The organism is Paenibacillus sp. VCA1 (assembly GCF_031583795.1).
GTDB classification, from domain to species: Bacteria; Bacillota; Bacilli; order Paenibacillales; family Paenibacillaceae; genus Paenibacillus_AQ; species Paenibacillus_AQ albilobatus.
Map to the genome: position 1 here is coordinate 113254 of NZ_JAVLSX010000002.1, position 115343 is coordinate 228596.

111 protein-coding genes, 1 tRNA gene and 3 pseudogenes (2 of these 115 only partly in view) are annotated in these 115343 nt (G+C 51.6%); 32 read left to right on the forward strand and 83 right to left on the reverse strand.

Translation table 11 applies throughout. The features are described from left to right. Window positions 1-13: the 3' portion of a YhjD family protein gene (locus RJP21_RS04000; RefSeq protein WP_160040953.1), read on the forward strand. Its footprint begins 362 nt before the window's first position; the window shows 13 of its 375 coding nt (coding positions 363-375); its start codon lies off the left edge, out of view; it ends in the stop codon at window positions 11-13. 175 nt (window positions 14-188) lie between these two features. Here RJP21_RS04000 and RJP21_RS04005 read toward each other — a convergent pair whose 3' ends face one another. Beyond that, window positions 189-1658 carry an MFS transporter gene (locus RJP21_RS04005; RefSeq protein ID WP_310858203.1) on the reverse strand — a complete coding sequence of 490 codons (1470 nt, stop codon included), beginning with the start codon at window positions 1656-1658 and terminating at the stop codon, window positions 189-191. Window positions 1659-1803: 145 nt separating this feature from the next. Here RJP21_RS04005 and RJP21_RS04010 point away from each other — a divergent pair, with 145 nt between their 5' ends. After that, window positions 1804-2226, forward strand: a complete 423-nt coding sequence (locus tag RJP21_RS04010) for a MarR family winged helix-turn-helix transcriptional regulator (RefSeq protein WP_310858204.1) — start codon at window positions 1804-1806, stop codon at window positions 2224-2226. 155 nt (window positions 2227-2381) lie between these two features. Here the strand turns inward: RJP21_RS04010 and RJP21_RS04015 are convergent, their stop codons facing one another. The 6 genes from RJP21_RS04015 to RJP21_RS04040 form a co-directional block, all read right to left on the reverse strand. Beyond that, window positions 2382-3296, reverse strand: a complete 915-nt coding sequence (locus tag RJP21_RS04015) for a hypothetical protein (protein ID WP_310858205.1) — start codon at window positions 3294-3296, stop codon at window positions 2382-2384. Between the two features lie 19 nt (window positions 3297-3315). Then, window positions 3316-4677 (reverse strand): nucleotide sugar dehydrogenase, encoded by a 1362-nt coding sequence (locus RJP21_RS04020; protein WP_160040945.1) that lies wholly within the window; start codon window positions 4675-4677, stop codon window positions 3316-3318. Between the two features lie 101 nt (window positions 4678-4778). Continuing rightward, window positions 4779-5585 carry a response regulator gene (locus tag RJP21_RS04025; protein ID WP_310858206.1) on the reverse strand — a complete coding sequence of 269 codons (807 nt, stop codon included), beginning with the start codon at window positions 5583-5585 and terminating at the stop codon, window positions 4779-4781. Between the two features lie 117 nt (window positions 5586-5702). Beyond that, entirely contained in the window at window positions 5703-7070 is a 1368-nt protein-coding gene (locus RJP21_RS04030; RefSeq protein WP_201452132.1) for a glycosyltransferase family 2 protein, read from the reverse strand. Between the two features lie 43 nt (window positions 7071-7113). Next, window positions 7114-8310: a HEAT repeat domain-containing protein gene (locus RJP21_RS04035; RefSeq protein WP_310858207.1), complete on the reverse strand. Its 1197-nt coding sequence runs from the start codon at window positions 8308-8310 to the stop codon at window positions 7114-7116. A gap of 121 nt (window positions 8311-8431) precedes the next feature. Next, window positions 8432-10654, reverse strand: coding sequence for a hypothetical protein (locus RJP21_RS04040; protein ID WP_310858208.1), 2223 nt, complete (start codon window positions 10652-10654; stop codon window positions 8432-8434). A gap of 680 nt (window positions 10655-11334) precedes the next feature. Here RJP21_RS04040 and RJP21_RS04045 point away from each other — a divergent pair. The 3 genes from RJP21_RS04045 (at window position 11335) to RJP21_RS04055 (ending at window position 13695) form a co-directional block, all read left to right on the forward strand. Then, window positions 11335-12579: a DNA polymerase IV gene (locus RJP21_RS04045; protein ID WP_310858209.1), complete on the forward strand. Its 1245-nt coding sequence runs from the start codon at window positions 11335-11337 to the stop codon at window positions 12577-12579. Further along, on the forward strand, window positions 12576-12926 hold the full coding sequence (locus tag RJP21_RS04050; protein WP_160040937.1) for a YolD-like family protein: 351 nt from the start codon (window positions 12576-12578) through the stop codon (window positions 12924-12926). Before RJP21_RS04045 ends, RJP21_RS04050 begins: the two co-directional genes overlap by 4 nt. Window positions 12927-13020: 94 nt before the next feature. Further along, entirely contained in the window at window positions 13021-13695 is a 675-nt protein-coding gene (locus RJP21_RS04055) for an SOS response-associated peptidase (RefSeq protein ID WP_310858210.1), read from the forward strand. Between the two features lie 103 nt (window positions 13696-13798). Here RJP21_RS04055 and RJP21_RS04060 read toward each other — a convergent pair whose 3' ends face one another. From RJP21_RS04060 to RJP21_RS04080, 5 genes are all read right to left on the reverse strand, one after another. Continuing rightward, window positions 13799-14182, reverse strand: a complete 384-nt coding sequence (locus tag RJP21_RS04060) for a cupredoxin domain-containing protein (protein WP_160040933.1) — start codon at window positions 14180-14182, stop codon at window positions 13799-13801. Window positions 14183-14354: 172 nt separating this feature from the next. After that, entirely contained in the window at window positions 14355-14642 is a 288-nt protein-coding gene (locus RJP21_RS04065; RefSeq protein WP_310858211.1) for a stage VI sporulation protein F, read from the reverse strand. Between the two features lie 66 nt (window positions 14643-14708). After that, window positions 14709-16760: an ATP-dependent DNA helicase RecG gene (gene recG, locus RJP21_RS04070; protein ID WP_310858212.1), complete on the reverse strand. Its 2052-nt coding sequence runs from the start codon at window positions 16758-16760 to the stop codon at window positions 14709-14711. 15 nt (window positions 16761-16775) lie between these two features. Beyond that, on the reverse strand, window positions 16776-17633 hold the full coding sequence (locus RJP21_RS04075; protein WP_160040927.1) for a DegV family protein: 858 nt from the start codon (window positions 17631-17633) through the stop codon (window positions 16776-16778). A 52-nt stretch (window positions 17634-17685) separates the two neighbouring features. Next, a complete protein-coding gene (locus tag RJP21_RS04080; protein ID WP_310858213.1) occupies window positions 17686-19476 on the reverse strand; it encodes a DAK2 domain-containing protein in 1791 nt (596 codons plus the stop codon). Between the two features lie 285 nt (window positions 19477-19761). Here RJP21_RS04080 and rpmB point away from each other — a divergent pair, with 285 nt between their 5' ends. After that, complete coding sequence (gene rpmB / locus RJP21_RS04085; RefSeq protein ID WP_081992147.1) at window positions 19762-19950, forward strand: 50S ribosomal protein L28; 189 nt, start codon at window positions 19762-19764, stop codon at window positions 19948-19950. Window positions 19951-20252: 302 nt separating this feature from the next. Here the strand turns inward: rpmB and spoVM are convergent, their stop codons facing one another. The 18 genes from spoVM to RJP21_RS04175 all read right to left on the reverse strand — a co-directional run bounded on the left by spoVM (window position 20253) and on the right by RJP21_RS04175 (window position 41180). After that, window positions 20253-20333 carry a stage V sporulation protein SpoVM gene (gene spoVM, locus RJP21_RS04090; protein WP_036707696.1) on the reverse strand — a complete coding sequence of 27 codons (81 nt, stop codon included), beginning with the start codon at window positions 20331-20333 and terminating at the stop codon, window positions 20253-20255. Window positions 20334-20503: 170 nt separating this feature from the next. Next, complete coding sequence (gene rpe / locus RJP21_RS04095; RefSeq protein WP_310858214.1) at window positions 20504-21166, reverse strand: ribulose-phosphate 3-epimerase; 663 nt, start codon at window positions 21164-21166, stop codon at window positions 20504-20506. A gap of 5 nt (window positions 21167-21171) precedes the next feature. Further along, a complete protein-coding gene (gene rsgA / locus RJP21_RS04100; protein WP_310858215.1) occupies window positions 21172-22086 on the reverse strand; it encodes a ribosome small subunit-dependent GTPase A in 915 nt (304 codons plus the stop codon). A 127-nt stretch (window positions 22087-22213) separates the two neighbouring features. Beyond that, window positions 22214-24325 (reverse strand): Stk1 family PASTA domain-containing Ser/Thr kinase, encoded by a 2112-nt coding sequence (gene pknB, locus RJP21_RS04105; protein WP_310858216.1) that lies wholly within the window; start codon window positions 24323-24325, stop codon window positions 22214-22216. Next, window positions 24322-25098 (reverse strand): Stp1/IreP family PP2C-type Ser/Thr phosphatase, encoded by a 777-nt coding sequence (locus RJP21_RS04110; protein ID WP_160040917.1) that lies wholly within the window; start codon window positions 25096-25098, stop codon window positions 24322-24324. The genes pknB and RJP21_RS04110 overlap by 4 nt, the downstream gene beginning before the upstream one ends. A gap of 7 nt (window positions 25099-25105) precedes the next feature. Then, on the reverse strand, window positions 25106-26146 hold the full coding sequence (gene rlmN, locus RJP21_RS04115; protein ID WP_310858217.1) for a dual-specificity RNA methyltransferase RlmN: 1041 nt from the start codon (window positions 26144-26146) through the stop codon (window positions 25106-25108). A gap of 210 nt (window positions 26147-26356) precedes the next feature. After that, window positions 26357-27730: a 16S rRNA (cytosine(967)-C(5))-methyltransferase RsmB gene (gene rsmB / locus RJP21_RS04120; RefSeq protein WP_310858218.1), complete on the reverse strand. Its 1374-nt coding sequence runs from the start codon at window positions 27728-27730 to the stop codon at window positions 26357-26359. Beyond that, window positions 27727-28659, reverse strand: coding sequence for a methionyl-tRNA formyltransferase (gene fmt, locus RJP21_RS04125; RefSeq protein WP_310858219.1), 933 nt, complete (start codon window positions 28657-28659; stop codon window positions 27727-27729). Before fmt ends, rsmB begins: the two co-directional genes overlap by 4 nt. Window positions 28660-28665: 6 nt before the next feature. Next, window positions 28666-29148 carry a peptide deformylase gene (def, locus tag RJP21_RS04130; protein WP_160040909.1) on the reverse strand — a complete coding sequence of 161 codons (483 nt, stop codon included), beginning with the start codon at window positions 29146-29148 and terminating at the stop codon, window positions 28666-28668. 85 nt (window positions 29149-29233) lie between these two features. After that, window positions 29234-31774, reverse strand: a complete 2541-nt coding sequence (gene priA, locus RJP21_RS04135; RefSeq protein WP_310858603.1) for a primosomal protein N' — start codon at window positions 31772-31774, stop codon at window positions 29234-29236. After that, window positions 31774-32997: a bifunctional phosphopantothenoylcysteine decarboxylase/phosphopantothenate--cysteine ligase CoaBC gene (gene coaBC / locus RJP21_RS04140; RefSeq protein WP_160040907.1), complete on the reverse strand. Its 1224-nt coding sequence runs from the start codon at window positions 32995-32997 to the stop codon at window positions 31774-31776. The genes priA and coaBC overlap by 1 nt, the downstream gene beginning before the upstream one ends. Before the next feature lie 262 nt (window positions 32998-33259). After that, the gene (gene rpoZ, locus RJP21_RS04145) at window positions 33260-33487 is read right to left on the reverse strand and encodes a DNA-directed RNA polymerase subunit omega (RefSeq protein WP_160040905.1); all 228 of its coding nucleotides are present in this window, start codon (window positions 33485-33487) and stop codon (window positions 33260-33262) included. Window positions 33488-33539: 52 nt separating this feature from the next. Beyond that, window positions 33540-34112, reverse strand: a complete 573-nt coding sequence (gene gmk, locus RJP21_RS04150) for a guanylate kinase (protein ID WP_160040903.1) — start codon at window positions 34110-34112, stop codon at window positions 33540-33542. 16 nt (window positions 34113-34128) lie between these two features. Continuing rightward, the gene (remA, locus tag RJP21_RS04155; RefSeq protein ID WP_036707683.1) at window positions 34129-34389 is read right to left on the reverse strand and encodes an extracellular matrix/biofilm regulator RemA; all 261 of its coding nucleotides are present in this window, start codon (window positions 34387-34389) and stop codon (window positions 34129-34131) included. A gap of 60 nt (window positions 34390-34449) precedes the next feature. Continuing rightward, window positions 34450-35346 carry a YicC/YloC family endoribonuclease gene (locus tag RJP21_RS04160; RefSeq protein ID WP_160040901.1) on the reverse strand — a complete coding sequence of 299 codons (897 nt, stop codon included), beginning with the start codon at window positions 35344-35346 and terminating at the stop codon, window positions 34450-34452. A 38-nt stretch (window positions 35347-35384) separates the two neighbouring features. Beyond that, on the reverse strand, window positions 35385-37256 hold the full coding sequence (locus tag RJP21_RS04165; RefSeq protein WP_310858220.1) for a bifunctional homocysteine S-methyltransferase/methylenetetrahydrofolate reductase: 1872 nt from the start codon (window positions 37254-37256) through the stop codon (window positions 35385-35387). A gap of 216 nt (window positions 37257-37472) precedes the next feature. After that, window positions 37473-38315: a diaminopimelate epimerase gene (gene dapF, locus RJP21_RS04170; protein WP_310858221.1), complete on the reverse strand. Its 843-nt coding sequence runs from the start codon at window positions 38313-38315 to the stop codon at window positions 37473-37475. 78 nt (window positions 38316-38393) lie between these two features. Next, on the reverse strand, window positions 38394-41180 hold the full coding sequence (locus RJP21_RS04175) for a calcium-translocating P-type ATPase, SERCA-type (protein ID WP_310858222.1): 2787 nt from the start codon (window positions 41178-41180) through the stop codon (window positions 38394-38396). Window positions 41181-41457: 277 nt separating this feature from the next. On the opposite strand from RJP21_RS04175, the gene RJP21_RS04180 reads away from it, so the two are divergent. Then, window positions 41458-43215 carry an Rqc2 family fibronectin-binding protein gene (locus RJP21_RS04180; protein WP_310858223.1) on the forward strand — a complete coding sequence of 586 codons (1758 nt, stop codon included), beginning with the start codon at window positions 41458-41460 and terminating at the stop codon, window positions 43213-43215. A 143-nt stretch (window positions 43216-43358) separates the two neighbouring features. Here the strand turns inward: RJP21_RS04180 and RJP21_RS04185 are convergent, their stop codons facing one another. From RJP21_RS04185 to RJP21_RS04215, 7 genes are all read right to left on the reverse strand, one after another. Continuing rightward, window positions 43359-44228: a PHP domain-containing protein gene (locus tag RJP21_RS04185; protein ID WP_310858224.1), complete on the reverse strand. Its 870-nt coding sequence runs from the start codon at window positions 44226-44228 to the stop codon at window positions 43359-43361. A 178-nt stretch (window positions 44229-44406) separates the two neighbouring features. Further along, window positions 44407-44844 carry a hypothetical protein gene (locus RJP21_RS04190; RefSeq protein WP_160040889.1) on the reverse strand — a complete coding sequence of 146 codons (438 nt, stop codon included), beginning with the start codon at window positions 44842-44844 and terminating at the stop codon, window positions 44407-44409. A gap of 341 nt (window positions 44845-45185) precedes the next feature. Beyond that, complete coding sequence (locus RJP21_RS04195) at window positions 45186-45449, reverse strand: YlbG family protein (RefSeq protein ID WP_160040887.1); 264 nt, start codon at window positions 45447-45449, stop codon at window positions 45186-45188. Between the two features lie 39 nt (window positions 45450-45488). Further along, window positions 45489-45929 (reverse strand): YlbF/YmcA family competence regulator, encoded by a 441-nt coding sequence (locus RJP21_RS04200; protein ID WP_160040885.1) that lies wholly within the window; start codon window positions 45927-45929, stop codon window positions 45489-45491. A gap of 109 nt (window positions 45930-46038) precedes the next feature. After that, entirely contained in the window at window positions 46039-47916 is a 1878-nt protein-coding gene (locus RJP21_RS04205; protein WP_310858225.1) for a helicase-associated domain-containing protein, read from the reverse strand. Further along, window positions 47913-49601: a DNA repair helicase XPB gene (locus RJP21_RS04210; RefSeq protein WP_160040882.1), complete on the reverse strand. Its 1689-nt coding sequence runs from the start codon at window positions 49599-49601 to the stop codon at window positions 47913-47915. The genes RJP21_RS04205 and RJP21_RS04210 overlap by 4 nt, the downstream gene beginning before the upstream one ends. A 143-nt stretch (window positions 49602-49744) precedes the next feature. Beyond that, window positions 49745-50920, reverse strand: a complete 1176-nt coding sequence (locus RJP21_RS04215; protein ID WP_310858226.1) for an amidohydrolase — start codon at window positions 50918-50920, stop codon at window positions 49745-49747. 198 nt (window positions 50921-51118) lie between these two features. Between RJP21_RS04215 and RJP21_RS04220 the strand changes: the two genes are divergently transcribed. Further along, window positions 51119-51466: a YugN family protein gene (locus RJP21_RS04220; RefSeq protein ID WP_160040878.1), complete on the forward strand. Its 348-nt coding sequence runs from the start codon at window positions 51119-51121 to the stop codon at window positions 51464-51466. 12 nt (window positions 51467-51478) lie between these two features. After that, window positions 51479-52708, forward strand: a complete 1230-nt coding sequence (gene ftsW / locus RJP21_RS04225; protein ID WP_310858227.1) for a putative lipid II flippase FtsW — start codon at window positions 51479-51481, stop codon at window positions 52706-52708. 91 nt (window positions 52709-52799) lie between these two features. Here the strand turns inward: ftsW and RJP21_RS04230 are convergent, their stop codons facing one another. After that, window positions 52800-53186 (reverse strand): Asp23/Gls24 family envelope stress response protein, encoded by a 387-nt coding sequence (locus RJP21_RS04230; RefSeq protein ID WP_310858228.1) that lies wholly within the window; start codon window positions 53184-53186, stop codon window positions 52800-52802. 149 nt (window positions 53187-53335) lie between these two features. On the opposite strand from RJP21_RS04230, the gene cax reads away from it, so the two are divergent. Next, window positions 53336-54406, forward strand: coding sequence for a calcium/proton exchanger (gene cax / locus RJP21_RS04235; protein WP_160040872.1), 1071 nt, complete (start codon window positions 53336-53338; stop codon window positions 54404-54406). A 73-nt stretch (window positions 54407-54479) separates the two neighbouring features. Here the strand turns inward: cax and RJP21_RS04240 are convergent, their stop codons facing one another. From RJP21_RS04240 to RJP21_RS04260, 5 genes are all read right to left on the reverse strand, one after another. After that, window positions 54480-54773, reverse strand: coding sequence for an Fpa/YlaN family protein (locus RJP21_RS04240; RefSeq protein ID WP_160040870.1), 294 nt, complete (start codon window positions 54771-54773; stop codon window positions 54480-54482). Window positions 54774-55014: 241 nt separating this feature from the next. Continuing rightward, window positions 55015-55260 (reverse strand): HPr family phosphocarrier protein, encoded by a 246-nt coding sequence (locus RJP21_RS04245; RefSeq protein WP_036707782.1) that lies wholly within the window; start codon window positions 55258-55260, stop codon window positions 55015-55017. A gap of 107 nt (window positions 55261-55367) precedes the next feature. Further along, window positions 55368-56483, reverse strand: coding sequence for an aminopeptidase (locus tag RJP21_RS04250; RefSeq protein WP_160040868.1), 1116 nt, complete (start codon window positions 56481-56483; stop codon window positions 55368-55370). Between the two features lie 206 nt (window positions 56484-56689). After that, entirely contained in the window at window positions 56690-57511 is an 822-nt protein-coding gene (locus RJP21_RS04255; protein ID WP_310858229.1) for a hypothetical protein, read from the reverse strand. Between the two features lie 197 nt (window positions 57512-57708). Then, a complete protein-coding gene (locus tag RJP21_RS04260; protein WP_310858230.1) occupies window positions 57709-59691 on the reverse strand; it encodes a sensor domain-containing diguanylate cyclase in 1983 nt (660 codons plus the stop codon). A gap of 439 nt (window positions 59692-60130) precedes the next feature. Between RJP21_RS04260 and rpsD the strand changes: the two genes are divergently transcribed. Both rpsD and RJP21_RS04270 read left to right on the forward strand, forming a co-directional pair. After that, a complete protein-coding gene (gene rpsD, locus RJP21_RS04265) occupies window positions 60131-60730 on the forward strand; it encodes a 30S ribosomal protein S4 (RefSeq protein WP_160040862.1) in 600 nt (199 codons plus the stop codon). 199 nt (window positions 60731-60929) lie between these two features. Beyond that, entirely contained in the window at window positions 60930-64058 is a 3129-nt protein-coding gene (locus RJP21_RS04270) for a transglycosylase domain-containing protein (RefSeq protein ID WP_310858231.1), read from the forward strand. A 215-nt stretch (window positions 64059-64273) separates the two neighbouring features. Here RJP21_RS04270 and acsA read toward each other — a convergent pair whose 3' ends face one another. Continuing rightward, window positions 64274-65998 (reverse strand): acetate--CoA ligase, encoded by a 1725-nt coding sequence (gene acsA, locus RJP21_RS04275; protein ID WP_160040858.1) that lies wholly within the window; start codon window positions 65996-65998, stop codon window positions 64274-64276. A gap of 291 nt (window positions 65999-66289) precedes the next feature. Between acsA and RJP21_RS04280 the strand changes: the two genes are divergently transcribed. Further along, complete coding sequence (locus RJP21_RS04280) at window positions 66290-66922, forward strand: GNAT family N-acetyltransferase (RefSeq protein WP_310858232.1); 633 nt, start codon at window positions 66290-66292, stop codon at window positions 66920-66922. 229 nt (window positions 66923-67151) lie between these two features. Here RJP21_RS04280 and RJP21_RS04285 read toward each other — a convergent pair whose 3' ends face one another. From RJP21_RS04285 to aroA, 8 genes are all read right to left on the reverse strand, one after another. Then, window positions 67152-67850, reverse strand: a complete 699-nt coding sequence (locus tag RJP21_RS04285) for a 5'-methylthioadenosine/adenosylhomocysteine nucleosidase (RefSeq protein WP_310858233.1) — start codon at window positions 67848-67850, stop codon at window positions 67152-67154. Window positions 67851-67964: 114 nt separating this feature from the next. Beyond that, entirely contained in the window at window positions 67965-68975 is a 1011-nt protein-coding gene (gene ccpA / locus RJP21_RS04290; RefSeq protein ID WP_160040852.1) for a catabolite control protein A, read from the reverse strand. 93 nt (window positions 68976-69068) lie between these two features. Next, window positions 69069-69413 carry a bacillithiol system redox-active protein YtxJ gene (gene ytxJ / locus RJP21_RS04295; protein ID WP_160040850.1) on the reverse strand — a complete coding sequence of 115 codons (345 nt, stop codon included), beginning with the start codon at window positions 69411-69413 and terminating at the stop codon, window positions 69069-69071. A 104-nt stretch (window positions 69414-69517) separates the two neighbouring features. Next, window positions 69518-69961 carry a hypothetical protein gene (locus RJP21_RS04300; RefSeq protein WP_310858234.1) on the reverse strand — a complete coding sequence of 148 codons (444 nt, stop codon included), beginning with the start codon at window positions 69959-69961 and terminating at the stop codon, window positions 69518-69520. 361 nt (window positions 69962-70322) lie between these two features. Next, window positions 70323-72065, reverse strand: coding sequence for a phosphoenolpyruvate--protein phosphotransferase (gene ptsP, locus RJP21_RS04305; protein ID WP_160040846.1), 1743 nt, complete (start codon window positions 72063-72065; stop codon window positions 70323-70325). Beyond that, entirely contained in the window at window positions 72062-73948 is a 1887-nt protein-coding gene (locus RJP21_RS04310; protein WP_310858235.1) for a glucose PTS transporter subunit IIA, read from the reverse strand. The genes ptsP and RJP21_RS04310 overlap by 4 nt, the downstream gene beginning before the upstream one ends. A 214-nt stretch (window positions 73949-74162) precedes the next feature. Then, window positions 74163-74603, reverse strand: a complete 441-nt coding sequence (locus RJP21_RS04315; RefSeq protein WP_310858236.1) for a CoA-binding protein — start codon at window positions 74601-74603, stop codon at window positions 74163-74165. Between the two features lie 62 nt (window positions 74604-74665). Next, window positions 74666-75958, reverse strand: coding sequence for a 3-phosphoshikimate 1-carboxyvinyltransferase (gene aroA / locus RJP21_RS04320; protein WP_310858237.1), 1293 nt, complete (start codon window positions 75956-75958; stop codon window positions 74666-74668). 256 nt (window positions 75959-76214) lie between these two features. Here aroA and RJP21_RS04325 point away from each other — a divergent pair, with 256 nt between their 5' ends. Next, on the forward strand, window positions 76215-76520 hold the full coding sequence (locus RJP21_RS04325; RefSeq protein ID WP_160040838.1) for a rhodanese-like domain-containing protein: 306 nt from the start codon (window positions 76215-76217) through the stop codon (window positions 76518-76520). A gap of 212 nt (window positions 76521-76732) precedes the next feature. On the opposite strand, the gene RJP21_RS04330 is transcribed toward RJP21_RS04325, so the two are convergent. Beyond that, window positions 76733-77248, reverse strand: a complete 516-nt coding sequence (locus RJP21_RS04330) for a shikimate kinase (RefSeq protein ID WP_310858238.1) — start codon at window positions 77246-77248, stop codon at window positions 76733-76735. Window positions 77249-77550: 302 nt separating this feature from the next. On the opposite strand from RJP21_RS04330, the gene RJP21_RS04335 reads away from it, so the two are divergent. Further along, complete coding sequence (locus tag RJP21_RS04335) at window positions 77551-77865, forward strand: hypothetical protein (RefSeq protein WP_310858239.1); 315 nt, start codon at window positions 77551-77553, stop codon at window positions 77863-77865. Between the two features lie 15 nt (window positions 77866-77880). On the opposite strand, the gene gndA is transcribed toward RJP21_RS04335, so the two are convergent. Continuing rightward, window positions 77881-79293 carry an NADP-dependent phosphogluconate dehydrogenase gene (gene gndA / locus RJP21_RS04340; RefSeq protein WP_160040832.1) on the reverse strand — a complete coding sequence of 471 codons (1413 nt, stop codon included), beginning with the start codon at window positions 79291-79293 and terminating at the stop codon, window positions 77881-77883. Window positions 79294-79507: 214 nt separating this feature from the next. Continuing rightward, complete coding sequence (locus tag RJP21_RS04345; protein WP_160040830.1) at window positions 79508-80104, reverse strand: hypothetical protein; 597 nt, start codon at window positions 80102-80104, stop codon at window positions 79508-79510. Window positions 80105-80376: 272 nt separating this feature from the next. Between RJP21_RS04345 and RJP21_RS04350 the strand changes: the two genes are divergently transcribed. Next, window positions 80377-81000: a DUF1054 domain-containing protein gene (locus tag RJP21_RS04350; protein WP_310858240.1), complete on the forward strand. Its 624-nt coding sequence runs from the start codon at window positions 80377-80379 to the stop codon at window positions 80998-81000. A gap of 176 nt (window positions 81001-81176) precedes the next feature. Here RJP21_RS04350 and RJP21_RS04355 read toward each other — a convergent pair whose 3' ends face one another. Then, the gene (locus RJP21_RS04355; RefSeq protein WP_310858241.1) at window positions 81177-82472 is read right to left on the reverse strand and encodes an MFS transporter; all 1296 of its coding nucleotides are present in this window, start codon (window positions 82470-82472) and stop codon (window positions 81177-81179) included. 194 nt (window positions 82473-82666) lie between these two features. On the opposite strand from RJP21_RS04355, the gene RJP21_RS04360 reads away from it, so the two are divergent. Next, window positions 82667-84142 (forward strand): aminotransferase class I/II-fold pyridoxal phosphate-dependent enzyme, encoded by a 1476-nt coding sequence (locus RJP21_RS04360; protein WP_310858242.1) that lies wholly within the window; start codon window positions 82667-82669, stop codon window positions 84140-84142. A 79-nt stretch (window positions 84143-84221) separates the two neighbouring features. On the opposite strand, the gene RJP21_RS04365 is transcribed toward RJP21_RS04360, so the two are convergent. The 3 genes from RJP21_RS04365 to RJP21_RS04375 form a co-directional block, all read right to left on the reverse strand. Further along, a complete protein-coding gene (locus RJP21_RS04365; RefSeq protein ID WP_160040822.1) occupies window positions 84222-84536 on the reverse strand; it encodes a DUF1292 domain-containing protein in 315 nt (104 codons plus the stop codon). A gap of 94 nt (window positions 84537-84630) precedes the next feature. Continuing rightward, complete coding sequence (locus tag RJP21_RS04370; RefSeq protein WP_310858243.1) at window positions 84631-85188, reverse strand: stalk domain-containing protein; 558 nt, start codon at window positions 85186-85188, stop codon at window positions 84631-84633. A 194-nt stretch (window positions 85189-85382) separates the two neighbouring features. Then, the gene (locus RJP21_RS04375) at window positions 85383-85571 is read right to left on the reverse strand and encodes a hypothetical protein (protein WP_160040818.1); all 189 of its coding nucleotides are present in this window, start codon (window positions 85569-85571) and stop codon (window positions 85383-85385) included. A gap of 112 nt (window positions 85572-85683) precedes the next feature. Between RJP21_RS04375 and RJP21_RS04380 the strand changes: the two genes are divergently transcribed. Next, complete coding sequence (locus tag RJP21_RS04380; RefSeq protein ID WP_310858244.1) at window positions 85684-86421, forward strand: MBL fold metallo-hydrolase; 738 nt, start codon at window positions 85684-85686, stop codon at window positions 86419-86421. A gap of 127 nt (window positions 86422-86548) precedes the next feature. On the opposite strand, the gene RJP21_RS04385 is transcribed toward RJP21_RS04380, so the two are convergent. From RJP21_RS04385 to RJP21_RS04395, 3 genes are all read right to left on the reverse strand, one after another. Further along, window positions 86549-86788 (reverse strand): DUF3892 domain-containing protein, encoded by a 240-nt coding sequence (locus RJP21_RS04385; protein ID WP_160040814.1) that lies wholly within the window; start codon window positions 86786-86788, stop codon window positions 86549-86551. Between the two features lie 82 nt (window positions 86789-86870). After that, window positions 86871-87317 carry a GNAT family N-acetyltransferase gene (locus RJP21_RS04390; protein WP_310858245.1) on the reverse strand — a complete coding sequence of 149 codons (447 nt, stop codon included), beginning with the start codon at window positions 87315-87317 and terminating at the stop codon, window positions 86871-86873. A 291-nt stretch (window positions 87318-87608) separates the two neighbouring features. Then, window positions 87609-87785, reverse strand: a complete 177-nt coding sequence (locus RJP21_RS04395) for a hypothetical protein (protein WP_310858246.1) — start codon at window positions 87783-87785, stop codon at window positions 87609-87611. 249 nt (window positions 87786-88034) lie between these two features. Here RJP21_RS04395 and RJP21_RS04400 point away from each other — a divergent pair. Then, window positions 88035-88107, forward strand: a tRNA-Val gene (locus RJP21_RS04400). A 99-nt stretch (window positions 88108-88206) separates the two neighbouring features. Here RJP21_RS04400 and RJP21_RS04405 read toward each other — a convergent pair. Continuing rightward, window positions 88207-88428, reverse strand: coding sequence for a group-specific protein (locus RJP21_RS04405; RefSeq protein WP_397386181.1), 222 nt, complete (start codon window positions 88426-88428; stop codon window positions 88207-88209). A 931-nt stretch (window positions 88429-89359) separates the two neighbouring features. After that, entirely contained in the window at window positions 89360-89608 is a 249-nt protein-coding gene (locus tag RJP21_RS04410) for a hypothetical protein (RefSeq protein ID WP_310858248.1), read from the reverse strand. Window positions 89609-89712: 104 nt separating this feature from the next. Between RJP21_RS04410 and RJP21_RS04415 the strand changes: the two genes are divergently transcribed. Then, a complete protein-coding gene (locus RJP21_RS04415) occupies window positions 89713-90462 on the forward strand; it encodes a DUF6060 domain-containing protein (RefSeq protein ID WP_310858249.1) in 750 nt (249 codons plus the stop codon). 1400 nt (window positions 90463-91862) lie between these two features. Further along, window positions 91863-92411, forward strand: a complete 549-nt coding sequence (locus RJP21_RS04420) for an Ltp family lipoprotein (RefSeq protein ID WP_397386182.1) — start codon at window positions 91863-91865, stop codon at window positions 92409-92411. A 163-nt stretch (window positions 92412-92574) separates the two neighbouring features. Here RJP21_RS04420 and RJP21_RS04425 read toward each other — a convergent pair whose 3' ends face one another. From RJP21_RS04425 to RJP21_RS04445, 5 genes and pseudogenes are all read right to left on the reverse strand, one after another. Next, complete coding sequence (locus tag RJP21_RS04425) at window positions 92575-93336, reverse strand: HNH endonuclease family protein (protein WP_310858604.1); 762 nt, start codon at window positions 93334-93336, stop codon at window positions 92575-92577. Between the two features lie 5 nt (window positions 93337-93341). Next, complete coding sequence (locus RJP21_RS04430) at window positions 93342-94496, reverse strand: AAA family ATPase (protein WP_310858251.1); 1155 nt, start codon at window positions 94494-94496, stop codon at window positions 93342-93344. A 78-nt stretch (window positions 94497-94574) separates the two neighbouring features. Then, entirely contained in the window at window positions 94575-94790 is a 216-nt protein-coding gene (locus RJP21_RS04435) for a hypothetical protein (protein WP_310858252.1), read from the reverse strand. A 470-nt stretch (window positions 94791-95260) separates the two neighbouring features. Further along, window positions 95261-96639, reverse strand: a pseudogene (gene ltrA / locus RJP21_RS04440) (group II intron reverse transcriptase/maturase). 462 nt (window positions 96640-97101) lie between these two features. After that, a complete protein-coding gene (locus RJP21_RS04445; RefSeq protein WP_310858253.1) occupies window positions 97102-97215 on the reverse strand; it encodes a YjcZ family sporulation protein in 114 nt (37 codons plus the stop codon). Window positions 97216-97650: 435 nt separating this feature from the next. Between RJP21_RS04445 and RJP21_RS04450 the strand changes: the two genes are divergently transcribed. Continuing rightward, window positions 97651-97857 carry a hypothetical protein gene (locus RJP21_RS04450; RefSeq protein ID WP_310858254.1) on the forward strand — a complete coding sequence of 69 codons (207 nt, stop codon included), beginning with the start codon at window positions 97651-97653 and terminating at the stop codon, window positions 97855-97857. A gap of 174 nt (window positions 97858-98031) precedes the next feature. Here the strand turns inward: RJP21_RS04450 and RJP21_RS04455 are convergent, their stop codons facing one another. Further along, on the reverse strand, window positions 98032-99879 hold the full coding sequence (locus RJP21_RS04455) for a bifunctional metallophosphatase/5'-nucleotidase (RefSeq protein ID WP_310858605.1): 1848 nt from the start codon (window positions 99877-99879) through the stop codon (window positions 98032-98034). Between the two features lie 451 nt (window positions 99880-100330). On the opposite strand from RJP21_RS04455, the gene RJP21_RS04460 reads away from it, so the two are divergent. Both RJP21_RS04460 and RJP21_RS04465 read left to right on the forward strand, forming a co-directional pair. Continuing rightward, window positions 100331-100525: a hypothetical protein gene (locus tag RJP21_RS04460; RefSeq protein WP_160044691.1), complete on the forward strand. Its 195-nt coding sequence runs from the start codon at window positions 100331-100333 to the stop codon at window positions 100523-100525. A 212-nt stretch (window positions 100526-100737) separates the two neighbouring features. After that, window positions 100738-100896, forward strand: a complete 159-nt coding sequence (locus RJP21_RS04465; RefSeq protein WP_160044690.1) for a hypothetical protein — start codon at window positions 100738-100740, stop codon at window positions 100894-100896. 106 nt (window positions 100897-101002) lie between these two features. Here RJP21_RS04465 and RJP21_RS04470 read toward each other — a convergent pair whose 3' ends face one another. Then, window positions 101003-101737, reverse strand: a complete 735-nt coding sequence (locus RJP21_RS04470) for a glycerophosphodiester phosphodiesterase (RefSeq protein WP_310858255.1) — start codon at window positions 101735-101737, stop codon at window positions 101003-101005. 134 nt (window positions 101738-101871) lie between these two features. Between RJP21_RS04470 and RJP21_RS04475 the strand changes: the two genes are divergently transcribed. Further along, window positions 101872-102033 carry a mechanosensitive ion channel protein MscL gene (locus RJP21_RS04475; protein WP_160044688.1) on the forward strand — a complete coding sequence of 54 codons (162 nt, stop codon included), beginning with the start codon at window positions 101872-101874 and terminating at the stop codon, window positions 102031-102033. A 114-nt stretch (window positions 102034-102147) separates the two neighbouring features. Here RJP21_RS04475 and RJP21_RS04480 read toward each other — a convergent pair whose 3' ends face one another. Then, on the reverse strand, window positions 102148-102285 hold the full coding sequence (locus RJP21_RS04480; protein ID WP_310858256.1) for a sporulation protein YjcZ: 138 nt from the start codon (window positions 102283-102285) through the stop codon (window positions 102148-102150). A gap of 182 nt (window positions 102286-102467) precedes the next feature. Here RJP21_RS04480 and RJP21_RS04485 point away from each other — a divergent pair, with 182 nt between their 5' ends. Beyond that, complete coding sequence (locus RJP21_RS04485) at window positions 102468-103550, forward strand: AI-2E family transporter (RefSeq protein ID WP_310858257.1); 1083 nt, start codon at window positions 102468-102470, stop codon at window positions 103548-103550. A 103-nt stretch (window positions 103551-103653) separates the two neighbouring features. On the opposite strand, the gene RJP21_RS04490 is transcribed toward RJP21_RS04485, so the two are convergent. Further along, window positions 103654-104322: a uracil-DNA glycosylase gene (locus RJP21_RS04490; protein WP_310858258.1), complete on the reverse strand. Its 669-nt coding sequence runs from the start codon at window positions 104320-104322 to the stop codon at window positions 103654-103656. A 1058-nt stretch (window positions 104323-105380) separates the two neighbouring features. Between RJP21_RS04490 and RJP21_RS04495 the strand changes: the two genes are divergently transcribed. From RJP21_RS04495 to RJP21_RS04500, 3 genes are all read left to right on the forward strand, one after another. Then, a complete protein-coding gene (locus RJP21_RS04495) occupies window positions 105381-106208 on the forward strand; it encodes a hypothetical protein (protein WP_310858259.1) in 828 nt (275 codons plus the stop codon). Window positions 106209-106366: 158 nt separating this feature from the next. After that, a complete protein-coding gene (locus tag RJP21_RS31215) occupies window positions 106367-106573 on the forward strand; it encodes an ATP-dependent DNA ligase (RefSeq protein ID WP_397386183.1) in 207 nt (68 codons plus the stop codon). After that, a complete protein-coding gene (locus RJP21_RS04500; RefSeq protein ID WP_397386171.1) occupies window positions 106548-107207 on the forward strand; it encodes an ATP-dependent DNA ligase in 660 nt (219 codons plus the stop codon). The genes RJP21_RS31215 and RJP21_RS04500 overlap by 26 nt, the downstream gene beginning before the upstream one ends. A gap of 173 nt (window positions 107208-107380) precedes the next feature. On the opposite strand, the gene RJP21_RS04505 is transcribed toward RJP21_RS04500, so the two are convergent. From RJP21_RS04505 to RJP21_RS04515, 3 genes are all read right to left on the reverse strand, one after another. Continuing rightward, complete coding sequence (locus RJP21_RS04505; RefSeq protein WP_310858260.1) at window positions 107381-107650, reverse strand: hypothetical protein; 270 nt, start codon at window positions 107648-107650, stop codon at window positions 107381-107383. A gap of 12 nt (window positions 107651-107662) precedes the next feature. Next, window positions 107663-108382: a hypothetical protein gene (locus RJP21_RS04510; RefSeq protein WP_310858261.1), complete on the reverse strand. Its 720-nt coding sequence runs from the start codon at window positions 108380-108382 to the stop codon at window positions 107663-107665. Window positions 108383-108674: 292 nt separating this feature from the next. Continuing rightward, window positions 108675-108878 (reverse strand): hypothetical protein, encoded by a 204-nt coding sequence (locus RJP21_RS04515; RefSeq protein ID WP_310858262.1) that lies wholly within the window; start codon window positions 108876-108878, stop codon window positions 108675-108677. Window positions 108879-109016: 138 nt separating this feature from the next. Here RJP21_RS04515 and RJP21_RS04520 point away from each other — a divergent pair, with 138 nt between their 5' ends. Further along, complete coding sequence (locus RJP21_RS04520) at window positions 109017-109928, forward strand: DUF6414 family protein (RefSeq protein ID WP_310858263.1); 912 nt, start codon at window positions 109017-109019, stop codon at window positions 109926-109928. Here RJP21_RS04520 and RJP21_RS04525 read toward each other — a convergent pair. The 5 genes from RJP21_RS04525 to RJP21_RS04545 all read right to left on the reverse strand — a co-directional run bounded on the left by RJP21_RS04525 (window position 109912) and on the right by RJP21_RS04545 (window position 111674). Further along, the gene (locus RJP21_RS04525) at window positions 109912-110082 is read right to left on the reverse strand and encodes a hypothetical protein (protein ID WP_310858264.1); all 171 of its coding nucleotides are present in this window, start codon (window positions 110080-110082) and stop codon (window positions 109912-109914) included. The two genes, RJP21_RS04520 and RJP21_RS04525, sit on opposite strands and share 17 nt — an antisense overlap. A 120-nt stretch (window positions 110083-110202) precedes the next feature. After that, window positions 110203-110424: a phage holin gene (locus tag RJP21_RS04530; protein WP_310858265.1), complete on the reverse strand. Its 222-nt coding sequence runs from the start codon at window positions 110422-110424 to the stop codon at window positions 110203-110205. Window positions 110425-110441: 17 nt separating this feature from the next. Further along, window positions 110442-110987, reverse strand: coding sequence for an N-acetylmuramoyl-L-alanine amidase (locus tag RJP21_RS04535; RefSeq protein ID WP_310858266.1), 546 nt, complete (start codon window positions 110985-110987; stop codon window positions 110442-110444). A 205-nt stretch (window positions 110988-111192) separates the two neighbouring features. Next, the gene (locus tag RJP21_RS31430) at window positions 111193-111441 is read right to left on the reverse strand and encodes a hypothetical protein (RefSeq protein ID WP_310858267.1); all 249 of its coding nucleotides are present in this window, start codon (window positions 111439-111441) and stop codon (window positions 111193-111195) included. 38 nt (window positions 111442-111479) lie between these two features. After that, window positions 111480-111674: a hypothetical protein gene (locus tag RJP21_RS04545; protein ID WP_310858268.1), complete on the reverse strand. Its 195-nt coding sequence runs from the start codon at window positions 111672-111674 to the stop codon at window positions 111480-111482. Window positions 111675-111848: 174 nt separating this feature from the next. Between RJP21_RS04545 and RJP21_RS04550 the strand changes: the two genes are divergently transcribed. Continuing rightward, window positions 111849-112307 carry a hypothetical protein gene (locus tag RJP21_RS04550; RefSeq protein ID WP_310858269.1) on the forward strand — a complete coding sequence of 153 codons (459 nt, stop codon included), beginning with the start codon at window positions 111849-111851 and terminating at the stop codon, window positions 112305-112307. A gap of 234 nt (window positions 112308-112541) precedes the next feature. Then, window positions 112542-113872, forward strand: a pseudogene (locus RJP21_RS04555) (IS3 family transposase). Window positions 113873-114018: 146 nt separating this feature from the next. Here the strand turns inward: RJP21_RS04555 and tnpA are convergent. Both tnpA and RJP21_RS04565 read right to left on the reverse strand, forming a co-directional pair. After that, window positions 114019-114508: pseudogene (gene tnpA, locus RJP21_RS04560) on the reverse strand (IS200/IS605 family transposase). Window positions 114509-114671: 163 nt separating this feature from the next. Then, on the reverse strand, window positions 114672-115343 hold the 3' portion of the coding sequence (locus RJP21_RS04565; RefSeq protein ID WP_310858270.1) for a Kelch repeat-containing protein. 591 nt of this gene lie beyond the right edge of the window; only the last 672 of its 1263 coding nucleotides appear in the window; the start codon falls outside the window, past its right edge — the gene reads right to left on this strand; its stop codon occupies window positions 114672-114674.

Here is a 115343-nt window from a genome sequence, read left to right on the forward strand (position 1 = left end):
AATCGGCATTTAGCCGGGATCGGCACCGGTTTATCTTTTGAAAAGCAGATGTATAAAAAAAGCTCCTGCAACCGCAGGGGCTTTTGAGCGCAAATCGGGCGTTGACCACGCCCGTTGATCGACATGCTGTGCGAAAAACGAACACACCCAGCGTCGCGGAATCTTCATCGCCGGAAACGCCGTTTTATTTAATGCTTGGCAGCCGGTTGTTTAACCTGTTTGCCCGCTTTCGCTTGGTACATTCGCCAGCCTGTCAAAACTGCGGCAACAAGACATATACTCGCTGAAGTAATGAATACTGTGTGCATTCCGCGGAGGAAAATGTCCGGATGCCCGGGAACAAGCCCGGTCACGCGATGTCCGGCCTTGACGCTCATGACATGGAACAATATCGTCGTAGCTACCGTAATGCCGACGACCATGCCTACGTTCCGAACCAGCGAGTTCACGCTCCCTGCAGAACCGAGCTGGGTACGCGGAACCTGGGACATGATCAGGGAATTGTTCGGCGATTGGAACAAGCCGCTGCCGACGCCCAGCATTGCAATCCAAACGCCGACAATGACAAGCGAGCTGCCTTCGTGAAGCCAGGCAAGCCCGAACTGGGCAATGACCATCACGATCAACCCGGCAAAGGTCAGGAGCTCGGAGCCGATTTTGTCGGACAGGGCCCCGCTTAGCGGCGCTACAATGACCATGCATATCGGGAATAACATCATCATAAAACCTGCCGAAGAAGGCGATAAATTCAGCATGTTTTGCGTGTAAAACGGCGCGATAATGTTGAAACAGAAATTCGCCGTGAAGACAAGGAATCCGCATAAAATGCTGACGGAAAACAGCGGATTTTTAAACAACGACAGATCCACCAGCCCGTTCGGACGATTCAGCTCGGCCCGTATAAACCACACCAATGCGATCAGCGCGGCTGCAAGCAAAACGATGATCCACAAATTGCCGTACCCCGCCTGTTGCCCGAGCAAAAGGCCTGCAAACAGCGTTATAATAAACACGGCGAACAGCGAGCTGCCGGGTACGTCGATCTTCGCTTTTACCCGGATCAAATCGGCCGGAAGCACCTTCCACCCCATCACAATCGCGATCAGCCCGATCGGCACGTTCACCCAAAAAATATATTCCCAGCCCAAAGACGAAATGATGATTCCCCCGAGGCTTGGTCCTGCAATGCTTCCGAGCGATACGAAAGTACCGATAAGACCGAGCGCTCTGCCCCGCTCCTTCGCCGGAAAAATATCGGTTAATATGCCCTGGCTGTTCGCCATCGTCATGGAGGCGCCCAAAGCTTGAATAACCCTTGAAACAATCAGCAACGGCAGCGTGTGACTGAGTCCGCAAAACAACGAGCCGACGATAAATATGATCGTCCCGATTTTAAATATACGAATCTTGCCGACGATATCCCCCAGCTTGCCGAAAAAAAGGATGAAGCAGCAAATCGCCATCAGGTAACCCGTCGTTACCCATTCGATCTGGGCGATCGGCAGACCCATCTCCTTGGACAGGACAGGCAGCGCAATGTTCACGATACTCCCGTCCAGCGTGGACATAAAAGTAAATAAATTAAGAACAATAAGGATGATCCAACGTTTCTTCTGGATGTTTGCATCCTCTTGATACGTACGTTCCAATGAACTCATATGCGTCCTCCTGATCGTAATATAAACCATTAGTTGCGTGCGCAACTAATTGACAGTAACAGTGTACCTCATATTAGTTGCGTACGCAACAGGTTTTAGATAAAATATTTTCATGGATCCATTTCATCAGGAAGAGGTGCCGCTTATGAAAGAACCGATCGGCAAGCTAATTTCATACCTTTACCGGCAAAACCAGAAAAGGCTGGCCAAGGAACTGGCTCCGTACGGCATCGGCAGCGGCGGACAACACAGCTTCCTTAAGTCGATTCTGCATGATCCGGGCATCACCCAGGATCAGCTGACCCATCAGCTGAAATTCGATAAAGCGACGACGGCCCGCTCCATTAAACAATTGGAGCAGTCCGGATATATTATGCGCCAGCCCGATCCCAAAGATCGGCGCTCCCAGCTTTTGTTCCCGACAGCCAAAGCGAAGGAACTGCTGCCTGTGCTTCAGTCCATATTGGATGAACACAACCGGAAGATTGCCCATCATCTGACTCCGGAAGAAGTAGATCAGCTCGTCTATCTCCTGCAAAAAATTAGCCGGGATCACCCGGACGAATAAACACAAAATGCAAATAACCCCGATTATCACGGGGCTGCATCACGTTGACGATATGAAATGAACCCTGTAAGCACTCTGGATCAGGGTCATTTCCGAATTTAAAAAAGCGCATCCTATGTCTCCATAGAATACGCTTTTTTCCGGTTGTCCTGATGTCAGTTGCTCATGCTGCTCCTCTCCCGCTTCGGATCCGCCGCGGCTATTTTTTCGAGCCAGGCTTCGTAATGGTGAATGGCCAGCCCCGCAAAGGAAACATGGGCTTCGCTGAGCCGGTAGGCGTTTTCCATCTCTTTTTCCATGACCGCGACCGGCTTTCGGAAAAAGCTCACATGGTCTCCCTCGTCCGTTTCTCCCAGCTCCATGCCGATCCAAACGGATTTTCCGAGCCTGTCGGCCTCGTTCAGCATCCCGCGGGACAACTCCACCATTTGGGACCCGCTGTCGCGGTAGGACATGACCGCCAAAGCATCGAAATGCTCCAGCATCCAGCGGCTTAAGCTGCCGCCGTCATCCATTTTGGTTTTTCCGAGCCAAAACGGGACCGCGGCGCTCATGTAAAGCCCGCCTTCACGCCCCATGTCCGTCCATTTCCGCATGTTCCGGCTCCACTCGTTCACCACGCCGGCCTGGTCGCGTTCCCAGCGCTTCAGCTGATACGGTTCAACGTCAAGCTGAATGCCGGCAAACCGTTCTTCCGCCGGAGCGGCGCGGTTATAATCGAGAACCCATTCGATAAATTGATCGGCTTCCCTGCGCTGTTTTTCGTACGCCCATTGCGGCCTTCCGTCCAAAGCATGCACCGAAATGCCGTCATGGCGGGCTGCGGCGATAAAACGGCCGTATTGTTCCGCCTCCACGTTTTTCTGGATCTGCAGAAAGATCACGCCGACGCCCTGCTCCCTGCAGAAGTCGAGGACCTGCTCCGGATGTTCGATCAGCGAGGCGTCCCACAGCCAGGTTGCTTTTTGTTCTTCCATCGAAGACGATTTGAACAGGAAGGGCAGGAGCAGCAGGAAGCAGACAACCAGGACGAGGCGAGGTTTCGCTTTCGCTTTGAGCCGCTCTCCCATCCTTCCCCTCCTTACGGCATTAACCGATCAAAGCCATATTCGGCTCTTCGACATGCTGAACGGAATGTCCGATTTTATAGATATGGGGTTCGCTGAAATTTTTGAACGCGTTACGCGTATCCACGATCGGCACGCCCAGGGAGGCGATGTCGCCGTAATTCAGGCCGCTGTGGTTCGTGATGAGCACGATGCAATCATAGCTTCTGAACTTCTCCAAATCGTACGCGACGCTGTGGACCGTCTCCCCGTGCTTGTCGCGGAAGCTGGTTGCAAACGGATCGTAATATTCGACGTTGGCTCCGTTTTCCTTGTACAGCTCGTACACCTCGAGTCCCGGAGATTCGCGCAGGTCGCTGATGTCCGGCTTGTAGGCCATGCCAAGCACCAAAATGTTCGATTTTTTGATCGATTTGGCGTATTCGTTCAGGATGGTCGACGTTTTACTGATAACGTAATACGGCATGTTGTCGTTTGTGGACTGCGCCAGCTCGATGAATTTGCTGTAAAAGCGGAAGCCTTTGGCTTTCCAGGACAGGTACATCGGATCCAGCGGGATGCAGTGTCCGCCGATGCCCGGACCGGGATAAAACGGCATGAAGCCGAAAGGTTTGGTCGCCGCGGCGTCAATGACCTCCCAAATGTCGATGCCCATGCGGTCGCACATCATCGCCATTTCGTTGATAAACGCAATGTTGACGCTGCGGAACGTATTTTCGAGCAGCTTGGACATTTCCGCAACCTTTGGCGTCGAGACCGGCACGACTTGCTGCACGTATTTGGAATAAAGGGCGACGCCAAGCGCCAAGCAAGCTTCGGTCGTTCCGCCGATGACTTTCGGCGTATTGAACGTATTAAAGCGAGCATTGGACGGGTCGACGCGTTCCGGCGAGAAGCAGAGGAAGAAATCCTCGCCCACGCGGTAACCGAGCGCTTCGATCTCGTACTGGATCAGCTCTTCGGTCGTTCCCGGATAAGTGGTGCTTTCCAGCGTGATCAAAAGCCCTTTTTTCATGTGCAGCTTGATCTGGTCGACCACGCTCGTAATGTATGACGTATCCGGATCCTGGTTTTCGCTGAGCGGCGTCGGAACGCAGATGCTGAGCGCATCGATCACCGTGATCATGCTGTAGTCCGTCGTCGGTTTGAAGCGGCCGCTTGCGACGCATGCCTTCAAATCTTCCGAAGAGATATCGGTGATATAGGACTCCCCGTGGTAAATCTTTTCGATTTTGGACGGGTCCACGTCAATGCCGATAACCGTAAATCCCTGCTTGACCATTTCGACGGCCAGCGGGAGCCCGACATAACCCAAACCTACGACGCCAAGCACGGCCTTTTTATTTTCGATTGCGTTCAACAATTGCTGATACTCCTGATTCACTAGCAATCAACCTCCGTATGATGTAGTTTTCGTTATGCTTTGGGAAAGCGAACGTCTTTTCAGCATGATGCGAAAGTCAAACCTTCCTCATCTTGCTCCATTTATTGAAAACACCGGTGTATGCGGGCATCCAGCTCGACCGGAGAAAATGGCTTGGTAATGTAATCGTCGACCCCATGCTGGAAGCATTGGCTGATCGTCCGTTCCACCCGCTGCTCGGTCAACACGACGATTTTCGGCGTGTTTTCCATCGGCAGCTGCTGGATTTGATTGATAAAGGGCAGTCCGTCGATGCCGTACAGATTCAGCTCGGTCAGCACGAGATCGGGCTCCCACTTTTCGATCAGCTCCAGCGCCGACGTGCCGTCGAGCGCCTCGAGCGTTTCAAACCCCTGCATTTTGAGGCGGATCGTTAGAAACTCGCGGATGGTGTCGTCGTTATCGACGATCAAAATGCGGCCGGGCTCCGAAACGGCTTCATCTTTCGTGAAGATATGAATGTCGGACGATTCGCTGAGCCTAGTGGACTCGGCCATCTGCCTCAGCACGCCCGGCGTCGGCTCCACCTGTCCCGGAAATGCGGTCAGCGTGATTCTCGGATCGGCATCCGGCAGCGTTTCCTCCAAATGCCGCTTGAGCAGCAGCGCCTGATAATGGGCTTTATCAAGCGTCAATCCCGGCAGCAAAATCGCCAGCGTGGACGTGGAGGCATCTTTCAGCACCTCGATCTCGCTTCCCGTTTCCTGCCGCAAAGATTCGCGCATCTGGTTTTCCAGCTGCGGCGAGTCTGTGCCAAGGTACAGGAACATGACGCCGCACAGCTCCCGGGAAGTCTTTTTAAGACGTTCTTCGAGGTTGTGATACATGCCCTCATGCTGTTCTCGTTCTAGTGTTACGGACTCTGGCATTATCGATTACCACCTTTCAAAGAATGTGAGAAAACCTCTATCAACCTATCTTCACGGAAGAGCAGACCGCGCGATGAGCGGGTTTCTTCCGGCACTGCTTGAATCGAATCACGCCGGTTAGGCAGCTTTGCTTTCTTCCTTCCAGCTTTGGCGCGTCATCGTTCCCCAGGAGTTATTTTTCCGGAGATACTGGATATGGCCCTGAACCCGCCACAAAATGCCAAGCTGATGGTACCCCACAAATTTGAGGGCCGAAAAGAGGAGCATTTTCCATAAATCGGAAAACTTCTTGTAACGGCGGAACGCGATCTCCTCCAAAATGATGGCGCCCACGGCCAGCAAGTAGCCGCTCAGGAAGTTCAGAAGGGTGAACGCCAGCAATATGCGCCAATGCGTCATATCCAAAAGCGTATATCCTATCAGAGCCAACAGGCCCGTGATTCTGAAATAAGGATTTAAGGTTTCGAACAGTACGTTGTACGGCATCGTAATAAGGCCCATGATCTTGTATTTCGGGTTAAACAGCATGCCGCGGTTTTCGATCATGTTTTTCAGATTTCCCCGGCCCCAGCGCATCCGCTGGTTCGAAATGATTTTGTACGTATCCGGCGCCTGCGTCCAGCAGACCGCCTCGGGGCAAAACGCCACTTTGTACGGCAGCTTATGGCTCAGCATGTACCGGTGAAGCTTGATGATGATGTTCATGTCTTCTCCCGGATAGCCGCCCCGGTAGCCGCCGACGGCAATGACGTAATCCTTCCGGAACAGGCCGAACGCGCCGGAGACGATGATCAGTCCGTTCATCCGGCTCCAGCCGATCCGTCCGCCGAGGAATGCTTTCAAATATTCGATGGATTGGAACATCGGCCATATTTTCCGCGGCAGCGACACTTTTTTGACCGCCCCGTTTTCGATCAGGCAGCCGTTGGCGATGCGGACGTCGCCGCCGATGGCCACCATTTCTTCCGGATTTTCCATGTACATCCGCGCCATCCGGATCAATGCATCCTTCTCAAGCAGCGAATCGGCGTCGATGGAAGAAATAAGCGGGTAATGCGAGAAGTTGATGCCGGCGTTCAGCGAATCCGCCTTGCCCCCGTTCTCCTTATCTATAATAAAGAGATGGGGATAATCGGGATTATGGTAAATGCCTCTCACGTTTTGCGTCTCGATGGTCCCCCGGATCTCGGGATTATGCATCTTTTCCAGCTTGAATTCCCGGATCAGCACGGAGAGCGTTTCGTCGCCCGATCCGTCGTTGATGACGATGACTTCGTACGTCGGATAATTGAGCGTCATAAGGCAGTATACGTTTTCGATGATCGTCAGCTCTTCATTGTAGGCCGGAACGAGCAGCGATACCGGCGGCACCAGTTCGGAGCCGGAAAGCGTTTGGTAGCTTGAATATTTGGCCCTTCGGGAGATCGTCCCGATGCTTCGGTAGGATAATCCCATAATCGCAAAGTACAAAATCGTGACGAACATGACATAATAGATCGCTACCGTGCCGTAGAACAGTAAAATCTCTCTAAGCAGTGTAATCTCCTCCTACCGCGGCTACGCCTGTCATTCGCTTGACCGGCTGCTTCACGCCGAAATACCGGTCGTAAATAAGCCGCTTTTTGTTGTACGCCACCATCTGCTCGATCGCGCTGGGCTTTTGCTCCGCTTCCATCACCAGCCCGATCCGGTGCAATGCGGCCTCGCGCTGGATTCCCGCTCCGGAGAGCGCGGCCTGGCACAGCGCTTCGAACCCGGCTTCGCCAAGGGCTGCAAGGCTTTCGGCGCTGTTGTGCCGCACCTTCCAGCTGGCGTCCTGGAGCGCCTTGACCAGCAGCGGGATGCTGCCCGCGGCATGGAGCTGCCCGAGCGCCTTGGCCGCTTCGGCCCGGACCTCCCAATCATGGTCGCTCATCAGTTTGACGATGGTTTCATCCTTAAGCGCAGGGTTCGTGCTGAGATACAGCTTGACGGCTTCGGCGCGCACATCCTTTTCTTCCGAGCCGACCAGCCTTCCGAGAACCGGCATGACCTCGGGAACCGCCTGCCCCCACATCGCCACCAGTCCGACCTTTACAAGCGCCGGGTCGGAATCGTCGAGCAGCTTCAGGAGGATGCTGCCGGCATCAAGCCCCGTCTCCAGCATGATATCGGCCGCCAAATGGTGAATCGGCTTGCCGTGCGACAGCAGGATCCGCAGCATTTGCAGCAGGTCCTCGGGCCGCTGCGCGCTTTTGGCGATCGAACGCGCGACGATGATCAATATCGAGTTGTATTTGCCTTTTTGCAGCATATTCATCAGCCCCGGCACCGCTTCTTCGGCGCGCATGCCCCCGAGGCGGTAGGCTGCGGCAAGCCGGCGGCCGTACCGCAAGCTGCCCAGCGCCTTCAGATCCTCTTCGACGAACCCGGCTTCCCTGCAAAGCCGGATGAGCCGGGCACGGTAATCGCCTTTGAACTGCTCGATCCATTCGATGAATTTGTCCTGAATGACTCTTCGTTCAAGCGGCTTCAGCTTGCCGGGAGGTAGCTTCAGTTCCGCGTCGTCCCCCAGATGGGCCTGGATATAGACGAAATAATCATGATGTTTTTGCTCGTAAAATTCCTTTCGCTGCTGCTCCCGGTTATTCGAGATTTTCATCAGAACCAGAAGTATGATTCCGGAACCGATCAGCCCGAGGCATACGTAGATGAACACATATGCAACGATTAAATGTGAGAACATGTTTGCAAGTCCTCCTCTTTCAAATGATTTCTTCCCTATCCTGTTGCCGCGGACTCTAACCGCAAGGAAGTGCTCCATGCGGCCCGTCCTCTATAAAGCGGGCTCCTGCCGGACGCTTCGTTCATTTTTCGCCGGACAGCTCGGCATACACTTTTTTCATCGCGTAATAGCTCTGTTTCAGCTGCTCGCTGTAATGCACCGTATCCCACGGCGCCCATGTGTATGGGGCGATCTCCTGAACGTTCAGCGTCTCCGCCGCGCCGCCGGGCCAACTGACCTTGCTTCCGCCTTGCTCGACGAGCCACGGAATGAGCCGGATGCCGTCCGTTTTGGCGGTGCTGAAGGCGCGTCTTTCCTTAAGCGGGCTGTAATCGATCACCTGCAGCGAGCTCGGGTCGGCGAAGCCGAGAAGCATCCACGGAATGCGCATCTCGATCTCATTGCCGCGGTACTGCCATGAAGTCAAGGAATCGAACTCGGGCTTGCTGCGGTCCGTCGTCCCTCTTTTCAACATGCCGATCGTTTTGTCGATAAATGGATGCGCAAACCGCGTATCCGGCGGATTCATCTGCAGGCTGATCGCCAATTTCCACGGATGGAACGGCTTGTCCTCTCCGGATTTCGTCTCCGGCAGCATCCAGTAACCTTCCTTCCCGTAAAGCCGGGCGTGAAAATCGTAGTCGGCGGCGATTTCCACCTGCGACTCCGCGTCTTTCCCGATTTCGATCAGCGCCTCCGGCGCTCCTCCCACCAGCTTTTTGCCGGGAAGCTGTGCCGCGGAAGGCTGATTTCCGCCCGTGATCGTGTCGGCGCCGATATAAAGCTTGGTCGTTTTCGGGTCGAAGTTCTTGTCCAGCCGGACTCCAAGATAGAGGTATCCTTCATCATGCGTAATCATCATGTCCCGGATCCCTTGCACCTTGCCCTGCCAATGCTTCACTTCGCCTTGCGGCAGCGCGTCCCAGTCGCTAAGGCTGCCGTCGATCAAAATCTGCTTTTCCTTGCCGGGAAGCATTCCGAGCACGCCGAACATTTTTTCGTTCGTCAACACGTTGATCCAGTAAGCGCGGCGGTCTGCCGGAATTTCGAAAGGCATCGTATTCCAGGTTTTTTTGAACCACTCGTCCTGCCACATGAACAAAATGGCTCCGGCATAACCTTCGTCGTAAATATCCCGGGTGAGCGAAGCATCGATTTCTCCCTGCTTCTGCTCGTTATGCCCGCCCTGGTCTCTGCCCCCGGCGCCGAAGTGGGAAACCCCTACCGACGACGGCACCCCATACTCGGTAATCATGACCGGCATGTCCTTGAACTTGGCCTTCAGCTGGCGCAAATAAGCTTTGTACGTATTGAAATTTCCCTGCTTGTCCTTGATCGTTTGCAGCGTGGAATCGGTCCGGAAAAAATCCGGGTAGTACGGATAAGCATGGTATGCGGCGAAATAACCGCCTTTCCAACCGGTAGGCCGGACATGTCTCGCATCCACGCTGACCATGTCCTCTTCGAACAGCGGCTCCCCGGGATGGGTGAGCACGTCGGTCGTGACCCAGTTGGTGAAGGTTACCGGATGCTCCCACCCGTACTGCTTTTCCTGCTGCGCGGTGTAATCAAGCAGGTCGGCAAGCCAGTTTTCGAACGGAGTCGCGTCTTTCGTGCCGGAAAAATACTCGCCCTTGTAGACCGGAACGTCGCTGTGCTTCTCGTTGGTGTTTTTGACCATTCCCGGGTCCCATTCGGTTCCGACATGCCAAGCCATCAAATATTTGCCCGCGTTGGCCTTGTACTCTCCGCTGGCGGCTCCCTGTTTCGGCGCAACGGCTGCGTCGCCGTATACGGCGGCCACCGCTTTTTTGATTTCGGCCTTGAACTGCCCTTCTATATCGTCCGCATAGGCGTCCTGCCGTTCGATCAGCTCTTCTTCCGGGGACCAGATGCCCTGAATGAAGTATAAGGGATCGCCGCCCTTATCCTTGTTGTATTTCACAAGGGCCGAATAGAACACGGGCTGATGTACCGTGTATATGCGGATGACGTTGGCTCCCATGTCGTCGATCTCTTTGAACCACCGAAGATAATCATCCTCCGTGGCCGGAAGCTCTCCCGGAAAATGTCCCGGGACGGTAGCCCCCAAATTTACGCCCTTCACAAACATTTCCTTCCAGCTGCCATCTTTTTCATAGCGCATAAAACGGTCGCCTTCGGTTTTAAATGTGAATCTGGTTCCATCCTGATCCTTATATGCCGTGACCGGCTTGTTGTTTACCGCAAAACCGGCAACAATTCCCCCGGCAATGAGAACGGCGGCTGCTGTGATCCAGATGATTAGTGTTCTGCGTGTGATCATCGCCTAAAAGTTCTCACCTCGATTTCTTTGGCCTTTTTTCTGGCCCGGCATTCACAATTTTTGTCATAATTCAATTCTTAACGATGTTTTCGAATCTGTAAACTAGGCTGCTGGAAGGAATTTTCAGAACCTGGCGACCTATCCCGCAGCGATGCCCGAGCCAAATCATCGGCGGCTGCCGACCATGAACGCCGGCTCTGCCATAGATCGATAAATGGCCGTATGATTCCCGGCTTTAAGCGGCGAGTGGTTATGTATACGTCGAATAATTGCTAAAGTTGTGGCCGTTTTAACATCTTTATCCATAAAGATTACAAAATTGATACCTTAGACCGATAAAGCAGCGGCCGCAAACCCGCATCACGGCAATATTCTTTGAAAATATGACAATTTTGAAAATAAGGAAAGAGTCCCGTATGGGACGGAGGGTCCTAATATACTTTTAAAATGGATAATGTTGGATATAACTGGTATGACTATCCGGTTATTTTTGAAGGACGGAAGTCGCCGTTTCCGCTTCGTTTTGACTAGGAATAATTGAATGGTTAAGTCTGAAATGTAATGAAAACGGAGAAGGTTTTGCAAAATAATTCCGGTTGAAAAGCGCATATTTCTCCGTTATTCTTATAAAATAAGAACATGTGTTCCTGTTTAGTTCCAATGGATAAGGAGCGAGTCCTATGGTCGAGTCGAAAAAACGCATCATTATGCTGGCCGACTGCCAGTCCTTTTATGCGAGCGTGGAAAAGGCGGCCCATCCCGAATACAAAGACAAGCCTTTGGTTGTATCCGGAGACCCGGCCCGCAGGTCCGGCATCATTTTGGCCGCATGCCCGCTTGCCAAGGAATACGGCGTCACGACGGCGGAGCGGCTCGGGGACGCGCTTCGGAAATGCCCGCATCTCGTCGTCGTCCGTCCGCGCATGGCGGAATATATCCGCGTATCCCTGCATATTACGGAAATTTATCAGTCTTTTACGGACCTGGTGGAGCCGTACAGCATCGATGAGCAGCACTTGGACGTGACCGGCAGCCTCCGGTTGTTCGGGACACCCGATCAAATCGCCCGGCGGATCCAGAATCGGGTGAAGCAGGAAACGGGAGTGTACGTACGGGTCGGCATCAGCGATTGCAAGGTGCTCAGCAAGATGGCTTGCGATATTTTCGCCAAAAAGAAACCGGGAGGCATCTTCACGCTGGAGCGAGAAAAATTGTCCGAGACGTTGTGGCCCAAACCGGTGCACGAAATGTTCATGGTCGGCTCGCGGATGACCCGTCATCTGTACAAAATGGGCATCCATACGATCGGAGACCTGGCCCAAACGCCCTTGCCCCGGCTGACGAAACGCTGGGGAGTCAACGGCGAAGTGCTGTGGCGCATTGCCCGCGGCATGGATTCTTCCCCCGTCACCCCCCACAGCCAGCTGCAGCAGCAAAAAGGCGTCGGCCATCAAATGACGCTTCCGCGCGACTATACGGATTGGAAGGAGCTGCGGGTCGTGCTTCTCGAGCTGTGCGAGGCGGTCGGCCGGCGCTGCCGGGAAAAAGGGCTGATGGGGTTCGTCGTCAGCGTGGGCTGCCAAGGGGCCGATTTTGACCATCCCACCGGTTTTTCGAGGCAAATGAAGCTCCCGGACCCGACGAACATTACCGATGAAATTTACGCCGCCGCCTGCCAGCTGTTCCAGCGTCATTGGAACGGCCTTCCGGTCCGGAAGGTCGGGATTGCTTTGTCCGATCTCCGTCCGGATTCCCTGGTCCAGCTGACGTTGTTCGGAAACCGCGACCGGAAGCGGGATTTGGAGCGGGCGACGGACGACATCAAAAGCAAATTCGGCGAAACCGCGATTCTCCGCGCATCCTCCCTTCAGGCATCCGGCCAGGCGCGGGATCGCTCGCTTCGGATTGGAGGACATTACAAATGAGCAAAAAACTTCAAGGAAACGGATTATTCGAATCGTCCCGGATGATGCTGCCGGAACACCGGGAGGCGTACATCCGCCATCAACAGCGGCTCGTGCACCGCAAGCCCCCGCTAATCGACCCGCAGGCCGAAGAGGAAATGGCCGCGACGCTGACGGCCGCGTTATATGGCGGTTCGCCCGTAACGATTACATTGTTCGGCGATCCCGAAAATATCCGGCTTACGGGCACTGTGCTGCAGGTCGATCCCTTCCGCCGGCAGATTCGCCTGAAAGAAAATGAAGACGATCACCCCCAATGGATTCGTCTGGACCAAATCATCGGCGTAGTGGCGGAATCGGACATCTAGCGGTACACTAAAGGAAAGAAGGCCGGCAAGTCCTTCGTTGCCGCTAAGCTAACAAACTTCGAAGGATGCCGGCGATGATGAGGAGAGATGCCGTATGTGCGGACGTTTTACGTTGATCGTATCGCTTGAAGAACTGCTGCTCCGGTATGAGCTCGATCCCGGATATGCCGTGCCCTACCACCGCCCGCAGTATAATATTGCGCCGACGCAAATGGTTTTATCCATCATCCATGACGGAACCCGTCTCCGGCTTGGCGAGCTGAAATGGGGGCTCGTACCTTCCTGGGCCAAAGATCCCGGCATCGGAAACCGCATGATCAACGCCAGAAGCGAAACGCTGCAGGAGAAGCCGGCCTACCGGATCCCTTTTGAACGCAAGCGGTGCCTTATCCCGGCTGACGGCTTTTACGAGTGGAAAAAAACGGACGGCGGCAAACGTCCTTACCGGATCAAGCTGAAAAGCGGCGATTTGTTCAGCATGGCCGGCCTATACGACATTTGGGTGCAGGAAGACGGCACCAAACTCGCGACCTGCACGGTTATCACGACAAGCCCCAACGAGCTGATGAAGCCGATTCACGACCGGATGCCGGTCATTTTGCGTCCGGAAGACGAACTGCGCTGGGTCAAACGCGGAGCCGGAAGCCCGGAGGAGCTGCAGCAGCTTCTCATGCCGTATCCTGCCGACGAAATGGAGGCTTATCCCGTAAACGCCGCCGTGAACTCCGTCAAAAACGATTCGCCGCTATGCATAGAGAAAAGCTCGTAACATCCTTTTGGCGGCGCGGCAAACGGCATCATCCAAAAACAAAGACCGTCCCACAGCCTAAAACAAGTTGTGGACGGTCTTTTGTTGTAGAGCTTCCGCATCATTATTCTACGATAATTTTACCGACCATGTTGTCGTGGCCGGCACCGCACATAACGGAGCAGTGGAACTCGTGTTCCCCGGGTTTATCGGCCGTAAATTCGGCGGACCCGTCCTTTTGCAGATTGACGTTAAAGTCGGAAATTTGAAGGCCGTGAGCGCCTTCTTTATTGACAAGCGTAATTTTGACCTTGTCGCCTTTTTTCACCCGGATTTCGGCAGGCTGGAACTGAAAGTTGGTAGCCGTAACCTTAATGTCCTGGGCGCCGCCCGCTCCGCCGGTGGCCGTGCCGGTCGTGCCGCCGGTGTTTTTATTGGTTTTGCTGCCGCAGGCGCTGAGCGCAAACACGAGCAGGAGCGTGAGACCTAAAGTCATCCACTTCTTCATGCCTATGACCTCCCGTTAAAATAATGATGAACTTTAAAATCCTTAAAAACAGCTTCCTTTCACGTCATTATTTTTAACCGAGAGACGGACATCTATGCGGCAAAAAGACCTATGGGAAAATACCGGCATACGGTATCTCCCCGTAGGTCTTTTTCTTGACGTTTTTGGCCCATTAACGGAACATGCCCCAAAGTTTGATCAAATGGAAGGTATTATTCGGATCGATCCGCTGGGCCAGCACAAATTTCACGATTTGCTGTTCCTCCGCCGATGATAAGGGCTCTTTAAGTATTCCCGACGCCGATTTGACAAGACGCTGGACCTTTGCCGGATTTTGAAGATCGACCTTGCTGACGCCTTCAAGAATTCCTTTAATCCGTTCTTTGGTCGCCTGATTTTTCATTTTTTGCTTGACTCTTGCCACTAACGCAGGACTGATTCCATACTGCTGATAACCCAAAACCTTGGCACCTCCCGTCAAATTCCAATTCAACTAAGTATATGACGGGGTGCCTGTCCGATGTGCCTAATCTACCACATCTCCCTGAAAAATCTGTTCCTGCTGCAAATAGTCCCGAAGTCCGGCATATGCCGGGGAAGTCCAAAACTCGCTGTCGGCCACGAGCCGGGATGCGTCGTCCCGCGCTTTTTCAAGCACCGCAAAATCGCTGACCATATCGGCAAGCCGGAATTCCGGCAAACCGCTTTGCTTCGTTCCGAAGAAATCTCCCGGGCCTCTAAGATCCAAATCCCGGCGGGATACCTCAAATCCGTCATCCGTTTCGGTCATGACGCTCATGCGTTCCTGCCCGACCTCGGATTTGGGATCGGCAATCAGGATGCAGTAGGAAGCGTGCTGGCCGCGGCCGACGCGACCGCGCAGCTGGTGAAGCTGGGACAAGCCGAAACGGTCGGCGTCCATGATGACCATCAGCGTCGCGTTTGGCACGTCAACCCCTACCTCTACAACCGTCGTGGATACCAGCAGCTGAACTTCGTTTGCATTAAAGGACCGCATCACTTCCTCTTTTTCGGCAGGCGTCATTCGGCCGTGAAGCAAACCAACCCGATAACTCGGGAACGCCTGCTGCATTTGAATATGCAGGTCGATCGCATTTTGCACATCGAGCTTTTCGGATTCTTCGATCAATGGGCAAATCAGGTACGCCTGCCGGCCCTGGTCTATTTCCTTGGAAATAAATTTGAGCACGCGGTCCATCATGTCATGTTTAACCCAGTAGGTGGTGATCGGAATCCTTCCCTTGGGCCGCTCCGATAACGTCGAAACATCCATGTCGCCGAAAGCGGTAATCGCCAGCGTTCGCGGAATCGGCGTGGCGGTCATCGTCAGCACGTCGGGGTTGTAGCCTTTGCGCCGCAAAATGCTGCGCTGGTTCACCCCGAACCGGTGCTGCTCATCGGTAACGACAAGTCCCAACTGGCGGAAAAACACATCCTCCTGTATCAATGCATGCGTGCCGACCACAATGTCGGTCATGCCCATCTGCAGCGATGCCAGCAAATCCTTCCGCTTGCGTCCGGTGACGCTGCCGGTCAAAAGCCCAACCGTAATGCCGAAAGGCTCAAACAGCTTTTGCAGCGAGCGCATATGCTGCTCGGCCAAAATTTCCGTCGGCACCATCAGCGCTCCTTGGTATCCCGAACGGACGGCGCCGTACAAAGCGATGGCGGCAATCACCGTTTTGCCGGAGCCGACATCCCCCTGCAGCAGCCGGTTCATGCAGTAAGGAGAACGCATATCCTGCAAAATCTCCAGTTCCACTTTTTTTTGCGCGTCCGTCAGCTCAAAGGGCAGGCTGCGCACGAATTCGCGCATCGTTTTATTGTCGACGGTATGGACGACCCCGTCCATCCTGCGCCGGTTCAGCGCCCGGTAGGCATGCATTTTCAACTGGAACAGGAACAGCTCCTCATAGACCATCCGTTCCCGGCCCTGCTGACCTTCCCGCGAATCCTGCGGTTGATGAATCGTGGCGATCGCCCTTTTGCGCGGCATAAAATCGTATTTTTGCATGATGGCTGGCGGCAAAATTTCCGGAATCATTTCCCCGTATTGGGTCAACGCTTGTCCGATCGTTTTGCGCATCCATGTTTGCGTAATTTTCCCGCCGACCGAATAGACCGGCTGCAGCGTCCCGCTGCGCCAAGCCCCCTGATCCGGAAACTCCGATTCCGACACGGTCAGCTGCATCCGCTTCTGATCCCATTTGCCGACAAGCACGATTTCCCTTCCGCCCGTCAGCTGATCCCGCAAAAAATGCCGGTTGAACCAAACAGCGGTAAACATCCACTGCTCCGCCATCATTTTGCACGTCAACCTGGATTTGCGCCCGTAACGCTGAAGCACCGGAACGCCCATGATTTTGGCTTGAACGGTGATTTTGTCGCCGTCCTTTACTTCGCTGAGCGAACGCAGACGGTAATCCTCATAACGGAACGGGTAATATTCCAGCAAATCTTTTACCGTAAAGATGCCAAAGGCGTGAAGCTCTCCTTCTTTGAGAGCACTCACGCCGCGCACCTGCCGGATTGAAATTTGATCCAAACTCAGATTCATTTCCATCCCTCATTTTTAATTCGGCCAGATAAACACGGCCAACGTTCCGGGACCGACATGGGTGCCGACCACCGGACCGATATTGGTAAGCACGACCTCGTTCAGGTTATAATGCCGGGACAGTTCCTCAAGCACTGGATCGGCCGAAGCCGGGTCCGCCGTATGGCCTACGGCCACGTTGATGTCCCGGGTCCCGCCCAAATCCTCCTGAAACCGCTCGATCATACGGGATATCGCTTTTTTGCGGCCTCTGACCTTTTCCACCGCATAAATGATGCCTTCCTCGTCGATCGACAGGATCGGCTTGATGTTCAGCAGGTTGCCGATGACGGCAGCCGCTTTGCCGATGCGTCCGCCCTTCTGTAAATATTCGAGCGTATCGACAAGAAAATATAACTTGCGCTGCCTTCGAACCTGTTCTACCGACGCCAAAATTTCCTCTGCGGTTTTTCCTTCGGCAGCGAGCCGGGCCGCCTGGACCACAAGAAGCCCAAAGCCGTAGGAAGCCGATTTGGAATCCACGACATGTATGGACGGCGGGTCATCGAGCATCGATTTGGCGAGCAGCGCCGATTGATACGTTCCGCTAAGCCCGGACGAAATATGAAAAGAAAGAATCGGGCTGTCGGGGAAAACGTTCATCAAATTTTGGTAAACTTCAATGTAATCGGCAGGAGAAGCCTGCGACGTCGTAGGCAGCTGCTCTGACTGAACAAGCCGTTTATAGAACACCTCAGCCGATATGTCCACGCCGTCCTCGAACGTTTCTTCTCCGAACATGAGGCGAAGCGGGACGACATGAATGTCGTATTTGCCGACCAGTTCCTCCGGTATGTCAGCGGTGCTGTCCGTCACAATTACCGCATGAGCCATGCGAGCGGCCTCCTTTAGAGGTTTTTTTAACTTTGCCTTGCTTCATGTCCGATCAGGATTCTACGGAAAAAATATAATAATACACCGGCTGTCCGCCTTGATGTACTTCGACTTCGGCATTCGGGTACCGGTCGCCGATCCAGTCCGCAAGTTCCGCCGTCAGGCCGGCATCCGTTTCCTCACCCGCAAGGACGGTCACGATTTCGTCGCCGCTGACAAGCATTTTGGACAAAAGGTCCTGACAGGAGGCCAAAAGGCTTTCGGCAACCGTCACGATCTTCGAGTTTTCGATGCCGATGTATTGTCCGGCCTTAATATCGAGATTGTCGATCTGCGTGTCGCGCACCGCGTGGGTAACCTGGCCGGATTTCACCCGGGCAATGGCGTCCATCATGCTGCTTGTGTTCGTATCCTCGATTTCCTCCTCGGAAAACGCAAACGCTGCGGAAATTCCCTGCGGAATGCTTTTGCTCGGGATCACCGTGACGCTGCGCTCGCCTTCCAGCAGCTCGCGAGCCTGCTCGGCGGCAAGCACGATATTGGAGTTGTTCGGCAAAATGTATACGTGCTGGGCGGAGATCGAACGGATCGCGTTGACGAAATCCTCCGTGCTCGGATTCATCGTTTGCCCGCCGGACAGCACGACGTCGATGCCCAGGCTTTTGAAAATGTCGGCAATGCCTTGGCCTGAAGCCACGGCGATAAAACCGTACGGAGCCATTTCGTCGGCCGGCGGCGTCGCCGGTGCCTGCTCGCGCGAATGATCAACCGGGTCTACCGGCATATCCGCGAAAAGTTCCGGCATCGGCGCGATGTCAAGCCCGGTCGTCAGCAGGTCCCGGTGCTGCTCGCGCATATTCAAAATATGGATTTGGGTAATTTCGCCGAAACGGAGCGCCAAATTCAGCACGTCGCCCGGAGCCTTGGAATGGACATGCACTTTGATCAATTCATCGTCCGCAATAATAATGATGGAGTCTCCGTTTTTTGACAACGCTTTCCGGAATTCCTCCTCATCGAATACGGCCGCTTGCCCGCCGCCAAGCTGACGGTTGATGAAAAATTCCATATCGTACAAAAATTCAATATCTTCGGTTTCGATTTTGGATTGGGCCAGCTCGGGCCGCTGCGCAACCGCAGAGCTTGAAACCGCCGGCGCCTCCGGACTAAGAACGGCCGGTGCTTGTCTTGCCGCCGGAGCTTCATGGTAATCGGCGTGGTCCTGGGCCCCTTTCAGGTAGCGCAGAAAACCTTCATAAATATAAACGAGGCCTTGTCCCCCGGAGTCCACGACGCCTACCTGCTTCAGTACAGGGAGCATCTCCGGTGTCTGGGACAACGTCTCCTGCGCTTTTAAAAGAACTTGTTCCATCAATTCAGTAATGTCGTTGGTCCGCCGCGCGTAGAAGACGGCATGTTTGGCAGCCTCCTTGGCCACCGTCAAAATGGTGCCTTCCACAGGTTTAACAACGGCTTTATACGCAGCATCCACGCCCGTTTGCAGAGCCGCGGCGAACTGCATCGCGTTCAGTTCATCGTAAGGCGCGGCATAGCGGCCAAAGCCCCGGAAAAGCTGGGATGTAATGACGCCGGAGTTTCCGCGCGCACCCATCAGCAGTCCTTTGGACAAAACCCCCGCACTGTGTCCGATCGAGTCGGAATGATTTCTTTTTAGCTCAGTCACACCTGCACTCATCGTCAGATTCATGTTGGTTCCCGTGTCGCCGTCAGGCACCGGAAAAACATTTAAAGAATTGACATGTTCTGCATGCTGCTGCAGTTGTTCCGCTCCGGCCAATACCATAGCGGTAAAATCTGTCCCATTCAAAGAACGCTTACTCAATGATAAATCCCCTTCCTAGCTTGATCCCTAGCTACTGGCGTCCTTATACATACGTCGTTTTCACGTTTTCGTTTCGCCAATTTTATTCAGGATAATACAAAATCCCCGATCATCCATATATAAATGAAGCATCCCATAATACACCAGTATGGGCTATTCATCATTGTACTATAAGAAACCTCAGAAATAAATGTTTTTGGCTGGCGGTTGACGAAGCAAATTTTGCTGTGATATGATATACAAGTATTGTTTTATGCAGGTGTTTGGAATAAGGAGGTGTAATCTATGTCTCGCAAATGTTATGTGACTGGCAAGAAGCCAGGAAGCGGCAACCATGTTTCTCACGCTAACAACCGTAACCGTCGTTCTTGGGGCGTAAACGTGCAAAAAGTTCGTATTCTCGTTGACGGCAAACCTAAGCGCGTTTATGTGAGCACTCGTGCGCTCAAATCCGGTAAAGTTACCCGCGTATAATTCGTCGATTTGTTTATGCAAATGAAAAGTCCTCGCCCCGCGCGGGATTTTTTTCTTCTGAATACGATTTGTATTCCGGAAAACGTCTGCCTACGGATGACGAACCGCTGATGAGGCGGATCTAGAAATAGACAAGCCTCTTGGACGTTTTACACTTTCTTAGACCTTAAGAATAGCATATAAGCAAAAAGCACCTTGTTTACAGCAGGTGCTTTTTTAATGCCTTTGGCCATATTCGGTATGTTTCATGCCGCCTCGCGTCAGAGGTTTTTTTAGCATCAGCGGCATACCATAAGGAGTCTTCAGCTTTTATGGAATGTGTTTAAAAGAGCTTTTACGAATCCTCCCAAAAACTTTGGCAGCTTAAACGTATAAAATTTCATATTCCACCCTCCCCATATTCTCATGTCATCGCGTATGGTATGCCTTTAGTACGTTCACTGCAGAAACGGACAAAAAAAGGTTACATGAGAACCCTGCTCATGTAACCAATGTATGCGCAAACGGCATGACCTATGACAAAGGCTGACAAGTGAAACCGCCCATATTGGGTTTATGCCTTTTGGGCGCTGGTCCGGATGGCCCGGATCGCCGCCTCCCGGTCCGGTTTGCCGTAAACGGCGCTCCCTGCGACAAGCACGTCCGCTCCGGCCTCGGCAACCAGGGGCGCCGTCTCGCTCGATATGCCGCCGTCGACTTCGATATGCACGTCAAAGCGCGAGGCTTCGTTCAGCCACTGGCGCACCTGGCGGATTTTATGAACCGTGCGCGGAATGAAGGCCTGTCCTCCAAAGCCCGGATTGACGGTCATGACGAGAACCAAATCCACGTCCTCGAGCACTTCCTGGATGGCCGCCGCCGGAGTCGCCGGATTGATCGCCACTCCCGCTTTGATCCCATGCTCCTTGATCATGTGAATGACCCGGTGCAGATGCGTACAGGCTTCGGCATGAACGGTAATCACGTCGGCGCCGGCTTGGACAAAATCAGCGATATAAGCTTCCGGACGCTCGATCATCAGGTGAACGTCGAGAGGCAGGCTCGTATGCGGCTTGATGGCGCTGACGATCGCCGGTCCCAGCGTAATGTTCGGAACAAAATGCCCGTCCATGACGTCCACGTGAATCCAGTCCGCTCCTCCCGCTTCCGCCGCTGCAACCTCCGGCCCCAGTTGGGCAAAATCCGCTGACAATATCGATGGCGCTATTTTAATCATTTCCGTTAATACCTCCGCTTTTTATCTTTCATTTCGTTTAAAAACTGCACGTAATGCTCGTAACGGCTCGCCGCGATCTTTCCCGCCTCGGCGGCCTCCCGGACTTTGCAGCCGGGCTCATGGGTATGGCTGCAGCCCCGGAACTTGCATGCCTCCGCATAGGAAGCAAATTCCCTGAAGCAGGTTGACAGCTCCTCGACGCCAAGCTCCAAAAAGTCCAGCTGGCTGAAGCCCGGCGTATCGGCCACGAAACCTCCGCCTGGAAGCTCGATCAGTTCCACATGGCGGGTCGTATGCTTGCCGCGCCCAAGCCTCATGCTGATGGCGCTCGTTTCGAGCTCAAGCCCAGGGACAAGCCGGTTCAGCAGCGATGACTTGCCTACACCCGATTGCCCCGAAAAAACGCTGATTTGACCCTTCAAACGTTCCGTCAGCAGTTCCGTTCCCAGCCCTAAGCGTGAGCTCGATACGATGACTTGATATCCGATATTTTCGTACAGCGATTGAACCAGGGCGACCGGATCTTCTCCGGCCCCTCCCTCCAGAAGGTCCTGCTTTGTCAGGCAGATGACCGTTTCCAAACCGGCATGCTCGATATGCACCAAAAACTTGTCCAGCAGCTGCAAATTCAAATCCGGCTCGCGCACCGAAAATACCAGAACAGCCAAATCGACGTTGGCGACCGGAGGACGGATTAACTCGGAGCGGCGCGGCAAAATTTCGTCCACCACGCCTTCCCCGTTTTCCGTATGGGAATAGAGGATATGGTCACCGACCAGCGGGGTTACGCCCTTTTTCTTGAAAATGCCGCGCGCCCTGCATTGGATCGCGTCTCCGTCCCCCGAAGCCGCCATTCCGTTTTCGAGTGGTTTAACATAATAATATCCGCTTAACGCCTTCACGATTACTCCTTCAGGCATACATGAAAGGCCTCGCTTTCTCCGAAAGACCGCCCGTGGCGGGCGGCCCTAATGGTGATATTGATAAATGACGTTCTCGTTATCTTTGTCTTTTTTCTTGCCCTTGCCCGGTTTTTTTCCGGGATGGTCAGGGATGCTCATCCTGGTCTTGCCCTTGATTCGGGTCCTGGATTTCGCCCGTTTGACCCGTATTCCCATCTCCGGCATCGCCTTGTGAGCCATCACCCCCAACGCTGGACCGGATCTCGATATCTGGCACCGTTCCGTTTTTGACGTCCATGTAGTATACGGTATAGTTTTCAACCAACTGACCGTTTTTGTAGACCTTGACGGAAGCGTCCTTGTTCGGGCCGACGACCAGATCGACCGGGAAGATTTGCATCGTTTTAATATTTTTCGATCCCCATACCTTCATCTGGTCATTGGTCGTCGCATCCGAATATTCGATGCGGACCTTCGTGTTTTTGCCTTCCTCATCCGGAGCGACAGGCACGTTATACGTGTATTTTATCGCTTCGGCCGGATACCCCGAGCTGACGGTAATCGAAATGACCGTATTGGGAGCGACCAAGGCGTCCGGATCCATCGGCCACTGGGCGATAACCGTGCCTTTCGGCACCGTGTAGCTTGCCTCCTGCGTGATGTTCGGATCCAGCTTCAGCCCGGCCGCCGCCAGCATTTTGGCTGCTTTTTCCTGGGTTTCGCCGATCAACTTCGGCATTCGTACCTCTTCCGGTCCTTTGCTGACCGTCAGCGTGATATGGTCCTTATCGGGATCGACTTCCGCATTGGCGCCCGGTTCTTGAGAAATGACAGTATTTTCAGGCTTGTCGCTGTTTTCCTCACGTTTCTCAATATTATCCTCTTTAAAGCCTTGATCTATCAGAAACTTGATTGCATCCTCTACTGGACGCGTCTTTACGTCAGGCATCTTTTTCAAAGGCTTGGCGATTCCGACCGAAATCTGAACAAGCGATCCTTTTTTGGCTTCGGTTCCTTCGTCCCGGCTCTGGTCATAAACCACGCCTGCAGGGACATCCGGCTTATAAGCCCGAATGACGTTGGGATCGACTTCAAGCCCGCGATCATTAAGCATTTTACGGGCATTTTCTTCCGTTTGGCCGATGACTTTCGGCACGATGACGTTCGGTAAGACCAATTTATGATTCACGTAAAACACGACGGCTGCCATCGCAAGCAAAAGCAGAAGCGTCAAGCCGATCCAAAGAATCGGCTTCCCCGATTTTTTAGTTTTTTGGGCCGCGGGCGCAGGCTCGCGGCGTTCCTCCCGCTCTTCGGAAGGAAGCGGCCTGGATCTTACCGGGCTCGGTCCGATATGCTGCGGTTTGATCGCCGGCATGACGCGGGTTCGATCCTCGTCGTCCACGTCCGAAAAGTCGATCTTCGGCTCGTTTCTGCGCTCCGGCGAAAGGCAGGTGTCCAGGTCATGCAACATTTCCTTGGCGCTTTGGTACCGCTCCTGCGGATTTTTGCGCATCGATTTGAGGATGATGTTTTCCACGCTTTGCGGAATGAGAGGATTCACTTCGCGCGGCTCCTCGAATTCCTCCTGCAAATGTTTCAGCGCGACGCTGATCGGGCTTTCTCCCAAAAACGGAAGGCGTGCCGTCAGCATTTGGTAAAGCACGATACCCAAAGAATATAAGTCCGATTTTTCCCCGGTAGTCACGCCTTTGGCATGCTCCGGAGAAAAATAGTGCACGGAGCCGACGACGGAACCGGTTTGCGTAATCGTCGTCGAAGTAACCGCCCGGGCGATTCCGAAATCGGTCACCTTCACCCTGCCGTTTCGGCCGATCAAGATGTTATGCGGTTTGATGTCCCGGTGAATGATTTGATTCTGATGGGCATGATCCAGCGCGTCGCAAATTTGGGACGCGATCCGGACGGCCTCTTCCACCTGCAAAGGCGCGCGTTCCTTGATGATTTCGTTCAAGTTATGGCCTTCGACGTATTCCATGACGATGTAATGGATCTCGTTTTCCTGCCCCACGTCGTAAATGCTGACCACGTTCGGGTGAGACAGCGAAGCAGCCGACTGCGCCTCACGGCGGAAACGGCGAATAAACTCCTCATCGTGCACAAACTGCTGGCGCAGCACCTTGACGGCAACGTTGCGGCCCAAAAGCAAATCATGGGCTTTGTAGACAAGGGCCATCCCGCCGCCGCCGATTCGTTCTATAATCTCATAACGGCCGCCCAATTCGTGTCCGATCATGAATCCCACTCCTTTATGTTATGCCCGGAGACTTCATCTTGAAGTTCAAACAGGGCGACGGTAATGTTGTCATCGCCTCCGGCAAGAAGTGCCAGCTGCAGAAGCCGGTCGGCCCGTTCTTCCAGCGGGACGTCCAGCATGCCGGAAATTTGGGCGATATGTTCGCCGCTGACCAGGCTGCTGAGTCCGTCGCTGCACAGAAGAAGCACCTCTCCGGCAGACAGCGTCACGGGATACAGATCGACAGATACCTCGGGGTCGGTCCCTAAAGCGCGCATAATGACGTTGCGGCGCGGATGGGTTTGCATTTCCTCGAGGCTGATCTGGCCGCTTTTGTAAAGCTCATTGACAAGCGTATGGTCCTCCGTAATTTGAACGGCTTGACCGTTTACGATTTTGTAAGCTCTGCTGTCGCCGATATGTCCGATGACGCCGGAACGATCCTGCAGCAGCAGCACCTCGACTGTCGTTCCCATGTTGTGATATTTTTCATTTTTGGACGCTTCACTGTAAATGACGTCGTTGGCATGCAGGATCGCGTCGCTGACGGCGGCGCCCAATCCTTCGTCGGACATGCCCTCTTCGAGAGAGGACAAGTCGTCCGCAATCGTATCGACGGCAAGACGGCTTGCCGTATCGCCGGCTTGATGCCCGCCCATTCCGTCGGCCACGATGCCGATGGTATATCCTTGCGCTAGGTGGCCAATCCAGACCGAGTCCTCGTTTACCGAGCGGACGCGGCCGATGTTACTGGCATGAACTGTTTTGATCAAGTTTCATTCACCTCAACTCCATATGCTTCGCACGCAGTTGTCCGCATGCTGCCGCGATATCGTGGCCTTGCTCCCGCCGAATGGTTACGTTGACTCCGCTCTCCGCGAGTACTTTTTGAAACTTGAAAATGTCGTTGCGCGAGGTACGGACGTACTTGCGTTCAGGCACATGGTTGACCGGAATCAGGTTGACGTGGCAAAGCATGTCCTTCAGCACGTCCGCCAGCTCCTGCGCGTGCTCCGGCCGGTCGTTCACCCCGCCGATCAAGGCGTATTCAAACGTAATGCGGCGGCCGGTTTTGGCAAGATAGAAACGAAGCGCCTCCATCACGTCCTCAAAAGGATAACGGCGGTTTACCGGCATCAGTTTGGAGCGCAGCATATCGTTCGGCGCGTGGATGGAAATCGCCAGGTTGATCTGCGTATCCTCGTTTGCGAATTTGTAGATGTTCGGCACGATGCCGCTGGTCGAAACGGTAATATGGCGCTGCCCGATGTTCAGCCCTTTTTCGTGGATCATAATCCGGAGAAATTTCATCGTCGCTTCGTAGTTTTCGAACGGCTCGCCGGAGCCCATAATAACGATGCTGCTGACGCGCTCCCCTTTTTGATCCAAAATTTTTTGGGCTTGAACCACCTGTGCGACGATTTCGCCCGCCGTCAGGTTCCGCTTGAGCCCGCCGAGCGTCGAAGCGCAAAACGTACAGCCGATGCGGCAGCCGACCTGGGTCGTCACGCAAATGCTGTTCCCGTAATTATGCTTCATGATGACGGTCTCGATCGCATGGTCGTCATGAAGGCCGAACAGAAACTTGACCGTCCCGTCCTTCGACTCCAGCTTCGTAATCTCCGTAAGGGTCACGAATTGGAACTGGTCCTCCAGCTTCGCGCGAAGCTCTTTGGACAGATTGGTCATTTCCTGAAAGTTATTCACCCTTTTCACGTACAGCCAATCAAAAATCTGGCTGGCGCGAAAGGCGGGTTCGCCGTTTTCTTTTGCCCATGCCTGAAGGTCGTCCAGGTTCAAATCATATATAAAAGGCTTCATTTCATCACACCTGTCTTTATCATTCATATGCATATTGTTTCTCATTCTTCCTATTTTAACACAAATAAAAGTAGCCGTAAAAGAGAAACCCCGCCGAAGCGATGGCCCGAGCGGGTTAGGGAACGCGTCTATCGACGCGCTTTCGAAGACGACAAACCGCATGGCGCGGGATCATCCTGTCCCGATTGATCTCTTTTACGGCCCGGTAGTTTAAAAGAATCGCTGGATTCTGGCGATATAGAAGCCGTCACTGTGGTAATCCTGAGGCAAAATCTGCACGCCCGCTCCGTCTGCGCCCGCATGCAGCCGTCCCCATGTCCCGCCGGAATCCTCCGGCACTCCGAACCCCGGATGCGTCTTTAAAAAATGCTGCACCGTCCGCTCGTTCTCCTCCGGATCGATCGTACAGGTGCTGTACACCATCATGCCGCCGACGCGCAAAAGGGAAGACACGGAATCCAGCAGCTTCCGCTGAAGGCCGGCGATTTCGCCGATATCTTCCGGCGTTTTGGTCCACTTCAGATCGGGCTTGCGCCGGATGACGCCAAGCCCCGAGCAGGGAGCATCAAGCAAAATCCGGTCGAACGATCCGGCCGGATACCGGTCGGCCAGCTTCAGGGCGTCGCCCGTCACCGTATGGATGCTGCCGAGACCCAGCCTTTCGGCCTGGCCTTCGATCAGCTTGCGTTTATGCTCATGAAGATCGTTGGCGACGATTTCGCCCTGGTCCTTCATGAGCTCCGCCATATGCGCCGTTTTCCCGCCCGGGGCGGCGCAGCAATCGAGCACGCGCATGCCCGGGGCGGGACCGACGGCGCCGGCGACCAGCATCGAGCTTTCGTCCTGGATCGATATTTGGCCGTCGCGGTACCAATCGGAAAGCGCCATGTTGCCGCCGCCGTATACGAGAATCCCCTCCGGAGAAAGCGGGGATGGAGCCGCCTGGACGCCCGCTTTCTCCATTTCGGCCAACATGCCTTCACGGCTGATCATCGTCGTGTTCACGCGCACGCTGACCGCCGGAGGTTCGTTGTTCGCGCGGCAAATCGCTTCGGCGGCGCTTTCGCCGTATGCGCGAATCCACCGCTCCACCATCCACTGCGGATGGGAGTGCTCAAGCGCAATGCGCTCGGCGGCGGGAAGCCCGTCAGGCAGCGCAAGCTCTTCCCGGTTGCGGAGCACGTTCCGCAGCACTCCGTTCACCATGCCGGATATTCCTTGATGTCCCCGGCGTTTGGCCAGATTCACCGCTTCGTTTACGGCGGCATGCGGCGGAATCCGGTCCAGATACATCAGCTGGTACAAGCTCAGCCGCAGCAAATTGCGGACCCACGGCTGCAGTTTGCGGATGCCCTTGGACACAAACCGGTCGAGAAAATAATCGAGCGTATTGAGCCGGGAGATCGTGCCGTACACGAGCTCCGTCGCCAAGCCCGCGTCCTCCCTCGACAAGGAAGCCCGCTGAAGGGCCGAATTCAGCTGCAAATTGCTGTACGCTTTGTTCTCTTCGACCCGTGTCAGCACGTCAAGGGCAAGCTCCCGGGCCGAAGTCCGCGTTTTGCTTTGGCGTTTGTCCGCGTTCACGCTAACACCGTCCCCGGCGCCATCGTGTTGCCGCGCACGAATTCAGCCGCTTCCATCTGCTTTTTGCCGCTCGGCTGCACCCGGGTCAGCCATAGGGAACCATCTCCCGTTTTGACCTCGATCCCTTGGTCCGTCAGCTGAAGCACCGTACCGGGAGCCGCGTCTTTGGACGCCTTGTCCGCCTTGCGGGCAGCCCATACCTTGAACACGTCCCCGTTCCACAAGGCAAAACCGCCGGAAAACGGGACAAGGCCGCGGATTTGGTTGTATATGTCGCGCGTGGACGCGTTCCAGTCGATTTTTTCGTCCTCGCGTTTCAGGTTCGGCGCATACGTCGCCTGCGCATCGTCCTGCTTCTCGGCTTCCACCCGGCCGCCCGCAAGCCGCGGCATCTGCTCTTTCAGCAGCTCCGCGCCTGCCAGGCTCAGCTTCTCGAACAGCGTGCCCGACGTATCTTCTTCGTCGATCGCTACTTTCACTTGGGCGATCATGTCTCCGGTATCGAGGCCCTCGGCCATATACATCAGCGTAATCCCCGTCTCGGTTTCGCCGTTGATGATGCAGCGCTGGATCGGCGCCCCGCCCCTGTATTTGGGCAGAAGCGATCCGTGGACGTTCACGCAGCCGTTGGCTGGCAGTTCGAGAACGCTCTTCGGAAGAATTTGCCCGTACGCGGCCGTCACGATCAGATCCGGCTTGTACGCCGCAAGCTCCGCTACAGCCTCGGGGCTGCGCATCCGCTGCGGCTGAAGCACGGGAATGCCGTGTTCCAGGGCAACCTCTTTGACGGGCGTCGGCGTCAGCACTTTCTTGCGTCCTTGGGGACGGTCCGGCTGGGTGACGACAGCTACGACGTTATACCCTTCGCTGAGCAGCATCCGCAAGCTGGGAACGGCAAAAGCCGGCGTCCCCATGAATACGATATTCATGAAGCATTACTCCCTTCCGGAACGTTCAGGCACGTACTCGTACACTTTTTCGGCGATGTCCGTAAACAAAACGCCGTCCAGATGGTCGATTTCATGCTGGAAGCAGCGGGATAACAGCCCGGTTCCCGTAATCGTGAGCTCGTTGCCGTTTTCGTCCAGCCCTTTGACCGTCACCTTCTCGGCGCGGCGCACGTCGCCGTTATAGCCGGGGATGCTGAGGCAGCCTTCCGGACCGAACTGTTCGCCTTCCTTTTCAAGGATGACCGGATTGACCATTTTGATCAGGCCGTGCTCGTCTCCGACATCCACGACGATGAGCCGTTTCAGAATGCCGACCTGCGGGGCGGCAAGGCCTACGCCTTCGGCGTCGTACATCGTTTCAGCCATGTCGTTCAACAATTTTTTGACGTTCGGGGTAATTTCCTTCACTTCTTTTGCCGTTTTATGCAGTACGGCATCGGGTTCTTTGACGATAATGCGGATTGCCATGATGACACCTTCCTTATGCTTATTCGTGTACGGATTTCATGATCCATATGGTTTTCATTTCATGTTTCAATGCATGGGACAAGGGCTACATCAGCATTTGCGGATCCACGTCAATGCTGATTTGCAGTTTCTGGTTATGGGCCGTCTCCTCCAGCTGCTCCGCCGACTCGCGGACGAGGCCGACAGCGTCGATATTCCCACGCCATTTTACCATACATTGAAATCTGTATCTATTTTTTATCCTCGGAATGGGCGAAGCGACCGGCCCAAGCACGTCAAACGCGTCGGCCGTCAGCCGATCCAGGCTGCCGAACCAGCCCCGCTGCCTTGCTTTGCCTTGAAGGACGGACACCATGTTTTCCGCCATGCGGACCAGAAGCGGCAGCTGCTCATGCGACAGCGTGATCAGAATCAGCCGGCAGTACGGCGGATAATGAAGGTTGCGGCGGTGTTTCAGCTCATCCCGAACGAAAGCGAGATAATCGTGTCCGCTCGCGTGAATGATTGAATAATGATCCGGCGTATAGGACTGGATCAATACCTCCCCTTTCAGCTGGTGCCTTCCCGCCCGTCCGGCGACCTGCGTCAGCAGCTGGAAGGTTTTTTCCCCTGCCCGGAAGTCGGGAAGGTTGAGGGCGGAATCGGCGGTGATGACGCCGACGAGCGTCACGTCCGGAAAATCCAGTCCCTTTGCGACCATTTGGGTGCCCAGCAGGACATCCGCCTTTTTGTCGCGGAATTGCTTCAGCAGCTTTTCGTGCGAACCTTTTTCCGTCGTCGTGTCGACATCCATGCGGATGACCCGGATGCCGGGGAACAGCTTGGCGAGCTCCTCTTCGACCCGCTGCGTGCCTGTTCCGAAATAACGGATATGCTCGCTGCCGCATTCCGGGCAGACGGACGGCGCCGGTTCGGCGTATCCGCAATAATGGCAGCGGAGATTGTTCGACTTTTGATGATACGTCAAAGAAATGTCGCATTCGGGGCAGCCCGCCACGTACCCGCAGCTGCGGCACATGACGAACGTGGAATAACCGCGGCGGTTGAGCAGCAGCACCGTCTGCTCCCCGCGCTCGAGCCGGATCCCGAGAGCCTGATGCAAGGATCGGCTGAACATGGAGCGATTGCCCTCTTTTAGTTCTTCCCGCATATCGACGATTTGTACCGTCGGCAGCTCGTTGCCAAGCGCCCGGCGTTTCATTTCCAGCAGCAAGGGCGCAAACTCGTCGTTCGCTTGGGAACGGGCCGCGTGATAGCTTTCGAGCGAAGGCGTCGCCGAACCCAACACGACCGCCGCACCGTGCTGGCGCGCCCTTCGGACCGCTACGTCCCGGGCGTGGTATTTAGGGCTTTCCTCCTGTTTATAAGAGGTTTCATGTTCTTCGTCCATAATGATGAGGCCGATCCGGTCAAAGGGCGCGAACACGGCGGAACGGGCCCCGATCGCCACTTTGACTTTGCCTTCGCGTATTTTCCGCCATTCGTCGTAACGCTCGCCGCCGGAAAGGCGGCTGTGCATGACGGCCACCTGGTCGCCGAACCGCCCTTTGAACCGCTCCACCATTTGCGGGGTCAACGAAATTTCGGGGACAAGCACGATCGCCTGCCGCCCCTGCCCGATGCAGTGCTGGATCGTCTGCAAATAAATTTCGGTTTTGCCGCTGCCTGTCACGCCGTGCAAAAGGAATACGCCGTGCCTGCTCGCATCCAGCGTATCGCGGATGCTGTCGTACGCATGCTGCTGCTCATCGTTCAGCCGAAGCGGCTCCGACGGTTTGAAGCGGCGGCCGCGGTACGGATCGCGGAACACTTCCACGTCTTCGATCGCGATAAATCCCTTGTCCGCCAGCCCTTTGACGGTGGCCGCCGAAACCTGCAGCGTCGTCAAAACCTCTTTTAACGGGAGGGGGAGCAGCTCTTTCATCTCCAAAATGAACTGAAGGACTTCCCGCTGCCGCTGCGCCTTGGCCGGAAAATCCGGCAGAGCGGCTTCCGCCTCATGCGCCTCGACGGCAAGATCGACCGCTTTGAGCGTTTTCTTTTGCAACTTGTCCTTAATGGACTGGTTTTCCTGCAAAATCCCTTTTCGGAGCAGCGTTTTGATCGTTTCGGCGCTATCCGGGAAAAGGCGGCTGAGCTGCTGCGCGGGAACCTCTCCCTTTTGCGCCACGTAAGCCATGATCGTTTTTGCTTCTTTCGTCGGCTCGGCGACGACCCGCACCAGCGAATAATCGTCCTCTTCCTCCGTCCTGTCCGCGGGATCTCCAAGCGAAATATATCGTTCGGCCTTGCCCTTCAGCGCCGTCGGCACCATCACCTGAAGCGCCGTAATGAAGCGGCAGGCGTACCTTTGGCTCATCCATTGCGCAAGCTCGACGAGTTCGGGGGAGAGCGGAGGAACGACGTCGAGCACCTCCTGTATGCTCTTCAGGCGCATCCCGCCGGGAGAGGGGTGATCCTGCAATCCGACCACGAACCCCTGAACCGTCCTGTGGCCGAAAGGAACGCCGACCCGGCTTCCGACTTCAAGCCATGCCCGCATCGATTCCGGAATCAAATAATCGAACGGACGGTCCGTATCTTTTACCGGCACATCGACGATGACTTTGGCCACTTGCGGGAGCATCATCGGTTCCCCGCTTCTTTCATGCGCCCGGCCGCGATCGCAAGCAGCCTCCGCGCGATGTCGTCTTTGGACATGACGGGCATCTGCTCCACAAGCCCCGCCTCGTCAAACACCTGCACGATGTTCGTGTCCGAACGGAAGCCTGCACCTTCCGCCGTCACGTCGTTGGCGACGATCAAGTCTGCGTTTTTCCGGCGCAGCTTGTCTTTCGCATACGTTTCGACGTCGTGGGTTTCCGCGGCAAACCCGATCAAAAACTGATGCGTTTTGCTTTTGCCGAGCTCCTCCAGGATGTCGACCGTTTTGACGAGCTCCAGCGTCATCGTGTCGCCTTTTTTCTTGATTTTGCTGCTTGCCGTTTCGGCCGGACGATAATCCGCCACCGCCGCGGCTTTAATGACCAGATCGCTGCTTTCCCAATGCTTCAGCACGGCCCGGTACATTTCTTCCGCCGATTGAACGGGCTCGGCGTCGACGCCGGCCGGAGGCGCCACGTCGGTGCGCCCGTAAATCAAACGCACGTCCGCCCCCATCTCGCGCGCCGCTTTCGCAATGGCAAACCCCATTTTTCCGGAGGAGTCGTTGGTGATATAACGGACCGGATCAATTCGCTCGATCGTCCCGCCGGAGGTGACGACGACTTTTTTCCCCTGCAGAAGACCGGGCTCCGCCTGCTCCTTGCGGGCAAAATATTGCTCGACCACGGCCACGATGGTCTCCGGCTCCTCCATCCGTCCTTTTCCGACATAACCGCAGGCCAGCAACCCTTCGCCGGGTTCGATCATCATGACGCCCCGCCGATCCAGCGTCTTCATGTTTTCCTGGACGGCAGGATGCCCGTACATATGCACGTTCATCGCGGGAGCTACCATCACCGGCGCGGTCGTCGCCAAAAGCGTCGTCGACAGCATGTCGTCCGCCAGTCCGTGGGCCATTTTGCCGATCATGTTGGCCGTCGCCGGGGCGATCAGCACCAGGTCGGCCGCATCAGCCAAACGGATATGGGATACGACGGCGGGATCCCTTTCGTCGAACGTGTCGCTGAATACCGCGTTTTTGGACAAGCTTTGCAGCGTCAGCTCCGTGATGAATTGTTTGGCCGAGGATGTCATGATGACATGGACGTCCGCCCCTTTTTGAACCAGCTTGCTGCACAGGCTTGCCGCCTTGAATGCCGCAATGCCGCCGGTCACGCCAAGCACGATCGTTTTTCCGTTTAACATAGTTATCCGCCCTCTTTCGCTTCGGAATAGAGAAAAAACATCCCCACAAAGCGGAAACGGCGCTCCGTTCCCGTTCCATTCCTTTGCGGGGTTCATACGATGGTCGATCTTATGTTATCTTAAAAAAAATACAACCTTGCGGTTGTATTCGTTCCTGTCTCTATGGACACGAAGGCAGGAAAGCAGACCCGCCTCCCCCTTCGGTTATAGATTGGTTCAGCAACCGCTGAAGGCCGTCTTCGTTTAAGGCGATCTTAAAACGTTAAGGCTTCTTGATCTCGTCCCGTTCCCCTTCGGGCTGAGGCACGACACGGATCATGTCATTGTAGATTTCCTCAAGCGCCACGCCGACGAATTTATGGGAGCGCGGGTTTTTCAGTTCGGTTTTCTCTCCCTCGCGCAGCTGTCTGGCGCGTTTGGACGCAGCGACCACCAGCGAATACTTGCTGTCGACCTTGTTCATCATTTCATCAATCGAAGGATACAACACGTTACTGCCACCTCTTTTATCCAAAGTAAAATATTTACGCCGAGCTTTCCGATTACCGCTTCACCTTACAATGTTCGGCTACGATAATCGATTCTATTCTTTTGCACGCGCAATCGATCTCGTCGTTGACGACGGCATAGTCATAATGCTCCATCAGGCCGATTTCGTCAACCGCCACCGACATCCGGTGATCGATCGTCGCCTGGCTTTCCGTTCCGCGTCCCACGATCCGGTCTTTCAGCTCATCCAGCGACGGCGGCAGCAGGAAGATAAAGACGCCTTGCGGGAATTTTTCCTTTACCTGCAGCGCGCCTTGCACCTCGATTTCCAAAATGATGTCCTTGCCGCTTTCAAGCGTTTTTTCCACGAAATCGCGCGGCGTGCCGTAATAATTGCCGACGTATTCAGCATATTCCAGCAGCTCGTTGTTTTGCATCATTTCCAAAAACTGCTCGCGGGATTTAAAAAAATAATTCACGCCGTCTTCCTCGCCGAGCCGCGGACTCCGCGTCGTGGCCGAAACGGAATACACGAGCTCCGGAAGTTTGCCTCTCAGCGCGGTGCATACGGTTCCTTTCCCAACTCCGGACGGCCCGGACAAAACAAACAATAATCCTTTTGACATAGTACTCCCCAACTCGTTATTCGTCATGATCGTCGTCTTTGCTGGACAGACGGTGAGCCACCGTTTCCGGCTGTACCGCGGACAGGATGACGTGATCGCTGTCCGTAATGATGACGGCACGGGTCCGGCGTCCGTATGTCGCGTCGATCAACATATGACGGTCTCTTGCTTCCTGAATGATTCTTTTAATGGGTGCTGATTCAGGGCTTACAATGGAAATGATTCGGTTAGCCGACACAATATTCCCGAAGCCGATGTTAATGAGTTTGATTGCCATAATCAGGTTCTTCCCCCTATACACATTTGACTCTCGCCTGTTCTATGTCGAAAGCGCCTTTTATTCTATATTGGCCAATTGTTCGCGAATTTTTTCCAGCTCCGCCTTCATTTCGACAACACGGTTTACCAGAGTCAGATGATTGGCCTTCGATCCAATCGTATTGACTTCCCTGTTCATTTCCTGAATCAGAAAATCCAGTTTTCTTCCGACCGGTTCATCCGCACGAAGCAAACCCTTGCATTGCTCAAAATGGCTCTGCAGCCGTATCAGTTCTTCATCTATGTTGGAACGGTCTGCGAAAATTGCAATTTCCATGCCAAATTTATGTTCATCAAAGGCAAACGAACCGTCATGAAGATCAGACAGCCTTTGTTTGAGCTTATTGCGGTAATCCTCGACTACTGTTGGCGCCAACTGCAGCATTTCGGCATGCAGAGCTTGCAGCTTGCTTAACCGCTGCTCCACGTCCGCCGCCAAGTGCTTGCCCTCCATGCTTCGCATCGCCGTAAGACCATCCAGGGCGGATCGCAGACCTTTTTCCAGCACAGGCCCCCATTCGTCCACGTCGGAGTCGTCCGCGAAAGCGCCGTGATCCGGCGTGATCCACACGTCGGGAAAGGACAACAAATCCTTCACGGTCAATTCGCCGTCGAGGCCGTACCGCTGCGAAATTTCCTGCGCCGCCTGCAGATACATCTTCACGGCATGGTCGTTAAGCAAGGCATGCGGAGCATGATCGTCGCCTTCTTCCTTCGTGACGAACACATCGACGCGTCCGCGCTTGACGTACTGCTGCACCGTTCTCCGCAAAGCGTCCTCGAAGCAAGTCCACTCACGCGGCAGACGAAGCACGACTTCGCAGTATCGGTGATTGACGGACTTCACTTCAAATACCACTTTACGCCCTCCGTGCTGAAGGGCGGATCGACCGTATCCGGTCATGCTAAAAGACATCGGCACCACATCCATTACACTATTGTAATTGATTACGATCAACGAAACAAGGGGGACAATTGGCGGCCGGATTTGGCCCATACGTGTTCGATCAGCTGGGCGCTCATTTCATACAGCATGAACGGGGTCATCAAGTAAATCCCGTTAAAATGCTCCATTGCGACATCAAGCAGTTCCTTCGCGATCTGAACGCCCATCGCCCTGCCTTCTTCCCCCTCAAGGCCTGCCATCCGGCTGCGGACGTCGTCCGACAAATGGATGCCGGGCACTTCGTTGTGCAAATATTCCGCGTTTCTGCCGCTGGCGAGCGGCATGATCCCCATAAAGATCGGCGTATCCAGGTGACGGGTCGCTTCGCTCACCGCCCGAATCAGCTCGGGATCGTACACCGGCTGGGTCATGATGTAATCCGCGCCGGCGGCGATTTTCCGTTCCAGGCGGGCCACCGCTTTATCCAAATGTTTCCCGTGCGGGTTAAAGGCGGCGCCTACCACGAATTTCGCTTTTTGCTTGAGCGGTTTCCCGGAGAAGGAAATGCCTTCGTTCAGCTGCTTGATCATCCGGATAATTTCGAACGACGTCAGGTCGTACACCGAACTGGAGCCCGGCAAATCCCCGAACCGGGCAGGATCGCCCGTCACGGCCAGCACGTGGTCGATCCCGAGGGCGTCGAAGCCCATCATGTGCGACTGCGTGCCGATCAGGTTGCGGTCGCGGCAGGCGATATGCACCAAAGGGCGCAGCCCGGTCTCGACCTGGACGAGATGGCCGAGCGCCATATTGCTCATGCGCGTGACGGCCAGCGAGTTGTCGGCAAGCGTCAGCGCGTCGGCCCCGGCCTCTTTCAGCCGCTGCGCGCCCTGCATAAATTTCGAGATGTCCAAGTCGCGCGGCGGATCCAGCTCCACGATGACCGTGTGCCGCTGCTTCGCCAAATCGACCAAGTTCGGTTCGCGGCTGCCCGTAACTTCTTCCGGGGCGGGTTCGAGGACGATTGCCGGCGCCGCGTGCTCCGGGATGGGCTCGTACACGGCCGGCTGCGGCACGTAATCCTCGAGCGCCCGGGAAATGGCTTCGATATGGGCAGGCGTCGTACCGCAGCAGCCCCCGATGATGCGCGCGCCCGCGTCGGCAAATTGAACCGCCATTTGCCCGAAATATTCCGGACCCGCTCCATAGCGGTATTCCCCGTCCACGTAATCGGCCACGCCCGCATTCGGATAAACCGAAACCGGGGCAGGCAGATGGCCGTCAAGCGACTTGATCGCGCTCAAAATCCCGTTCGGGCCGGTGCGGCAGTTGAAGCCGATGATGTCGGCCCCCTCCTGCTGCACGATCCGGAAGGCGTCGTGCATCGTGTAGCCGTCCAGCGTTCTGGCGACGTCCTCGACCGCAAACTGGCAAATGACCGGAATGTCGGTCAAGCGGCGCGTAATGGATAAAGCGAGCACCAGCTCCTCGACATTATAAAAGGTTTCGAGCATGACGCCGTCCACGCCTTCCGCCAATAACGCCTGCAGCTGCTGCTCGAAATACTTCTTCAGCTCGGCGTTCGAAATGTTCGTCCGTTTGCCGCCGCGGATGGAGCCGACGGCCCCGACGACGTAACCGGCTTCTCCCGCCGCTTCCCGCGCAATCCGCACGCCGGCCCGGTTGATCTCGGCGACTTTGGATTCCAGCCCGTATTTGGACAGTTTATCGAAATTGGCCGAAAACGTATTGGACTCCAGCACCTGCGCGCCCGCATCGACATAACGCCGGTGAACGTCCCGAATGACCTCCGGCGAAGTTAAGTTCAGCTCCTCGTACGAAATCCCCACAGGAAAACCCATTTGATATAAAAAAGTACCCATCGCGCCGTCCCCGACAAGCACCTTGTTGTCCAACACCACTCGCAAATCCGGCTTCATCAGTTATTCCCCCAACCCGTAGTTTTCATCTAATGTATCACAAATGCCTCCAAATTCCCACTAGTTCGCAAGGAATTCAAAAAGCGAAAGGCTGCCCTGCCCGGACTGAATCGCCGGTCTCCTCTGCGCCGGTGCGTAAGGACAAAAAAGCCTGCCGGACCGCTCCCCTAAAGGAGCGTTCGGCAGGCTTTTCGTCGTTGCCCGTCATTTTGGCCATCAGGCCGCCGGATCGGTATGTCCCGCGAACACGAACGCGGCCGGCCCCGTCATATAGATCCGGTTGTCCGCCTCGTTCCACTTGATGAAGAGGCTGCCGCCTTTCAAACGCACCTCCGCCTCGCGGTCCGTTTTCCCGTTCAGCACCGAGGAGACCAGCGTCGCGCAAGCTCCCGTGCCGCATGCTAGCGTGGGGCCCGCTCCCCGTTCCCAGACGCGCATGTCGATCGTCTTCCGGTCCAAAACGGTCGCAAACTCCACGTTCACTTTTTTCGGAAAAAGGGGGTGCGCTTCCAGCTTCGGCCCCCAGGCATGAAGATCGAAATGAACGGCGTCGTCGACGTAAATGACGCAGTGCGGATTGCCCATCGAAACGGCCGTAAACCGGAAGGTTTCACCATCGGCTTCCAGCGGAACGTCCACCACTTGCGCGGCATCGATCGTCGTCGGGATCCGAAGCCCGGAAAGCACCGGTTCGCCCATATCGACCGTCATCAACGCCGCCTTGCCGTTCACCGCCTGAATGGCGATCTTTTGCACGCCGGCTCCGAGCGTTTCGATCGTGATCTCTTCCCTTTTAACGTAACCGTGGTCGTATACGTATTTGGCGACGCAGCGGATCGCGTTCCCGCATTGCTCCGCTTCGCTTCCGTCCGAATTGATGATTTTCATCCGGTAGTCCGCCCGCTCGGACGGCAGGATGTAGACAAGCCCATCGGCCCCGATCCCGAAATAACGGTCGCACCATTTGACGGCAAGCTCCGCCGCATTGACCGGAAGAGCCTGCTCGCCGTATATCACAATAAAGTCATTGCCAAGACCATGCATTTTCGTAAATTCCATCGGCTGCTGCCACTCCTTAAGTTGCTTGTTTTTTCTGTTCCCTAGCATAGCTTAAGGAATGGCTGAAATGTATAAACTTTATGCCGAAATGTTTGTACTTTTCGCCACGAAGCGTCTGCGCTTCTGGCGTCTGCCGCCCCAAACGCTGCCCGCGCCCATGAGGAATGTCGGAATGCCCGCGGCAACGATCGAAATCGCCCATTCGCGGAAACCGAGCGGCACCGTCTTGAAGATCGGCTGCAGCGCCTCGATGTACATGACGCCTAGCATCAGGACGACCGAGGAGAGCACCGCCAGCACCAAATATTTGTTTTGCAGCGGATTGCGGTGGAAAATGGACCGCGAGCTTCTGCAGTCGAATACGTGGATGAGCTGCGCCAAAACGAGCGTGGCGAACGCGACCGACTGCGCCTTGGCGATTTGCCCCGCGTTGCCGGGATCGATCCGAAGCGTCAGCCAGAAGGCTCCCAGCGTGCAAAAGCCGATCAAAAAGCCGCGGCTGATGATTTTCCAGCCGAGCCGCCGCGCGAAGATGTTTTCTTTCGCGCCGCGCGGTTTATGCTCCATCAAATCCTTCTCCGGCTGGTCGACGCCAAGCGCCATCGCCGGCAGGCCGTCGGTCACCAGGTTCACCCACAAAATCTGGATCGGCAGCAGCGGGAGCGGCAGCGCAAGCATCATCGCAAAAAACATCGTCAAAATTTCGCCCACGTTCGAAGCCAGCAGGTAGCGGATAAACTTGCGGATATTTTCGTAAATGCTCCGGCCTTCCTCGATCGCCGCAACGATCGTGGAGAAGTTGTCGTCGCTGAGCACCAGCGCCGAAGCTTCCTTGGTAACGTCGGTTCCCGTGATCCCCATGGCGATGCCGATGTCGGCGGCTTTGATCGCCGGCGCGTCGTTCACGCCGTCTCCCGTCATCGCCACAACATGGCCTTTCCGCTGCAGCGACTTCACGATCCGCAGCTTATGCTCCGGCGAAACGCGGGAGTATACATAGATGTTGTCCACCTTCGAATCCAGCTCCGCATCGTCGATCCGGTTCAGCTCCTGGCCCGTCATCGCCAACCCGCCGCGGGGCATGATGCTGAGCTGCTGCGCGATCGCCTCTGCCGTGGTGCCGTGGTCCCCGGTAATCATGACCGTTTTGATGCCGGCGCGGCGGCAGGTGTTGATCGCGTCGCGGACCTCGCGCCGCGGCGGATCGATCATGCCGGCCAAGCCGACGAATACGAGCTGGCTTTCGGCATCCTTTTCGCTGCTCAACGAATCGTTTGCGCGTACGTCGCGGTACGCGGTCCCCAGCACCCGGAGCGCGTTCGAGGCCATCTGCTCGTTGGCCGCCAGCACTTTTTGCTTCAAGGTGGCGGTAAACGGCACGACGTTTCCTTCCCATAAAATATAAGCGCACTGGTTCAAAAGCACGTCCGGGGCGCCTTTCGTGCACAGCAGCCGGCCGCCTTGATGGCTGACCACAACGGACATCAGCTTGCGCTCGGAATCGAAGGGGAATTCCTGGTCGCGTTTGTACAATCCCGACAACGAATCCGGGGTCACGCCCATTTTGGAAGACAACGTGATAAGCGCGCCCTCGGTCGGATCTCCTTTAAGCCCCCATACCGAACCTGCCGGCTCTTCTTTCCCTTTGCGTTTGCCCTTCGGCTCGGTCTGCTGCACCTCGTAAATTTCGGCATTGTTGCACAGAGCACCGATTTGCAGCAGGCGGCGCAGCGCTTGGTCGTTCCGGACATCGATGGCCTTGCCCTTTTCGAGAATTTGGCCCGTCGGGGCGTACCCGTCTCCCGTCACTTCCAGATCCCTGCCGCCAACCCATAGCCGCGTGACGGTCATTTTGTTTTGGGTCAAAGTGCCTGTCTTATCCGAACAAATGACGGACGCGCAGCCGAGCGTTTCGACGGAAGGGAGCTTCCTGACGATCGCCTTCCGTTTAATCATCCGCTGCACGCCAAGAGCCAATGCGACGGTCACGATGGCCGGCAGCCCTTCCGGTATGGCGGCGACGGCAAGGCTGACGCCGGCGAGGAACATGCCGACCGCTGGCTGTCCATGCAGGATGCCCGCCACCACGACCATGACGGTCAGGCCGAGCGCGAGCATAATAAGCAGTTTGCCGAGCTGCTCCAACCGATGCTGCAGCGGGGTTTGCTGCGTGTCGGTATTTTGGATCAGGTCGGCGATTTTGCCCATCTCCGTATCCATGCCGGTCCGGACGACGATCCCTTTCGCGGTGCCGCGCGTCATCATCGTGCCCATGAAGCCGAGGTTTTTCTGATCCCCGAGAGGCACCTCGGATTCCGATATCGCCTGGCTGTGCTTCCCGACGGGAACCGATTCGCCCGTCAGCGCCGATTCCTCGATGTAACAGCTGCTTGTCTCCAGCCACCGCACGTCGGCCGGAACCCGATCGCCGCTCTCCAGCAGGACGACGTCTCCGGGAACGAGCATTTTCGCCGGAATCGAGACGACCCTGCCTTCCCTGAGCACTTTGGCGGACGGAGCCGACAGCTGCTTCAGCGCGCGCAGGGAACGCTCGGCCCGGAATTCCTGGATAAACCCCAGCACTCCGTTCAGCAAAATGATAGCGATAATCGTAACGGCATCCAGATATTCGCCCAGCAGGCCGGACACCAAGGTGGCCCCCATCAGCACCAGAGTCATAAAATCCTTGAACTGGTTCAAAAACAGTGCGAATAAAGAGATCTTTTTGCCTTCGGACAGCTCGTTGCTTCCATGCTGCTTTCTTCGCTCGTCAGCCTGTTCTTCGGTCAGGCCGCGCTGCGACTGCACGTTCAGAATCTGCTGCAGATCTTCGGCATTCATCTGATGCCATGCTTTTTGTTCCATGCTTCCCTTTCCCTCCCGCTCTTTATGCTGCTGCCGGCAAGGCGCCGGACAGCTTTTCCACCTGTTCTAACGTAAATGTATTCGGACAGGGCCTGAAATATCACAGCACGGGCCTCTTAAGTTTTTGGGCAAACTATGGCATCATAGAGAGGACTGGTTTTGAAGAGGGGATTTTGCAGAAATCCATAAATCGGCCGTACCGAATGACGCAAAATCCGAACAAGTCACCCGCAATCATCCAACTTATCACATATACGATAGATAGGAGATATAAAACATGTCATTGGACGGAATCGTAACGAGGGCGATCGTGCACGAGCTGGAGAAATGCCGCGGCGCCCGGATCAGCAAAATATCCCAGCCTGGAGACCATGATCTTCTGCTTCACCTGCGTACGCGCGAAGGCAACGCCAAGCTGCTGTTGTCGGCAAACCCGACATACCCGCGCGTACATTTTACGGACCGGAGTTTCATGAACCCGCAGGAAGCGCCGATGTTTTGCATGCTCATGCGCAAGCATTGCGAAGGCGGTATCATCGAGGACGTCGCCCAGGTCGGCATGGAGCGCATCATCCATTTGACGGTTCGCCAGCGCGACGAGCTCGGGGACGTGTCGACCAAAAAAATCATCGTCGAGCTGATGGGGCGCCACAGCAACGTCATCTTGACCGACCATGCGAGCGAAACCATTCTCGACGGCATTCACCATGTCACGCCGAGCATCAGCAGCTACCGGATCGTCATGCCGGGGTTTGCCTATACCGAGCCGCCGCAGCAAAATAAGATCGATCCGCTGGCGGCGGACCGGAAGGATTTTATCGTCAAATGCTCCGGCGCGCAGGATCCGGTTTCGTGGATCGTCGATACGTTCAGCGGGGTGAGCCCGCTGGTCGCCCAGGAAATTGCGCACCGTGCCGGGATCCAGGCGGTATCCGAACCACAATTAAACGAGGAGGAAACGTATGAGCGCTGCTCCGCATTATGGGAGGCTTTCGCCTCGGTGATGGAGCCCGTCCGAACGCATGATTACGCGCCGGTATCCGGAGCAAACGCCAAGGGCAAAATCGTTTTTTCCGCCGTCAACCTGACGCTGCTGCAGGACGAAATCAAGCATTACGATTCGATCAGCGCCTGCATGGAGGATTATTTCGGGGAAAAGGCCGAACGGGATACGGTCAAGCAAAAGGTGAGCGACCTGCTGCGTTTTTTGCAAAACGAACGCTCCAAAAACATCAAAAAACTCGATCACCTGCACAAAGATCTGGCCGAAGCGGATGATGCCGACAAGTATCGGATCTACGGTGAACTGCTGTTCGCTTCGCTGCATACGATCCAAAAAGGCGACAAGACGGCGGAGCTGGTCAATTTTTACGACGAGGAGCAAAAGACGGTCGCCATCCCGCTCGATCCGCTGCTGACGCCGTCGGACAACGCCCAGCGGTATTTCAAAAAATACAACAAATACAAAAACAGCCTCGTCGTCATTCAAGAGCAGCTGGAGAAAACAAAGGAAGAAATCCGCTACATGGACGAGCTGCTGCAGCAGCTGTCCTATGCGTCCATGAGCGACATCGACGAAATCCGCGAAGAGCTCATCCAGCAGGGATATCTCCGCGACCGCAGCAAAAAGACGAAGAAAAAGAAAAAAAACGACCGTCCTACGCTGCATGTGTTTACGTCGTCCGAGGGCATCGAAATCTATGTCGGCAAAAACAACCTGCAAAACGAATATTTGACCAACAAGCTGGCCAGCTCAGGAGATACGTGGCTGCATACCAAAGACATTCCCGGCTCGCACGTCGTCATCCGCGGCGGCGAATACGGCGACGCGACGCTTGAGGAAGCGGCGATGCTCGCCGCCTATTACAGTCAGGCCAAAGAGTCCAGCAGCGTACCCGTCGACTACACCTTGATCCGTCACGTGCACAAGCCGAACGGGGCAAAACCGGGTTTCGTCATCTATGATCATCAGAAAACGCTTGTGATTACGCCGGACGAGAAACGGATCAAAAGCCTTGCCAACGCGTTGAAATAAGGCGAATCAAACGATTCCGTCCCTGCGCTGCTTTTGCCGTTTCTCAGGCGATAGCCAGGCGACCGAGCCATATTTGTTCGCCAAAAACAAAAAAGCTGCCGCTTCTGCTTTTCAAGCAGAAACGCGCAGCTTTTTTGTCCACTTCAGCATGATCCGCCGCCGGCGGACGCCCGCTTTAATTGCTCCAATACCGCGGCCGATACCGTCCGGCTGCCGATGTCGCCGTGGAACACGACGCCCTGCCTGGCCCCGTGGAAATCGGAGCCCGCCGTCACGATCAGACCGTGGGCATCGGCCATCGCTTGATAACGTTTCTCGTCTTCCGGACGATGATCCGAATGAAACACCTCGATGCCGGCCGGCTTGGCTTTTTCCAAAATCCGCTCCACAAGCGCATCGTCGCCGTAAATTCCCGGATGCGCCAGCACCGGCGTCCCTCCGGCCTCGCGGATCCACAAACACGCTTCTTCCGGGGAAATCCGCGGCACGGACACGTACGCAGGGGCGTTTTCGCCCAAATATTTGTCAAACGCGTCACGCATATCGCGGGCATATCCTTTCCTTACCAGCACATCCGCCATATGCGGGCGTCCGACGGTCTCGTCGGGCCGCAGCTCCCTCCCCAGTCCGGCGATGACCTCTTCCATCGTTATATCCACGCCAAGCTCCTGCAGCTTCGCGATCATTTTTTCGTTGCGCCCTTCCCTTGTGTTCCGCAACCCGGCAAGCCTCTTCAGAAACGTTTCATCCCCGCAATCGACGTAATACCCGAGCACATGGATGTCCTTTCCGCCCGCGCGCGTGCTGATTTCCACGCCGGGGACGACGGCGACGCCGCAGCGCTCGCCTTCGTCCATCGCCTCCTTCACGCCCGCCACGGTATCGTGGTCGGTAATGGCGATGGCCGCCAGCCCCCTTTCCCGGGCAAGCCGCACGTTTTCCGCGGGACTTTGCATGCCGTCCGACGCCAGCGTGTGCGTATGCAGGTCGCATCTTCCTGTTGCAGCAGCCATAAAGTTTTCCTCCTGATTCCATCTTTCTTTTTCCTTATTGTATAGGAAGCGGGACGCTTCCGCCAAATGAACCGGGGAGAAGGGCTCCTGGCCAAAAAAAGAAGCACAAAAAAGCATGGAACCCGCCTTCTCGGATCCCATGCCGGCCATGCAGCATCATCGTATGTAAAATTATAGGCTATCTGCGTTTGCGCGTATTTTTAATGAGCGTCATTCTTCGGGAATGGCGAAGCCAGGAGTAATAGGATTTCAAATCCCTCAGTTCGATCGTTTCGGACATCCGGCCCAAAAACGTAACCACGATCATTTTATGCAACGGATTGCCGGTGATATCATATTCCCCCTCAAGCTCGGTAAACTCGGCAACGACGACCAAATCCTCGTCAATCAAATAAACGTCCTGTTCATTTCGGTAATAAGGGAGCATCCGGCTTTGCTTCAGACATTCCCACATCCATGCCGCAATGTCGTCCGTCTGGTGATCCCCGCGCTCGATGCGATCGTTATATCTTGTTTTTGCATGATTGGTTATGACGATGTCAGCAACCTTCTTATCGCCCAGGACAACGTAGAATGGTTCATAGGTGCTCCATCTTTCCATTCCTTTGTCGCGCATGGAACATCACTCTCCACCACATAGGACTTTCTGTCTAGATATTTTTACCTATTATATTACATCACAACAACATGTTGCACAAGTAAAAAAGTCTTAAAATCGATAGATTTCCAGATGGCTCTCAGACTAAAAAGCGACAATCCGACAAAGCGGCGCCACGCCAAAACAGAACAAAGCTTCCCTGCTCCCCGTGACGCCCAAAGGCGGCTGTCCCCAACGGAAACGTTTCTCATGCTGATCCATGCAAAAAAAAGCAGCCCTTAGGCTGCTTTTGCGAAAAGCTCATCGTTCTGTTTGGATGGGAATCCGCGTTCATCCGCGGCTACGAACGGCCCGTTCCGTCATAGGCCATAAAATCTTGTTTTGTCGGGAACATCCTTCGAATATTCCGTTTTGATCTCGTTCCGGTAGGAGCGCTCAATTTTTCGCACATAGGAAAGCCTGCGAATGTTTTTGGCGGTCTCTTCGGCGCGATCCGCATTGACGTACATAACGACATAATGCATGCGTCTCGATATATAATGAACGGTCCCGTACTTCTCAAGGTTTCTGGCCGCTTTGATATCCGTGACCCATATAATATAACCTGTCCGTTCTGCAAACATCTTTTCCCACCTCGCTTTGTCCCCTGTCTCTTGCCCGGTTCAGCCGCCGCAGCCGCACTTGCCGCCACCGCCGCAGCCGCGTTTCGGAAGCGGATCGTTGCTTGGTACCTTGATGGTGTCCGAAACGGAATATGCGATCATTTCCGACATTTGGTGAAGCAGATCGTCAAGAACCTTTTCCGCCTGCTTGAACCGCGCCACCTCTTCGAACTGATCCAGCTGTTGTTCGACGGCCGTCACCTCGTCCTTGGCGCTGTGGTAGTTCGGATGAAAATGCCCGAAGCGCTGGGTTTCATCGAAGAGTTCTTTCTTTTTTGCCAGCAGCCGGACCAGCTCCTGAATGGCAGGATTGCTGTCTACGCGCTGCTTCCAATATAAGTAATCAGACACCTCAACCGACTGATTGATCATATCGCCTAATTCATAGGCGTTCATCAGTACGGCAGCCATGTCCATCGTTTGCACTTCTGATACGCTCATGAAATTCAACCCGATTCTTTAAAAAGTTCCACCGTCATCCAGCGGACTCTTCTATCATATCATAACCCGTCTCCCTTAAGAAGAGGGATTTCGGCTCTTTTCCATCGCCTCAATCGAACTCGGGAACGATCAGTTTCAGCTCCCTCAGTTCCCCGGCCGTCAGCTCGCGCCGCTCGTACGCTCCGGTTTCCAAGTCATGCAAAACGCCCTCTGCCCGCCACGGGCCCGAATGAACCGCCGTGGGAGCGAATTCAGCTTGTCTCCCTTCCAGGTTCAGCAAAATCCGGGTCTGCCAGCTTTGGGCCTGCTCGACGATCGTCTGCGCGGTGGAGCTGTGATAACTCCGGTAGTCCCGAAGCCATCTCGCCGGAATCCCTTCATACCCGGGAAACAGCGAAGCAGGCTCCGGGATATCGGGGTCCGGATCGAACAAACGGACATTCCGGCCGCCGTAAACGACGCCCTGCCGCTCATGGAAGCTTTCGCACGGCATGGTGCCGCGGGTTTTGCCGTCCGGTTCTTCGCCGATCAGCGGATATGACGGATGCGCGCGTTCGCCGGTTCCGACCGTTTTTAGCGGAGCCAGCCCCATGGTTTCAAGAATTTTGCGTATCTTGGCCGTATCGGAGGTTTTGGCGATAAAATGTTTGGGCCCGATCCGCTCCAGAGCGCCTTCGATGCGTGAGCGGGCCGCCGCAATCCGGTCCGCTTCGTTTTCGGTCAGGCATGACAAAAGCAGCGCCTCCTCGAACCGGGTGCGGCCGAGTTCCCTGCCCCACTGCTCGATGGCCGCGGCAACATGGCCCGGGATTTCCGCCGCGGCGCCTGCCGACAAAACCTGAACGATCTCCGCGGCGCCGATTCCCTTCTCCGCCGCCTTCGCAATCCCGGCCCGGGTCAGCTTGTACACCGAAACGCGGTCGCATTGAACCAACTCGGCAAAAGCAAGCAGCTTCCAGCGCAGAAGGAACGGAACGTCCGGAGGGCAAAGGACGTCAAAATCCGGCTGCACGAAAAAGCCTGATGCGGAAGCTTCAGCCTCGGGTCCGTCTTCAAGCAGCAATCGCGCCGCGTCAACGTTCCAGCGGAAGGCGCATCCTCCTTCGGCCGTTTCCGCGACATCCCCCCAACCGAATCCGGCAAGGGCGCAAAGCCACGCCTCGGCTTGTTCCGAGGCGGCTGCCGCGCGCAGCATGCCTTCGCCCTCCATCCACCGCAGCAGCGACGAAACATCGATCCATTGCTCCCCGGCATCCGGGAGGAAGCAAATGAAATAACGAAAAAGCTGCAGGCCCGCGTCATTCGGGCCGTAACGCTCGATAACGGTGCGGAGCAGGATGCGGTTCATTTCGCGTTCCGTCAAGCTGAGCCATGACCGGAGCCGCTCCCCCTCGAGTACGAAAGCCCCGTTTCCGGGGGATAGAAGTCCCGTGCATAACAGCAGGTCCAGCAAAACGGCCGGCGCCGGCTCCCAAGCATCCTGGTGCGCGTATTGCAGCGCTAGGCGCTTCACGTGCTCATCGCTCAAAAAGACCGGCTCCATCAGCTTTTGCAGGCTTTTTTTATGGACCGTCCCTTTTGCCGTCAAAGGAAGTCCCTGATCCGCGACAAAGGCCAGCGCGTGCAGCAGATCCAGCGGGAGGCCCGGCCCCGCCTCCTGGCGGAAGACCAGTCCGGCTTCGGCGGCGCCGTTATGCTCCGGGACATACAGGACCGGCAGCAGCCGGACCAGCTTTTCCGTCGGGATATAATACAACCGCTCGCCCCAGGCTTTTTTGACGGCATGCACCCACCCGTATTTTCGAAGCCGGAGGAAGGACAGCTTCAGTTCTGCGCCCGTGCGGGCGATGCCGCCGATTCCTTCCCATGCCTGCTCGCCGAAAGGCTGTCCGGCGAACCGGCCGACCAGCCCTTTTAAAAGCTCCAGCTCGCAACCCGCGAGCTTGCCGAACGATTCCTCGAATCCGGCCGATTGGTCGACGCTCATGTTCCGGACCTAACCTCCCTTGCGGAATGGATCGTATATTCATACCCTTGCTCGATGAGGAACATTTGGCGTTTGACGGCAAATTCCTCCTCCTTGCTGCCTTCGGTCACGAGCGTGTAAAAAAAGGCGCGGTTGTCCCCGGATTTCGGGCGCAAAAGCCTGCCCAGCCGCTGCGCCTCCTCCTGCCTCGAACCGAAGCTCCCCGACACTTCAATGGCCACCGACGCATCGGGAAGATCCACGGCAAAATTGGCCACCTTCGATACGACAAGCACGGGGGTTTCCCCCTTTCTGAATGATGCGTATAAATCCGCCCGCTGCCGCTGGGGCATCCTGCCGGTGATGAGCGGCGCCCCGATCGCCGACGCAAGCGCCTGAAGCTGGTCCAAATATTGCCCGATCACCAAAACCCCCGCATGCGGATGCCGTTTCAGCAAATCCTTGACGATCGCCGTTTTGGCCGGGTTCTCCGCCGCCAGCCTGAATTTTTCTTTTCCCGCGGCAAAAGAATAGGTGTCGCGCAGCGCCGGTTCCATCGGAACGCGGATTTCGCTGCATTCGACGCGGGCGATCCAGCCTTTCGCTTCAAGCTCCTTCCAAGGCATCTCATACCGTTTGGGCCCGATCAGGGAAAACACGTCCTCCTCGCACCCGTCTTCCCTGACCAAGGTGGCGGTCAACCCGAGCCTGCGCGTCGCCTGGATATCCGCCGTGGCCCGGAAGACAGGGGCCGGCAGCAGATGCACTTCGTCGTAAATGATGAGTCCCCAGTTGCGTTCGTTAAACAGCCTCATATGCTCGAATTCGGCATCCTTGGAGCGCCGATGGGTCAAAATTTGATACGTGGCGACGGTGACCGGCTTCACTTCCTTCCGTTCGCCGGCATATTGGCCGACCTCCGCCGGATCCAGCGTCGTTTTCTCCGTCAATTCCCGGATCCACTGCTCGACCGAAGTGGTGTTCGACGTCAAAATCAAGCATTCGCACTGCTGTCTTTCCAGCGCGGCGATGCCGATGATCGTCTTGCCCGCCCCACAGGGAAGGACGAGCACCCCGCTGCCGCCGCTTCCCGTAACGCCCTCGAACGCCGCCACGGCTTCCTCCTGATAGCTTCGAAGGGCAAACGGCTTCCCGCCGCCCGCTTGCCGCCATTCCAGCCGCAGCGCTTGCCCTGTATGATACCCCGCCAAATCCAGGACCGGGAATCCGGAGCGCATGAGCTCCTGTTTAAGGCGTCCCCTTGCTTCCGCAGAAATCCGGGCTTGGGTGGGAGAGATGCGCTCCAGCTTCATCCCCGACAGCGCCGGGACGGCTAGCGCTTCATCCAAACAACGGCTGTCCGAAGCCGTTAAACAAAGCGTGCCTTCCCCGCCCTCCGTTTCCTTTTGCAGGCATAATTTGCCGTATCTCGACACGAGCCCGCGGATTTCCGGCAGCAGCCCGGCCGGCATTCCCCACCTCGAAACGGCTTCCAGGTCGCGGGCGATGTCGTCGGCGGTGAAGCCCATGGCGGCCGCATTCCATAAAGAAAGCGGCGTAATTCTATAGGTATGGAAAGCGGAAGGGCTTTTGACGAGCTCCGCAAACCGGGAAAGCTTCTCCCGCGCCGCCTCGAATCCGGGATGTCCGCATTCCAGCAGCACCGTGCGGTCGCGCTGGATGATGCAGGCTTTAAGATCGTTCATGTTCGGCTCCTTTCCATATGGAAAAAGTCCACTTCCCCGACCGGGAAGTGAACTTTCGTTTTTGTGGATACATTTAAGTTTTCCCAACGATCGCCAGATCATTCCTGATCTCGCACCGGCGCCGAACGCCGGGCCCGCTAATCCTACTCCCAGCCCTGATAGGACTGCGTCATCGCCACTAGCAGCTTGGCTGCCCCAAGCATTGCCGACTCGTCGAAATCGAACCGGGGGTGATGGTGCGGATAGACCGCTTGAAGGCTCTCGTTGCCCGCGCCGACGAACATGAAGCAGCCCGGAATCCGCTGCAAATAATACGAGAAGTCTTCGGCCGGCATGATTTTCGCGCATTCGCTGACTTGGCCGCCTCCAAAGACGGCCGGCGCCACGCGGAAGAAACGCCCGGTTTCCTCTTCGTCGTTAACAAGCGGCGGATAACCCATGACATACTCGGTATCCGCTTTGGCTCCGTAGGCTTCTGCAGTCAAACGGGTGATATCTTCAATCCGCTTGCGGATCAGTGCCCGGGTTTCTTCGTCGAACGTGCGGACGGTCCCGGTAATGCGGCAGGATTCCGCGATGACGTTTTGCGCGCTGCCGCCTTGGATGGTGCCGATCGTAACGACGGCCGGCTTCAAGGGATCCACCGTGCGGCTGACGATGCTTTGCAGCTGCATGACGACGGCCGCTCCCGCCACGACGCTGTCGACCGTCACATGCGGCATGCCCCCGTGCCCGCCTTTGCCCGTAATATCGATAAAAAATTCGTCGGCAGCGGCCATCAGCGGTCCGGGAGCGCTTGCCGCCGTCCCCGCCGCAAACGGCGTCCACAAATGGACCCCGTAAATGACGTCGACGCCCTCGAGCACGCCGGCATCGATCATGCCTCGGGCACCTCCAGGGCACACCTCTTCCGCCGGTTGAAAAATAAAGCGGATCTCGCCCTCCACGTCCGCTTTCCGCCGGCTGAAATAGGCAGCGACGCCGAGCAGGGTCGACGTATGGCCGTCATGGCCGCAAGCGTGCATCACTCCGTCGACTTCGGAAGCGTATTCGCATGTTTTTTCGTCCCGGATCGGCAGTGCGTCCATATCGGCCCGAAGCGCCACCGTTTTGCCGGGTTTGCCGCCTTTTAAAACGCCGACGACGCCGTAACCTCCGCCCACCCCGGTCGTTACGCCAAGTCCAAGCTCCCCCAGCTTTTCGGCCACGAATTGCGCCGTTTTCCGTTCATGGTACGAAAGCTCGGGATGGCGGTGAAGAAAGCGCCTCCATTCCACCATTTGCGGCTGCAGCTCATCCAGTATCGCCTCTTCTCTCATGTGCACACGTCCTCTCGCCAAATTGAATGTCTACCGCATTGTTTTCCACTTTCTGGCCACAATGCCTTTTTTCCATTGTAGCAGAAACCCGGCGAATGGGGTATGTCCCGCATGCGCCGGCAAAGCTTGCACAAGCGCTTGAAACATAATATCATGAGTAAAGAACTTTACAGGCAATTAAAGGGAGGATTTTGAAGGATGATTTTTGAAAATACGGGACTTGTCGGTCTGAAGAGCGACCTGGCATTTTTGGACGAAGTAGCTGAAAAAACGGGATTCGTACGCTGGCAGTGGGAATACACCCGTGCTACATACGATTATAAAATCGAAGACAAAGACACGAACTCGGAATATTTCCTGCGCATGAACACGCGCGCCGTCGAAGGAAAGCTGGAAAAGCCGCATGCGGTGCTGGAAATCGAAGCCGTTTACATGGGAAGAGCGACGTTCCCTCACGGGTTGGAATATGAGACGCCGATTCCTTCCAAAATTCTGAACGTCGCCAATCAAAAAATCCAGCAATTCAAAGCTGCACTGGAAGCTTAGGGCGGATCCCTCATGAGCCAGGAGAAACCCCAACTGAGGAAGAGAGGTACGCCGGATTTTCAACTGCTTATCCTTACTTTTCTGTTGGTCGGTTTTGGGCTGGTCATGGTGTTCAGTGCCAGTTCAAGCCTCACCATTTCCAGTGTAAAATTTAAATTCGATCCGCTTTATTTCACGAAAAAGCAGTTTATGTGGGCCGTTCTCGGCACCGTAATCATGTTTGTCGCGATGAACATCCACTACAGCAAATATAAAAAGCTGTTTGTGCCGATGTTTTTCTTCACCGTGATCTTGCTTGTGGCGGTGCCTTTTACGAAAGGCATCAACGGCGCCCGAAGCTGGCTGCAGATCGCCGGTCTCGGGATCCAGCCGACGGAGCTTGCCAAAATCACCATCATCCTGTACCTTTCCGCTTTGATCGTCAAAAAGGGAGAGCGTTTCAGGGATTTGCGGACAGGTTATATTCCGGTCATGGTCATCGTCGGTTTCGTGGCCGGGCTGATCATGATGCAGCCGGACCTCGGCTCCACGCTGATCCTGGTGGCAACCAGCGCGCTGATCATCTATGCGGGGGGCGCCAGCCTGAAGCATATGCTCGGATCGTTCGCTCTGGTCGTATTGGGAGCGAGCCTCGTGCTCGGCGCCAATTACCTGATCAAATCGATTACGCACAACGATGAGCCGCAGACGCAAAGCACCGACTACAAAATGGGACGGATAACCGCCTGGATCGATCCTTACGAGGATGAGGACGGATCGGGCTACAACCTGATCCAGTCATTGACCGCCATCGGAAACGGGCAGCTGACAGGCACGGGCTTCGGCAAAAGCATCCAAAAGCTGAATTACATCAAAAACCCGTACAATGACTTCATCTTTCCCGTCATGGCGGAGGAGTTCGGTTTTATCGGGACAAGCCTTTTCCTGCTCATCTACTTGTATTTTCTATGGCGAGGCATCGTCATCGCGCTCAGGTGCCCCGATCCATTCGGAACGCTCGTCGGCATCGGCGTCATGGGCCTTTTCGCCATCCAAGCCTTCGTCAATATCGGCGGCGTGTCGCAAACCATCCCTTTGACCGGGGTTACCCTTCCGTTCATCAGTTACGGAGGCAGTTCCCTGCTGATCATGATGTTTGCCATGGGGATCATGCTGAGCATTTCGCGGTCGGTCAACCAGCCGGCGAAACAGGAAGTCGTCAAATCCGTGCAAATCAAAAGAGACTACCGGAAATCCGTGTAGTCTCTTTTTTTCTGCCGGGCCATCCCGCAAAATTCGTCAACGCCGTCCGACATTGCGGGGATAAGCCCTATGTTCTCTGATCCCGATCGCCTTATTTCGCGCGCGTAGGCACGTCCTCGATTTCGTCGTCCTTGAAGGCGACGCCTTCGACCTTTACGTTCACTTCGACGACGCGCAATCCCGTCATGCTTTCCACCGCCGTGCGCACGTTTTGCTGCAGCATGCGGCATACCTCGTGGATCGGCGTTTCATACAACACGATGATCCGGAGATCGATCGCGGCTTCCAGCTGCCCTACTTCCACGGTGACGCCTTTCTGCACGTTTTTGCCGCTCAGGCGTTTGGCCCATCCTTCCGAAAGACCGCCCGACATAGCGGCAATGCCAGGGGTTTCCAGCGCTGCCAAACCGGCAATTTTCGATACGACATCATCTGCGATCCGGATCGTTCCGGTCTCCAATTGAAGTTGTTCAGTCATTCCCCTTCCTCCTTCATCTCATTATCAATTATTGTAAATCACGACAGGGAGCAAAAGCAAATATTGGACCTGCGTTTTGTTTACAATTTAGCACGTTTTGGGTATATTGAGAAAGAATGTTGATCTTACATATCACGAGGTGTCGAAATTTGAAAAAATGGTTAAGCCCTTTGCTGCTGATCGTATTTTTCGTTCTTAGCGGCATCGCCCATTACGCCGGCTGGGATTCGACGATCCAGTTCATTCTCGCAGCCATTGCGGTCATCTTCGTCGCAGGGTTTCTGGGCAAAGCCACGGAGAGCGTCTCACACTATGCGGGGCAGCGGCTGGGCGGCTTCCTGAACGCCACGTTCGGAAACGCGGCCGAGCTGATCATCGCTATTTTTCTCGTTAAAGAAGGGCTGTTCGATATGGTGAAGGCGAGCCTGACCGGTTCCATCATCGGCAACCTGCTGTTGGTGCTCGGCTTGAGCATTTTTGCGGGCGGGCTCAAATTCAAAATCCAGAAATTCAACGTTTCGCTGGCAGGCATGAACGGCTCGCTGATGATCGTGGCAGTCATTTCCTTGTTCGTTCCGGCCGTATTCCTGAACACGCACGCCATCACGACCAGCGATTCCAAACTGCTCAGCCTTATCGTGGCAGGGATTCTGATCGTGGCTTACGTTTTCTGGCTCGTCTTCTCCATGATCACGCACAAAGATTACCTTGCCGACGTGACGGAGGATTCGGACGAGGAGCTGCCGCATGAGCATGAACCCGAGTGGTCCAAGGGCAGATCCGTTCTTTATCTCATCGTCGCCACGGTCATGGTTGCTTTTGTGAGCGAATGGCTTGTCGGCACGCTGGAGACGTTTACGAGCAAATTCGGCCTCAGCGAGCTGTTTGTCGGCGCCTTCCTCGTAGCCATCATCGGAAATGCCGCGGAACACAGCGCCGCCGTCATGCTGGCCATGAAAAACAAAATCGGGGCGGCCGTCGAAATCGCCGTCGGCAGCAGCTTGCAAATCGCCTTGTTTGTCGCTCCTGTCCTCGTGTTCGCAAGCTTTTTCTTCGGAAACACGATGAACCTCGTATTTACGGCCATCGAGCTGCTGGCGATCGGGGTGTCGGTGTTTATCGCCAAATCGATCATCCAGGACGGTAAAACCAACTGGTACGAAGGTTTGATGCTCATCGTCGTTTACGTCATTCTCGGCGTTTCTTTCTTTATGGTCTGACCCAACAAAAAAAGCATGGACTCCGTTATGGAAGTTCATGCTTTTTAACTTCGGACCAAAAAAAGGAACGGGCTTATTCCGCCTTCCTGTTGTTCAGCGCCTCGTAGAGGATCGCCAGATTGCGTTCAAGCTGGCTGACAAGCTGTTTGCCTGCAGTCTCGGGGAGCAGCCCCGCTCTGACCGCAAAGTCCACTTCTTTAGAAAAACCGTACATCTGGGTGTCCAGCACTTCCTCATAGAGAGGGCAATAGCGGGTTGCCAGATTCTCCATTTGTACTTCGATAAGCTTCTGTATTTTATCTGCATCTTCTTGCAGAAGACTGATTGCTTTCAGGTTCAACTGTTCCTGAAGTTCAGAAGAAGTCATGCATCTTCCCCCCTATGTCCAAAAGTCACACCCTTGTTCTCTCCTTTAATATTAGACGAAATCAGAGCCCAATACAAGAACCTCGTCATAAAAACGTCCGGCAGTCTGCCTTTCATAGAGTCCGGGCCGTTTTTAACGGGCATTTTCCCATGGATCCGCGGCTGAAATGATGTGATGTTATGCTTTAGGATTTCTAAAAAAAACGCCCCGCCTATTCAGGCAGGACGCTTTCCTTCGATCATTATTCTTCCACGACTTCGACTTTCAAGCCATGCTTCGCAAATACTTCCTTCATGGCCGCTTTTGCCTCGTCCGCATCCGGACCATGAACGTGAAGCTCATAGCCTTTATTGCTTACAAGGGTCGTAAACAAACCCAAAATGCTTTTGACGTCAATGTACTTGTTGTCGGCCTGAAGCACGATGGACGAAGTAAACTTGCCCGCTGTTTGGGCGATTTCCACTACAGCTGCGTTATTACTGGACATAGTGATCCCTCCGTAGCTTTTGGTATCAGGTATTATATTCATGCTGCAATTTCATGATACATTGAATCCGCTTTCCCGTGCAAGGGATTTCTGGCTTGTTTTCCCGATTACACCAACCGGTCGGGGTTCAAGCCCTTCAGCTCGTCGATGACGAACAGGCCGTCTTTGCGGATCAGCACGTCGTCGAAGTAAATTTCGCCGCCGCCGTAGTCCGGACGCTGGATCAAAACGATATCCCAGTGGATCGACGAACGGTTGCCGTTGTCGCAATCCTCATAAGCTTGACCCGGCGTAAAATGGATGCTGCCTGCGATTTTTTCGTCGAACAGGATATCCTTCATCGGATGCAAAATATACGGGTTGAAGCCGATGGCGAATTCGCCGATATAACGGGCGCCTTCGTCGGAGTCGAGGATTTGGTTCAAGCGCTCGGTGTCATTGCTTGTGGCTTCGACGATTTTGCCGTCCTTGAACGTAAATTTGATGTTTTCGAAGGTGATGCCTTGGTAAACCGTGCTTGTGTTGTAGCTGATCGTTCCGTTGACGGAATCGCGGACGGGAGCGCTGTACACTTCGCCGTCAGGGATGTTTTTCTCGCCTGCGCATTTGGTTGCGCCGATGCCTTTGATAGAAAACGTCAGGTCCGTTCCCGGTCCGACGATGCGGACTTTGTCCGTTTTTCTCATCAGCTCGGCAAGCGGGTCCTGGGCTTTGTCCATTTTGGCGTAGTCCAGGTTGCACACATTGAAGTAAAAGTCTTCGAACGCTTCCGTGCTTTGGTTGGACAGCTGCGCCATGCTGGCATTCGGATAACGGAGAACGACCCATTTCGTATGGTTGACGCGTTGTCCGCTATGGACGGGATGGTTATACAGCCGGTTAAACAACCGCATTTTATCGTCAGGCACGTCCGCAAGGTCGTTTACGTTTTCGCCGGAACGGATGCCGATATAGCAGTCCATCTTTTTCATGCGTTCCAAATCGTATTCGGCCCAGGTTTGGATCATCTCTTCGGTCGCGTTCATGAGCATCGCGCGCTGTACCGTCCGGTCCGTCAATTCAACGAACGGGTTGCCCCCGCGTTTATGTACCTCTTCGATCACGGCTTTGAGCAAATCCCGTTCGGGACCGATCATTTCGACGAGCACATTTTCGCCCGGCTGAACGTTGACCGAATAGCCGACCAGATTTTCGGCAAGTTTCTGAATTCTCGGATCACGCATCTGTTATTCCTCCTAAAAAATCCGCGCTGATTTCATGTTTTTTTGAACAAAGGTTAATTTATTCGTCTCCTATTGTAGCACTTTCTTCAGGCTTCAAACAGTGAAAATAACCCCGCCAAGCGAAGCCTTGGCTTTGAAGCCGGTTCGGCGGCCTGCGGGGCCTTTCGGAAATGACAATTTTTTATGGCTAAAAACGATCAAGCCTGTTAGGGATGGAAAACGACATTGTTAACCAATTGTTCATGCTCCTCCTGGCGATGCAGATTGAGGTAGCGGATATTGCTTTCGGAGGATAGCTTCACGGGAAAACCGGACCGCTTGTCGATCGTCAAATAATACACGATGCCGACTTCCGCTTGGTCCAGCATCTGCTTCATTTGGCCGTCGCCTTTGTTCCATGCGTCCGCCAGCTGCCTTTTTTCCTGGGCGGGGCGGCCCAATGCGGCTTTCTCGGCCTGCATCCGGATCGCATCCATTTCGGTCTCCAGCTGCTCGGAAAGCCATGTTTTGGCCGCCGAAGGGGCAAGCTCGATCCGCAGCACCTTGGTTCCGCGCGCAGCGCCGGAGGCCTCCCTGACCTCTTTGGGCAGCTTGTTGATCGCGTCGAGCTGCGCCAGCGGATTGAAGCGGGCCAGGGACGTCCCCAGCGCCGTGCTGCCCTCGCTAAACAGATGGACCCAATGGCCGTCCTGGCGGCGGAAGCCGGATTCGGCCGCATGGTAATTGCTCATGCTGACCGTCTGCGTTGCCCCTTTGCCGGCCGCCTGCGCAGGCAGCATGCTCCGGATCGTCAGCTTGTCGTGCTCCGTCAAAATTCCTTCGTAGGCCATGCTTTCGCGAAAGCCCTTTTGCGATTGGGTTCGCACGGCCGCCTCCCCGCTAAACGTAAAGGAATCGATGCCGGCCAATCCGCCGGTCGTCTGTTTTAGCCATTGCTCGGGGCTTTTCGGATTCATGCTGCAGCCCGCCAAACACGCGCACAGGATCAGCAATGCGGCAAATCCGCGGCAGAGCTCCCTTTTGTTCATCAGACATCCCTCTTCTCGGACTTTTGGGCTTAGGCTTGCCTTTGCCGCAAACGATTATGCAGCGCTTGCCGGAAAATGCCCGTTCCGTTTAAACGAAGCCTGGCGCCGTGGCATCGCCAAGCTACGGCAGGCTCTTCCGCCCGGGAATGCCGATAACGCAAAAAAGAGCGTCTGCAGACCGTACAGAATCGCTCTTCTCATTCGTTCATGTCCTCGATTTGAATCTGGTTGCGCCCGCTGTTTTTGGCGCGGTACAGCGCCATGTCGGCGCGGTAAAACAGGCTGTCCACGCTGATCTTCCCGTCGATGACGCACCATTCGGCAATCCCGCTCGAAACGGTCACGCCCGGGTCGGTTTCGCTTGCTACCCGCGTCCGGATCGTCTCCGCCACCTTCATCGCCTGATGAACGCCGAGCTGCGGCAAATAAACGGCGAGTTCTTCGCCTCCCCATCTTGCGGGAATGTCGACGGGCCGGATGGACGTTTTCAAAATTTCGCTGACCTGCTTCAAAATGTTGTCGCCTTTTTGGTGGCCGTAGGTGTCATTCACCTGCTTGAACTGGTCGATGTCCACGACGATCAAGGAGCCGCAGAAATCCTTGGCCTGGGAATGCTGGATCGCTTCGTCGAGATAATGGCGGGCGTACATGTCGGTCAACATATCGCGGTTGGCCATGCGCCTCAGCTCGGCATGCAGCAAAGCGTTGCTCACCGAAAGCCCGATATGGCTGGCGAGCGTTTGCAGCAGGCGATAGTTGTCATAGGAGAAGAAGTGCGGGCTTCGGTGCGTAAGCAATATGGCCCCGATGACCTTGCCGTTGACGGTCAGCGGCGTCGCGATCAGCGATTGCGAGCCGGTCACTTCCATCAGCTTGGAGGATACTTTGGTGTTCAGATGGTAGTCCGATAAAATGATCGGCTCTTTTTTTTCGTATACCAGGCCGCCGAAGCCGTAATCCTTGCTGAAAAAGTCCTTCGAAAGCGAAGGTTCGTTGCATGACATGACCTCGAGCATGCTCCTCTCCTCATTGAACTGAAGGAAGCAGCAGAAGTCTGCGTTAAATATATTCAGAAGCTCCCCGGTCGCAAGCTTGTAAATGTCGGCAAGCTGCAGGCTTTGGTTAAGCCGCTGCGTCAGCTCGTTGATCAGCCGGAGCTCATGGATCAGCAAATTCGACTGCTCGTACAGCTTGGCGTTTTCAAAAGCGTTGCCGGCGGTATCGATCATCATCGTGATGAGCTGCAGATCGAGGTCTTCCTTGAGCTCCCGGGACATTTTGAGATGAAACACGCCGTAGATCCCCTGCTTGCCTCCAAGAGGGATGGCGATTTCGGCGCAATCCCCGCCCTCCGCGCAGTCTTGAACGGTCAATCTTCCATCCATGAAGGCGCGCACGCAAATGTCCTCGCCAAACGGATGGAATACGAGCGGTTTCACCTTCGGATTGCTGTGCTGATGGTCCTGGGACATCATGAGGCTGAGCTCGACGGAAGGATATAACATCGCGATGCTGTCGAGCACTTCGGTCAGTACCGTATCGACGTCGATCTGGTCATGCATCCGTTGCATGATTTGGAACAGGAGCGATCGGCGGCTCGCTTCGCGTTCGGCGGTTCTTTGCACTCTCATGACGTCGGATACGAATATGTATTCATACCGCCTGTAAAAGCAGGATTGGTAATGGAGCGCGGTCGCGACGACCGTATCCAGGCCGGCATCCTTCCGCCGGTCCGGCGGAAGCACGCAGGCGAGCATGGCTACGAGCAGGCGGCCGTTCCGCGAAAGAACCGGCACCAGGCACAGCCTTTGCCCCGCATACGCGGAACGGCCGGCGTTTTCGGCGACGCCGCAAACCATCTCGTGGGTCGATACGCACTTCCGCAAAAGATCCGGACAATCCTCCGTTATCGCATCATGTACCGTTTTTTCGCCGCATACGTAAGCACCCTCGTGATCAAACACGGCCCAGCCGGATCGCTTCGAAAATGACAGCTCTCCCGTTTCCTTCATCCAATCCTCGAAGGATTGAAGAAGCACGTCGCGAACGTACGGCAGGTCGTGTACGGTGATGTCCATCTCCTTCAACCACGAATTGGAGGGCTCGCTCGGAGACGCCATTTCGATATTTGTCTGAAATAAACTTTGATGTCTGGAAAAATCTTGTTGATGTTCTGACATAAACGGGCGCTCCTTTTTACCGTGTTAAAAGCTGTTCTGTACGGCACCAAACGGTCGAAATAACGATAAGATTGCTCGAATAACGATCATAATAATCTTATTCTACTCTCTTCAATCTGATTTTGCATCAAAATTTCAGAGATTTTGTCCTAGTTTTTTGGGACCATAGGCCTATCGACAAAATTAGACGTTTCTCGATATTTCTCAGGACTTGACTTTGCCATAACCGTTCGTATAAAATCTATTGTTGAACAAGACTGCATTGACAGTCTAATTTGGGCGTAACGTTGTGTCACCCTCTCGCGGTTTGTTGCTGATCGAACAGCGGCTGAACTTTTCAATCAGGTGCTGCTGCCAGTTAAGGCTAGCACAATCAACTAACCCGGCGCAAATAGAGCCCTATTTCACATTATTTGAAAATAAAGGAGTCTACTATAACATGGCACGTTACACAGGTCCAAAGTTTAAATTGAGCCGCCGTCTGGGCATCTCCCTGAGCGGTACAGGCAAAGAATTGAAGCGCCCTTTCCCTCCGGGACAACATGGTCCTAACCAACGGAGAAAAGTGAGCAACTACGGCATGCAGCTCGCTGAAAAGCAAAAACTGCGCCACATGTACGGTTTGGGTGAAAAGCAGTTCAGCACCCTTTTCAACAAAGCTCAAAAAATGCAAGGGATTGCCGGCGAAAACTTCATGTTCCTGCTGGAAAGCCGCCTGGACAACCTCGTTTACCGTCTTGGCTTCGCTAACTCCCGTGCAGGTGCGCGTCAGCTCGTTTCCCACGGCCACATCACCGTAAACGGCAAAAAAGTCAACGTTGCTTCCTATGCGGTAAGCATCGGCGACGTGATCGGCCTTCGCGAAAGAAGCCGCGGCCTTTCTTCCATCAAGGAAGCGTTGGAAAACCGCAGCCATCTTCCTGGCTACCTGGAATACAACGAAGCTGCTATGGAAGGCAAATACATCCGTTTGCCTGAACGCGCAGAGCTTTCCCAAGACATCGACGAAAAACAAATCGTCGAATTCTACAACCGTTAATCTTTGCCTTAAAGAAAGCCTGGAACCATGGGGTTCCGGGCTTTTTGCCGTTTAAGGGACGGGCAAAACCCCGCATTCTTTGTACTGTTTGCCCTCTAAATATGTCAATTCTCACGAAAAAAAACCCTCATTCGCTCCCTGCATTCAAAATCAACAAATTATGCTATAATAGTTCCGTTAAAAGGAGGAACGCACGCGAATGGTTGAAAATAACAATAAAAAACCTGATAAACAGCCGGCCACGAAGCCAAGGCGGTCCTACGCCCGGGTCACGGGCCTGGTCATCCTTTGGCTGTTTGTCGTAGGCCTGATGGGAGCCCTGTTCGTCGGAGGCACCGCCGTGGGTTATGTCGCTCATATCGTCAAGGACGAACCCGTCCGTTCCAGGGAACTGATCGACCAGAAAATGAGCGAAAACGCCATCACCAGCTTCGCTTATTTCCGCGACCAGCAGACGCCGATCGGCCAGATCCGTACGGATGAGGACCGGCGCCCCGTGGAATACAAGCAAATTCCGAAGCTTGTCATCGACGCGGTCATTTCCATAGAAGACAATCACTTTTTTGAACATAACGGCGTCGACATGAACGGCACGCTGCGCGCCGTCAGGCAAAAAGTGCTTCATGAATCCGTCCAGACAGGCGGCAGCACGCTGACGCAGCAGCTGGCGAGACGCGTTTTTCTGAGCCTCGACAAAACCGATGACCGAAAAATCAAGGAAATTTTGCTTGCGCTCCGCCTTGAGCGGTTCATGACAAAAGAAGAGATTTTAACCGCTTACCTGAACAAGGTTCCTTTCGGCAAAGGCTCCAGCGGATACAATTTGTATGGAATTAAAGCGGCTGCAAAAGGCATCTTCAATATTAATGATCTAAACCAGCTCAATGTGGCTGAAGCGGCCTATCTAGCGGGCTTGCCTCAGCTTCCGACGAGATATTCCGCTTTTAATTCCAAGGGCGATTTTAACGCCGACGCCTTCAAGCGCGCGCTGGACCGCCAGCACCTCGTGCTGCGCCGCATGCGGGAGGAAAACAAAATCACCGAAGCGCAATACAAGGAGGCCATGGCTTTCGATATCCGCAAAGCGCTGGCTCCGCGCGTCGAAAAAGCGTATTCGACCTATCCTTACCTGATGATGGAGACGGAACGCCAAGCTTCGGAAATTTTGATGGAACTCAATTTGAAGGAAGCCGGCAAAGATCCGAACGATCCGTCCGCAAAAGACAGCGATCTGCTGGAGGCGGCGAATCAGCAGCTGAAAACAGGCGGATACCGGGTATACACGACCATCGACAAACGCGTATACAATTCCATGCATAAAATCGGCGAAAACGATAAAAACTTCGGTCCGGACAGCAAAACAAAAGGCCCTGAGCAAACCGCCGCCATGTTGATCGACAACAAGACGGGCGCTATTTTGGGCATGCTCGAAGGCCGTGATTTCAACAAAGAACAGATGAACTACGCGACGCAGATGGTTCGCCAGCCGGGTTCGGCCATGAAACCGATCGCCGCTTATCTGCCCGCCATCGAGTCCGGCGCCATCCAGCCTGCAAGCGTTGTGGACGACGCGCCGATCATTTTGAAGGACGGCCAGAAAGGCTTCCATATTCCGAAAAACTCGACTTCGGGTTACAGCGGATTGATGACAGCGCGCACGGCTTTGAACAAATCGGTTAATACGGTTGCATTGAAGCTGTACAACAACGTCGTTGGCATTGACGGAGCGTGGGCTTTTGCCAAAAAGTTGGGAATCACCACCATCCAGAAACAGGATTATTCGGCCCAAACCGGTGTTCTCGGCGGATTAAAGTACGGGGTAACCGTTGAGGAGCTGACCAACGCTTATTCCGCGATTGGCAATCAAGGTACGTTTAACGACGCCTACATGATCGAAAAAATCGTGGATTCGAACGGCAACATCGTGTACCAGCATGAAGCCAAACCGGTTCAGGCGTTTTCGAAGCAAACGGCCTATCTCATGACCGATATGCTTCGGACCGTCATTACGGAAGGCACGGGCGACGTCGTCCGCAAAAACTATAAACATTTCAAAACCGTGCCGGTCGTCGGAAAAACCGGTACGACGCAAAACTATGCCGACGTTTGGTTCGTCGGATTTTCTCCCGACGTCACGCTCGGGGTGTGGGCGGGTTACAAGGAGCCGAAAAACGTGCTTGAGACCAAACCGGCCAGAAAACGCGCCCAATCGATCTGGACGCTGATCATGAATGAGGTGACGGAACAAGAGCCGGATTTGTTCAAAACCGCGAAATTCGATAAACCCGATGGCATCGTCTCCAAAACGGTGTCCGCATATAGCGGAAAGCTTCCGACTTCCTTAACCGATAAATTCGTGACGGATCTGTTTAACATTAAATACGTGCCGAAAGAAGGCGATGACGGCATCGCCAAAGTCAAATACATTACGTATAACGGGGTCAACTACATCCCTAGGGATGGAACGCCTGAGGATATGCTGGCGGAAAAAACGGTAGTCAAGCGCGAGAAGCCGATTCCGGATCTGATCAAAGAACTGGAGGCTGCTTTTGCCAAAATGCGCGGCGGACATCAGCCGTTATCGTATTATATTCCGCGGGATGCAGGCGAGGATATGCCGACCGAAATCGACCCGCGCGTAGATGACGGAGCCGCGCCGGATGCGCCGATCAACGTTCGAATGGCTTTAAACGGCGGCAAAGCGACCATTACCTTCAATCCTTCCGGTCAAGCCGACGTCGTCGGATACCGGCTGTACGTTTCCAAAAACGGCGGTCCGTTCCAAAACACGGGAAAAGTGGTGCTGGCAGGCGCTTCGACCTCCTTCACCAGCCCTGCAGACGCCGGATCGGTATTTTATGTGACGGCCGTCGATGTCGCAGGCAAGGAGTCGGGACCAAGCGCGACGGTAAACAGTTTGGGCAGCGGCACAGTCGGGGGGCCTGAAGGGAATGGAACGGTCACGCCTCCGACCGATCCGGAGAATCCGGGCGATCCGGGATCGAACGATCAAGACCCTCCGGGTCAGTCCAATACGGACTCAAAACAACCGCAAGTGCCGGCTCCACCCGTAAGCCTGCAAATTTCGCCGCTGGACAACGGAGTCCTGTTCCAATGGAATCCGTCAAATCCCGAAGAGAACGTTACGGAATACTATGTTTATTTCAGCGAGAAACCAACCGGGCCATATACCAAAATCGGCACAAGCCGTGATCCGGGCTTACAATATACATCTGCAGCTCCGGTTGCGGGGTATTTCCGGGTTACGGCCGTCAATAAGGCGGGAGAATCCGCCCCGTCTCCGGCGTCATATTTTGAGAAAAAATAACGCTCCGAAAAGCTTATCCTGCCTTGTGCAGGGTAAGCTTTTTTTGTGTCCGTTCCAAGCCTGCAACGTTGAAATTGCGCTTTTTGAAGCGATGGCGGGAAGGCAAGCAGGCAGCTTTGCCCTTTGCCTCTTCCCCTTTTCCGTTTGGCCCGGCACGAAAAAAAGAAGCACCGGGATACATATTATCCGGTGCTTCCTGGGTTGATATTGTATGATTAATCCTCAATCGTAGAAAGGTCGCCTGTCGGCAGGTTCAGCTCCCAAGCTTTGAGCACCCGGCGCATGATTTTGCCGGATCTCGTTTTCGGCAGCTTGTCGCGGAATTCGATTTCCCGCGGCGCCGCGTGAGCGGAGAGGCCTTCTTTTACGAATTTGTAGATTTCGTTTTTGAGCTCTTCGGATTCCTGATAACCTTCGCGTAGCGAAATGAACGCTTTGATGATCTCGCCCCGCGTCGCATCGGGTTTGCCGATGACGCCGGCTTCGGCTACGGCCGGATGTTCGACGAGCTTGCTTTCGACTTCGAACGGTCCGATCCGTTCGCCGGAGGAGTTGATCACGTCGTCGACGCGGCCCTGGAACCAGAAGTAGCCTTCTTCGTCCATGAAGGCCGAGTCGCCGGAGACATACCAGCCGGGGATACGGAAGTACTCCTCGTATTTGGCGGGATTTTTCCAAATTTGATTCATCATGGACGGCCACGGCGTTTTGATGGCCAGGTTGCCCATCGTGTAAGGCGGCACCTCGTTGCCGTTGTCATCAAGAATCGCGGCTTCCACCCCTGGAATCGGTTTGCCCATCGAACCCGGTTTAATGGCCATGGATGGGTAGTTACAGATCAAGTGCCCGCCGGTTTCCGTCATCCACCACGTATCGTGGATGCGCTGGCCGTAAACCTTTTGTCCCCAACGGACGACTTCCGGATTCAGCGGCTCCCCGACGGAAAGCACGTGGCGAAGGCTGCTCAGGTCAAATTGGGAAATGACGTCCGATCCGGCGCCCATCAGCATACGGAACGCCGTCGGCGCGCTGTACCATACCGTCACTTTATTTTTGGCGATTGTGCCGTACCAGTCCTGCGGGCTGAAACGGCCGCCGCGGATGACGTTTGTTACGCCGTTCAGCCATGGGGCGAAGATCCCGTACGAGGTTCCCGTAACCCAGCCCGGATCGGCCGTACACCAATAAATATCGTCCTCGCGCAGATCGAGCACCATTTTGCCCGTATAATAGTGCTGAACCATCGCGTTCTGCACATGATAGACACCTTTCGGCTTGCCGGTCGAACCGGACGTGTAATGCATGATCAAGCCGTCGTTGCGTTCAAGCCATTCGATTTGAAGCTCGGAAGAAGCCTCCTTCATTTCGCCGAAGAAATCGTGGATTTGGCCGTCATCCTCCACTTGATCGCCTACCACGAAAATATGCTTCAAATCAGGCAGTTCGTCGCGTTTCACGCGTCCAAGCAGCTGGCTGGTCGTAACGAGCGCAACCGCGCCGCTGTCCTCGAGCCGGTCCTTGACGGCCGTTTCCATAAACGCTTCAAACAGCGGACCGACAACCGCGCCTACTTTTAAAATGCCCATGAGAGAAACATAGAGTTCCGGACTGCGGGGCATGAAAATAAACACCCGATCTCCCTTGCCGATGCCGTATTTGCGGAGAACGCTGCCGAATTTATCGGATTGCTCCTTCAGATCGGCGAAGGTATAGCTTTCATCACGCGAAGCGTCGCTGTAAAGCAGCGCTTTTTTGTCGCCGCGGCCTTCCTCGACATGGCGGTCGATCGCTTCGTACGCCATATTGACCTTGCCTGTCGTGTACCAGCTGAAGTGCTTCTCCACTTCCTCCCACTGGAACTTCGAGCGGGCTTGTTCATAATCGCCCAGGTTGGACGTTGTCGCGACGCTTGGCAGAATTTCGTTTTGATTTTGATCCATTTCTTTCATCCTCCCTCTGTTTCTCCCAAAAATTGATAGGGCAGCGCTTACAATCTGTATGAGTTCATGCCATAATGACAACATACACACGCAATCAGTCTTCAAAACAAAGCTTTGATGATTCCGTTAAGCGTAATACATGATACAGCAGGTCTGGCAGATGTTCAGATCAAAAATTGTGACTGTTTTATGTCAGAAATCATTATAACATAGGATGAAAATTCCTGCCATCGCTTTTCATTTAATTGTTTTTTTGCTATAAGTAGGTTAGAAGCTGAAAGGAGCGTCCAGATGGAACACCTTAAACTGTACCATGTCGAAACCGTGCCTCTTGGCGATCGCTGCTTGGTCGTTGAAGGACCCGTGCCGCCCGGAAGATTGTCCGAGTTGACCATGCATCCCGACCTTGACGCTTTCCGCCGTCCGAACGACCAGCACAAAGCGCTGGTGGAGATCGCCGGCCTGGAGGAAGGCAGAATCATCATCACCCGGGAAGAAAACGTCATCGTCGGCTACGTAACCTTCCATTACCCGGACGAGCAGGAACGCTGGTCCCAAGGCCATATGCAGGATTTGATCGAGCTCGGCGCGATCGAAGTGGCCAACGACTACCGTTCGCTGGGGCTTGGCCAGAAAATGATCAAAACCGCCTTCGAGGGTGGACAAATGGAACAATATATCGTGTTCACGACCGAATATTATTGGCATTGGGACTTAAAAAGCAGCGGGCTCAGCGTATGGGATTACCGCAAAATGATGGAACGGCTGATGAAGGTCGTCGATATGGTCTGGTATGCGACCGACGATCCGGAAATTTGCTCGCATCCCGCGAACTGCTTGATGGTCAGAATCGGCCGGGACGTCCCGCTTTCGTCGAAGGAACAATTCGACCGCGTTCGTTTTCAGCATCGTTTCATGTATTAAAGTCCATTTTATTGATATATCCCATTTGTTTAAACACCAGAAACGTAGGCCGTCCCGCGTTCAAGCGCCATTGCTTGCAGGAGGCCTATTTGTTTGGCCGCAGCAATCAATGCTAACAACCTACCTCTTTTTCAAAAGCAAAAAGCCGCCCCCGGCCAATGTCGGCCGTCTCGGGCAGCTTCTTCTTTTTTAAAAGCTTATTTTGTTACATCAGAGTTTTGCAAAATCCTCACATATGTTCAAGCATGTAATCCAAAATCGCGTGCGAACGGCGCGAAGACGCCACGGTAAACTCGGCGAAGTTCGCATGCGCCGAACCGTCGGCTTTGTCCGACATCGAACGAATGACCACAAAAGGCACCCCGTTCATGTAACAAACCTGTGCGACCGACGCCCCTTCCATCTCGACGCAAGCTCCCTGCAAATGTTCATAGAACCACGCGACCTGCTCCACGCTGGCGATAAACTGGTCCCCGGAAAGCACGCGTCCGACGCGGCAGTTCACTTCGCCCAATTCCCTGCACGCTTGCTCGGCAAGCGCGATCAGTTCCTTGTCGGCTTGGAAAGCGGAAACCTCCTGATAAGGGATTACTCCCCGTTCGAAACCAAGCGCGGTAACGTCCATATCATGCTGAAGGCATTCGGAAGAAACGACGATATCCCCGATATTCAGCTCCGGATGGACGGCACCCGCGACTCCCGTGAACAGCACCTTCGACACGCCGAAAAAATCGATCAAAATTTGCGTCGTCACCGCCGCGTTTACTTTCCCGACTCCCGATCTGCAAACGATGACGTTTTTGCCGCGGTATGATCCTTTATGATAGCGGATTCCGGCCTTCTCGACCGTTTCCGAGCTGTTCATTCCGGCCAAAAGCAGTTCCACCTCTTCGTCCATTGCCCCGATGATTCCGATGGTTTCCGGCATCTTTCATTCCCCCTTGTTCTGAATTGATGTTTCAAGACCGGGCATGTGAAAAAAAGCTCCTGGCGGGAGCTTTTTTTCAGCGTATGTTAACCTTTTTCATATCGTTTCTATTTCTTATTCGTTCACGTGGCTTACGGATAAACGCAAAATCGTCTCATGCGGCAAAATCACCCGAGGGTTGTCCACATTTTCCTTCTTCATCAGCTTCGTCAAAAGCCGCATGGCAACCGCGCCGAGGTCATACATCGGCTGGGCTACCGTCGTCAGCAGCGGACGCACCATGGAAGCCATGCGCGTATTGTCGACGCTGATGACGGAGAAGTCGTCAGGCACTTTCAGGCCTTCGTCCTGAATGCTGTGGATGGCACCAATCGCCATTTCGTCCGTGGCCGCAAAAACGGCCGTCGGCTTTTTCTTCAGCCCCAGGAAATATTTCATCGCTTCCACGCCGGACTCGTAGCGGTAATTGCCGATGCGGACCAGATCCTCCTGGTATTCGATGCCCGCATTCTCCAGCGCTTTTTTGTAGCCTTGGAAACGGGAATAGCCGTTGGCAGGATCCTGCAGCGTGCCGCTGATCATCGCAATTTCGCGGTGTCCGTGGCGGATGAGTGTATTAACGGCGTCAAACGCCGCCGCTTCGTGGTCGATATCGACGGAAGGATAGGTCCCCTGCTCGTCCCGCGTCGCGCAAAGCACGATCGGAACGGCCGAAGTCTGGAATGCCTGAATATGTTCTTCCGTTACGGTGCCGCCCATGAAAAGCAGGCCGTCGACTTGTTTCTCGAGCAGCGTGTTGATGACGCGGATTTCTTTTTCCTTCTTCTTGTCGGCGTTACACAAAATGATATTATAGTGGTACATGTTGGCGATGTCTTCAATGCCCCGGGCAATTTCCGCAAAAATAGAGTTCGAGATATCGGGAATGACCACCCCGACCGTCGTCGTCTTTTTGCTGGCAAGGCCTCTTGCCACCGCATTAGGGCGATATCCCAAACGTTCGATTGCTTCGTAAACTTTTTTCCGGGTCTGAGGCTTCACGTTGGGGTTGTTGTTTACAACCCGCGATACCGTTGCCATCGATACGCCTGCTTCACGTGCCACATCGTAAATGGTTACCGTCAAATTCCTTCTCTCCATTGCCAATAAATTTTCACTCGTCAACCCATTAAAATTATGATACGACAAATTGTCGCATTCTGCAATGATAACGCTTTACTATCCTTTCAGATGCCGTTTCAAAGCATCCTCAGTGATATTAGAATGAGATGTATGCCAGACGGGCGCCTGATTTTTGACCAAAATAACCTGCGGAGATTCATGCTGCACGCCAAGCAAATCGGCCGCTTCAAGCGAGACCGGGCGATCCTCGACAACGTGAATCAATGCGTATTCTACGTCTTCGTTCGGCTCGTCTTCCAAATATGACATCATCTGCCGATAGGCGCCTGTGCTGATCGGACAGCGGGTGCTGTGCTTGAACAGGAGCAGGGGCTTGTCAACCGAAGCTGCCAATGCGGACTTAAGCTCCTCGCTAGTAGTCAGTTTGGTCATCGTCGCCATTTGATATACATCTCCTTTTTTCGATTCATTCCTTCCTCTATCGTATCAAAAACTTCGTGAAAAATCCAACGAACTATGAAAATAATTCTGAAAATTTTGTGTTTTCATACATCGGCATGGAAGACATTCATTTCCGGCAGGATTACGGACAGCTGTGAGAGCCGCTGGCGAATGTCTGAAATCCAGCCATCGTCGTTCATGCTTTCGGCCAATCGATACATATCCAAAAGAAGGTTGATCCGCTCCTGTATTTCGTGCTCAATTTTGGCGTCCAGCCCTTCGTTGGGACATGCGGCATCGGCCAGCACACCGTAAATCACGTCGGCCAGCTCGTGGTAATCCTTCATCGAAAAGGTCGTTTGTTTCGGCCGGGGGCCCAGCAATTCGACATATTTCTTTAAATCGGATCTCATCGTAGGTATAAGCTCGTACGTCAAACATTGATTGCAAACAAGCACCGGCACATGGCGGATCGTTACGCTCCGGGTGTATTTAACGGTCCGAAGCTCCAGCTTCAGGCTTTGTTCGCAGCTGCATTTCATTGACACAATACCCCACCTCAATCTTTTCTATCTATATAGATTGAATTAAAGCAAGTCACATTTTTGAAACGGATATTCCCCGTGGATCAAGGAATGACAAGTAAAAACTTTAATTCTTTCTATCTATCTGCTCGAATGAGTGCTAATATTTCAGCTGCTGATGGTATTCGCCCCTGCCCTCCGCAATTCCTTCCTCCCGCGCGCCGCTGTTTTATTTACCAAAAAGCCCATCACTTTCTTATAGACCTTTTCTCCAAAAAAAACCGGCACTCTGTTACGAGTACCGGGGTTTTGGTCGCCTATCCGCCATAAACATGCTTCGGCGGTTGTTCGCTTCACGAAACGTGGCTGCCTTTTCCTGAGTCTTTCAAGGTTTTTGATTTTCAAAACGGCTGGATTCGTTAAAATCCGTCAGAAGCTTGTCGATTTCAGCGCCGGTCGTCAGCTTGTAGCATTCCTCGGCGGCCGCGCGGGCATCTTCGGCGGACGTGTTCAGAATCCGGTGCTTCACCCGGAGCAACGACTGGATCGACATGCTCAAGTCGTGCACGCCAAGCCCGATCCAAAGCGGTATGGACCGCTCGTCCCCCGCCATTTCCCCGCATACGCTGACGGGAATGCCCGCATGGCGGGCCGCTTCCACGATCGTGCGCAGCATGCGGATGATCGCCGGATGGTACGGATGGTACATATGGGCGATCTGTTCGTTCATCCGGTCCACGGCCAGTACGTATTGAACCAGGTCGTTCGTGCCGATGCTGAAAAAATCGCATTCCTTCGCCAGCAAATCGGCGATGGTGACCGCTGCCGGAATTTCAATCATCACGCCGACCGGAATTTCGGGATCATACGGGATGCCCCTCGCGTCCAGATCAGCCATGGCCCGGCGCAACACCTGGTTGGCTTGTCTCACTTCGTCCACCGAGGAAATCATCGGGTACATGATTTTGGTTTTGCCGTACGCGCTCGCGCGCAAAATGGCCGTCAGCTGCGTCTGGAACAGCTCCTGCCGTTCGAGGCTGATCCGGATCGCGCGGTAACCGAGAAACGGATTGTCCTCCTGCGGCAGCGGAAAATAATCGAGCTGCTTATCCCCGCCGATATCCAGCGTCCGGATGACCGTCTGGCGTCCTTCCATTTTGCGTACGACTTGACGGTAAACCTCAAACTGTTCCTCTTCGCTCGGGAAGCTGGCGCGGTCCATGTACAAAAACTCCGTCCGGAACAGACCGACGCCAAGCGCGCCGTATTTCACGGCCATATCCAGCTCTTTCACCGAGCTGATGTTAGCCGACAAACGCATCTCCGTGCCGTCTTTCGTGACGGCGTCGACCGAAGCGAGCAGCTCCAAGCGCTCTTTCCGTACCTGCTGCTCGGTCCGCGCGCATTCAAATTGATCGACCGTTTTTTTGTCCGGGTTGATGAACAGCCGTCCGGATTCGCCGTCCATAACGATCAGATCGCCCGTTTGAATCGGGTCCGGCAGCTTGCCTTCGATGCCCGCGACGAGCGGAATGCCCAGCGCCCGGGCCATAATGGAGGCATGAGACGTTTTGCCCCCCAGCATCGTAACGACGCCGAGCACATGGGCAGGGTTCAGGTGCGCCAGCTGGGAAGGCGACAATTCCTTCACCACAAGCACGTACGGCTGGGTATCCGCCGGAAGGGTAATCTCCGGCGCCCCAAGCAGATGCTTCAGCAGGCGGTTGCCGACATCCTTGATGTCCATCGCCCGTTCTTTCATATATTCGTCATCCAGCAGGTCAAACATCGTGACGAAATGGTCGATCGCTTCCTTGACCGCCACTTCGGCTGCCTTGTATTGGCGTTCGATCACGCCCTGGATTTCGTTCATGAACACCGGATCGTCCAAAATGGCCAGGTGGGCGTCGAAAATGCTGGACTCCTCTTCCCCGACGATATCCCGGAATTCGTTTTTGATATATTCGATTTCGTTTTTGGAGGTGCGTATCCCTTCATACAGCCGCTCAAACTCATTGGCCAGATCAACTGCGTCTATACCGGTTTCGGGCAAATCCCATTCCCAGTTCGGCAGAACGAATGCTTTTCCAATTGCGATGCCGGCAGATGCTCCGATGCCTTGTATCATGATTCCAAACCCCCAACATTTCTGTCGTGTAATACTACGGACATAACCGATGTCTGCCCTTTTTTGACCGCTTTGAACGGGGCGAAGCTCCACGATTTGACGCGGTCCGGATTCGTAATGACCATCGGCGTCGCGATCGAGGTGGCATGCGCCTTAATGTAAGCCAGGTCGAACTTGACAAGCAGCTGACCCGGTTCGACCGCGTCGCCTTCTTTAACGACCGCCGTAAAATGCCCTCCCTTAAGCTGGGAAGTATCGATGCCGATATGCAGCAGCACTTCGAGGCCATCCGGCGTGGAAATACCGATCGCATGCATCGTCGGATAGATGTGAACGATCGTGCCGTACACGGGCGAGACCAGTTCTCCCCGCTCCGGCATGAAGGCGACGCCGTCGCCGACGAGCTTGGCCGCGAAGATCTGATCCGGAACCTCCTCGATCGGAAGCATCCGGCCTTGCACCGGCGCGCTGAACAGCACCCGCGGCAAATCCCGTTGAAGCAGCTTGTTCACTTCCTCGCGGATCAGCTCGGAGTACGTGCCGAAGACGACCTGAACGTTGCCTCCTCCAAGCTTGATCAATCCTGCCGAGCCGAGCAGCTTCAGCGCGTTGCCGTCCACAAGCCTGTCGTTTTTGACGGTGAGCCTAAGCCGGGTGATGCAGGATTCGACCTGGACGATGTTGTCCTTGCCGCCGAGCGCCTCCAAAATAAGCGGAGCCTGATACGGAATGCTTCCCGCCCAATCCTCGAGCGTCGAGCCTTCCTCGCGCCCCGGCGTCGGAATCTGGAATTTGCGGATCGCCCACCGGAACAAAAAATAATAGACGAAGCCGTAGCCGATGCCGATCGGAATCAGCAGCCACGCATGATGGGATAAATGCAGGTTGAGAAAAAAATCGATGGCCCCCGCCGAATAGGAGAAGCCGTGATGAATGTCCAGTTCATAGGTAAGCCACATGGCGGCCCCGGAGAGCACCGCGTGCAAAATGAACAAATACGGCGCGGCGAACAGAAACGCAAACTCGATCTGCTCGGACACCCCTGTTAAAAAACATACGAGCGCCGCCGTCAAAAATGTCTTTTTTATCTTCGGTTTCAAGTCTTCGCGCGCTTCCTGTATAATGGCCAGCGCGATGGCCGGCAGCGCGAACATCATGATCGGGAACAGGCCGGCCATATAGCCGCCCGCAGTCGGGTCACCGGCAAAAAAGCGCGGCAGGTCGCCCTGCACGATGTTCCCCGAAGGGGTCTGGTAGGAACCCGCCTGGAACCAGAAAATGTTGTTGAGCAGATGATGCAAACCGAATGCGGTCAGCACCCGGTACAAAATGCCATACAAAAACAAGCCGAAACCGCCCAAATGACTCATGAGCAGCGTCAGTTCATCCAGGCCTTTCTGCAAATACGGGGTGATGAAAAGCAGCACCCAAGAAAACAACGTTGAAAACAAGCCCATAAACAAAAGGACAAACCTCGACCCGCCAAAAAACTGCACCGCTTCGGGGAGTTTGATGTGCTTATAACGGTTCGAGGCGACGCCGGACAAAATCCCGAACAAGACGCCGATCAGCGTCGTCGGCTGGATGCCGCCGCTGCCCATATGCCGCGTGATTTGGTCGTAAATAAACATGCCCGCCAGCGCCGCAAGCCCCGCGGGTCCTGCCTGATTCGAAAGCCCCCAGGCCACGCCGACCGCAAACAAATACGGGAGGAAATAGAAAATGCCCTGTCCGGCCCACGTGCAAACCTCAGCGACGTGAGGAAGACCCCATGCGGCCCAGGGAAGACTGCCTACGCTCAGCAATATGGCGGCTGATGGAAGGACCATCGTGGGCAGTATAACCGCTCTTCCGAGCTGCTGCAGTGATCCGAGCCAATTCAAGAAAAGGCACTCTCCTTTCAAAAAACAGATCAGAATTTGCAAAATCCCAGCTTGCCTATCCTTGCAAAATCTGCGCATATTTCAAATGGTAAGCTTAGATCCACGTTTTGTCAAAAAGGATTTTGCATATTCCGATCCTGGCGTCCGCCCGTTTGGGCAGGCACAAAAACATCCCCGGGGAAGCTTCGCTCCCCGGAGATGTTTAGCCTGCCGGTTACCGGCGACCGGAACGGTCCGGCTGCGTAACCGCCTCTTCCACCTTGATGCAGCGGTCCATGATCACTCTCATGCCGTTTTCTTGAGCGATCGCCGCAGCCTCGTCGTTGACGATGCCGAGCTGAAGCCACAGCACGTTCGCATGAATTTCGGCGGCCTCCCTGGCCACGTCCGCGCAATATTCGCTCCGGCGGAATACGTTCACGATATCGACCGGCTCGGGGATCTCTTTCAACGATGCGTAGCAGGTTTCGCCCAAAATATGCTTTCCCGCCGCATTCGGGTTGACCGGGATGATCCGGTAGCCGCGGTTTTGCATCGCCTCGGCGATCATATAGGAGGTCCGGTCCGGTTTGTCGGACAATCCTACGACCGCTATGTTCCCGGCCTGCTCCAAAATCACCTTGATTTCGTCGCGCGTCGGATTTTCGAATGCCATGTTCGATCCCTTCTTCCTTATTATATGAACTTCATGATAAGAGCTTATGACAAACCACTATTTTATTTTACCCATTCAACCTGCGCTCCAAGCGCCTTCATATGCTCAAAAAACTGCGGATAGGACTTGGCGACGTGATGCGCGTCCTTAATCGTGATCGGCTGTTTGGCGCGCAGCCCGACGATCGTCAGCGCCATAATGACGCGATGGTCGTAATGGGCGTTGATCTCCACGCCGCCTTCAACGCCTTCCGGACGCCCGTGGACGATAATTTCGGCTTGTCGCTCCTCTACGTTCGCCCCGGCTTTGCGAAGCTCCGCCAAATAATCGGTGATCCGGTCGCACTCCTTGTAACGAAGGTTCTCCACGTTATAGAAACGCGACGTTCCTTCCGCAAACACGGCGGCCGCCACCATCGCCAGCACCGCGTCCGTCGCCGCATCGCCGTCGAACTCGACCGCTTTCAGCTTCCCGTTGCCCTTGACGTGCACCTCGTCATGTTCATGCGTCAGCGGCGCTTCCATCATGCGCAGCACGTCTACGACGGCCCGTTCCCCTTGCTTGCTTTCCACCGGCAGGCGTTTGACGAGCACGTCGGATTCCGTCACCGCGGCGGCGGCGAGAACGGCTGCCGAGCCCGGATAGTCGCCCTGGACCGTGTACGTTTTCGCCTGGTAGGATTGGTTGCCCGGGACGCGGAACCGCATGTAATCGTCGCTCGCATGAATGACGATGCCCGCCTGCTCCAGCACCTCCAGCGTCTGGCCGACAACGACCTTCGATTTCAGGTCGCCAGTCACTTCGATTTCGCTGTCTTCCGCAAGCAGCGGCGTCAAAAACAAAAGCGCGCTCAAATATTGCGAGCTGACCGAGCCGGAGACTTGGATGCGGCCGCCCTTCGGTTGTCCGCCGCGAATCCGGATCGGCAGGCGGCCGTCGTTATGCTCCACCTCAACCCCCATTTGCTCAAGCGCTACAATCAGGTCGTCATGCGGACGTTTGCCGAGCGAATCCGGATATGCATTCACGAACGTCACGTCCGGGCAAAGCGAAGCGATGCCCATCAAAAATCGGAGAACGGCTCCCGCATTGCCGACGTTCAGTTCCTTCACGTCCCGCGGATGGCGGCCGAAGCCCGTAATGACCGCTTTTTCCTCGTCTTCGACAAGCACGGCTCCCAAATCCTGAATGCAGCGGCGCATCGCGTCGCTGTCCTCGCTATGAGCCGGAAAATATACCGTGCTGGTCCCTTCGGCCAAGGCCGCGACCAGCAAATAACGCGTCGTATAGTTTTTGGAGGAAAGCGCTCCGATTTCCCCCTGTAACCGCGGAGTCGGTTTAACGATCAAATCCATATGCCCCATGTCTCCTTCTCGAATAAGTTCACGCTTCAGCCGGGATGCAAATGCGATTTGACAGCCCGTTTAAAGCTTGGTTATCATTAATATAATTACATAAGGGATCTTGCAAAATCCGAAACAAGCGGCTTTCAAGCATGGGAGCGTTCGAAGGAACGGACCGCATTTTGTCCGCATCTTGTTTCCCTTAACCGACTGAATCGGAAATTTTTGCGAAGTCCAAAATAACGACAACTGAAAAGAGGTTATTGCAATGACGTCCATTCGTGAAATAGAGCCGTCCGAATTGAGACGGCGCCTTCTTGCCGGGGAAACGCTCCAGATGATCGACGTCCGCGAGGATGACGAAGTCGCGCAGGGCATGATCAGCGGAGCGAAACACATCCCGCTCGGGCAAATTCCGGACCGCCTGGATGAAATACCGAAGGAAGGCGAAGTCATCATGATTTGCCGCAGCGGCGGCCGCAGCATGAGAGCATGTCAATATCTACAGCAGTTTGGCATCGAATGCGTCAACATGACGGGCGGCATGCTCCAATGGAACGAAGACGAAGCTTAATGACTTGACGAAAGCGGCAGGCCTGATAAGGGCTTGCCGTTTTTTTAAGATATAAGAAGCGAATTCCCTCCCTATATCTCAAGGAAAATTCCCGCAAAATGCGGCCTGTCTTCTGTCAAAATACGACGATAGACGTTTTCCTTATGTTTCCCGGTTTTCTTGCGAATGCCCGTCCCTTAAACCTCTTTTATACTATCTTAACACAAAACGGCTTAGACGCGGTAATGCGTTAAAATTTTTAACGCCACTTCATCGGCGCCGAGACGGCTCGTGTCCACCGTGGAGTGGGCAAACCTGTAGGCATCCTTGCGCTCTTCCAAAATCGTCCGGACCCGCTCCTCCGCGCCGCCGGCGAGCAGCGGCCGGTTGGCGTCGCCTTTTACCCGGTTTACGATTGCTTCCGCATCGGCCGTGAGGGCCACCACGAATCCGCCTTGCAGCATAAGGTCGCGGTTTTCTTCGCGCAAAACGCAACCGCCGCCGGTGGCCACGACCTTGCTGCCGTCCTGCGCCAATATTTTGCGCAAAACTCCGGTTTCCGCCTTGCGGAAATATGGCTCCCCGTGAAGCTCGAACATTTCGGGAATCGTCATGCCTTCTTCGGCCACGATGGCCGCATCCAAATCGACCAGCGAATATCCGAGCTTCTTCGCCAAAATGTCGCCGACCGTCGACTTCCCTGTCCCCATCATTCCGATCAATATGATGTTTCGTTTCGTCTGGCTCAATCCTGCACCCCATTTGCTTCCTGTCATTCTCAAGCTTTTTCATATCATAACACAGGCCAAAAAGTTTCGACAATCTCGCAAAACCATTCGGTCTTCCTTCGTCTGGTTATCCCGCATATGCCCGCAAATATATCCTGAATTGCCGCTGCTGCACGGATGGGAAGCCCGATCCATAGCTGGATCCATCGGCAGTCTATTTTTTGCCAGTCTAGCATATACATTCTATGGACTATAAATACGACGACTAGCGATGCGATTTTCAGGAAAAAATCGGAGTATCGTAAGGAGTGGAAGCATCCGTCATGCCAGAATCCCGTTCCCATTCGCCAGAAACGTTGTCAAGAATCAAAAAAATCGCCGACCCGCGCCATATCCTTTGCCGGGAGGATATGTTATGGGTTTTGCATTACGTGCAACAAAAAGTGGCTCAAGGAGAACCAGCGCTGCTGGAGCTCCCCAAGCCACGATTATTGCAAAATTTCCAGTTCTTCGGCGAAGCCGCGCTTTTGCTGCTGGACCGCTCCGCTGCAGGCCATGCGCAAGACGAGCGGATCCGGATCTGCCTTCAGGAGGCGATGCACGGGCTTGTCCCGCCGGCTTCCGGCGAACGGTCCTAACGGCTCACGCTCCTCTTATTCCTGGATCCAGTTGTGATGGAAGACGCCTTCCTTGTCGACGCGTTTGAACGTATGCGCGCCGAAGTAATCGCGCTGCGCCTGCAGCAGGTTCGCAGGAAGTCTTTCGGTGCGGTAGCTGTCGAAATAAGCCAGCGCGCTCGAGAAGCCCGGCACCGGAATGCCGCGGCCAACGGCAGCGGACACCGTTTGGCGCCATGCGTCTTGATAGTTCTCGATGATGTCTTTGAAGAACGGATCAAGAAGCAGATTTTTGAGCCCCGGATTTTTTTCGTAAGCGTCCGTGATGTTTTGCAGGAAGCGGGAACGGATGATGCAGCCTCCGCGCCAGATTCTTGCCAGGTCGCCGTATTTCAAATCCCAGCCGTATTCGTCGGAAGCGACGCGAAGTTGGGCGAACCCTTGGGCATAGGATACGATTTTGCTGGCGAACAGCGCCTTGCGCACGTTTTCGATGAATTCGGCTTTGTCGCCCTGGAACGGCGCCGCTTTTGGACCGCTCAGGATTTTGCTTGCTTCGACGCGTTCTTCCTTCATGGCGGACAAGAAGCGGGAGAATACCGATTCGGTAATCATGGACAGCGGAACCCCGAGATCCAAGGAGCTTTGGCTTGTCCATTTTCCGGTTCCTTTTTGGCCGGCGGCGTCGAGGATGACGTCGACCATCGGTTTGCCCGTGTCTTCATCTTTATGCGAGAAGATGTCGGCGGTAATTTCGATCAGGTAGCTGTCAAGCTCCCCTTTGTTCCACTCGCTGAAAATTTGGTGCAGCTCCTCCGCGCCGAGACCCAGCGCATCCTTCAGCAGATGGTAGGCTTCGCAGATCAGCTGCATGTCGCCATACTCGATGCCGTTATGCACCATTTTCACGTAATGGCCGGCGCCGTCCGGACCAATGTATGTACAGCAAGGCTCGCCGTTCACTTTGGCGGAAATCGATGTCAGGATCGGCTCGACCAGCTCATAAGCGCTTTTGGGTCCGCCAGGCATGATCGATGGTCCTTTAAGAGCCCCTTCTTCGCCGCCGGAAACCCCTGCGCCGATAAAGCGGAAGCCTTTTTCTTCAAGCATTTTGCTGCGGCGCTGCGTATCCGGGAAATAAGCGTTGCCGCCGTCGATAATGATGTCGCCCTCGTCCAGAAGCGGAATCAATTGCTCGATGGTAGCGTCCGTCGCTTTGCCGGCTTGTACCATGATCAAAATTTTGCGCGGTTTCTCGAGCGACTCGACAAACTCTTCCATGGAGAAAGTGCCCGTCAGTTTTTTCCCTTTCGCTTCTTCGAGAAGGGCCTCGGTTTTTTCCGGGGAACGGTTGAATACGGAAACGGTAAAACCTCTGCTTTCAATGTTGAGAGCCAAGTTTTTGCCCATGACGGCAAGGCCAATAACACCGATTTGTTGCTTCGACATATGGTCCTCCATCCTTTACGTTGTTTTTTTAGGGAAAAATTTAGAATAAGCCTATTTTAGCGTGTTTACGCGCCAAAGTGAACCCCACGATTTAAAACATCTCGTGACAAAACACCCCGCTCTTGCCGGCAGAGGTGCTTTTCGTCACTTGCTTTTATTTTGCTTCATATCATCCCCGACCATCCGGAACATCGGATCCATCCCGACGATAACGTCACCATTCAAGCATAAGCAGCTGTTTGGACATTTCGGCCAGCTTTTGGCGGCTAAGCTCCGCTTTTTCCTCATCCCCGTTTTGCAGCGCCTCATGAAGCCGTTCGAGCTCATCATCCACTTCCAGCCGCAGCAGAAGCAGGCGCATTTCGCCTTCCTTCGAGAAATAGAGCTTCGATATCTCTTGCTCTGTCATGAACGGCCCCTTTTGATACAGCACCCTTTGCTGGTATCCGGATATTTCAACCAAACGGATGACTTCGCCGAATAAAATGCTTTCCACCAGGATCTGGCGGTCCTTGAACCTTTTGACCACCGCATGGCCCCGCGTATCCTCGATCAGCTTCTCCATCCACTCCGCCAGTTTGGCGTCGCGGATGACGTAATCCCCAACCATTTTGTAGCCGTTTTTAGTCCGGTTAAACCGCAGCTTGACAAGTTTGCGCCCCGTTCTGACGGAAACGATGAACAACGATTCGTTTTCGCTCCAGTACAGGGAATATCCCTCCTGTATCAATTCCTTAATCAGGTCCTGAATATGCCGCCGGTTAAACCGAAGCTCCAGATTGCAATACTCCACTTCATAGCTCTTGTTCACGGCACTCCCTCCTTCAGTTTTGGACCGCCTTTGACGAACAACCTGCGACTTTAGGATTATGCATGACTTTGCGTTGCGGGAAAGGGTGAATGTTTTAACGTCCCGAGTACGTTGAAAAAAGGTTTTGTTCTATTTTATACTTTATCTTATGTAAGGGTAACTTGGTTTATTGACTATTTTTACCCGCCTCCCGCCTCTGCCAAACAGGCAGCTGAGCGTGCGCGGCCAGGTTAAAATAAACGTCACATCCATCGTACTAGAGGAGGCGCAACATGCCGATTGAAGGATTCCGATCCAAGGATTTTGAAGTTTTTACCGTGCCCGGGCTCGAACCCCGGATGGAAGCTTTGATCGCTAACGTCAGACCGAAGCTCGAGGAGCTGGGGCAGGAAATGACTCCGTTCCTGTCGGCGCTGTGCGGCGAAGAAATGTTTCCCCATGTGGCCAAACACGCCCGCCGCACCATCAATCCGCCCAATGACACTTGGGTTGCCTGGGCGGCCAGCAAAAGGGGATACAAAGCGCTGCCCCATTTTCAGGTCGGGATGTTCGAATCCCATCTGTTCATCATTTTTGCCGTCATTTACGAAAGCCAAAACAAGGTTGTTTTCGCGAAGCATCTCGAAAAGAACCGCAGCAAAGTGAAAAAAAGCTTGCCGGATCATTTCTATTGGTCTATGGACCATATGGATCCGGGCTTCACGCCCCATGCGGAGATGAGCGCAAAAGACTTCTCGCAGATGGCGGAAAGGCTGGAAAAAGTAAAAAAAGCCGAAGTGCTTTGCGGCCTTCGCATCCCGAAAGGCGAAGCGGTGCTGGAAAACGGACCGGAGCTGGTCTCCCTGATCCAATCCACCTTCGAGACGCTGCTTCCCCTGTACAAAATGGCGTTTTAGCCGTTTAACTAACACGTGGGGCCTTGGCTTCGAAGCTGATTCAGGTACTTTGCGGGGAACCCCGAAATTTGCAACGCTGCAATGTTAAAAAAGCTGCAGTCCGTTCGCGGCGAATCGCCGGAACGGATGCAGCTTTTGTTGTTTTCCAAGCATTGGCTACCTGGGGCGTGGCGTGTTCAAGAGACTTGGAGTGCGGCCTTCATTCGCCGCGAGAGGATAAGGTGGATCACGAAAAGCAATGCCATCACGATCGCGCTGGCCAAAAATGGCGACGAATGTCCCAGCCTGTCCCACAGCTGGCCGGACACGATCGGCCCCACGACCATTCCCGACCCTTGCAGCGTAAGGAAAAATCCCCATACCGCCCCGCGCTCGCCTTTGGGAACCAGCTGCGACACGAAGGTGTTCCAGCCGGGGAGGATCATCGCGTAGCTGACGCCGACAATGCACACGAAAACAAAAATCAGCGGCAAGGAACGCACCATCGAAAAGACGCTGAGCGAACACGCGGCCAGCAGGAACCCCGTATTCAAAAACGGTCCCGTTCCGAACCGGTCGATGAGCTTGCCGCTCGGAATCAAGGCCAGTACCGTAATTCCTCCCCCGGCGATCAGAAGCAGGCTGTACATGTTCGGCGAAAGGCGGAGCTCGTTTTGCACGTACAACGTGATGACCGGGCTTAAAAGCCCGATGACGAACGATTGAAGAAACAGCGCGGGATATACCATCCAGCTCACCTTCAGCGTCGTCCTGACTTCGTGCAGCGTCGCCTTGACGCTTCCGAACAGTTGGACGAGCTTGCCGCCGAAAACCGCCATAAAACCTCTCCCCGCTTCAGCCGCCGATGCGGCCGCTGCATGGAGCGGGATTTTCACTTTTGACGGCAGCATAAGCGCGACAAGCACCAAAATGATGCCGACGCCGATCAGGATCAAAAAAGCGGTATGATAATTTTTTCCGGTCCGGTCCATCAAAAAATTCATGACGATCGGCCCGGAGCCGGTGCCGGCGAGCGAAGCCATTTCCAGCGTCCCCATCGCCTGCCCGTTGCTGCCTCGCGGCCCCGATATTTCCGTCGTCCCCGTCATGGCGGTCGGCCACAGCGGCGACGTGCCCAGCCCGAGAATAAAGCAGGCCAACGACAGCCAAAGCGCCCCCGATAAAAACGCGATCATGCAAACGGCAATAACCGTCATGATTAACGCCCCCGCCATCGTTTTCCGGTACCCAAGCCTTTCCCCGATCCATCCGAACGGGCTCCGAAACAGGTTATCGCCGATATACTGAAGGGAAAACGCGATTCCGATCGTATGGGCCGACAGCCCGAGCGAGTTTTTCATATATACGGGCAATACGGCCACTAGAAGCGATCCTTTCATGAATTCGACCAAAAAGATGATGATAAGCAGTCCTATAAAAAAGGGGGACCGCAGCCGTTGCACGGCGGCAGCCGCTCCCGCTTTCGGCGGCATGTTCTCACTCCTTTATTCCTTGTTGGCGAAATTTCCATTCATAAATCCCGGCATGAAAATGAAGCATATTTATAATGTACCCCATAATCTTTCCATATTTTCACGAGGGAGCAAAATGCGTGCTTGCAATCGCCCCCCATTTTGCTATACTCATCCTTGTAATTTTAACAGATGAAAGGTTGTGACAGCATACGATGGACCATCGCCGTACGCCGCTATTTACCGCTCTGAAGGAGCATGCGGCAAAAAATCCCGTACAGTTTCATATTCCCGGACATAAAAAGGGCATGGGAACCGACGCCGAGTTCAGAGAGTTTATCGGTGACAACGCCCTATCCATAGATTTGATCAACATTGCGCCGCTGGATGACCTGCACCAGCCGACCGGCGTTATCGAAGAATCGCAAAAGCTTGCCGCCGACGCCTTCGGCGCAGATTATACTTATTTTAGCGTGCAGGGGACAAGCGGCGCCATCATGACGATGATCCTGTCCGTATGCTCGCCGGGAGAAAAAATCATCGTCCCCCGCAACATTCACAAATCGGTCATGTCGGCCATCATTTTTTCGGGCGCCAAACCGGTATTCGTCTCCCCGGCCCGCGACGAGAATCTGGGCATCGACCACGGCATCACGACCAAATCCGTACAGCGCGCCCTGGACCGCCATCCGGATGCGAAAGCGGTGCTCGTCATCAATCCGACGTACTTTGGCGTTTGCGCCAACCTGAAGGAAATCGTCGACCTGGCCCATAGCCGCCATGTGCCCGTCCTCGTGGACGAAGCTCACGGCGTGCTCATCCATTTCCATGAGGATTTGCCGATGTCGGCGATGGAAGCCGGCGCAGATATGGCCGCCACAAGCGTGCACAAGCTTGGGGGCTCCATGACGCAAAGCTCGGTGCTGAATCTGAACACGAAAAACGGTTACGTCAACCCGCAGCGCGTGCAGACGATCATCAGCATGCTGACGACCACCTCGACCTCGTACCTGCTGCTGGCATCGCTGGACACGTCCCGGCGCAATTTGGCGATCAACGGCCACGACATGGCGCAAAGAACGATTGAGCTCGCGCAAAAAGCCCGCCGCAGCATCAACGAAATCGACGGCTTGTACTGCTTCGGAGACGAAATCCTCGGAGGGGAAGCCACGTTCGACTACGATCCGACCAAGCTGACCATCCATGTCCGCCATTTGGGCATTACCGGTTACGAAACGGAAAACTGGCTGCGCGATCATTTCAACATCGAAGTCGAGCTGAGCGATATGTACAACATCCTTTGCCTGGTCACGCCGGGCGACAACGAGGAGACGGTTTCGATCCTGCTTGAAGCTCTCCGCAAGCTGTCGGAAACGTATTACAACGTCAACACGGCCAATGAACTGATCGTCAAAATTCCGGAAATTCCCCAGCTCTCCCTCATTCCAAGGGATGCTTTCTACGGGGACACGGAAGTGATTCCGTTCAAGGAATCCGCCGGCCGGATCATCGCCGAGTTCATTTATGTCTATCCTCCGGGAATTCCGATCCTGCTTCCGGGCGAAGTCATTTCCCAGGACAACATCGATTACATCGTGGATCATGTGGATGTCGGCCTTCCCGTCAAAGGACCTGAGGACCGCTATATCCAAAACGTCAAGGTCATCGTCGAAACCGATCCGATCTTCTAATCCGAAAAGGAAACAAAATAACCCGGTACCGCTTATCGCGGTGCCGGGTTTCTTTACGTTCGGGGCGCTTCGCGAAGAATCAGTCTTCCAGCTGGGCAACGAGCTCGTTGTAAGCCGCTTCCACAGCATTCCATTCTTCTTCGTCTTCAATATTGTAAAGCATCATCTCATCGTTTTCTTCTTCCACGCGCAGAATGATGCCGTCAGCTTCCGGATTTTCACGCTCGAGCAGCAATGCGTACAAATTCTCGCCAACGTCAAACGTTTCGACAAGAACCATTTCTACATCGTTTCCTTGCTCATCGGTCAGCGTCAAAACAAATTCTTCATGCTCATGATCGTGATCATGGTCATGGCCGCATGCATCGCCGTGCTCATGTGTGTGATCGCTCATTACAAAAACCTCGCTTTAGGTTATATAGTCATACCTTCGTATCGTATCACGTCGGAAGGCTCTGGTCAATTTATCCTATTCCAAAAAGGGGTTTTTAATTCAGAGCGGTGATCACTTTTTCGGCAACCAGTTCGTAATCGGCGTTTTTGGAAGCTTTTATGTAAAATCCAACCTTGTATTTGCCGGCCACCTTAAAGTCGTATGTAAAATCGTATGTGCGGAACCAAAAATTGTCCTTTTGGCTGCTGCCGAGATCCTGCGACTGGATGTCCTTCACGTTGCCCGACGGATCGGTGATGGCGACTTTGACCGAAGACACGTTCTCCGAAAGGCTGTCCACTTGGCAAAATACGTTGAATTTCAGCTTGCCTTTATTGACATTGCCGAACACCGTATCGCCTTTGAACAGGAAAATATGCACATTCGGCTTAATGAATTTCACCTGGTTGGAATCGCCGTCGTACGTGACCACACCGTTGAATTCCCTGATAGGGACATAGGTTTTGCCGTCGATGACGTAACCGCCGTCCTGCACTTCCTGGCCGTTGATCCAAACCCGGATCTTCTGGGACACCGAATCCGCGAACATGACGGAGCTGCCCATCAGGGAGAAGGCGAAGACGCATACCAATATCTTTTTCCAGTTTCTCATCCTTTAATTCCCTCCATTTCCTTCATGCTGTTGTATATATATACTAAAAGTAAGTGCGCAAGTTGCGGTCCAACCATCCTTTTATCAGGTTAATTTTTCAACTCTGAAATTTCCTGAAAATTGAAATGCTCGTTCTTGGTATCGAAAAAACCTGCGCATTTCGCGCAGGTTTGGGTTGTGTTCGTGCAAGGCGTTTATTTCACCTTTGTTAATATGCAAGGAACGCCTTTGCCGACGGCGCCGGGTTCCCTCATGCGTGCCGCATAGGCCATGCCGCGTTCGCAAGGCGTTTTGCAAGCTTCGCATACATCCGACGTGACGAGCCTCATGCCTTTATAAACCTTTTCCCCTTTGGCTTTCGCCGGTTTTTTGCCTTTAACCATGCCCTAAGCCCCCGCTTTCCTAAATGCCTTTGCTGCATTGTATGGAGATGAAAACAAAAGTGGAACTTATGGTATATAATGAATTCTAAACCAACGCGGGAGGTGCATTGTTTTGAATTTGGAATTGCAAATGATCGGCACGGGCAGCGCCTTTGCCAAAAACTATTTCAACAACAACGCTTTGCTTCGGGACGGTGCGTTTACGCTTTTGATCGATTGCGGAGTGACCGCTCCGCTTGCGCTGCACCGGCTCGGCAAATCCTTCGAGGACGTGGACGCCGTGCTTATCACCCATATCCACGCGGATCATGTCGGCGGGCTCGAAGAGCTCGGGTTTAAAATGAAGTTCACCTACAAACGAAAAATCAAGTTGTACATTGCCGAGACGTTGACCGAAATCTTGTGGGAGCATACGTTAAAGGGGGGCCTGTATCAGGAAGGGGAAATCACCTGCTTGGAAGATCTGTTCGAGGTTTGCCCGCTTGCGCCGAACAAGCCTTATGACATTTCGGACCATATCCGGTTGGAGCTGATTCCGAACCGGCATATTCCGGGAAAAAACAGCTATTCCCTGTACATAAACGAAAAGCTGTTCTACAGCTCCGACATGGTTTTCGATCCCGAACTGCTGGAGCGGCTGGTCGAGCAGCGCGGGTGCCGCATGATCATGCACGACTGCCAGCTTGAAGGCCCGGGCAACGTCCACACGACGCTGACCGAGCTAAGGAGCCTTCCGGAACGCATCCGCAGCATGACTTATTTGATGCATTACGGGGACAACAAAGATGATTTCGTAGGCAAAACGGCCGGTATGACCTTCATGGAGCAGGGGCGCATTTATACGGTTTGAGGCTTCGCAAAACACCCCCTGCAAAGCGCGTCTTCGGCTTCGAAGCGGGTTCGGATACTTTTCGGGGAGCCCAAAAAAAATCCGGCGCAGGCATGGGGACATGCTTGCACCGGATTTTTGCGTTATCCTATTCAAAGCGGGGCAAATTATCCAAATTGTTTGATGGATCGCCATCCGCGTCGCCGCGGATATACATTTCCCCGTCCCTTCCTTTAAACACGTTCACGCCGGCGATCGCACCGGCTTTGACTTCCTGCATCGCTTCCTCGTAATTGAGGACACGCCCCGACGAGGTTTTGAACGCAGTCAAATCTCCGTCACCGTTTTTTTGGACGGCGATAAAATGTTCACGGCCTGGAGTTCCCATTGTGTCATCGCTCCTTTACAGGTGAGATGCCCAGCTTGCGGGCTTCATTTAGCATCCCCTGTCAAAAGAGCCGTTATTCGCCTTACAGCGATTTTTTCATGCGGACATGGGGAATGCCGGCGTCGTCGAAAGGTTCCTTGGAGATGGTCTCGTAGCCCTGTTTGGCGTAAAAGCCTTCGGCCTGGCACTGCGCATCCAAAATGGAGTAAGCCAGCCCCAGTTCGCGCGCGCGGTTCTCGAGCGCCATCAACAGAATGCGGCCGTACCCTCCTTGGCGATGCTCCTTAAGCACGGCAATCCGCTGCATTTTGGCGGTGTCGTTGTTGTAGTAGATCAGCCGCCCGGTGGCGACGTACCCCCCGTCTTCGTTCTGCACCAAAATATGATGCACGTCTTCGCTGATCGCATCGTGCTCGTCGATCTCAAGATCAAGGGGAACGAGCTGTTCCTCGACAAATACTTTCTTCCGGATGTCCAGAGCTTGCTGCAGCTGTTCCGGCGTCGTCACGGTGATGATTTCGGCAGCCATGATGAAACCTCTCCTTCGTCATTCATTGTTCCGTTTGCCGCTTCCATTTGCGAAAAAGCACGGTTCGATTATTATACAAAAAAATGAATTTCATGTATAGTTAAGCTATAATCACGGAGAGGAGCCGAAAGGGCGATATGGGGATGGGGTTCACGATCTTTCTTTGCGCGGTAATGTCTGCCGTATTGATCTATTCTTTTATTTACGTGACGAAAAAAGGATATTCCCGCAAATGGGATGAAGAATAAAGAGAGGCAGCGGCGGCTGCCTCTCTTGCACTTGGTCGCATGATCATGGTGGGGTGATTTCGCCTTTGGAGTACACGTCTGCCGGGACCGACCGGTTGTAGATATCTTTCATCACCGGGGAGCCGTCGCCGCTGTTCGCGCTGGACTGGCCCGCCGAACAGCCGGAAAGCAAAACGATCAGGCAGCAGCCCCAAATTTTGTACCGCCATGTTTTCGGCATGGTATGCCACTCCTTTAGCCGGTTTACTCACTTATACAACCTTTTTGCCCGTTTCGAAACGCAAACGGCCTGAAACAGGCTTTATCGCTCATTGTTCCCGGATCATGCGGCGAAGTATTCGTTCATTTCAAAAAAATAGTAGTCTAATATGCCTTCCGGATCGCCGGAAGGGTCGCTGTTTTATATTTTTCAAAAAAAATGTTGACACTTAAATCGCAGCCTGATATTATATTAATTGTTCTCCGATACGATCTGCTAGCTCAGCTGGGAGAGCACCATCTTGACAGGGTGGGGGTCAGTGGTTCGAGCCCACTGCAGATCATCAGTAAAAGCCCTTGCGTAGCAAGGGCTTTTTATTATCTTTCATTATTCCTATTCCCTTCTCGAATGGTGATTGACGCAAATCATCAATACCTGCTAATTACTGATTCATTAACCAAAGTTCCAGATATTGTCTTGCTTCACGAGCAGGGTAATACCACTTCCCTCCAATCTTTCTTTTTGGAAACTCGGGATCATAGAAGAACGTTTCTTGAATAGTGTTCCAACACATGCATGTGCGACGCTTCAGTTCCTTTGTGTCCCAAAAAACATAATCCAAAATACTGTCTTCATTAACTATTAATGTGAGTTGCTCACGCAATAATTTGTGAACCTCCTCATTATTGATTTCAATCTTAATAAGGTCATTTAACCCATGGATATCTCGGTTCACTATATCACACTCTCCAGCTCCAAGTATTTTAGAGCACTCTCAAATAAATTTATCTTCATGATATCGATGTATAGTTATTAATTGTTTATTTTATTCTTTTAACCTTACTCGGGATTACTGAACACTTTCTTATGCTTTTGACCAAGAATTTCATCCTCTTTCGCAATTAATGGATCTAACCAATCAGCTTTACTTTCCGCCCATTTAATATATTTTTCAAGCTTAGTATCTTGATTTTTCTTAGCTTCCTTCGTTAATGCCTCAATAAACTCGCGAACTAGTTTGATCCTTCAGATTTAACAGCGCTTGTGTTATATCCTTCTGGCTCTTCCCGGTTTTGATTATCACTTCCTTCATCGATGGCAAACGGTACCGATCAGCGGAATAATTGTAAAGAATCTGGAGTATTTTCCGTTCAATATCAGCAAGCATTCCGACCAGCTCCTTTGTTCACTGGCTTCCACGCCAGGATATTCTCCTTTCGAAATGCTCGCGGCGATCCTGTCCTTAAACAGGTAGCCCTTACTATTCCATCGCGAATCGCCTTCACCTCTATTTGCCGTTGCGTTATTTTGCCCTTGCTATCCAAATATACAATTTCAATAATCTGACCGATGTATCTTTCTGGCATAGCAACCCCTCCGAATAAGAACATTTGTTTGTATTGTATACGAACATTAGTTCTTTTATCAATGTAAAAATAAGCCACCAGGCAATTATGCCATGGTGGCCTTTTCATCTACGTATTCAATTAATTCTGAGACATCCTTTAATTTCAAGACTTCAATGATCTCCTTTTACACCGCGCTCTGAGTGCTGATTTTCTAGTTCCGTTTACACGATCAGCCTCCACATTTAATTATTCTGAATCTTTGTTGCCTTTGGAACTATCCACAATCTCGGCAAAATAGAGATAGATCAGACCTATTATAAAAGAAATAACACTTAAATAAAAAAGGTTCGGTCCTATATATTCTAAAGCAGCATTAAAAAACTTGTCACTGAGTACTGTTGTTTTGGACCCAAAGATTGCTGCAGCTATATACCGAATTCCATAAAGGAATGCTGCTATTCCAATAAATGATATGCCTGCTCCTCGCTTATTCATATTGATCTCTCCTAACTTTTTTTATATTTATATTGACACATAATAGAAAAGAATAGTACATTTAATTTGAATTATAATAATTTTACAAATTAGGATGAAAATGTATGAAAATCTTTAAAATTGGGTTTACCGGATTTTTATCACTTTTGATTTTCGCAGTTTTTGCATTTAGTGCTAGTGCAAATCCAGTATCGGATGAAACATCCGCAACCAAGAATGTAGATGGCGATCAGTATTTTCAGGACCCGATAACTGGTAAAACTATCACAACAGTTTACAAAACAACTCCTGATGGAGGATTAGAGAAAGTCGATTTCGAAGAATTTGTTAAAATCAGACAGCAAGATCAAGAAATAAAAGATAAGATAGCCAAATCACAAGACGAGCTTACGCCTCTTTCTCGGTATATCATACCTACCGGTGTTCTTGTCACCATTAAATATACTAAGCAACTAGATTCTGAAGTGACAGGTTCAGCCTATCGGGTAACTGATCCGTACAACTGTCCTTCTAATGCCCCTAATCCATGCACCAGTAATGCTACATATTCGGCAACTGAATCCGAATCATTTTCAGCTAATGTAGCCAATGGAGATATTTTGAAGCAAATTAAATTACAGTGCAGTTATACATGGTCATCATCCGCTTCTGTGTCAAACACTTATTCATTAAGTATCACACAGGGAAAAACAGGATATCTAATGTTTATACCTCATAAGATTTATACTCAAGGAAAACAAGACACCTATGCTGATTTTTCTTTGGTTAAATCAGAAACAGTATGGGGATATACACCTAAGACATTAACAGGCTCAGGAATACTTGATGGTTATGTATATGGAGTAATTGAATAATAATGAAATTAAATGATTAATAATCAGTAATAGGCTCATACTCGCACACGCGGGTAGGGCCTTTTAATTTGTATATCACTTGGGAAGAAGCATTTAAATTGTGTTCACGGAAGTTGGCCATTACCGCACAGAAATCATTAAGATTTATGTGGGAAGTGGGAAGCGTAGCTTCTCCGGATTAAAATTTTAACGGCATAAAATCCCTCAGCAGATCATTGATATTTATCTTTTGACCTCATTCGAAAAATCACAATTTCGATCCAAAAGGATCGCACTAAATAAGCGAAGTTGCCAAATAAGAGTTTACGTTGCTATCTAAAGATTCGACAACCCATGCTTCATTAATGTAATTGATGCCGGAAGTATTCCAATCTATACCTTAATAGTGCGATCCACCTTTTTTTTGGTTGATATATATATAAACAAGTAATTTTACACAAGGTTATACGTTATTTTCTAAAAACATTAAATAATTGGTTATTTGGAATTGAAAATTCAACGCGAAGATCCGAAACCTGGCAAAAGGTCATTAACTGGTCATATGCAGAGGTGTTTATCACAGGATATCGTAAAGAAGATTTCGGATGGCTAACCGCCGTTCTGGATGGATCCGGAAGGCTTCGTCCAGCTGGGATCATCGAGCATGGCCCGGGGACAACGACAAAGAAGGAATTTTATGCGGCAAGCAAAAAGATTATATCAGGAGAGGATCGTAATTTCGTGTACCTGGAGCCAAGAATCCGTGCTGAGGTGAAAATGCGAAACTGGTACAAATCAGGGCTGCTGCGTGATCCGGTGTTTACGAAGTTTATTATTTAAGAAGGTTCTTCCTTATGGAGGGCCTTTCTTCTTTAAAAAGGGAGTTAACATTAAATTATCGAATTAATACATAGAGGTGATTACCATGATCGAAGAATTACAAATAGCTGCTCAATTCGGTCAGAAGATTATTATACGGCTGCAAGACTGGGAAAAGATAACAGGCAAGGTCGAACCTACATGTTACCCGGATAGTACTAAGATTCAGACGATCTGGTCCTGCGTGGATGCCTCATGAGGATATTGAATATGTGAAACGACTGGTTAAATTGCATTAATAGAAGCACATAATTAGTGTTCCAACCAATGGGTTGAAATCCTTTTTTTGATTTAATTTTATGGATATATCTTCCCGGGTTTGTTAGACTGAATGTGCTTCTTACTTCATTCTTAGGGGGATATATAAAATGTGGATGGCTTTAGGGCTAATTAGCTTTATCGCTTGTATTGTTCTGCTTGTATTAGGACTAATATCGCGGTTCAAAAAAACTGGCAACGCAAAAAGGTTACTCCTGTCGGCATTAGCGTGTTTCGCAATAACACTTATTGCAGCAATGGCTGATCCTAACACAGAAACTGAAATTGCTAGTGATAAAGAGAAGTCGCGTACTAAGACGGAAACAGTAGTAGCTAAAACAGAGGATACCGCATCCAATGATGAAGCTAAAAAACAAAAAGCTGAGCAAGAAGCGAACGAAGCTGCAGAAAAGAAAGCGCAAGAAGAACAGAAGGCAAAAGAAGAGGCTGAAGCGAAAGCCAAAGCTGATGCAGAGGAAAAAGCAAAGGCCGAGGCTGAGGCAAAACAAAAGGCAGAAGAAGATAACGTCCCTAGAGAACACAAATCGGCATTAAAAAAAGCGGAACAGTATGCGGAAATAATGAGTATGTCAAAGGCTGCTATTTACGATCAATTGACCTCTGAATATGGAGAGAATTTTCCTCCAGAAGCCGCTAAATATGCTATCAATAACATTGTATGGGATTGGAAAGAAAATGCATTGAAAAAGGCGGAGCAATATGCAGAATCTATGAATATGTCAAATTCGGCTATTTACGATCAATTGATTTCAGAATACGGAGAAAAATTTACTAAGGAAGAAGCAAAATATGCCGTAGATAATTTAAAATAAGATAAAAAAGACCCTGCCAGCACGTAGCCAGCAGGGTCTTTTTTACCGGTGCCTCCGGATTGCACAACGGTGTTTCCGTATATGTTTTGATTATTTTACAAAATATCACCGTGCCTGTAAATAAAGTATCCGTAACACATTACCAAGGAATATATTTTGATATCTATGTGTTCACGAATTCTACTTCGAGCCAATTATTTTTAGCACTAGTCTCTAATAACTCAAATTCTGTATCCCATAAACCCTTTTCAACAAAAAAACAGCGAATTTCATAATAATTCTCGTCACCGAAAAGAGAATAGGCACAAGTGGCACTGTATTCTGAATCTGACTGGCAGGAGTTAAGTAAATTTTCAAGTTTGTGAGTTATACTGTTTATTTCCCGACGTGATAATTCTTCCTTGTGACTTAAATCGTCTATTCTTTCTAATAAATCCTCTAATAATTCTGCTATTTTGTTACCAATTATTGATCTAGGATACACAAGCCTTTTTAAATCATTGAGCGAGAGAACGCCAATTGTTTCCTTTCCTATCTGATCCTTACCAATAAATCTGTAATTTTTCATTTTCAAATGTGTTTTCGGATCATTGATTGTAGGATTAATAATTGGATATTTTTTGGTGTCATGGTCTAATTTTTTCCCATTACATCTTTTGCATATAGGAAGTAAATTCGTCCATTCAACAACCTCATCTGGATATATCGACTTGGGATGAAAATGTTCCACTTCAACAAACTTACTTTCTTCACCTAACTTACATTCACAAAAGATACATTTCCCTTTGCTCATTTCCAACAAAGCATTTTTGATATATTCTAAGTTCCACACATTCTTACCACTGATTTTATATTCCTGAGTCAGATTTTTTTTTACATCCTCAGTTAATTCATTTGGACACGTAATTCTCTTAATTTTAATCATATCCGTCACCCTATACTTCCTAGTTGTAATTCATATATCTTTTTCATTGGGCTTCTTGGATGGAGCATTCTACTCAAGATATCATAAGATGAAGTCGCCTTTGCTAGATCATCCGATTCGACGGCCTCTTCAAATTCTTTTTTCACCTTTAAAAAATAGTTAGATTGGGTTTCTTTTAGCCCCATAACATCCTCTAATATTTCTTCTATTGTCCACCCTTTAAATCCATATTCTAAATGATCTAACGGCAGTTTTGTTACTTCGCTATTATTATCAATGGTCAGCGCTATAATTTCATTTGCATCAGCTTCTTGGATCATGTGAGGACTATGTGTTGTGGCAATTATTTGAGCAGTAGGAAAAACATCCTTGAGTACTTTCAGAAACTTACCTTGCCAATATGGGTGAAGATGTGCATCCACCTCATCAATTAAAATGACTCCGTCAAACTCACTCACCTTCATTTTAGGATCTTTAAAGTTATACTCTAACTCTCTAATAATCCCAAGGATGATAAACAGACAAGATTTAAAACCAGTTGATAAATACTCTAAATAGATTTCTCCCCTTGAAGTTTTCAGCATTATGTCTAACGTATCATGAGCAATATGAGAAAACTCCACATCGGAGTCCAATAAACTAAAACAATTTTTAGCGGTATTTAAATTATGTATCTCTTCAGACGAGAATCTTCCTTGACTTTCGAAACCCAATCTATTAATAAACCAGTTTTTGGTCAACCCTCCATCAAGTCCTCTTGTTAGATCGGCGCTATAATTTACATTACTCTTGTTATTGTCTCTTGCAATATACTCTAATTTTGTGTAATTCATTGATCGTTGTTCTTTAATAAAGATGACTTTTTTACTCGAATCTCGAAAAGGAGTATGAGGGGTATAACTTTCCTCAGGTCTAAAAATCTGAACATGATTTGACACTGTGTTTCCATCAACAGTTATCGACCACTCTCCATATTCTGAATTGGAATTTCTTTTTAGATTATCTGCGGCATACAAAGAGAAACTGCTAGCTATACAATCAAGTATTGTTGATTTACCTACGCCATTTATTCCACAAATTAAATTTAGACCGTCAATAAATTCTAATGCTAATTTTTTTATACCAGCGATATTTTGGATATCTAGTCTCTCTATTTTCAAAAAATTCACCCCATTCCATTTATTCACATGTTCAGAATAAACCACTACTAGAGCAGGGGCAACTAGAATTCATATAAATTAATCCAGAAAATATTCTTTAAGAATTTCCTTCTTATCTAGAGTCCAACATTTCTCGAACCAATTATGTTCAGTTCTACCTATAACAGGTCCAACGAGTACTGAATGCCCATCTAGATCAACAGCAAATAAGATTATTTGTTCTTTGGTTTTAACATTTGTAATTTTCATATTAATTACAGCTCCAGGCACCAACAAGCTCTCAAGATTTTTCATTTCCTCGCCTCCGTTTGTACTATTAATGATAAAGAGCTCAATATTATTCCAATTTGAATTAGCACATCCAACTGTGTCACATGAATAATTTTAGATTATGTGGATCAATCTGAAGACTGTTTTGGGGATGATTTCAAGTTGAAATAAGTATGATTTCACACAAGTAACCCTACCAACAAGTGTTAATAGGGTCTCCACTATTCCATTTAAATAACTTTCAGTTGCATCTCCAACGATTTGTTCTGTATTCCCTCCGATCAAGTCAGGAAATTTTCCCTTAATCGGTTTACTACAATATCCAACTCGTCTCGTGTTACATTCGCCCTCTTGCTCCATCCACATACCCATTTTGCTCCCTCCCACGACAAACTGCTGAAAGACGTACATTGAGATCGAGTAGATAGGGGCGGCTAGCCCCTGACCTCTCACACCACCGTACATGCGGGTCCGCATACGGCGGTTCCTAAAGGTTAACGAGTTTCCAGATAACGAGTAGTCAGACTTAACAGCCCTTTGTCTCTCCAGTAAGAGAGGTTAATGGCATTGTTTGTATTTCGAGACATTTCCTAGCATCCTCGGCGTGAATTTGCCATCTTCCTTGCCGCCCATTCTGGAACACCAAGTGCACGTAGGTTCCTCAGCCTGGTTCGTGGTAGCTTCCATTGTTTCCACAAGCACATGCGTAGTCTACGCCGAATCCATTCGTCCAGTTTCTCGCAGTGCGTCTTTGCGGATGCCAGACGGAAGTAGCCGATCCAACCCATCAGGTATCGGTTTAGCTCCTTAATCCGCTGTTCCATGGAGTTTCCCTTTGTTCTAGAGGTTATCCATCTCACACGTTCCTTGAGTTGTTCCAATTTCTTAGGTGCAATTCGGATGGCGGCTTCCTTGTTTCTCACGAAACTAAAGCCGAGGAACTTTCGGTTCCAAGGGCGCTCTACTGCACTCTTCTCCCGGTTTCTTTCAGTCTAAGTTTTCCCTCTACAAAGCGAGTCACCGATTCCATCACGCGTTCTCCAGCGCGTTTGCTTCTTACGAAGATGTTACAACGCACAAAATGCAGTCCTCGTTCTGTCAGTTCTTTATCCAAGTCATCTAGTAGAATGTTAGCTAATAGAGGGCTGAGTGGTCCTCCTTGTGGAGTTCCTTCCCCCATTTCTTGCTTCATTCCGTTCACCATGACACCTGCATTCAAGTATGCTCGAATAAGCTTCAGGACGCGCTTGTTCGAAACTTTCCTTGCGATCCTCGCCATTAGATTGTCATGGTTCACTCGGTCAAAGAATTTCTCTAAGTCCATATTCACCACCCAGCGATGTCCTTCTTGAATGTAGGATTGTGCTTGCTTGACTGCATCGTGGGCTCGCTTCCTTGGACGAAAGCCATAACTGTGTGGTGAAAACTGCGGATCGAAAATCGGTGTCATCACTTGCATCAAGGCTTGCTGAATTAAGCGATCCATTACGGTTGGTATACCTAACAGCCGTACCCCGCCTCCAGGTTTGGGAATTTCAACCCGTTTGACTGGCATCGGTCTGTAGGTCCCCTCTTGGAGTTCCTCTTTTACGGTGTCCCATCGTTCCCATAGGTGCGCTTGTAGTTGTTCTACCGTCACCTTGTCCACGCCGGGAGCTCCTCCGTTCTGTTTCACTCGCTTGAATGCGAGTCGAAGGTTGTTTCCTTCGAGCATCTTCTCCAACAAGTCGTTCTGGTCTTCGCGAGAAGAAGGTTTGGTTTGTGCCGACGAAGAACTAGGCGCTCCGACATACCCTCGTGGTTTCACCACTACTCTTTGCCGCGAACCTTCATATGAAGTTGGCTGCTGTCGTTGTTCTTCATGCGAACGCATCATTTCTTCTCTCCTTTAAGTTCAGCCCTTCCGGTTTCCGGCGTCCCGTACTCCCGTACTATGGCGTCTGCTGACTCCTGTGGATTCAGCGCAACCTCACGGTTGCGGTTACGAAGTTACTTCGCGTTTTTTTCCACAGGCCTCCCCAGATAAGAACGTCATCTTTCTGCCCGCAACCACTCAAGTTTACGAGGTAAGCCTTTGGCGACTTGGGATTTTGTCATGTTGGTGACTCCTCCGACTTTCCCCGCCTCGAATTGAGTGCGTGTACCTTGGCTCGTGCATTTGCCTCCAGCTTCCTTCAGATTCGGCCTCACGGTCGACACCCTTGCTCTTGGCTAACGGTAGGCGTTCGCCAGCCCCCGTTCGGGACTTTCACCCTAGAGATGACGCCCATGCTGGGCGTACATAATGAAGACCCTGTGGTTATATATACCACAGGGTCTTAAAGATATTATTTACTTAGTAAAAGAACGATTTAGTTATGATGACCAGCAAAATGAAGAGAACCAAGATTGCTGCCATATTAGTGCCCATACCACCATAACCGTAACCTACTCCTCCGACTTCGCTCATCCTACACTCCTCCTTGATTTAGAATACGTTATATCTTATGTATGAATCAGTAGCTGGTAAGGGATAATTCGGTAAATATAATGAAAAATTGGTAGGCTGTTGTTTGATTTCTAATAGTTATGAATGTAAAAGGCCCCACCTACGGCGCGATGTAGGAAGAGGCCTTTAAGGATCAGGAGGTTTTACACATGAGTGGATTCGTTGTACCCACTCCATACTATGCAATGGTTTTTAAGATGGTTATCAAAATAGTTTAATGCACACTTCTTTATTAATATAAAGTGGGCCGAAAATGGCCCCACTTTTTTGTTTTCAATGATTTATCGTCCAATGAATTTTGTTAAAATAGTAACAAGAATTCCATGAATTATACTTATGCCCATATAAAGGTATTATAGTGTTTGTTGATTATCCATCAACAAGGGAGATTATTCAATGGTTATGATATTATTAGGCGTTATCATGATTGTTTTCGGCTTATACGATTACAAAAATCCAAATTCCAAACTGGTTAAAATATTGAACCGCCGCCCGAAGCATGATGCTGACCGACAAGAAATACGCTCAAATGGTTCGATTGGGATCGTTAGCGGAATCATGTTTATATGCATTGGAGCAATCGCCTTCTTTTTAAAAGATTAAGATCATGAAACCGGGGATTTTGCAAAAATCCAAAAAGCGGCTTTCCATCAGCAATATATAGAGCGAAGCGGTTTAATTCGTCTACTTATTGTACTCTGGAGCGGCAGGAATCGAATTTTGCAAAATCCTGAACCAAAAAGGAACCGGCAAGCCGGTTCCTTTTGACGATCCATTTTATTTTTTCTCGACGATGCGGTTTTCCGTTTTCGGGCTGATCACTTTGACCTTTTCCAAATATTCTTCCACGACGTCATAGAACGTGTAACCGGTATTCAGCACTTGATCTTTTTTCAGCATCGAATATCCGTCACCGCCCGACGTAATAAAGTCGTTTGTCGCCACGGTGTACGTTTTGTTCGGATCGAGCGGCTGGCCGCCGATTTTTACTTCCTGAACGCGCTCCCCTACCGGCTTCGTCACGTCATAGACGTAGGACATGCCGCCGATTTGCAGGAAGGAACCCGGGAGGTCGTCTTTCTTTTCAACGCCTTTGACCGATACCTCAAGCGCCGCTTTAATGTCGGCACCCGTCGCTTTGACGATCGTCAGCGTGTTCGGGAACGGAAGTATTGCATAAAGATCCTTTTTCGTCAGATCCCCGGCTGTTTTGCTGGCGCGGATTCCGCCGCCGTTCACCAGAGCCACATCGGCTTCGTAACCTTTGATCGTTTTGGTCTTTGCTAAAATGGCGTCCGCGATGAAGTTGCCGAGATTCGTCTCGATGGCGCGCACTTCGGTTCTTTCGCCATGGAGATCGACTTCGGTTTTCCCGACCACTGCGCCCATGGCATCGTCAACCTTCTTGACGACGTCCTGGACCAGTTTTTCGATTTCCGGATCGGCCTTGACGTTTTCGTCATATTCGACCAAACCGCCGCTGAAACCGACCAAATCTTTATTATAATAGTATAAGTCCACGCGTCCGAGCGATTTGCCGTATTCCCAGTCCTGCACGATGTACGTGCCGTTTACGTTTTCAGGCGTACGGAGCGGCGTATGGGAATGCCCGCCGATGATCAGGTCGATGCCCGATACGTTTTTCGCGATTTCGCGGTCTTTTTCCACGCCGATATGCGATACGATCACCACATGATCAGCCTTCGCCTTCATTTCCGGCACCAGCTTTTTCGCGATTTCGACCGGATCTTTGAAGGTCAAACCGATAACGTTGTTCGGATGGGTCACGATCGGCGTTTCTTCCGTCACGAACCCGATAAAAGCGATTTTTTGGCCGCCCACCTCGGCCGTGTATGTAGGAATGAGCAGGTTCGAGCCGTCCGCTTTGTATACGTTTGCGTTAACCATCGGGAAATCGAGCTGATCGCGCAATTTAAGCAGCTGCTCATAACCGAAATCGAACTCATGGTTCCCAGCGGTCATGGCTTCATAACCGAGTTTGTTCAGGATCGGGACGATCGACTCCCCTTTGAACTGGTTGGCGTAGATCGTTCCTTGGAACGTGTCGCCCGCGTCCATCAGAAGGAAGTTTTTGTTCTCTTCGCGCCACTGCTTGACGAGCGTAGCGATTTTGGCATAACCGAATTCTTTGTCCTTCGAGTTATCTTGGATATGTCCGTGCACATCATTCGTATGCGCGATCGTGATATGCTCCGTCACGGCTTCACCGAGTGCATTGATAAAGTCGCCGCGGGTGACCTGCGTCGCGGAATCCAGCTTCAAATCGATCCCGAGCCCTTTGGCGATGCCGGCCAATTTGTCGGAGGAAGGATATGTTCTGCCTTGAGCCGTTTCGGCTTTTGTAATGGCGCCTTTGTTGGCGGCCCAATTCAAATAATCGATCGCCCAGTAGCCATTGGTCGCCGTAAACTGCTGGCCTTGGACTCTGGCGAACAACGCGACGGCTTCCCCAAGCGTAATATGCTGCGCCAGCATCAGATCCCCTTTTTCGAAACCGGTTACAATGTGTTTCTCCTGCATCCAGTCGCTGTGCTGCACGGGATGCAGCGGCGCAGCAAACGCCGACGTGGCGAGCAGCGTGGACATCAGCCCCGTGACTACCATTGTTTTCGCTTTCAATTTAAAATTCAAAAACAACACTCTCCCCTTTTTGTTGTTGTTGAAACCGTGAACAAATGTTATATCACATGAGAACATTTGGTCATACAAAAGTATACACAGCGGTATCAAATGGGGTCAAGCACGAACTTTCGCCACCGGCGTTTATGGAATTGCGGCATTTACGCAGATTTCATACAGGTTTTACGCATTTTTTACGCAGGTTTTACGCGGGTTTGACACGAATTAAATACGAGGAAGAAATCGAAGGCGTCATAGGAAGGGGGTATGCGAAAGCTTCTCCCGTCACCTTTTCATATGAATACACAAGGTCCTATATTTTTTTGGGTCTATTTGCTTATATTCGTGAAAAAATAGCTTTATATCCGGCACCGTTTCCCGTATGATAGAACTAGAACGAAATATCTATAGTCTGTATCTACAGGAGAATAGTCGCATGGAAAAAGTCATTGAACTTGCCATTAAACACGGGCATACGCTTTTCGTCAAAAGCGTGGACGGCAGCACGTTAACGGGCATCCCGGAGCCCTCGTCCGACCCCGCCAAATTAAAAATACGCACGCCGCTGGGCCATTTTTGGATTCCTCTGGACGAAGTGAGCCATGTGTCGCGCTTGATCGCATTCAAATAACCTGATCGGCATACGTCCGCTGTTGCAAGCAGCGGTTTTTTTCTTGATTTTCGCATACCGTTTCCTGTTTCAGATCCGCTCCCTCCGTTTATCCTTACATAAGAGCGTCAAGGAACAGCCGCACCGCTGCCGGCCGTATAGGAACAACGTTTCGGGAACATCCTATGAACCTGTGCAGCATCCTTCCGGTATCTGAAAAGGAGTGGATTGGTATGGGTAAACCTCATAAACACGAGGAAGAAGAAAGATTTCCCGGAGTCGATCCGATTCCGGAGCCTGAACGCGAAAATCCTTCTTCCACCAGCATGATCGAAGAGATTTTGGAGGAGGGCTCGCAGGAAGCGGCCAAGCGCAAACAGGAAGACGAGTAAGCTTCCGGCCAGTCTCCTTGTTTCGCGCCTTCGGAGCACGTGATTTCTCCCCCCGCCAAAATAAACCGGCGTCCGCCTTGGACCCGGTTTATTTTTTGCCCCGTTTTTACTTTTCTTTCGCCAGCAATTCGGCAAGCCGATCCGGATAATCCGTAATGATGCCGTCGACCCCGGCTTGAAGAAGCCGCAACATTTCGTTCGGGTCATTGACGGTAAACGGATGATAGGCTTTTCCGGCCGCTTTGGCGGCAGCCACGAATTCGGAAAGCACCGCAACATGATAAGCATGCAGCGCGTCGGCGTGCAAGGTGTCGGCGTAAGCCCAGGGCTCGTAGAGTCCTTCCATATAAAGAATGCCCGTCCGAATTTCAGGCGCAAGCCGTTTGCAGAGCAGCAAAGAGTAATGATTGAAGCTTGAAATGACGACCCGGCCGCTCAGCCCGTATTCTTTTACCCGCGCGATGACTTTCTCTTCCAGCCCCTCGTATGGAACGGCTCCGTTTTTCAGCTCAAGATTGACGATCGTCCCGGTGTCTTTGACCAGCTCCAAAAGCTCGTCGAGATGCGGAATGCGTTCTCCCCGAAAATCGGGATGAAACCAGCTTCCCGCGTCCAGCTCCTTCAGTTCGTTTAACGTATGGTCTTTCACCCAACCCGTGCCGTCAGTCGTCCGCCCCAGCGTTTCATCGTGAATCAGCACCATATGTCCGTCTTTCGTAAGCTGCACGTCCGTTTCGATGCCGGTCGCTCCCTGCTCCAGCGCTTTCCTGAAAGCAGCCATCGTGTTTTCGGGACAAACTTTGGAAGAGCCCCGATGCGCAAAATTAACGACGTTTCCCATGTCCTTTTAGCCTCCACCCTCTCCATCGCTCGGAAAATTAACATAACTCTTTGCTTCATTTCATGGCCTGTTAACAACCATATTCTAACATGATTACAGACCCGCAAAAAAGAGTAAGAAGGAGCTGAAACGACATGATCGTCTTTGACGTCATCGTGCACGGAGAGGTAAAGAAAACAATCCGCCCCATCAGCCAGAGGCTGCACGCGATGCTTGACCAGGTGACGGAAGAAGCCCGGCGGTTAAGCCGGTTGTACGGGACGCCCGTTGAAGTGAAGCGCCGGATCATTTATTGACGATAAGTGATCCGGTTTTTTTTCGCCTATAACCCCCGTTTTCCCCGGAACATGCTTCGTCCAAACGCAAAAACACCCCTGCGAAGGATGGCCGGGATGCATAAAGCGTACTTATTAATAAACAATCGCGCGAGTAACGATGACAAGCAGAATGAAGAGAACCAAAATCGCCGCCGAGAAACGGACTGCTCCGCCCGGATACCCGTATCCCGCTCCGCCAACCGCTTCCCTCGTGGATACTCCCTCCTTCAACCCATGCTCACCCAATCGTTTGTGAAACGTTTTCCGGTCATTTGGATGCTGGAACCTGTTTTCCAGCCGGTCGACGGATTCGTTTCCGGCACCGTCTTGGTGAATAAATGACATTCATATTGGTTAAAGGGATATAAATAGGAAAAGACCGTTCCGGTCTATAAAACGTTGGGGGGATCCTTTTGCCGCAAAGCAAATATTACCGCACATGCCTCGGGGTGATCTTCGCGCTGCTTATCATCTATTTGGGCTCGAAGGTCAGTTTTATTTTCAATCCGTTTATCCTTTTGTTCAACATTATGATTATTCCGGTCATGCTGGCCGGCTTTATGTATTATTTGCTGCGTCCGATCGTCAATGTTTTGGAGAAACACCGCTGGCCGAGGCCTTTGTCCATCCTGCTGATTTACCTCGTGTTTGCGGGACTGATCGTCTTGTTTATCATCCTGGTATGGCCGACCCTGCGGGAGCAAGTCATAAATTTTGTGGATAACGCGCCGTTTTTCGTGGAACAGGTGCAAAAGCAGCTTGACCAGCTTCAGCATAACCGTTTTATCGCAAGACTCGTTCCGAGCGAATCCGATTTGATGACCCGCCTGGGCCAATACCTCAATAAGCTGGTCACCGCCGTGACCAACTCGGTATCCAATTTCATCGCGGTGTTGTCCAACGTCGTGGTCATCATCGCCACCGTCCCGATCGTGTTGTATTACATGCTGAAAGAGAGCAGCAAGCTGGGGCCGATCCTGCTTCATCTGGTTCCCCGGAAATACCGGCAGGAGGGCCGCGAAGCGCTTGAGGAAATCGATACGGCGCTCAGCAACTTCATCGTCGGGCGGGTACTCTTGAATATTATGCTCGGCGTGTTGTTGTACATCGGCTTTTTAATCATCGGACTGCCTTATTCGCTGCTGCTCGCGCTGATCTCGATCGTGCTGAACCTGATCCCGTATGTCGGCGCCGTCATTGCCGCGATCCCGGTCGTTATCGTCGGGTTTATCGACTCCCCGTCCGTGGCGATCTGGTCGGTTGTCGTCATCATCGTGGCGCAGCAAATCCAGGACAACCTGCTTACCCCGATCATTTACGGAAAAAGGCTTGATATCCATCCGCTGACGATTATCGTGCTGCTGCTGATCGGCGGCGACATCTCCGGCATACTCGGCATCATTTTGGCCATTCCGGCGTATATCGTCGCCAAAATCATCATCATCCGGGTCTACAAGCTGTTCCTTTCCGAAAAGGTCGACGACGTGATGGAATAATAAACCATAAAAGTCGGGACTTAGGTTCGAAGCCCCATTCAAGTCCTCTGCTGGAGCATCATAAAAAAGCGGGCCGCGGCCCGCTCGCTTGTTAATCTTTTGCTTATATATTCGGAATCGACCAATCGATCGGCTCCATGCCATGCGACTCCAAAAATTCGTTCGTTTTGGAAAAAGGCCGGCTGCCGAAAAAACCGCGATGCGCCGAAAGCGGGCTAGGATGGACCGATTTCAGCACCAGATGTTTGCTTTGGTCGATGAAAGCTCCCTTTTTCTGCGCATGGCTTCCCCACAATATAAAAACAACCGGCTTGTCCCGTTCATTCAGCTTCTCAATAACGGCATCCGTGAACCGTTCCCACCCGAGATCCTTATGGGAGTTGGCCTGCCCTTCGCGGACGGTAAGCACCGTGTTGAGCAGCAGCACGCCTTGCTTCGCCCAAGGAACGAGATAACCGTTGTTCGGGATCGGAACGCCAAGGTCGCTATTCAGCTCCTTATAGATGTTGACGAGAGACGGCGGGATTCTGACCCCCGGCATGACGGAAAAGCTAAGCCCGTGCGCCTGTCCCGGCCCGTGGTAGGGATCCTGCCCCAGGATCACCACTTTGGTATGTTCATAGGGCGTCAGTTTCAAGGCCTGGAACAAATTTTCTTTGGACGGATAAACCGTATGCAATTTATATTCCCGGGCAAGCGCGTACCGCAAATCGTTAAAATACGGCTTTTCCACTTCTTCCTTCAGCTGCTGATCCCAATCATTGTTAAACATTCCCCATTCTCCTCTCCGATGATGTCGTTCTATGAAAATATGAATCCAAAAAATAAAACCGCTGCCGACGCATGTAAATGCCAAATTCGAGTGTACCACGACGTGGGAAGATGGATCAATGAAAAAACCGATTTAGGTTCATGCCTGCAGGATGTTAAATCCTGTGCGTTGCAAAAAGCGAGTGTAGCCAGAGAAATAAAAAAGCCCTAACATGGTATCATTACCACGCAGGACTTCTTATGTATTGGCTTTTGAAAAATAATGGCCTCAGCGCAAGGGCTGAGGTCTATGATGCCGAGGACCGGGCTCGAACCGGTACGGTAGTCACCTACCGCAGGATTTTAAGACATGAGTTTTTAACATACTGAAATGGAATACAGTTCTAAAATCCAGTAATATCAAGGCTTTAAGTCGTTCGTATTTTGTTCTTATTTAGACTGTAATCTATGGTTTGGCCCACAGTCTGTCTCCAATCCGTCCCCAATATTTAGGCTCCGTGGCATTTAGCCATCGGGGCCTTTTTTATGTACTTACAGATAAATATCACCATATTTTAATCCAATCCCATTCGTCAGGGTACCGCAATTCACCTCCTGCCGGAACGTATGCACGACGGTGACAAGGCCGCTCGTCTGCTTATACTCGTATGGGGTAATTCCTAACAGGTAACGTGCAATAGCGGCTTGTCAGGACCTAACTGCTGCATATTTTTATAAAATATCCTTTGCTTTCACAATATCAAAAAAGCATCTTTATTATCCCGCCGAACTGTGCCTGAACATTACTCCATGCGTTCAGGATAATCAAGCTTTTCAATAATAGATGTACTAAATCCGCTATACGCCAAACAGTTAAATTTAATTGCTCACCACTTTTTAATGCTTCCCCTAACTTGTGAGAGATCACAAAAAACGTACTGATTGAAGCTGAGTACAAACTTCCTGAATACAAAAAAATAAATAATTTCATTTTATAACATTAATAGTATTTTTTGTTTAGACATGGTAAATGAAAATAGATACTATTAATTCGAATCAAAACATTTAGGAGGAAAGTATATGAGTATACTAAAAAAAGTTTCGTTAGCAGCAATACTGAGCTTAATTTTGTTTGTTGGCTTTAATCAAAACACACTATTTGCAGCGTCAATAGGAGGATCGCTCCCCCAACCCGAAGAAGGATGGACCCGATATGACAACACCAACCCAGGAATTACTTACGATGGAATATGGAATACCAGCAACGGATCTTCAACAAACTGGAATAATGGATATGCATTCACTACTGATAGTAACGCGACTGCTAAATTCGGATTTACAGGGACGAAAATTAGATTCATACATACCCTAGCAAGTAATAACTCTCAAGCGGTTTCAATCACAATAGATGGAGTATCTGAAATCGTTAATACTAAAACTACAGATATAACAAACTTCGCTTTAGTTTATGAAAAGTTGAATTTAGCTCAAGGAAATCACACGGTGGAATTGAAAAATCTCGATACTCGTTCAGGAAGATTAAGAGTTGATGCAATTGACATAGACGGCGAATTATTTCCTATTTCTCAACCTCCTGTAACGGAGCCGGAGCCAGAGCCAGAGCCGGAACAGCCCAGCTCTAAACGTGCTATTCTAGTGGTAACAATGACAACCGGTCTTGAAAAAGAGTACGACCTCTCCATGGACGAAGTAAATGCCTTCATTAATTGGTACGATGCTAAGGATGCAGGTTCCGGCCCATCAAAATATGCGATTGATAAGCACGATAATAACAAAGGCCCATTCAGCAAACGCACCGACTACCTGATTTTCAACAATATTCTTACGTTTGGAGTAAGTGAATACAGTACAGTGACTTCAGCCACTTATCAAAACAAAAAGTCTTAAAGAATATAACCGGACTACATCTAATGTGTTCAAACTTATAAAGAGATATTTAAATGACCTACTCAATCAAGGTAGAACATGCCCCAGTAATTTCCACCCATCTCTACCATTTCAGGCACTATAATCAGTACAGAGGTGGTTTAATGTTTATCAACCCGATGTTACTTGCCACGGCCCTCTCTCCTTTTTCGCATTCAGATTATATTTTTGAGCCGAAAGTTGATGGCCACCGTTTGATTTTCTCGCAAGAGTCCGGAGCGATCCGGTTATATACACGACATCACAACGATTGCACCCGGCAGTATCCCGAGCTGCACACCCTTTTTGAGCATGATATTCTTGGACGGCGAAGTCGCATGCGTTGATCCGGAGACCGGTTTATCAGATATCGAGGCGATTTTGTTCAGGTTGAAGGCAGGAAAGCACGACAAAATCATTCGGTTGACCCGCTCGCTGCCGGTCACGTTTGTCATATTCGATATCTTGATGTACAAAGGGAAAGATCTTCGGCGGCTGCCGCTAATGGAGCGTAAGGCGATCCTTGGTTCGCTTTCCCTTCCGGGCCCCTCATTCTGGATAGTACCATACGTCGAAGGCGCCGGCGAGGCATTATTTGAGCAGATCGAATCTTGGGGCATGGAGGGCATGGTCGGTAAACGTAAAGACAGCCTGTACGTCAGCCGCCAGTCCGAAGCCTGGCAAAAGATCATCAATTGGTCATACGCCGAAGTGTTTATCACGGGATACCGTAAAAAGGAATTTGGATGGCTTACCGCTGTTTTGGATGGGTCAGGAAGGATGCGCCCGACCGGGATTATGGAACATGGCCCAGGTCAAAAAGCGAAGCAGGCATTTTACAGAGTGAGCAAGGGGATTATTTCCGGGGAAGACAAAAATTTTGTATATCTTGAGCCGCGGATTCGCGCTGAGGTCAAAATGCGAAACTGGACCAAGTCGGGTATGTTGCGTGATCCAGTCTTCACACGGTTTATAGTTTAGCCCAGCATGGAGCAGTTTGCCGTTGGCAACTGCTCCATTTTACGTTATGCTAACGGGCAGGCTAGTGGAACAGAATTAGTTGTCAAAGGTTTTAATTCCGAAACTTCCACGAAGAACCTTCTTATGTAAAGGGAAACCCCATCCTCTTTTTGAAAAGAAGCGAGTCATTAGTTTTATTCTTGAACTTTTGGTTCGCTTGCTGGCTTTGTATCGTCTGGAGGATTTACGGGATTCATTTCAAGTTGTACTTTCCAGACATCTATCATTGCTTTGGTCTCTTCTAAATAACCTTTCCAATCCTCGTAGACACCATTTACTTCCTCGTAATATTTCATGGTGTTTTCATCTCGGTCGTCGTGTTCTGTTTGAACCCCTTTATAGTCTTCGATCTTTTCACAAACGTTCTTTTCCTCTTGTCCTAATGAATGAATGAGGTATTCCAAATGTTCTTCAACTTAATGGATGTTGGAAAATTGGGTTACTCCCCCCAACTTTTTAGTTAATCTAAGCAAAGTGTGCTGTAAATGTTTTTGGGGTTGTTGAATCACTTCTATTGCTTCTTTAACAATGCGTTCAGATTCATTTCTTCGGTTGATGAATTGAATCATTAGCACAGCACCATCTGTAATATCTTCAATAGTTTGAACATAATCGCCTAATCCATTAAAATTGGTCTTTAATTCTTCAGTTTCATTTGAAATAGCATCAAGCCTTTTATTAAACTTCTCAAGGTCATCCCTGAATTTCTTTACTTCCTTATAGTGCTCCTCAACGGAAGCCGCTTTCGCTAGAATGTCAGTATGTTTTTGATTGACATTCTCTTCTTTTGCTTCAATTTTAGCTAATTTGTCATCAACGTTCCGTTTGAAAATCCAACCAATAATATCTGTTACAATTGCTAAGAGTAGAGCTGCAATAGCTAAAAATCCAGCAAACAGGTCAATCGTTTTCGATACATTACCATCCAAATCAGCGATCTTCTCATCTTTCATTTCGAGGAGTGCTTTAGTCAACTCTTTTTCTGTAAGTGGCTTCTCCTCAGCCATCTTTTGATCAATGAGCCTCTCTACATTTGTAATACTGATCTGAGTTTGTCCCTCCTGTGCGGATGCAGCGCCAGCCGCAGCAAACAACACGAATAAAGCCACGGTGAGCGGAATAACTATTTTTTTCATCGATTATTCCTCCTATATATTCTGGAACATATTTAGTTCGTTCAGTGGTACCTCATTTTAATGTTTTAAATTTCCTTCTTAAACCCCAAAATACTATCACTCCGCACGCTAATTTACAGGCCCTAAGTAACGAAACGGGTTGAACTAGCGGGAAACGTTAGTTGAACAAAAGAAGGAGCAAATTGCCGGCGGCTGCTGCTCCTTTTTTATACTTTGAAGTTAATCAAAATGGTGTTTTTAGGATGGCCAATTACTGATCTGCTTCGAAATTCAGTCTTCACACGGTTAAAGTTTAGACCGCGTATTTTAACGTGCAGGCTTTGCGTACGTAGAATTCGCCACCGATTTTCACTGCGAAGTCTGTAATTTCAACGATATTCCCGTTGCCGATCATCTCCTGACCCATAAAGACGACAACGGGTATTCGCTCAATCATAGCGGTATAGAAATGGATCGGGAATTCAAGGGCTTCATAAATCTGCTCATCGTGTTTCACCTCTCCCCGAAATTTTACCATATTTCAACAAAGTATGATTAAAAGAATATAAACCTCTCAATTATGGCTGTCAGGAAGGATTTCATTCCCCAAAATATATGGTACAATTTAACTAATTCTGTAGGAGGGGGTCATAATATGAAGGAAATAATTTATCTTAATACTGAATTTCTACATTCTTTTATGGCACAGCAATTTGAAGGTCTTCCAATCAGCACGACCATGGAGAATTCACAACAAGATACTACGACAAGCAATGACAGCGTTCAAAAAAAATCCGCTCATGCGATTGAAGGCGAAATTAAATCTGGCGATTTTAGTATACCAGGTATTTTCTCAACTCCAAGTGGGAGAGCGAAGTATAAATATGGTATCGATTCGCAACTCTCTGAAACGTTTACACTTGCCCAAGTAGAAGCAGGGAAAGAAATTATATCAAAACAATTGCACGACAATGCTTTGGATGAGTTCGAAAAGTACTTAGTTGAGAATTCTGCGCTTCATGAGATCGATAGTAATTCTGATCGTGGAGAAAACTACATTGGAAAATACATAAAATTGGAATCCTCATTCATTCTATTCGATTTGAAATACGTTAAAAACCTTACAAATTCAACTTTGTTGAAGAAATTTTTCAAAATTCCAGGAATCGCCTCACCGCAGCAATACAAGAACGGAAAACTATCTCCTAAGCTTGAATCAGGTTTTCTTATGATGGATACACTTTTAGAATATCTTGAATCAATATTACCTACTAATTTATTTTTGAAACAAGGAAATTTTGTTTCTCCACTAAAATCAGATTTTCTCAGGGAAAGTAGTTCAGAACTTAATTTTAAATATGGAGAAGATTCTAAATTGAAAGTTTGTGTTATAGGGCGTGTTACAAAGGTTTTTGATTCATTTGATGCGGGGTTATTTAAAGAGGAAGGGAACTTCAATGATTTGTCAGGCGCCATAAATGATATGATTCATATGCTTTTAAATCAGATAAATACGATAGAAGCAGGAGACCTCATCATTTCTCCGGTTGCTATTTATTTTGAATAAGCTTTCTGTTCTTCGATTTCTCTTCCATCATTTTTTTGCCAGCAGAAATACGGTCTGATACATTTTTAAATTCGGAATCAAAAACATCTTTTTCTCTACGAGTTTTACTAAAACCATCTTTAACAAACGATCTGATGTTTTTGTTCGAAAACATACTAAACACCATCCTTTTCTAATCATTATACTTAAGGTTAACCAATTATGCCATTGGATATCCAAAATTAGACTTGTAAAAGAGCCCCTGCAATGTCAATTATGCAGAGGCTCTTTTTCTTTACAAATTATATCCGCCGCTTTCCTGCTTCGTTGGGTTAGAGATGATGCCAAGTGTAACCAGTAGCCCAAGAGCTACATCAATCACCACAAGAATGTCATGTTGCATAACCTCCGTGATATTAAATGCGCCGGTTAAGTGTCCAATCAATTGAATCAAAAGTAACAACTGGGAAGTTGTGCTTACCCACAATGCATAGTTACGCCATCTTTTCTTATTCATGATTATTTACCCCCCTCTTATTCTTCCGGAATGCCCGCGGCGCACCGCAGGTAATTAGCAAGATTGTTGTAATGCTTCGTGGCAGTCAGATCCCCGGCCTCATGAGATGCAAACCATGCAGGTGATACATAATTATCGATCAGCGATTGCGCGATGTTGGCAGGCAGCGGCGTAAAGTCCGGCGCGACGATGAGTGTAGCCATCTTGGCGGCAACGTCTATGATCAAATCTTTGAACGTTTTGTTCCCAGCGAACAGCGCTTGCTCGCAGTCCAGTTTCCTCCCCGGATCGAGCTGCTTATGGCTGGCGATGTGCGTGGATGGGTTCTTCCCCCACTTGTCGCAGCAGAATGCCAGGTACCATACAAAGCGTTTGTATGCTTCTGCAAAATTGATTTTGCTACCGTAACAAAGCTCAATACCAAGCGCCGCATCATTGGAGTCATAACCAAACCGCTCGTTATCGGTCTTGACGTTGTACAATACGTGCCACGCTTTTTCCGCCGGATCCGGACCGATACCGGTTGGGATGATCTCAAGTATCTTTGTGTCGTCTATAAACACCTGGGCGGAAGCAGATCGATCTTTCGAATTATTGAAGTACGTGTAATGGTTATCGGCGTCGCTCCGGGATTACAGTGTCGTGGGCAACAAAAAAGGCCGGGCTGCCGGTTGTAAGCCGGAGTCCTGGCCTTGTGTTGTGCCGCACGTCGATGTAACGCCGTTCAATCTTGTATTTTGTCTTGTCCAATAGTCTCACCCCAATTCCTTATTTAAGCCCGCCGGAAATGATAAATCCATGCGATTGCCAAAAGAATAGCCCCGGCAAATGTACGCCATAGCCATTTTTGATTGTCTTTGATTTTGTCGAGCCTGTGATGCGCCGATTTCGCAGAGGATAAGCCTCGACTGCAGTCTCATTTGCTGCAATAGCTCTATCCAATTTCTCATCCATGTTATCGACCTTGGTCTCAACCCTTGTCATCCGTTGAAGCATTTCTGTTTGTACCCCGTCCATACCCCTTCCTCCATTCCCAAAATAAAATTAAGTAACGTCTAAATGAGGATCTTCAGTTGACTCCTCTTTACGCTGTAACTCGCCAAAGCAATTCCGATGTTCTCATCCACTTTTTGAAGTATTTCAATCTGCTTATCTGGATGAGTCTGAATCATTAGAGAAATGAATTCTGAAATTTCCTCAACCGGCTTTGACGGGTCAGCTGTAATTTCATATTTCAGTGCCGACCTCATCTTTTTGCACCTCCTTTTAGACATAGAAAAACCTCTTCAGCCATGATTTTGAAGAGGTTCTCACACTTAAATTGTAATTTCTTTTTGGTTTGTATTTACTACTGATTCAGGATTGTATATATTCAAAATGCTGGGCAAATAACAATAGAGTTAGAATTGGTGGTGAGAATCATAATGTTAAAAGATGTATTTTTGTACATATCCTCAGTCTTGGGCATTGTTGCTTTTATTTTTACTGTTATTAGATTCATCCAAGATAACAAAAGAATAGCTGTGTCTCATACTATCAAACGGGAAGAATTATTCGAAACACTATATGACAGAAACCATAACGAAATAGGGAAACACTTTCTTGAGGATTACAAATCAATTGAATTAGTAATCAAAAATGTATCGACTAGACCTATTTCGATCCTACGCATCCAACATGATTCTGATTTCGAGTTTAATGACAAAGAAAAACCATACACCCTAAACACATTTGACTATCATAAAAGCGAAAAAATCTTAGTTCCAGGAGGAGTCTTCTGCCCAGAAGGAATAGCTGTTTCAGATCAACTTAAGAAGTTAAACATTCAAATTACAACAACATATTACACATACAAACAGAAGCTAACGATTCGCGGTAATTAGCAATCATCTCCTTGTCTTATATAATAAGTGAAGTGAATTTCTTCGTATACTTGAATGTACATATAGCAGAAATAAATCAAGGTTACGAGCATTATCCACCCAATCCAATGAAACCCACATGCTGCTAGAATTGCCAATGTAGGAAAGAGCATTAGTAAAATCAAAACCACCCGTGTGAATGAACTGCACCCCAATTGTTAGACACCATCTAACATTGGAGGTGCAGTTTTTTCTATGGCCAAGTTTAGTTCAGACGAAAAAATGAAAGCAGTTATACGTTATCAAGATGGATCCGAAAGCGTGAAATCGATTGCCAAATGTCTAGGGCTCCATCATACCGTCTTATTAAATTGGATCAAACAATATGAGTATCATGGTGAAGAAGCCTTTAAAAAGAGCTATACATCATATCCTGTACAGTTTAAACTAGACGTACTTAAAGAGAAACGGCTGCAGTGTTTAATATTGCAAGCCATAGTACTATTTTAAGCTGGCAAAGGAGCTTAGAATTGCATGGAATGGACGCCCTACAACCAAAGAAAAAGGGGCGTACATCCATGAAAAAAGAATCTAATAAGCGAAAGAATCAAACGTTAGTAGAAGGGTCTATACAGGCTTTACATTCAGAGGTTAAGCGTTTACGAATGGAGAATGCATATTTAAAAAAGTTGAATGCCTTAGTTCAAAACAAGGAAAAATCGCCAAACAAGACAAGGCTCAAGTAGTCTATGAACTAAGGAATGAATTCTCGGTGAACGCACTTCTACAGCTGGCAGATATCCCTCGTAGCACGTATTATTTTGTAATAAAAACGTTTGGTATGCCAGACAGAGATATGGAGTTGAAAAAGATTATCCAAGCAATTTACGAGGAGCATGAGGGGCGCTATGGTTATCGCCGTATTCGTGACGAGTTAGCGAATCGTGGATACCATATAAATCATAAAAAGGTACAACGTTTGATGAAAGTACTGGGATTAAAATGCTTAGTACGCATGAAAAAATATCGTTCGTACAAAGGGACGATTGGCAAGATTGCACCGATCATATTGGAACGAAACTTCTACGCTGGAAAACCAAATGAGAAGTGGGTTACAGATATTACAGAGTTTAAATTATTTGGAGAAAAGCTGTATTTATCTCCAATACTAGCTTTATATAACGGCGAAATTATTACGTATACGATCGGTTCAAGACCGGTCTACTCACTTGTTTCAACGATGTTAGATCAAGCATTTAAGCGATTAACAGATGAAGAGAAGCCCATTATTCATTCTGACCAAGGTTGGCACTATCAGATGAAACAGTATCGTCACGCCCTCAAAGAACGTGGCATCAAGCAAAGTATGTCCCGAAAAGGTAACTGCTACGACAACGCCGTCATGGAGAACTTCTTTGGCATCATGAAATCTGAATTCCTGTATTTAAAGGAATTTGAAAGTATCGCACATTTTAAAAAAAGAACTATCGAAATACATCGATTATTACAACAACAAGCGAATTAAGGCAAAACTAAAAGGCATGAGTCCGGTACTGTACCGGACTCATGCCCAACAAGCCGCCTAATAATATAACCTGTCTAACTTTATGGGGTCACTTCAGAACGGGTGGTTTGCTCTGCGGCTGAAAGCCTTTGTTACAGGCCAGCCCTAAAAGGGCACTGAATCGTTCGCCAACCGCACTACTTTTTCGGCTACCCCTTAAGGGGTCTTCTAGTTCTTCTTCTTTCGTTTGCTTCCTGTTTCTTCTCCTGTGAATGGATCTATATACTCTTCCAGCGTCATTTGCTCTGCAACCACGTCTTACTTGTAACTGATTTCGTATATACTCTTCAATCACTTTCTTGTTTCTTCCTACCGTGTCCACATAAAACCCTTTACACCAGAATTTTCGATTCCCATACGTATATTCTAAATTTGCATGGCGATCAAATATCATTAAGCTGCTTTTCCCTTTTAAATACCCTATAAATGATGACACACTTATTTTCGGCGGTATACTTACCAGCATGTGTATATGATCTTTACATGCCTCTGCTTCTATAATTTCTACACCTTTCCTTTCACATAATTGTCTTAGTATTTTTCCTATATCTCTTTTCAATTTCCCATAGATCACTTGTCTTCTGTACTTTGGCGCAAACACTATGTGATACTTACAATTCCATTTTGTATGTGCTAAACTGTTCACATCAGATGGCATCTGATCTCCTCCTCGTGTTTTAAATTTGGTTGGCGAACCGAATTTATCTTAACACTTCGGAGGATTTTTTTTATACAACGCTTAAGCTATCCTGAACCATACGCATAGCGTATGGTTTTCTTTTTACAAAAAAGGGCGCTCGTTTTAGAGCGACCCTGTAATCTTAATATTCATTTACTTCGAAATTAATAATCTTATCGAATATAATGTAGTCTTTCCTTGCCTTAAATGGTCCTTTATTGTTGTCGTGCTTGTCGATTGCAAAAGTTACCGGCCCTTGACCTTCTGACTTTTTTTCATACCAATTAATAAACGACTGAACTTCATTCATAGACAGATCAAATTCTTTAACAACACCGTTTTGTAACATAATTTCAAGAATAGCTCGTTCTCCAATTGGTTCTGGATTCGGATTCCCAGGCTCAGTTGGTGGATTCTCGGGATCAGTAGGCTGCTCTGAATCTCCTAAAGAATACTCCTCCACCATATTAACACCACCATACCATGGTTTTACGGCAGTTCCCCCAATAGCGTATAGTTTCCCATTTGCTACAGCTACTCCATGTGCAACTCTCGCAGTGTTTAAAGATGCAATTGGACTAAACGTATTCGTTTTAATATCAAATACAAGTGCATTTGAAATTGCTTTTTCTGTCGAGCTTTTAGTACCACCAACTACATAAATCTTGCCATTATATTCACTGGAGCTAATACCATCAGCAGCATAAGGCATGGTAGCAACAACTTCCCATACATCTGTCTCTGGATGATAAAGCTTTACAGCATTTGTTGTCGCTGTTGATGGCCCTCCACCTCCAAATGAGTAAATGCCGTT

What these genes read in the sequence shown, in the direction of transcription:
- dapF (WP_310858221.1), bottom strand. Translation starts at nt 38,315, where the DNA reads ATGGAATTTACGAAAATGCATGGTCTTGGCAATGACTTTATTGTGATA.
- RJP21_RS04325 (WP_160040838.1), top strand. Translation starts at nt 76,215, where the DNA reads ATGACGTCCATTCGTGAAATAGAGCCGTCCGAATTGAGACGGCGCCTT.
- RJP21_RS04180 (WP_310858223.1), top strand. Translation starts at nt 41,458, where the DNA reads ATGTCATTGGACGGAATCGTAACGAGGGCGATCGTGCACGAGCTGGAG.
- RJP21_RS04040 (WP_310858208.1), bottom strand. Translation starts at nt 10,654, where the DNA reads ATGATCACACGCAGAACACTAATCATCTGGATCACAGCAGCCGCCGTT.
- gndA (WP_160040832.1), bottom strand. Translation starts at nt 79,293, where the DNA reads ATGTCGAAGCAACAAATCGGTGTTATTGGCCTTGCCGTCATGGGCAAA.
- RJP21_RS04015 (WP_310858205.1), bottom strand. Translation starts at nt 3,296, where the DNA reads ATGGGAGAGCGGCTCAAAGCGAAAGCGAAACCTCGCCTCGTCCTGGTT.
- RJP21_RS31430 (WP_310858267.1), bottom strand. Translation starts at nt 111,441, where the DNA reads ATGGACGGGGTACAAACAGAAATGCTTCAACGGATGACAAGGGTTGAG.
- gmk (WP_160040903.1), bottom strand. Translation starts at nt 34,112, where the DNA reads ATGTCAAAAGGATTATTGTTTGTTTTGTCCGGGCCGTCCGGAGTTGGG.
- RJP21_RS04385 (WP_160040814.1), bottom strand. Translation starts at nt 86,788, where the DNA reads ATGGGAACTCCAGGCCGTGAACATTTTATCGCCGTCCAAAAAAACGGT.
- RJP21_RS04435 (WP_310858252.1), bottom strand. Translation starts at nt 94,790, where the DNA reads ATGAAAAATCTTGAGAGCTTGTTGGTGCCTGGAGCTGTAATTAATATG.
- RJP21_RS04245 (WP_036707782.1), bottom strand. Translation starts at nt 55,260, where the DNA reads ATGTCCAGTAATAACGCAGCTGTAGTGGAAATCGCCCAAACAGCGGGC.
- RJP21_RS04530 (WP_310858265.1), bottom strand. Translation starts at nt 110,424, where the DNA reads ATGAATAAGAAAAGATGGCGTAACTATGCATTGTGGGTAAGCACAACT.
- RJP21_RS04375 (WP_160040818.1), bottom strand. Translation starts at nt 85,571, where the DNA reads ATGGTTAAAGGCAAAAAACCGGCGAAAGCCAAAGGGGAAAAGGTTTAT.
- RJP21_RS04445 (WP_310858253.1), bottom strand. Translation starts at nt 97,215, where the DNA reads ATGAGCGAAGTCGGAGGAGTAGGTTACGGTTATGGTGGTATGGGCACT.
- RJP21_RS04550 (WP_310858269.1), top strand. Translation starts at nt 111,849, where the DNA reads ATGTTAAAAGATGTATTTTTGTACATATCCTCAGTCTTGGGCATTGTT.
- RJP21_RS04370 (WP_310858243.1), bottom strand. Translation starts at nt 85,188, where the DNA reads ATGAGAAACTGGAAAAAGATATTGGTATGCGTCTTCGCCTTCTCCCTG.
- RJP21_RS04545 (WP_310858268.1), bottom strand. Translation starts at nt 111,674, where the DNA reads ATGAGGTCGGCACTGAAATATGAAATTACAGCTGACCCGTCAAAGCCG.
- RJP21_RS04255 (WP_310858229.1), bottom strand. Translation starts at nt 57,511, where the DNA reads ATGAACAAAAGGGAGCTCTGCCGCGGATTTGCCGCATTGCTGATCCTG.
- RJP21_RS04160 (WP_160040901.1), bottom strand. Translation starts at nt 35,346, where the DNA reads ATGTCTTTTAGCATGACCGGATACGGTCGATCCGCCCTTCAGCACGGA.
- rpe (WP_310858214.1), bottom strand. Translation starts at nt 21,166, where the DNA reads ATGATTAAAATAGCGCCATCGATATTGTCAGCGGATTTTGCCCAACTG.
- RJP21_RS04050 (WP_160040937.1), top strand. Translation starts at nt 12,576, where the DNA reads ATGAGCAAAAAACTTCAAGGAAACGGATTATTCGAATCGTCCCGGATG.
- RJP21_RS04010 (WP_310858204.1), top strand. Translation starts at nt 1,804, where the DNA reads ATGAAAGAACCGATCGGCAAGCTAATTTCATACCTTTACCGGCAAAAC.
- RJP21_RS04030 (WP_201452132.1), bottom strand. Translation starts at nt 7,070, where the DNA reads ATGTTCGTCACGATTTTGTACTTTGCGATTATGGGATTATCCTACCGA.
- rlmN (WP_310858217.1), bottom strand. Translation starts at nt 26,146, where the DNA reads ATGAAGCCTTTTATATATGATTTGAACCTGGACGACCTTCAGGCATGG.
- RJP21_RS04495 (WP_310858259.1), top strand. Translation starts at nt 105,381, where the DNA reads ATGAGTATACTAAAAAAAGTTTCGTTAGCAGCAATACTGAGCTTAATT.
- RJP21_RS04450 (WP_310858254.1), top strand. Translation starts at nt 97,651, where the DNA reads ATGGTTATGATATTATTAGGCGTTATCATGATTGTTTTCGGCTTATAC.
- RJP21_RS04455 (WP_310858605.1), bottom strand. Translation starts at nt 99,879, where the DNA reads ATGGTAGTCACGGGGCTGATGTCCACGCTGCTCGCCACGTCGGCGTTT.
- RJP21_RS04410 (WP_310858248.1), bottom strand. Translation starts at nt 89,608, where the DNA reads ATGAATAAGCGAGGAGCAGGCATATCATTTATTGGAATAGCAGCATTC.
- pknB (WP_310858216.1), bottom strand. Translation starts at nt 24,325, where the DNA reads ATGATCGGACACGAATTGGGCGGCCGTTATGAGATTATAGAACGAATC.
- recG (WP_310858212.1), bottom strand. Translation starts at nt 16,760, where the DNA reads ATGAATCTGAGTTTGGATCAAATTTCAATCCGGCAGGTGCGCGGCGTG.
- RJP21_RS04360 (WP_310858242.1), top strand. Translation starts at nt 82,667, where the DNA reads ATGGACCATCGCCGTACGCCGCTATTTACCGCTCTGAAGGAGCATGCG.
- RJP21_RS04035 (WP_310858207.1), bottom strand. Translation starts at nt 8,310, where the DNA reads ATGTTCTCACATTTAATCGTTGCATATGTGTTCATCTACGTATGCCTC.
- RJP21_RS04250 (WP_160040868.1), bottom strand. Translation starts at nt 56,483, where the DNA reads ATGCGTGATCCGAGAATTCAGAAACTTGCCGAAAATCTGGTCGGCTAT.
- priA (WP_310858603.1), bottom strand. Translation starts at nt 31,774, where the DNA reads ATGCTCCCGCAAGTGGCCAAAGTCATCGTCGATGTGCCGGTAAAAGAT.
- RJP21_RS31215 (WP_397386183.1), top strand. Translation starts at nt 106,367, where the DNA reads ATGTTACTTGCCACGGCCCTCTCTCCTTTTTCGCATTCAGATTATATT.
- rsgA (WP_310858215.1), bottom strand. Translation starts at nt 22,086, where the DNA reads ATGCCTGAAGGAGTAATCGTGAAGGCGTTAAGCGGATATTATTATGTT.
- RJP21_RS04415 (WP_310858249.1), top strand. Translation starts at nt 89,713, where the DNA reads ATGAAAATCTTTAAAATTGGGTTTACCGGATTTTTATCACTTTTGATT.
- RJP21_RS04185 (WP_310858224.1), bottom strand. Translation starts at nt 44,228, where the DNA reads ATGGCTGCTGCAACAGGAAGATGCGACCTGCATACGCACACGCTGGCG.
- RJP21_RS04395 (WP_310858246.1), bottom strand. Translation starts at nt 87,785, where the DNA reads ATGCCGAAAACATGGCGGTACAAAATTTGGGGCTGCTGCCTGATCGTT.
- RJP21_RS04210 (WP_160040882.1), bottom strand. Translation starts at nt 49,601, where the DNA reads ATGAACGATCTTAAAGCCTGCATCATCCAGCGCGACCGCACGGTGCTG.
- RJP21_RS04230 (WP_310858228.1), bottom strand. Translation starts at nt 53,186, where the DNA reads ATGACTGAACAACTTCAATTGGAGACCGGAACGATCCGGATCGCAGAT.
- RJP21_RS04460 (WP_160044691.1), top strand. Translation starts at nt 100,331, where the DNA reads ATGGAAAAAGTCATTGAACTTGCCATTAAACACGGGCATACGCTTTTC.
- RJP21_RS04475 (WP_160044688.1), top strand. Translation starts at nt 101,872, where the DNA reads ATGATCGTCTTTGACGTCATCGTGCACGGAGAGGTAAAGAAAACAATC.
- RJP21_RS04195 (WP_160040887.1), bottom strand. Translation starts at nt 45,449, where the DNA reads ATGTTTGCAGAACGGACAGGTTATATTATATGGGTCACGGATATCAAA.
- RJP21_RS04280 (WP_310858232.1), top strand. Translation starts at nt 66,290, where the DNA reads ATGGAACACCTTAAACTGTACCATGTCGAAACCGTGCCTCTTGGCGAT.
- RJP21_RS04205 (WP_310858225.1), bottom strand. Translation starts at nt 47,916, where the DNA reads ATGAGCGTCGACCAATCGGCCGGATTCGAGGAATCGTTCGGCAAGCTC.
- RJP21_RS04215 (WP_310858226.1), bottom strand. Translation starts at nt 50,920, where the DNA reads ATGAGAGAAGAGGCGATACTGGATGAGCTGCAGCCGCAAATGGTGGAA.
- coaBC (WP_160040907.1), bottom strand. Translation starts at nt 32,997, where the DNA reads ATGTTAAACGGAAAAACGATCGTGCTTGGCGTGACCGGCGGCATTGCG.
- RJP21_RS04520 (WP_310858263.1), top strand. Translation starts at nt 109,017, where the DNA reads ATGAAGGAAATAATTTATCTTAATACTGAATTTCTACATTCTTTTATG.
- RJP21_RS04025 (WP_310858206.1), bottom strand. Translation starts at nt 5,585, where the DNA reads ATGCCAGAGTCCGTAACACTAGAACGAGAACAGCATGAGGGCATGTAT.
- fmt (WP_310858219.1), bottom strand. Translation starts at nt 28,659, where the DNA reads ATGAATATCGTATTCATGGGGACGCCGGCTTTTGCCGTTCCCAGCTTG.
- ytxJ (WP_160040850.1), bottom strand. Translation starts at nt 69,413, where the DNA reads ATGGCGACGATGACCAAACTGACTACTAGCGAGGAGCTTAAGTCCGCA.
- RJP21_RS04165 (WP_310858220.1), bottom strand. Translation starts at nt 37,256, where the DNA reads ATGAAGCCGGATTTGCGAGTGGTGTTGGACAACAAGGTGCTTGTCGGG.
- RJP21_RS04355 (WP_310858241.1), bottom strand. Translation starts at nt 82,472, where the DNA reads ATGCCGCCGAAAGCGGGAGCGGCTGCCGCCGTGCAACGGCTGCGGTCC.
- RJP21_RS04060 (WP_160040933.1), bottom strand. Translation starts at nt 14,182, where the DNA reads ATGAAGAAGTGGATGACTTTAGGTCTCACGCTCCTGCTCGTGTTTGCG.
- RJP21_RS04075 (WP_160040927.1), bottom strand. Translation starts at nt 17,633, where the DNA reads ATGGCTCATGCGGTAATTGTGACGGACAGCACCGCTGACATACCGGAG.
- RJP21_RS04490 (WP_310858258.1), bottom strand. Translation starts at nt 104,322, where the DNA reads ATGTTTAACAATGATTGGGATCAGCAGCTGAAGGAAGAAGTGGAAAAG.
- RJP21_RS04350 (WP_310858240.1), top strand. Translation starts at nt 80,377, where the DNA reads ATGCCGATTGAAGGATTCCGATCCAAGGATTTTGAAGTTTTTACCGTG.
- RJP21_RS04335 (WP_310858239.1), top strand. Translation starts at nt 77,551, where the DNA reads ATGCCAGAATCCCGTTCCCATTCGCCAGAAACGTTGTCAAGAATCAAA.
- RJP21_RS04260 (WP_310858230.1), bottom strand. Translation starts at nt 59,691, where the DNA reads ATGTCAGAACATCAACAAGATTTTTCCAGACATCAAAGTTTATTTCAG.
- ftsW (WP_310858227.1), top strand. Translation starts at nt 51,479, where the DNA reads ATGAGCCAGGAGAAACCCCAACTGAGGAAGAGAGGTACGCCGGATTTT.
- RJP21_RS04055 (WP_310858210.1), top strand. Translation starts at nt 13,021, where the DNA reads ATGTGCGGACGTTTTACGTTGATCGTATCGCTTGAAGAACTGCTGCTC.
- ptsP (WP_160040846.1), bottom strand. Translation starts at nt 72,065, where the DNA reads ATGATACAAGGCATCGGAGCATCTGCCGGCATCGCAATTGGAAAAGCA.
- rpsD (WP_160040862.1), top strand. Translation starts at nt 60,131, where the DNA reads ATGGCACGTTACACAGGTCCAAAGTTTAAATTGAGCCGCCGTCTGGGC.
- RJP21_RS04190 (WP_160040889.1), bottom strand. Translation starts at nt 44,844, where the DNA reads ATGCGCGACAAAGGAATGGAAAGATGGAGCACCTATGAACCATTCTAC.
- RJP21_RS04005 (WP_310858203.1), bottom strand. Translation starts at nt 1,658, where the DNA reads ATGAGTTCATTGGAACGTACGTATCAAGAGGATGCAAACATCCAGAAG.
- RJP21_RS04285 (WP_310858233.1), bottom strand. Translation starts at nt 67,850, where the DNA reads ATGCCGGAAACCATCGGAATCATCGGGGCAATGGACGAAGAGGTGGAA.
- RJP21_RS04390 (WP_310858245.1), bottom strand. Translation starts at nt 87,317, where the DNA reads ATGGCTGCCGAAATCATCACCGTGACGACGCCGGAACAGCTGCAGCAA.
- RJP21_RS04510 (WP_310858261.1), bottom strand. Translation starts at nt 108,382, where the DNA reads ATGAAAAAAATAGTTATTCCGCTCACCGTGGCTTTATTCGTGTTGTTT.
- RJP21_RS04045 (WP_310858209.1), top strand. Translation starts at nt 11,335, where the DNA reads ATGGTCGAGTCGAAAAAACGCATCATTATGCTGGCCGACTGCCAGTCC.
- RJP21_RS04270 (WP_310858231.1), top strand. Translation starts at nt 60,930, where the DNA reads ATGGTTGAAAATAACAATAAAAAACCTGATAAACAGCCGGCCACGAAG.
- RJP21_RS04465 (WP_160044690.1), top strand. Translation starts at nt 100,738, where the DNA reads ATGGGTAAACCTCATAAACACGAGGAAGAAGAAAGATTTCCCGGAGTC.
- RJP21_RS04470 (WP_310858255.1), bottom strand. Translation starts at nt 101,737, where the DNA reads ATGGGAAACGTCGTTAATTTTGCGCATCGGGGCTCTTCCAAAGTTTGT.
- rpmB (WP_081992147.1), top strand. Translation starts at nt 19,762, where the DNA reads ATGTCTCGCAAATGTTATGTGACTGGCAAGAAGCCAGGAAGCGGCAAC.
- aroA (WP_310858237.1), bottom strand. Translation starts at nt 75,958, where the DNA reads ATGGATTTGATCGTTAAACCGACTCCGCGGTTACAGGGGGAAATCGGA.
- spoVM (WP_036707696.1), bottom strand. Translation starts at nt 20,333, where the DNA reads ATGAAATTTTATACGTTTAAGCTGCCAAAGTTTTTGGGAGGATTCGTA.
- RJP21_RS04200 (WP_160040885.1), bottom strand. Translation starts at nt 45,929, where the DNA reads ATGAGCGTATCAGAAGTGCAAACGATGGACATGGCTGCCGTACTGATG.
- RJP21_RS04365 (WP_160040822.1), bottom strand. Translation starts at nt 84,536, where the DNA reads ATGAGCGATCACACACATGAGCACGGCGATGCATGCGGCCATGACCAT.
- RJP21_RS04240 (WP_160040870.1), bottom strand. Translation starts at nt 54,773, where the DNA reads ATGACTTCTTCTGAACTTCAGGAACAGTTGAACCTGAAAGCAATCAGT.
- acsA (WP_160040858.1), bottom strand. Translation starts at nt 65,998, where the DNA reads ATGGATCAAAATCAAAACGAAATTCTGCCAAGCGTCGCGACAACGTCC.
- RJP21_RS04220 (WP_160040878.1), top strand. Translation starts at nt 51,119, where the DNA reads ATGATTTTTGAAAATACGGGACTTGTCGGTCTGAAGAGCGACCTGGCA.
- def (WP_160040909.1), bottom strand. Translation starts at nt 29,148, where the DNA reads ATGGCAATCCGCATTATCGTCAAAGAACCCGATGCCGTACTGCATAAA.
- RJP21_RS04525 (WP_310858264.1), bottom strand. Translation starts at nt 110,082, where the DNA reads ATGTTTTCGAACAAAAACATCAGATCGTTTGTTAAAGATGGTTTTAGT.
- RJP21_RS04315 (WP_310858236.1), bottom strand. Translation starts at nt 74,603, where the DNA reads ATGGCATTCGAAAATCCGACGCGCGACGAAATCAAGGTGATTTTGGAG.
- RJP21_RS04425 (WP_310858604.1), bottom strand. Translation starts at nt 93,336, where the DNA reads ATGATTAAAATTAAGAGAATTACGTGTCCAAATGAATTAACTGAGGAT.
- RJP21_RS04175 (WP_310858222.1), bottom strand. Translation starts at nt 41,180, where the DNA reads ATGGAACAAAAAGCATGGCATCAGATGAATGCCGAAGATCTGCAGCAG.
- remA (WP_036707683.1), bottom strand. Translation starts at nt 34,389, where the DNA reads ATGGCAATCAAACTCATTAACATCGGCTTCGGGAATATTGTGTCGGCT.